This is a genomic window from Bacillus sp. G1(2015b), from assembly GCF_001482475.1.
Classification (GTDB): Bacteria; Bacillota; Bacilli; order Bacillales; family Bacillaceae; genus Bacillus; species Bacillus safensis.
Genome location: NZ_LKIC01000010.1, coordinates 1 through 115,343, shown reverse-complemented (window position 1 = coordinate 115,343; position 115,343 = coordinate 1). Strand labels below are relative to the sequence as shown.

The 115,343-nt window shown below is 41.2% G+C and carries 123 protein-coding genes, 1 other RNA gene, 2 pseudogenes and 3 riboswitches; of the genes and pseudogenes, 114 read left to right on the top strand and 12 right to left on the bottom strand.

The window, feature by feature from the left end; all coding sequences use genetic code 11:
• The first annotated feature begins 41 nt into the window (after positions 1-41).
• Positions 42-183: riboswitch (FMN riboswitch) on the top strand.
• 253 nt (positions 184-436) lie between these two features.
• From ribE to AMR95_RS07365, 4 genes and pseudogenes are all read left to right on the top strand, one after another.
• A complete protein-coding gene (ribE, locus tag AMR95_RS07380; RefSeq protein ID WP_039179642.1) occupies positions 437-1,087 on the top strand; it encodes a riboflavin synthase in 651 nt (216 codons plus the stop codon).
• An 11-nt stretch (positions 1,088-1,098) separates the two neighbouring features.
• Positions 1,099-1,704 (top strand): annotated as a pseudogene (ribB, locus tag AMR95_RS07375) (3,4-dihydroxy-2-butanone-4-phosphate synthase); the annotation flags it as partial.
• Between the two features lie 47 nt (positions 1,705-1,751).
• Positions 1,752-2,216: a 6,7-dimethyl-8-ribityllumazine synthase gene (gene ribH / locus AMR95_RS07370; RefSeq protein WP_029706184.1), complete on the top strand. Its 465-nt coding sequence runs from the start codon at positions 1,752-1,754 to the stop codon at positions 2,214-2,216.
• A 113-nt stretch (positions 2,217-2,329) separates the two neighbouring features.
• Positions 2,330-2,683 (top strand): GNAT family N-acetyltransferase, encoded by a 354-nt coding sequence (locus AMR95_RS07365; RefSeq protein WP_039179637.1) that lies wholly within the window; start codon positions 2,330-2,332, stop codon positions 2,681-2,683.
• A 24-nt stretch (positions 2,684-2,707) separates the two neighbouring features.
• On the opposite strand, the gene AMR95_RS07360 is transcribed toward AMR95_RS07365, so the two are convergent.
• Entirely contained in the window at positions 2,708-3,232 is a 525-nt protein-coding gene (locus tag AMR95_RS07360) for a DUF309 domain-containing protein (RefSeq protein WP_058837976.1), read from the bottom strand.
• A 90-nt stretch (positions 3,233-3,322) separates the two neighbouring features.
• On the bottom strand, positions 3,323-3,415 hold the full coding sequence (locus tag AMR95_RS18810; RefSeq protein ID WP_012010430.1) for a YjcZ family sporulation protein: 93 nt from the start codon (positions 3,413-3,415) through the stop codon (positions 3,323-3,325).
• A 209-nt stretch (positions 3,416-3,624) separates the two neighbouring features.
• Between AMR95_RS18810 and AMR95_RS07355 the strand changes: the two genes are divergently transcribed.
• The 15 genes from AMR95_RS07355 (at position 3,625) to AMR95_RS07285 (ending at position 17,445) form a co-directional block, all read left to right on the top strand.
• The gene (locus AMR95_RS07355) at positions 3,625-4,383 is read left to right on the top strand and encodes a segregation/condensation protein A (RefSeq protein WP_024422848.1); all 759 of its coding nucleotides are present in this window, start codon (positions 3,625-3,627) and stop codon (positions 4,381-4,383) included.
• Positions 4,373-4,966 (top strand): SMC-Scp complex subunit ScpB, encoded by a 594-nt coding sequence (gene scpB, locus AMR95_RS07350; protein ID WP_024422847.1) that lies wholly within the window; start codon positions 4,373-4,375, stop codon positions 4,964-4,966. The genes AMR95_RS07355 and scpB overlap by 11 nt, the downstream gene beginning before the upstream one ends.
• A 113-nt stretch (positions 4,967-5,079) precedes the next feature.
• Positions 5,080-5,559, top strand: a complete 480-nt coding sequence (locus tag AMR95_RS07345) for a YpuI family protein (RefSeq protein ID WP_039179631.1) — start codon at positions 5,080-5,082, stop codon at positions 5,557-5,559.
• A gap of 113 nt (positions 5,560-5,672) precedes the next feature.
• Positions 5,673-6,824, top strand: coding sequence for a D-alanyl-D-alanine carboxypeptidase family protein (locus AMR95_RS07340; protein ID WP_041085973.1), 1,152 nt, complete (start codon positions 5,673-5,675; stop codon positions 6,822-6,824).
• Complete coding sequence (locus AMR95_RS07335) at positions 6,812-7,399, top strand: nucleoside recognition domain-containing protein (protein ID WP_058837975.1); 588 nt, start codon at positions 6,812-6,814, stop codon at positions 7,397-7,399. Before AMR95_RS07340 ends, AMR95_RS07335 begins: the two co-directional genes overlap by 13 nt.
• A gap of 4 nt (positions 7,400-7,403) precedes the next feature.
• Complete coding sequence (locus tag AMR95_RS07330; protein WP_024422843.1) at positions 7,404-7,940, top strand: spore maturation protein; 537 nt, start codon at positions 7,404-7,406, stop codon at positions 7,938-7,940.
• Positions 7,941-8,075: 135 nt separating this feature from the next.
• Positions 8,076-8,810 (top strand): 23S rRNA pseudouridine(2605) synthase RluB, encoded by a 735-nt coding sequence (gene rluB / locus AMR95_RS07325; RefSeq protein ID WP_058837974.1) that lies wholly within the window; start codon positions 8,076-8,078, stop codon positions 8,808-8,810.
• 90 nt (positions 8,811-8,900) lie between these two features.
• Positions 8,901-9,431: a thiol-disulfide oxidoreductase ResA gene (gene resA / locus AMR95_RS07320; protein WP_039179621.1), complete on the top strand. Its 531-nt coding sequence runs from the start codon at positions 8,901-8,903 to the stop codon at positions 9,429-9,431.
• Position 9,432: 1 nt separating this feature from the next.
• Positions 9,433-11,112 carry a cytochrome c biogenesis protein ResB gene (gene resB, locus AMR95_RS07315; RefSeq protein WP_058837973.1) on the top strand — a complete coding sequence of 560 codons (1,680 nt, stop codon included), beginning with the start codon at positions 9,433-9,435 and terminating at the stop codon, positions 11,110-11,112.
• A complete protein-coding gene (gene ccsB, locus AMR95_RS07310) occupies positions 11,096-12,274 on the top strand; it encodes a c-type cytochrome biogenesis protein CcsB (protein ID WP_039179613.1) in 1,179 nt (392 codons plus the stop codon). Before resB ends, ccsB begins: the two co-directional genes overlap by 17 nt.
• 86 nt (positions 12,275-12,360) lie before the next feature.
• Positions 12,361-13,083, top strand: coding sequence for a response regulator transcription factor (locus AMR95_RS07305; RefSeq protein WP_003215596.1), 723 nt, complete (start codon positions 12,361-12,363; stop codon positions 13,081-13,083).
• Positions 13,080-14,861, top strand: a complete 1,782-nt coding sequence (locus AMR95_RS07300) for an ATP-binding protein (protein WP_058837972.1) — start codon at positions 13,080-13,082, stop codon at positions 14,859-14,861. Before AMR95_RS07305 ends, AMR95_RS07300 begins: the two co-directional genes overlap by 4 nt.
• Before the next feature lie 202 nt (positions 14,862-15,063).
• Positions 15,064-15,672, top strand: coding sequence for an RNA polymerase sigma factor SigX (gene sigX / locus AMR95_RS07295; protein WP_039179611.1), 609 nt, complete (start codon positions 15,064-15,066; stop codon positions 15,670-15,672).
• Positions 15,584-16,693, top strand: a complete 1,110-nt coding sequence (locus tag AMR95_RS07290) for a hypothetical protein (RefSeq protein ID WP_058837971.1) — start codon at positions 15,584-15,586, stop codon at positions 16,691-16,693. The genes sigX and AMR95_RS07290 overlap by 89 nt, the downstream gene beginning before the upstream one ends.
• Before the next feature lie 104 nt (positions 16,694-16,797).
• Positions 16,798-17,445: a M23 family metallopeptidase gene (locus tag AMR95_RS07285; RefSeq protein WP_058837970.1), complete on the top strand. Its 648-nt coding sequence runs from the start codon at positions 16,798-16,800 to the stop codon at positions 17,443-17,445.
• A 34-nt stretch (positions 17,446-17,479) separates the two neighbouring features.
• Here the strand turns inward: AMR95_RS07285 and serA are convergent, their stop codons facing one another.
• A complete protein-coding gene (serA, locus tag AMR95_RS07280) occupies positions 17,480-19,054 on the bottom strand; it encodes a phosphoglycerate dehydrogenase (protein WP_024422834.1) in 1,575 nt (524 codons plus the stop codon).
• Positions 19,055-19,341: 287 nt separating this feature from the next.
• Positions 19,342-19,472: riboswitch (FMN riboswitch) on the top strand.
• Between the two features lie 144 nt (positions 19,473-19,616).
• On the opposite strand from serA, the gene AMR95_RS07275 reads away from it, so the two are divergent.
• On the top strand, positions 19,617-20,198 hold the full coding sequence (locus AMR95_RS07275) for an ECF transporter S component (protein WP_081258390.1): 582 nt from the start codon (positions 19,617-19,619) through the stop codon (positions 20,196-20,198).
• A 34-nt stretch (positions 20,199-20,232) separates the two neighbouring features.
• On the opposite strand, the gene AMR95_RS07270 is transcribed toward AMR95_RS07275, so the two are convergent.
• The gene (locus tag AMR95_RS07270; protein ID WP_003215700.1) at positions 20,233-20,481 is read right to left on the bottom strand and encodes a ferredoxin; all 249 of its coding nucleotides are present in this window, start codon (positions 20,479-20,481) and stop codon (positions 20,233-20,235) included.
• 267 nt (positions 20,482-20,748) lie between these two features.
• Here AMR95_RS07270 and AMR95_RS07265 point away from each other — a divergent pair, with 267 nt between their 5' ends.
• The 17 genes from AMR95_RS07265 (at position 20,749) to fni (ending at position 36,789) form a co-directional block, all read left to right on the top strand.
• On the top strand, positions 20,749-21,801 hold the full coding sequence (locus tag AMR95_RS07265) for a helix-turn-helix domain-containing protein (protein ID WP_058837969.1): 1,053 nt from the start codon (positions 20,749-20,751) through the stop codon (positions 21,799-21,801).
• Positions 21,794-23,302 (top strand): RecQ family ATP-dependent DNA helicase, encoded by a 1,509-nt coding sequence (locus AMR95_RS07260; protein ID WP_058837968.1) that lies wholly within the window; start codon positions 21,794-21,796, stop codon positions 23,300-23,302. The genes AMR95_RS07265 and AMR95_RS07260 overlap by 8 nt, the downstream gene beginning before the upstream one ends.
• Positions 23,299-23,940, top strand: a complete 642-nt coding sequence (locus tag AMR95_RS07255) for a CPBP family intramembrane glutamic endopeptidase (RefSeq protein ID WP_039179606.1) — start codon at positions 23,299-23,301, stop codon at positions 23,938-23,940. Before AMR95_RS07260 ends, AMR95_RS07255 begins: the two co-directional genes overlap by 4 nt.
• Positions 23,885-24,670, top strand: coding sequence for a LysM peptidoglycan-binding domain-containing protein (locus tag AMR95_RS07250; protein WP_039179605.1), 786 nt, complete (start codon positions 23,885-23,887; stop codon positions 24,668-24,670). The genes AMR95_RS07255 and AMR95_RS07250 overlap by 56 nt, the downstream gene beginning before the upstream one ends.
• 64 nt (positions 24,671-24,734) lie before the next feature.
• Positions 24,735-25,190 (top strand): DUF2663 family protein, encoded by a 456-nt coding sequence (locus AMR95_RS07245; protein ID WP_039179604.1) that lies wholly within the window; start codon positions 24,735-24,737, stop codon positions 25,188-25,190.
• Positions 25,191-25,277: 87 nt separating this feature from the next.
• Positions 25,278-26,066, top strand: coding sequence for a metallophosphoesterase (locus AMR95_RS07240; RefSeq protein ID WP_058837967.1), 789 nt, complete (start codon positions 25,278-25,280; stop codon positions 26,064-26,066).
• A gap of 165 nt (positions 26,067-26,231) precedes the next feature.
• The gene (locus AMR95_RS07235) at positions 26,232-26,810 is read left to right on the top strand and encodes a genetic competence negative regulator (RefSeq protein WP_058837966.1); all 579 of its coding nucleotides are present in this window, start codon (positions 26,232-26,234) and stop codon (positions 26,808-26,810) included.
• 196 nt (positions 26,811-27,006) lie between these two features.
• On the top strand, positions 27,007-28,281 hold the full coding sequence (locus AMR95_RS07230) for a Glu/Leu/Phe/Val family dehydrogenase (protein WP_007500982.1): 1,275 nt from the start codon (positions 27,007-27,009) through the stop codon (positions 28,279-28,281).
• Between the two features lie 124 nt (positions 28,282-28,405).
• Positions 28,406-29,377, top strand: a complete 972-nt coding sequence (locus AMR95_RS07225) for a YpdA family putative bacillithiol disulfide reductase (RefSeq protein ID WP_039179598.1) — start codon at positions 28,406-28,408, stop codon at positions 29,375-29,377.
• Positions 29,378-29,533: 156 nt separating this feature from the next.
• Positions 29,534-30,190 carry a glutamic-type intramembrane protease PrsW gene (gene prsW, locus AMR95_RS07220; RefSeq protein ID WP_024422824.1) on the top strand — a complete coding sequence of 219 codons (657 nt, stop codon included), beginning with the start codon at positions 29,534-29,536 and terminating at the stop codon, positions 30,188-30,190.
• Positions 30,191-30,324: 134 nt separating this feature from the next.
• Positions 30,325-31,233 carry a spore cortex-lytic enzyme gene (gene sleB / locus AMR95_RS07215; protein ID WP_058837965.1) on the top strand — a complete coding sequence of 303 codons (909 nt, stop codon included), beginning with the start codon at positions 30,325-30,327 and terminating at the stop codon, positions 31,231-31,233.
• Positions 31,234-31,249: 16 nt separating this feature from the next.
• Complete coding sequence (gene ypeB, locus AMR95_RS07210; protein ID WP_058837964.1) at positions 31,250-32,599, top strand: germination protein YpeB; 1,350 nt, start codon at positions 31,250-31,252, stop codon at positions 32,597-32,599.
• A 102-nt stretch (positions 32,600-32,701) separates the two neighbouring features.
• Complete coding sequence (locus tag AMR95_RS07205; RefSeq protein ID WP_058837963.1) at positions 32,702-33,349, top strand: flagellar brake protein; 648 nt, start codon at positions 32,702-32,704, stop codon at positions 33,347-33,349.
• Positions 33,350-33,412: 63 nt separating this feature from the next.
• Complete coding sequence (locus AMR95_RS07200) at positions 33,413-33,595, top strand: YpfB family protein (RefSeq protein ID WP_041109645.1); 183 nt, start codon at positions 33,413-33,415, stop codon at positions 33,593-33,595.
• Between the two features lie 71 nt (positions 33,596-33,666).
• Entirely contained in the window at positions 33,667-34,344 is a 678-nt protein-coding gene (gene cmk, locus AMR95_RS07195) for a (d)CMP kinase (protein ID WP_039179588.1), read from the top strand.
• A gap of 223 nt (positions 34,345-34,567) precedes the next feature.
• Positions 34,568-35,719, top strand: coding sequence for a 30S ribosomal protein S1 (rpsA, locus tag AMR95_RS07190; protein WP_041085926.1), 1,152 nt, complete (start codon positions 34,568-34,570; stop codon positions 35,717-35,719).
• Between the two features lie 14 nt (positions 35,720-35,733).
• Positions 35,734-36,789 (top strand): type 2 isopentenyl-diphosphate Delta-isomerase, encoded by a 1,056-nt coding sequence (gene fni / locus AMR95_RS07185; protein WP_058837962.1) that lies wholly within the window; start codon positions 35,734-35,736, stop codon positions 36,787-36,789.
• 16 nt (positions 36,790-36,805) lie between these two features.
• Here the strand turns inward: fni and AMR95_RS18805 are convergent, their stop codons facing one another.
• Positions 36,806-36,937, bottom strand: a complete 132-nt coding sequence (locus AMR95_RS18805) for a YpzI family protein (protein ID WP_064497540.1) — start codon at positions 36,935-36,937, stop codon at positions 36,806-36,808.
• A 119-nt stretch (positions 36,938-37,056) separates the two neighbouring features.
• On the opposite strand from AMR95_RS18805, the gene AMR95_RS07180 reads away from it, so the two are divergent.
• The 36 genes from AMR95_RS07180 to ypjB all read left to right on the top strand — a co-directional run bounded on the left by AMR95_RS07180 (position 37,057) and on the right by ypjB (position 68,796).
• Positions 37,057-37,659: a YphA family membrane protein gene (locus AMR95_RS07180; RefSeq protein WP_421727355.1), complete on the top strand. Its 603-nt coding sequence runs from the start codon at positions 37,057-37,059 to the stop codon at positions 37,657-37,659.
• Positions 37,656-38,540 (top strand): YIEGIA family protein, encoded by an 885-nt coding sequence (locus AMR95_RS07175; RefSeq protein WP_039179575.1) that lies wholly within the window; start codon positions 37,656-37,658, stop codon positions 38,538-38,540. The genes AMR95_RS07180 and AMR95_RS07175 overlap by 4 nt, the downstream gene beginning before the upstream one ends.
• Before the next feature lie 6 nt (positions 38,541-38,546).
• The gene (locus AMR95_RS07170) at positions 38,547-38,741 is read left to right on the top strand and encodes a capping complex subunit for YIEGIA (protein WP_008344527.1); all 195 of its coding nucleotides are present in this window, start codon (positions 38,547-38,549) and stop codon (positions 38,739-38,741) included.
• Positions 38,742-38,900: 159 nt separating this feature from the next.
• Positions 38,901-40,211 carry a ribosome biogenesis GTPase Der gene (gene der / locus AMR95_RS07165; RefSeq protein ID WP_041085918.1) on the top strand — a complete coding sequence of 437 codons (1,311 nt, stop codon included), beginning with the start codon at positions 38,901-38,903 and terminating at the stop codon, positions 40,209-40,211.
• A 14-nt stretch (positions 40,212-40,225) separates the two neighbouring features.
• Positions 40,226-41,263 (top strand): NAD(P)H-dependent glycerol-3-phosphate dehydrogenase, encoded by a 1,038-nt coding sequence (locus AMR95_RS07160; protein WP_058837961.1) that lies wholly within the window; start codon positions 40,226-40,228, stop codon positions 41,261-41,263.
• Between the two features lie 265 nt (positions 41,264-41,528).
• Positions 41,529-41,732: a DUF2768 domain-containing protein gene (locus AMR95_RS07155; RefSeq protein ID WP_034280421.1), complete on the top strand. Its 204-nt coding sequence runs from the start codon at positions 41,529-41,531 to the stop codon at positions 41,730-41,732.
• Between the two features lie 17 nt (positions 41,733-41,749).
• Complete coding sequence (locus tag AMR95_RS07150) at positions 41,750-42,475, top strand: hypothetical protein (RefSeq protein WP_058837960.1); 726 nt, start codon at positions 41,750-41,752, stop codon at positions 42,473-42,475.
• 204 nt (positions 42,476-42,679) lie between these two features.
• The gene (spoIVA, locus tag AMR95_RS07145; protein WP_008344534.1) at positions 42,680-44,158 is read left to right on the top strand and encodes a stage IV sporulation protein A; all 1,479 of its coding nucleotides are present in this window, start codon (positions 42,680-42,682) and stop codon (positions 44,156-44,158) included.
• Positions 44,159-44,532: 374 nt separating this feature from the next.
• Complete coding sequence (gene hbs / locus AMR95_RS07140; protein ID WP_003215863.1) at positions 44,533-44,811, top strand: non-specific DNA-binding protein Hbs; 279 nt, start codon at positions 44,533-44,535, stop codon at positions 44,809-44,811.
• 190 nt (positions 44,812-45,001) lie between these two features.
• Positions 45,002-45,571 (top strand): GTP cyclohydrolase I FolE, encoded by a 570-nt coding sequence (gene folE, locus AMR95_RS07135; protein WP_003215789.1) that lies wholly within the window; start codon positions 45,002-45,004, stop codon positions 45,569-45,571.
• A gap of 24 nt (positions 45,572-45,595) precedes the next feature.
• Positions 45,596-45,826, top strand: a complete 231-nt coding sequence (gene mtrB / locus AMR95_RS07130; protein WP_008344541.1) for a trp RNA-binding attenuation protein MtrB — start codon at positions 45,596-45,598, stop codon at positions 45,824-45,826.
• A 115-nt stretch (positions 45,827-45,941) separates the two neighbouring features.
• Positions 45,942-46,709 (top strand): heptaprenyl diphosphate synthase component 1, encoded by a 768-nt coding sequence (locus AMR95_RS07125; RefSeq protein WP_041085908.1) that lies wholly within the window; start codon positions 45,942-45,944, stop codon positions 46,707-46,709.
• Between the two features lie 3 nt (positions 46,710-46,712).
• Positions 46,713-47,417, top strand: coding sequence for a demethylmenaquinone methyltransferase (locus AMR95_RS07120; protein WP_024422810.1), 705 nt, complete (start codon positions 46,713-46,715; stop codon positions 47,415-47,417).
• A gap of 24 nt (positions 47,418-47,441) precedes the next feature.
• Positions 47,442-48,404, top strand: a complete 963-nt coding sequence (hepT, locus tag AMR95_RS07115) for a heptaprenyl diphosphate synthase component II (protein WP_041085904.1) — start codon at positions 47,442-47,444, stop codon at positions 48,402-48,404.
• 129 nt (positions 48,405-48,533) lie between these two features.
• Positions 48,534-48,980 (top strand): nucleoside-diphosphate kinase, encoded by a 447-nt coding sequence (gene ndk / locus AMR95_RS07110; protein ID WP_024422808.1) that lies wholly within the window; start codon positions 48,534-48,536, stop codon positions 48,978-48,980.
• 145 nt (positions 48,981-49,125) lie between these two features.
• Positions 49,126-49,905 (top strand): CheR family methyltransferase, encoded by a 780-nt coding sequence (locus tag AMR95_RS07105; protein WP_039179563.1) that lies wholly within the window; start codon positions 49,126-49,128, stop codon positions 49,903-49,905.
• Between the two features lie 74 nt (positions 49,906-49,979).
• A complete protein-coding gene (gene aroC, locus AMR95_RS07100) occupies positions 49,980-51,152 on the top strand; it encodes a chorismate synthase (protein WP_024422806.1) in 1,173 nt (390 codons plus the stop codon).
• Positions 51,152-52,243: a 3-dehydroquinate synthase gene (gene aroB / locus AMR95_RS07095; protein WP_058837959.1), complete on the top strand. Its 1,092-nt coding sequence runs from the start codon at positions 51,152-51,154 to the stop codon at positions 52,241-52,243. Before aroC ends, aroB begins: the two co-directional genes overlap by 1 nt.
• Positions 52,240-52,623: a chorismate mutase gene (aroH, locus tag AMR95_RS07090; RefSeq protein WP_024422804.1), complete on the top strand. Its 384-nt coding sequence runs from the start codon at positions 52,240-52,242 to the stop codon at positions 52,621-52,623. The genes aroB and aroH overlap by 4 nt, the downstream gene beginning before the upstream one ends.
• A 231-nt stretch (positions 52,624-52,854) precedes the next feature.
• Entirely contained in the window at positions 52,855-54,402 is a 1,548-nt protein-coding gene (gene trpE, locus AMR95_RS07085) for an anthranilate synthase component I (protein ID WP_058837958.1), read from the top strand.
• Positions 54,374-55,396, top strand: coding sequence for an anthranilate phosphoribosyltransferase (trpD, locus tag AMR95_RS07080; RefSeq protein WP_058837957.1), 1,023 nt, complete (start codon positions 54,374-54,376; stop codon positions 55,394-55,396). Before trpE ends, trpD begins: the two co-directional genes overlap by 29 nt.
• Positions 55,389-56,141 carry an indole-3-glycerol phosphate synthase TrpC gene (gene trpC, locus AMR95_RS07075; RefSeq protein WP_058837956.1) on the top strand — a complete coding sequence of 251 codons (753 nt, stop codon included), beginning with the start codon at positions 55,389-55,391 and terminating at the stop codon, positions 56,139-56,141. The genes trpD and trpC overlap by 8 nt, the downstream gene beginning before the upstream one ends.
• Positions 56,138-56,806 (top strand): phosphoribosylanthranilate isomerase, encoded by a 669-nt coding sequence (locus AMR95_RS07070; protein WP_058837955.1) that lies wholly within the window; start codon positions 56,138-56,140, stop codon positions 56,804-56,806. The genes trpC and AMR95_RS07070 overlap by 4 nt, the downstream gene beginning before the upstream one ends.
• Positions 56,787-57,989: a tryptophan synthase subunit beta gene (gene trpB / locus AMR95_RS07065; protein WP_041085889.1), complete on the top strand. Its 1,203-nt coding sequence runs from the start codon at positions 56,787-56,789 to the stop codon at positions 57,987-57,989. Before AMR95_RS07070 ends, trpB begins: the two co-directional genes overlap by 20 nt.
• A complete protein-coding gene (gene trpA, locus AMR95_RS07060; protein ID WP_058837954.1) occupies positions 57,982-58,785 on the top strand; it encodes a tryptophan synthase subunit alpha in 804 nt (267 codons plus the stop codon). The genes trpB and trpA overlap by 8 nt, the downstream gene beginning before the upstream one ends.
• 11 nt (positions 58,786-58,796) lie before the next feature.
• Positions 58,797-59,894, top strand: a complete 1,098-nt coding sequence (gene hisC, locus AMR95_RS07055; RefSeq protein ID WP_058837953.1) for a histidinol-phosphate transaminase — start codon at positions 58,797-58,799, stop codon at positions 59,892-59,894.
• A gap of 115 nt (positions 59,895-60,009) precedes the next feature.
• Positions 60,010-61,125, top strand: a complete 1,116-nt coding sequence (locus tag AMR95_RS07050) for a prephenate dehydrogenase (protein ID WP_058837952.1) — start codon at positions 60,010-60,012, stop codon at positions 61,123-61,125.
• 10 nt (positions 61,126-61,135) lie between these two features.
• Entirely contained in the window at positions 61,136-62,422 is a 1,287-nt protein-coding gene (aroA, locus tag AMR95_RS07045; protein WP_058837951.1) for a 3-phosphoshikimate 1-carboxyvinyltransferase, read from the top strand.
• Positions 62,423-62,701: 279 nt separating this feature from the next.
• On the top strand, positions 62,702-63,973 hold the full coding sequence (locus tag AMR95_RS07040; protein ID WP_058837950.1) for a tetratricopeptide repeat protein: 1,272 nt from the start codon (positions 62,702-62,704) through the stop codon (positions 63,971-63,973).
• Positions 63,974-64,048: 75 nt separating this feature from the next.
• Positions 64,049-64,588: a ReoY family proteolytic degradation factor gene (locus tag AMR95_RS07035; RefSeq protein WP_008344562.1), complete on the top strand. Its 540-nt coding sequence runs from the start codon at positions 64,049-64,051 to the stop codon at positions 64,586-64,588.
• Between the two features lie 61 nt (positions 64,589-64,649).
• Positions 64,650-65,096 carry a YpiF family protein gene (locus tag AMR95_RS07030; protein WP_058837949.1) on the top strand — a complete coding sequence of 149 codons (447 nt, stop codon included), beginning with the start codon at positions 64,650-64,652 and terminating at the stop codon, positions 65,094-65,096.
• Positions 65,097-65,240: 144 nt separating this feature from the next.
• Positions 65,241-65,747 carry a ubiquinol-cytochrome c reductase iron-sulfur subunit gene (locus tag AMR95_RS07025; RefSeq protein WP_007500911.1) on the top strand — a complete coding sequence of 169 codons (507 nt, stop codon included), beginning with the start codon at positions 65,241-65,243 and terminating at the stop codon, positions 65,745-65,747.
• Between the two features lie 2 nt (positions 65,748-65,749).
• The gene (gene qcrB, locus AMR95_RS07020) at positions 65,750-66,424 is read left to right on the top strand and encodes a menaquinol-cytochrome c reductase cytochrome b subunit (RefSeq protein ID WP_003215804.1); all 675 of its coding nucleotides are present in this window, start codon (positions 65,750-65,752) and stop codon (positions 66,422-66,424) included.
• 41 nt (positions 66,425-66,465) lie between these two features.
• Positions 66,466-67,233, top strand: coding sequence for a menaquinol-cytochrome c reductase cytochrome b/c subunit (locus tag AMR95_RS07015; RefSeq protein ID WP_039179522.1), 768 nt, complete (start codon positions 66,466-66,468; stop codon positions 67,231-67,233).
• A gap of 100 nt (positions 67,234-67,333) precedes the next feature.
• On the top strand, positions 67,334-67,927 hold the full coding sequence (locus AMR95_RS07010) for a DUF1405 domain-containing protein (RefSeq protein ID WP_039179519.1): 594 nt from the start codon (positions 67,334-67,336) through the stop codon (positions 67,925-67,927).
• Positions 67,928-67,992: 65 nt separating this feature from the next.
• Entirely contained in the window at positions 67,993-68,796 is an 804-nt protein-coding gene (gene ypjB / locus AMR95_RS07005) for a sporulation protein YpjB (RefSeq protein WP_034280441.1), read from the top strand.
• A 30-nt stretch (positions 68,797-68,826) separates the two neighbouring features.
• Here ypjB and AMR95_RS07000 read toward each other — a convergent pair whose 3' ends face one another.
• The gene (locus AMR95_RS07000; protein ID WP_024422789.1) at positions 68,827-69,699 is read right to left on the bottom strand and encodes a YitT family protein; all 873 of its coding nucleotides are present in this window, start codon (positions 69,697-69,699) and stop codon (positions 68,827-68,829) included.
• 137 nt (positions 69,700-69,836) lie between these two features.
• On the opposite strand from AMR95_RS07000, the gene AMR95_RS06995 reads away from it, so the two are divergent.
• The 17 genes from AMR95_RS06995 (at position 69,837) to AMR95_RS06920 (ending at position 84,790) form a co-directional block, all read left to right on the top strand.
• Positions 69,837-70,172, top strand: coding sequence for a nucleotide pyrophosphohydrolase (locus AMR95_RS06995; RefSeq protein ID WP_058837948.1), 336 nt, complete (start codon positions 69,837-69,839; stop codon positions 70,170-70,172).
• A gap of 5 nt (positions 70,173-70,177) precedes the next feature.
• A complete protein-coding gene (dapB, locus tag AMR95_RS06990) occupies positions 70,178-70,981 on the top strand; it encodes a 4-hydroxy-tetrahydrodipicolinate reductase (protein ID WP_039179514.1) in 804 nt (267 codons plus the stop codon).
• 17 nt (positions 70,982-70,998) lie between these two features.
• A complete protein-coding gene (mgsA, locus tag AMR95_RS06985) occupies positions 70,999-71,418 on the top strand; it encodes a methylglyoxal synthase (protein WP_034280445.1) in 420 nt (139 codons plus the stop codon).
• Positions 71,405-72,109 (top strand): bacillithiol biosynthesis deacetylase BshB1, encoded by a 705-nt coding sequence (gene bshB1, locus AMR95_RS06980; protein WP_058837947.1) that lies wholly within the window; start codon positions 71,405-71,407, stop codon positions 72,107-72,109. Before mgsA ends, bshB1 begins: the two co-directional genes overlap by 14 nt.
• Positions 72,110-72,111: 2 nt before the next feature.
• Complete coding sequence (bshA, locus tag AMR95_RS06975; protein WP_058837946.1) at positions 72,112-73,257, top strand: N-acetyl-alpha-D-glucosaminyl L-malate synthase BshA; 1,146 nt, start codon at positions 72,112-72,114, stop codon at positions 73,255-73,257.
• Positions 73,250-74,452 (top strand): CCA tRNA nucleotidyltransferase, encoded by a 1,203-nt coding sequence (locus tag AMR95_RS06970; protein WP_058837945.1) that lies wholly within the window; start codon positions 73,250-73,252, stop codon positions 74,450-74,452. Before bshA ends, AMR95_RS06970 begins: the two co-directional genes overlap by 8 nt.
• A complete protein-coding gene (locus AMR95_RS06965; RefSeq protein WP_058837944.1) occupies positions 74,425-75,408 on the top strand; it encodes a biotin--[acetyl-CoA-carboxylase] ligase in 984 nt (327 codons plus the stop codon). Before AMR95_RS06970 ends, AMR95_RS06965 begins: the two co-directional genes overlap by 28 nt.
• A gap of 197 nt (positions 75,409-75,605) precedes the next feature.
• A complete protein-coding gene (gene panB / locus AMR95_RS06960; protein ID WP_024422781.1) occupies positions 75,606-76,445 on the top strand; it encodes a 3-methyl-2-oxobutanoate hydroxymethyltransferase in 840 nt (279 codons plus the stop codon).
• Positions 76,442-77,308: a pantoate--beta-alanine ligase gene (panC, locus tag AMR95_RS06955; protein ID WP_058837943.1), complete on the top strand. Its 867-nt coding sequence runs from the start codon at positions 76,442-76,444 to the stop codon at positions 77,306-77,308. The genes panB and panC overlap by 4 nt, the downstream gene beginning before the upstream one ends.
• Positions 77,301-77,684, top strand: a complete 384-nt coding sequence (panD, locus tag AMR95_RS06950; protein ID WP_024422780.1) for an aspartate 1-decarboxylase — start codon at positions 77,301-77,303, stop codon at positions 77,682-77,684. Before panC ends, panD begins: the two co-directional genes overlap by 8 nt.
• 114 nt (positions 77,685-77,798) lie before the next feature.
• Positions 77,799-80,591, top strand: a complete 2,793-nt coding sequence (gene dinG, locus AMR95_RS06945) for an ATP-dependent DNA helicase DinG (RefSeq protein ID WP_058837942.1) — start codon at positions 77,799-77,801, stop codon at positions 80,589-80,591.
• Positions 80,592-80,723: 132 nt separating this feature from the next.
• Complete coding sequence (locus AMR95_RS18795) at positions 80,724-80,894, top strand: YpmA family protein (RefSeq protein ID WP_064497519.1); 171 nt, start codon at positions 80,724-80,726, stop codon at positions 80,892-80,894.
• 12 nt (positions 80,895-80,906) lie between these two features.
• A complete protein-coding gene (tseB, locus tag AMR95_RS06940; protein WP_058837941.1) occupies positions 80,907-81,392 on the top strand; it encodes a cell wall elongation/penicillin-binding protein regulator TseB in 486 nt (161 codons plus the stop codon).
• 115 nt (positions 81,393-81,507) lie between these two features.
• A complete protein-coding gene (gene asnS / locus AMR95_RS06935; RefSeq protein WP_156414536.1) occupies positions 81,508-82,800 on the top strand; it encodes an asparagine--tRNA ligase in 1,293 nt (430 codons plus the stop codon).
• A 99-nt stretch (positions 82,801-82,899) separates the two neighbouring features.
• Positions 82,900-83,604, top strand: coding sequence for a DnaD domain-containing protein (locus tag AMR95_RS06930; RefSeq protein ID WP_058837939.1), 705 nt, complete (start codon positions 82,900-82,902; stop codon positions 83,602-83,604).
• Between the two features lie 17 nt (positions 83,605-83,621).
• A complete protein-coding gene (gene nth / locus AMR95_RS06925) occupies positions 83,622-84,284 on the top strand; it encodes an endonuclease III (RefSeq protein WP_024422776.1) in 663 nt (220 codons plus the stop codon).
• Entirely contained in the window at positions 84,281-84,790 is a 510-nt protein-coding gene (locus AMR95_RS06920) for a YpoC family protein (RefSeq protein ID WP_058837938.1), read from the top strand. The genes nth and AMR95_RS06920 overlap by 4 nt, the downstream gene beginning before the upstream one ends.
• 35 nt (positions 84,791-84,825) lie before the next feature.
• On the opposite strand, the gene AMR95_RS06915 is transcribed toward AMR95_RS06920, so the two are convergent.
• Both AMR95_RS06915 and recU read right to left on the bottom strand, forming a co-directional pair.
• Positions 84,826-87,543 carry a PBP1A family penicillin-binding protein gene (locus AMR95_RS06915; protein WP_058837937.1) on the bottom strand — a complete coding sequence of 906 codons (2,718 nt, stop codon included), beginning with the start codon at positions 87,541-87,543 and terminating at the stop codon, positions 84,826-84,828.
• A 19-nt stretch (positions 87,544-87,562) separates the two neighbouring features.
• Positions 87,563-88,198, bottom strand: coding sequence for a Holliday junction resolvase RecU (gene recU, locus AMR95_RS06910; RefSeq protein ID WP_058837936.1), 636 nt, complete (start codon positions 88,196-88,198; stop codon positions 87,563-87,565).
• A 46-nt stretch (positions 88,199-88,244) separates the two neighbouring features.
• Here recU and AMR95_RS06905 point away from each other — a divergent pair, with 46 nt between their 5' ends.
• Positions 88,245-89,201, top strand: a complete 957-nt coding sequence (locus AMR95_RS06905) for a DUF2515 domain-containing protein (RefSeq protein WP_058837935.1) — start codon at positions 88,245-88,247, stop codon at positions 89,199-89,201.
• A gap of 23 nt (positions 89,202-89,224) precedes the next feature.
• Here AMR95_RS06905 and sspM read toward each other — a convergent pair whose 3' ends face one another.
• Entirely contained in the window at positions 89,225-89,329 is a 105-nt protein-coding gene (sspM, locus tag AMR95_RS06900; RefSeq protein ID WP_039179471.1) for an acid-soluble spore protein SspM, read from the bottom strand.
• Positions 89,330-89,526: 197 nt separating this feature from the next.
• Here sspM and AMR95_RS06895 point away from each other — a divergent pair, with 197 nt between their 5' ends.
• The 3 genes from AMR95_RS06895 to AMR95_RS06885 all read left to right on the top strand — a co-directional run bounded on the left by AMR95_RS06895 (position 89,527) and on the right by AMR95_RS06885 (position 90,757).
• On the top strand, positions 89,527-89,760 hold the full coding sequence (locus tag AMR95_RS06895; RefSeq protein ID WP_224928722.1) for a DUF5446 family protein: 234 nt from the start codon (positions 89,527-89,529) through the stop codon (positions 89,758-89,760).
• 49 nt (positions 89,761-89,809) lie between these two features.
• Positions 89,810-90,190, top strand: a complete 381-nt coding sequence (locus AMR95_RS06890) for a YppE family protein (protein ID WP_228280239.1) — start codon at positions 89,810-89,812, stop codon at positions 90,188-90,190.
• A gap of 108 nt (positions 90,191-90,298) precedes the next feature.
• Positions 90,299-90,757 (top strand): YppG family protein, encoded by a 459-nt coding sequence (locus AMR95_RS06885; RefSeq protein WP_058837934.1) that lies wholly within the window; start codon positions 90,299-90,301, stop codon positions 90,755-90,757.
• 20 nt (positions 90,758-90,777) lie between these two features.
• On the opposite strand, the gene AMR95_RS06880 is transcribed toward AMR95_RS06885, so the two are convergent.
• Complete coding sequence (locus AMR95_RS06880) at positions 90,778-91,197, bottom strand: Hsp20/alpha crystallin family protein (protein ID WP_058837933.1); 420 nt, start codon at positions 91,195-91,197, stop codon at positions 90,778-90,780.
• Positions 91,198-91,365: 168 nt separating this feature from the next.
• Between AMR95_RS06880 and AMR95_RS06875 the strand changes: the two genes are divergently transcribed.
• Positions 91,366-91,872, top strand: a complete 507-nt coding sequence (locus tag AMR95_RS06875; RefSeq protein WP_039183169.1) for a PTS sugar transporter subunit IIA — start codon at positions 91,366-91,368, stop codon at positions 91,870-91,872.
• 57 nt (positions 91,873-91,929) lie between these two features.
• On the opposite strand, the gene AMR95_RS06870 is transcribed toward AMR95_RS06875, so the two are convergent.
• The gene (locus AMR95_RS06870) at positions 91,930-93,048 is read right to left on the bottom strand and encodes an NADH-dependent flavin oxidoreductase (RefSeq protein WP_231746873.1); all 1,119 of its coding nucleotides are present in this window, start codon (positions 93,046-93,048) and stop codon (positions 91,930-91,932) included.
• Positions 93,049-93,208: 160 nt separating this feature from the next.
• Here AMR95_RS06870 and AMR95_RS06865 point away from each other — a divergent pair, with 160 nt between their 5' ends.
• From AMR95_RS06865 to pbuX, 12 genes are all read left to right on the top strand, one after another.
• A complete protein-coding gene (locus tag AMR95_RS06865; RefSeq protein WP_058837931.1) occupies positions 93,209-95,455 on the top strand; it encodes a DEAD/DEAH box helicase in 2,247 nt (748 codons plus the stop codon).
• Between the two features lie 24 nt (positions 95,456-95,479).
• Positions 95,480-96,727, top strand: coding sequence for a ribonuclease H-like domain-containing protein (locus tag AMR95_RS06860; protein ID WP_058837930.1), 1,248 nt, complete (start codon positions 95,480-95,482; stop codon positions 96,725-96,727).
• 316 nt (positions 96,728-97,043) lie between these two features.
• Positions 97,044-97,277 (top strand): CotD family spore coat protein, encoded by a 234-nt coding sequence (locus tag AMR95_RS18790; RefSeq protein WP_082672215.1) that lies wholly within the window; start codon positions 97,044-97,046, stop codon positions 97,275-97,277.
• Between the two features lie 48 nt (positions 97,278-97,325).
• On the top strand, positions 97,326-97,868 hold the full coding sequence (locus AMR95_RS06855) for a DUF1273 domain-containing protein (protein WP_058837929.1): 543 nt from the start codon (positions 97,326-97,328) through the stop codon (positions 97,866-97,868).
• A 75-nt stretch (positions 97,869-97,943) separates the two neighbouring features.
• Positions 97,944-98,249, top strand: a complete 306-nt coding sequence (gene gpsB, locus AMR95_RS06850) for a cell division regulator GpsB (protein ID WP_012010336.1) — start codon at positions 97,944-97,946, stop codon at positions 98,247-98,249.
• A gap of 60 nt (positions 98,250-98,309) precedes the next feature.
• Positions 98,310-98,696, top strand: an RNA gene (gene rnpB, locus AMR95_RS18785) — RNase P RNA component class B.
• 109 nt (positions 98,697-98,805) lie between these two features.
• Positions 98,806-99,960, top strand: a complete 1,155-nt coding sequence (locus AMR95_RS06845) for a THUMP domain-containing class I SAM-dependent RNA methyltransferase (RefSeq protein ID WP_058837928.1) — start codon at positions 98,806-98,808, stop codon at positions 99,958-99,960.
• A 105-nt stretch (positions 99,961-100,065) separates the two neighbouring features.
• Complete coding sequence (locus tag AMR95_RS06840) at positions 100,066-100,263, top strand: hypothetical protein (protein ID WP_058837927.1); 198 nt, start codon at positions 100,066-100,068, stop codon at positions 100,261-100,263.
• Positions 100,264-100,338: 75 nt separating this feature from the next.
• On the top strand, positions 100,339-102,276 hold the full coding sequence (locus tag AMR95_RS06835) for an ATP-dependent DNA helicase (protein ID WP_058837926.1): 1,938 nt from the start codon (positions 100,339-100,341) through the stop codon (positions 102,274-102,276).
• A gap of 123 nt (positions 102,277-102,399) precedes the next feature.
• Entirely contained in the window at positions 102,400-103,905 is a 1,506-nt protein-coding gene (locus AMR95_RS06830) for a carboxypeptidase M32 (RefSeq protein WP_058837925.1), read from the top strand.
• 136 nt (positions 103,906-104,041) lie between these two features.
• Positions 104,042-104,141: riboswitch (purine riboswitch) on the top strand.
• Positions 104,142-104,258: 117 nt separating this feature from the next.
• Complete coding sequence (xpt, locus tag AMR95_RS06825) at positions 104,259-104,843, top strand: xanthine phosphoribosyltransferase (protein ID WP_024422759.1); 585 nt, start codon at positions 104,259-104,261, stop codon at positions 104,841-104,843.
• A complete protein-coding gene (gene pbuX, locus AMR95_RS06820; protein ID WP_058837924.1) occupies positions 104,840-106,159 on the top strand; it encodes a xanthine permease PbuX in 1,320 nt (439 codons plus the stop codon). Before xpt ends, pbuX begins: the two co-directional genes overlap by 4 nt.
• 179 nt (positions 106,160-106,338) lie before the next feature.
• On the opposite strand, the gene AMR95_RS06815 is transcribed toward pbuX, so the two are convergent.
• Positions 106,339-107,193 carry a polysaccharide deacetylase family protein gene (locus AMR95_RS06815; RefSeq protein WP_058837923.1) on the bottom strand — a complete coding sequence of 285 codons (855 nt, stop codon included), beginning with the start codon at positions 107,191-107,193 and terminating at the stop codon, positions 106,339-106,341.
• A 424-nt stretch (positions 107,194-107,617) separates the two neighbouring features.
• On the opposite strand from AMR95_RS06815, the pseudogene AMR95_RS19120 reads away from it, so the two are divergent.
• The 7 genes and pseudogenes from AMR95_RS19120 to AMR95_RS06790 form a co-directional block, all read left to right on the top strand.
• A pseudogene (locus AMR95_RS19120) lies at positions 107,618-107,961 on the top strand (transposase); the annotation flags it as partial.
• 287 nt (positions 107,962-108,248) lie between these two features.
• The gene (locus tag AMR95_RS06810; RefSeq protein WP_058837922.1) at positions 108,249-109,349 is read left to right on the top strand and encodes a type III polyketide synthase; all 1,101 of its coding nucleotides are present in this window, start codon (positions 108,249-108,251) and stop codon (positions 109,347-109,349) included.
• Positions 109,346-109,855: an isoprenylcysteine carboxyl methyltransferase family protein gene (locus AMR95_RS06805; protein WP_034623498.1), complete on the top strand. Its 510-nt coding sequence runs from the start codon at positions 109,346-109,348 to the stop codon at positions 109,853-109,855. Before AMR95_RS06810 ends, AMR95_RS06805 begins: the two co-directional genes overlap by 4 nt.
• A 64-nt stretch (positions 109,856-109,919) precedes the next feature.
• Positions 109,920-110,027: a Fur-regulated basic protein FbpC gene (gene fbpC, locus AMR95_RS19485; protein ID WP_306299200.1), complete on the top strand. Its 108-nt coding sequence runs from the start codon at positions 109,920-109,922 to the stop codon at positions 110,025-110,027.
• A 133-nt stretch (positions 110,028-110,160) separates the two neighbouring features.
• Positions 110,161-113,757 carry a dynamin family protein gene (locus tag AMR95_RS06800; RefSeq protein ID WP_058837921.1) on the top strand — a complete coding sequence of 1,199 codons (3,597 nt, stop codon included), beginning with the start codon at positions 110,161-110,163 and terminating at the stop codon, positions 113,755-113,757.
• A 41-nt stretch (positions 113,758-113,798) separates the two neighbouring features.
• The gene (locus AMR95_RS06795) at positions 113,799-114,062 is read left to right on the top strand and encodes a YpbS family protein (protein WP_039179417.1); all 264 of its coding nucleotides are present in this window, start codon (positions 113,799-113,801) and stop codon (positions 114,060-114,062) included.
• Between the two features lie 277 nt (positions 114,063-114,339).
• Positions 114,340-115,227 carry a 5'-3' exonuclease gene (locus AMR95_RS06790; protein ID WP_058837920.1) on the top strand — a complete coding sequence of 296 codons (888 nt, stop codon included), beginning with the start codon at positions 114,340-114,342 and terminating at the stop codon, positions 115,225-115,227.
• Positions 115,228-115,343: the final 116 nt, after the last annotated feature.

Sequence of the window (115,343 nt, the reverse complement as noted above, 5' to 3'; positions counted from 1 at the left end):
AGGATCGCTATAATAGCCCCTAAGGACAGCTAAATATCGATTGTATCCTTCGGGGCAGGGTGAAAATCCCGACCGACGGTAATAAAGCAAATGCTTTACAGCCCGTGACCCGTTAATTTATTAACGGTTGATTCAGTGAAAAGCTGAAGCCGACAGTGAAAGTCTGGATGGGAGAAGGATAAAGAAAGCTATGAACGAAAAATATTTGTTGATCATAGTCTTATTTCTGATGCAAAAAAACCACAGCCCCGGAATTTTTTCCGGGGCTTTCTGTATGTTTTTGTTGTTAATAGATGCATGCAGTGTTTATTAGGTGATCCCTCATCTACCTTGTATGGACCATAAAAAGCGACGAAGGTGCTCAATCGATCACATGTCCCTAACATCGCTTTTTTTAAAAAGTGAGAAATACAAATGAAAAGAAAGGGAGGATCACATGTTTACGGGGATTATTGAAGAAGTTGGCACCGTTCAGTCATTAAGTAAAAAGTCAGCAGATGCCATGGAAATTGTCATTACATGCAGCCGTGTGCTGGAAGATGTTCACCTCGGAGACAGTATCGCCATTAATGGAGTATGTCTGACAGTCACAAGCTTTACAAAAGGACAGTTCGCCGCAGATGTGATGCCAGAGACGGTCAAATCGACATCACTGGATCAGCTGACAAAAGGCAGTCCAGTGAATTTAGAGCGAGCCATGTCCTCAAATGGACGATTTGGCGGCCATTTTGTCTCAGGCCATGTTGATGGAACGGCGGTCATTACCCGAATAGAAAAGAAGAGTAATGCCATTTACTATGATTTAAAGATGGACAAGACCCTCACAGATATGCTCACCCAAAAGGGTTCGATTGCAATAGATGGTGTCAGCTTGACCATTTTCGATTTGCGAGATTCACAAGTCACAGTCTCTATTATTCCTCATACGCTTGAAGGAACTATTTTCCCGACTAAATCTATGGGGGATATCGTGAATATAGAGTGTGACATGATCGGTAAATACATTTATCGTTTTTTAACAAAAGAGCAAGGCGATAAACAGCCATCTCGATTGACCCCATCATTTCTAAAAGAGCACGGATTCTAGGAGGCGATTGTATGTATCATTCTGTTGATGAGGCAGTAAATGCCCTTAAACAAGGAGAAATCATTATCGTAGTGGATGATGAAGACAGAGAAAATGAAGGAGACTTTGTGGCACTTGCTGAGCATGCCACACCTGAGGTGATTAACTTCATGGCTTTACATGGAAGAGGCCTCATTTGTACGCCAGTCGATGCGTCGATCGCCAAACACCTGAATCTGCATCCAATGGTTGAACATAATACAGATGCACACCATACAGCATTTACAGTAAGCATCGACCATGTGACAACGACGACTGGTATCAGTGCTTTTGAGCGCTCCACGACCATGCTGGCCATGTTAAATAAAGACGCAAAACCAGACGAATTTGCCCGTCCAGGCCATGTTTTTCCGCTTATTGCAAAAGAAGGCGGCGTACTAGAAAGACCAGGTCATACAGAGGCGGCGGTTGATCTTGCTAAACTGGCAGGCTCAGAGCCAGCGGGTGTCATATGTGAAATTATGAATGCAGATGGATCAATGGCTCGCGTCTCTGAACTAAAGGAGATCCAAAAACAGTATGATTTAAAGATGCTGACAATAGAAGCATTACAGATATATTTAAACAATAATCAAACAGCGACTATCAAAACAAAATAAAAATCACAAAAAAGGATGATTAACATATGAATACAATACAAGGTCATGTAGTAGCAGAAGGACTAAAATTTGCAATCGTTGTAGCGAGATTCAATGATTTTATTACAAGTAAACTGTTAGATGGAGCAGAAGACACATTGCTCAGACACGGAGCAAATGGTGATGATATCGATGTTGTGTGGGTACCAGGCGCTTTTGAAATCCCGTACATGGCAAAAAAATTAGCTGAAACCAAAAAATATGATGCAGTCATCACACTTGGAACCGTGATCAGAGGCGCAACGACTCACTATGATTACGTTTGTAATGAAGCTGCTAAAGGAATTGCTCAAAGTGCAATGTCAACAGGGGTACCGATTATCTTTGGTGTACTGACAACAGAATCGATTGAACAAGCCATTGAAAGAGCTGGTACAAAAGCTGGAAATAAAGGCAGCGAATCGGCTGCAGCTGCTATTGAAATGGCGAATCTCAATCGAACGTTCTCTTAATTTAGTGAAAAAGAGTTTAAAAACGGTATAAAAATGTTTATAATGTGTGATGAGCAAATGAATCATAAGACATTTGCTGGAAATTAGGATAATTTGAATATTGAGGGGTATATATGTTAATTCGTTACAAGAGGTCTTTTGAAAAAATTGCCATGGGACTCCTGTCCTTTATGCCGGGTGAGAAAGACGTCAAACAGCTTCAGCAGACGATGAAGTCATATGAAATGGATGAAGATCGGCAGCTGTTCCTATGGAAAGATGGCGAGGATATTGTAGGTGCTATTGGTGTGTTGAAAACAGACGACCAAGTACAAATCGAACATATTAGTGTGAATCCATCCCATCGTGATCAAGGAATCGGCAAGGAAATGGTTTTAGCCGTGGAAGACATATTTAAAACCAAAACACTCATTCCAAATGAATTAACGCAAGGCTTCTTTCATAAGTGTCACAGCGAATCAAATTAAATATCACACATGTAAAAGCAGAGGCTACAGTCCTCTGCTTTTTTTACGTTCAATCTGCTTTTTTCGCTCCAGCAATACATCTGTCCGGTCACGGAGTCTATGTTTTTCGATTAAAAATGTATGGGATAAGTTGCTTTCCTGTCCAAAAAGCAGTCCTTCTTTTTGGGCCATTTCTTGGCATAAAGAAAGAAGTGCTTCATCTTTGATCGGCAGCATCACACTCTCATAGGGCATGTCTTCATCCATCTTCTTTTTCAGCGTTCGCAAAAGCAACAGAAATGCCTCATCATCCAGACCGAGATTCGATAATACTGAACGGTTTGCTTCTAACAAATGAAGACTGTTAGAAATGAGCCTTTTTGCTCCTTTTCCATTTCCCCGTCTTTGATGATACAAGGCAACAGCGAGCTGAATGAGCCCGACCCAATATTCTTTGCGCTGCTCAGGGGGATCTTCCTTCCAATATTCCTCTAGAATTTCATGACACTCAAAATAATCTCTTGTTGTATGAAATTCGTGTAAAAAAGCCACGTACGCTTCAGGATACACAGCGGTCATCTCCTTTTCCACTTTCAGTCTAACATATTGAAAAGAAAAGAAGAAAGAGCGTCCCTTTTGTGAAAAGGACGCTCTGTTTCTTTAATAAACCCAAGCCGCGCCAACGATGATCAGCAAGATGAAAAGCACGACAATAAGCGCGAATCCTCCGCCGAAGTTATAGCCATCTCCCATAATGATACGGCCTCCTTTTTCATCAGTTCTGATTACAATGGTATTCTATGTATAAATGCCCTTATTGGTTTGGGCGGATCCACTGTTTTTCTTGATTTGCCCAAGGCATCATGGCCGAAATTATATTGGACGAGAGCTTTATCCTGTCTTATACTAAAGGTTAGCCGGTGAAACGGTACTTAGAAGACAGTAGAAATGGTGAGAAAAAGATGCTGGAATATCAGGTGAAAATAGATTCGTTCGAGGGTCCTTTGGACTTGCTTTTACATTTAATTAACCGGTTGGAAATTGATATTTATGATATTCCCGTCGCTAAAATTACGGAGCAGTATTTATTATATGTCCACACGATGAGGGAGCTTGAGCTCGATGTTGCGAGTGAATATTTGGTCATGGCTGCAACCCTCCTGAGTATTAAAAGCAGAATGCTTCTTCCGAAACAAGAGGAAGAGCTGTTTGATGAAGACCTGCTCGAAGAGGAAGAGGATCCTCGAGAAGAGCTGATTGGCAAATTGATTGAATACCGCAAGTATAAAAATGCAGCGCAAGAACTAAAGGAACGCGAAGAAGAAAGGCAAAATGCCTTTACAAAACCACCGAGTGATTTAAGCGAATTTGCAAAAGAATCAGAAGCGAAGGACACAAATTTACACGTAACGGTGTATGATATGTTAGGTGCGTTCCAAAAGGTATTAAACAGAAAGAAAATAACGAAACCAGCACCATCAAAGATTACAAGACAAGAAATCCCGATTGAAGACAAAATGAATGAGATTATGAACCATTTAAGAAAAACAAAAAAGCGGACCAATTTCATGACTCTATTTCAACATGATCAAAAGGAACACCTTGTCGTGACGTTTCTTGCTGTTCTCGAATTGATGAAAAGCCATCAAATCATGCTAGAGCAGGAAGGGAACTTTGAAGACATTTATATCATAGGGAGTGAAACGATTCATGACGCTTGATATCGTGAATTGGAAAGCCATCTTAGAAGCGCTGCTGTATGCAGCAGGTGACGAAGGCTTAACAAGAAAACAGCTCATGTCTGTTCTTGAAGTAGATGAGTCGGTATTACTCGACATTATGTCTTCCGTAAAGGAAGAATATCAAAAACAAGAACGAGGGATTGAGCTCATTGAATATGCAGATTCATATATGCTGCTGACGAAAAAAGAATACAGCATGTATTTAAAAAAATTAGTTGAGACACCATCCAAAGGTTTATCGCAGGCAGCGCTGGAGGTGCTTGCCATTGTTTCTTATAAACAGCCGATTACACGCAGTGAGGTAGAGGAGATTAGAGGCGTCAAATCAGAGCGTGTGCTTCATAGCTTAGTAGCCAAAGCATTGCTCTGTGAAGTAGGACGTGCCGATGGCCCGGGACGAGCAATTCTTTATGGGACAACCCCGACCTTTTTAGAGCAATTTGGCTTAAAAGCGTTAGATGAATTACCACCGCTTCCAGAGAATGTGGAAGCAGATGGTGTGCAAGAAGAAGCTGATCTATTTTTTGAAAACTTCAATCAAACATTTGAAGATATAAAATAGTTCAAACGAAGGAAAAATGTATGATAAAATATAAAAAAGATTTTAGGTCTAAAATCTTTTGATGACAGATAAAATGGTGACAAAGCCATGAGGGGAAGGTAAACAAGAAACAAATGGCACATATGAATGTAAAGGCTCAAGTTGATCAAGCAGGCGTCTTTTTATCAAAGGTTGCAATTGAAATGAATGGTTTTCTGAACGAAGCCACCTTATCAAGCTTGAAACAATTAAACCCCGAAGCGGAAGCCTATTATTGTGACATATTGAGTACATTACGGAAGCTTGCAGTGTACAGCGAGGATGCAGCAGCAGTTTGCAGGAAAATGGGGCAGCAGCAGACATTTCCGCAGCAAGCCGCACAGCAGATGCTTCACCGTATTTATCATCAATGTATTGAAGAATTTTTCACGCCGAAAAAGGATACATGGTATGAAGACAGCCGTTCGGCCTATACAGGAAAAAGCAGCATTGTTTTTCACCATGAAGTATCCGCTGATATGAAACAATTATTTTCTTCATTAGAAAAAGACTTTTTAGCGATGAGAGAAGAGCTGGAATATACGACTTCTCATCAGCAAGTGAAAATGGTATAAGTAAGTCGAAGAAGCGTCTCTACATGTAGAGGCGCTTTTTTTTATGGACGAGGCATCATAACTTTTTCAGCTGAGCATACACTTGTACAAAACGGACAAGGACGTGAATGAACATGCCCTATTTAAAAATTGGAACAGCAGTCCTTCTTCTATTTACACTCTTACTGCCTTTTTCCTCACATGCCAAAGCAGACATTTCGTTATCAGTGAGTGCAAGAAGTGCCATTTTAATAGATGGACAGTCAGGCAGAGTCCTATTTGGAAAGGACGAGCACGAAAAAAGAAGAATCGCCAGTATTACAAAAATCATGACGGCTGTATTAGCTATTGAATCAGGAAAAATGAAAGATACCGTCAAAGTATCAAAACGTGCGATTCAAGCGGAGGGCTCATCCATTTATTTAAAGGAAGGACAGAAGGTGAGCTTAGAAGATTTGACATACGGGCTCATGCTGCGTTCTGGAAATGATGCAGCTGTTGCCATTGCAGAGCATGTTGGCGGCAGCTTAGAAGGCTTTATTTTTATGATGAATCAAAAGGCGGCTGAACTAGGAATGGAGAATACGAATTTTCAAAATCCGCACGGACTCGATGATCATAAAAATCATTATTCATCAGCCTATGACATGGCGATCCTAACAAAATACGCGATGAAACATAAACAATATCAAAAAATTGCTGGTACGACTTTCTATAAAGCGAAAACAATGGAAGGCTATTGGAAAAATAAAAACAAGCTGCTCACCGGTTTATACGAATATTCAACTGGAGGGAAAACAGGATATACAAAACTTGCAAAACGTACACTCGTCTCCACCGCTGCAAAAGGGGATGCTGAGCTGATCGCTGTGACCATTAATGCGCCGGATGACTGGAAGGATCATATCTCTATGTTTGAATATGCATTTGATCACTACAAAACGTATGTGCTTGCTGAAAAAGGAAGACTTGCTTCGTTAAAAGGGACCTTTTACGAAAAAAAAGCGTTTATCAAGCGTGATGTGGACTATTTTTTAAATGAAGATGAGAAAAAACTTGTCAAAATTGAAACAGAAATGCTCACTCCTAAAAAGAAATGGAAAAAAAACGCCGAAGCCATCCCAGATGTTGTAGGGAAAATGACCATTTTATTAGATGGACAGGTGATTGAGCAATTACCGATTTTTTACGAAAATAAACGAAACCGCATGCCTCAGAAAAGCTTTCAAGAAATGTTTAAGTCTGTCTTTCAGACATCTATAGGCGGATCTTCATGGTCAATCTAATTTGGGTATTTCTCACTGTCATCGGTCTTGTCTATGCGATGTTTAATGGAACGATGCATGAAGTGAATGAGGCTGTATTTAAGGGCTCAAAAGAAGCGGTTACTATTTCAATTGGTCTGATTAGTGTCCTCGTTTTTTGGCTCGGGCTCATGAAGATTGCCGAAGAGGCAGGGCTGCTAAATTTCTTTAGTAAATTGTGTCGGCCCTTTATTTCAAAGCTATTCCCGGATATTCCGCCTAATCATCCTGCAATGGGGTATATTTTGTCCAATCTCATGGCGAATTTCTTTGGTCTTGGGAATGCCGCTACACCGCTTGGAATTAAGGCGATGGAGCAGATGAAAGCATTAAACGGCGGAAAAAATGAGGCAAGCCGCTCTATGATTACATTTCTAGCGGTCAACACATCCTCTATCACACTTGTGCCAACAACCGTCATTGCTATAAGAATGACCTATGGGGCAGATCAGCCAACAGACATTGTAGGACCAACCATTTTAGCAACACTCATTTCAGGAATCGGTGCAATTATCATCGATCGTTATTTCCACTATCGCAGAAGCAGGCGGGGGTGATCTTGTGGCATTTATTAACTGGCTGTCACTTGCTTTGATTCCACTGATCATCGCAGGGATTTTGATTGCTGGAACCATTAAAAAGGTACCAACATATGAAACATTTGTGGAGGGAGGAAAAGAGGGCATTCAAATTGCCTTTTCCATCATTCCCTATTTAGTCGGCATGCTTGTAGCTATTACGATATTCCGTGCGTCAGGTGCGCTTGATTTTGTTATGGGACTTTTAAAACCAGTCTTTACAGCGATTGGTTTCCCTCCCGAAGTCGTTCCACTTGCGTTTATTCGCCCGATATCAGGAACGGCTGCACTTGGGATGACATCAGACTTGATAGCGACGTATGGTCCAGATTCTTTTATTGGCCAGCTCGCGGCAGTCATGCAAGGGTCAACAGACACCACCCTTTACATTTTGACGGTTTATTTTGGAGCAGTCGGTATTAAAAAGATGGGAGATGCGCTGAAAGTAGGTTTGTTAGCAGATCTCATTGGTGTCATTGCATCTGTGATTATCGTCAGTTTGTTATTTAGCGGCGCCTAATCAGGCGCTTTTTTGTATTTCATGGATGGAAAATCGCTTTTTAGCTGAAATTAGACAGACGAAACGCTTATTTTTCCGCGAATGCTTGTTTGTTTTAGGTCAAGCAAGTAAGATAGTACATGAGGTGAAAGACAAATGGAACGTTTACAGAAAGTAATTGCACATGCCGGCGTCGCTTCAAGACGAAAGGCTGAAGAATTAATTAAAGAAGGACGAGTTACCGTTAATGGTCAAACAGTGACAGAGCTCGGAGTGAAGGTGGGCTCTTCAGATAAAATTGAAGTCAATGGCTTAAAGCTTGAAAGAGAAGAACCGGTTTACTTTATGCTTTATAAACCGCGCGGCGTCATTTCTGCTGCCGAGGATGATAAAGGACGTAAGGTCGTCACAGATTTTTTTGATGATATCCCGCAGCGCCTTTATCCAATCGGCCGGTTAGATTATGATACGAGCGGTTTGATTTTGATTACAAATGATGGGGAATTTGCCCATAAGCTCATGCACCCGAAATACGAAATTGATAAAACGTATGCAGCGAAGCTAAAAGGCATACCATCAAAGGAACTGCTTAGAAAGCTAGAAAAAGGAATCATGTTAGATCATAAAAAAACAGCACCTGCCCGTGCGAAAATGCTTTCTATTGATAAACGAAAGCAAACTTGTATTGTCCAATTAACCATTCATGAAGGCAGAAACAGACAAGTACGCCGCATGTTTGAAGCGATCGGCCATGATGTGTTAAAGCTAAAAAGGGAGCAATATTCGTTCCTTCATATTGAAGGTATGAGACCAGGAGACCGCAGAGAATTGTCTCCACATGAAGTAAAGCGCCTGAGAGCAATTGCCGATCATGGGAAAAGCGCTTTTTAATTTTCACATAAACTTCAAAAAATGAAGAAGCATCAAAAGAAGGAGAATGCTATAATTTACCTGAATGTCTATGGGGAAGGGGTACTTCAGATGAAAAAAAGACGGTTTTTCATACGGACGGGCATTCTCCTCGTGATGCTTGCTGCACTTTGTTATACAATGTATAACTCAGTATTTGCCAAACAGGATCGAGTCAAAGAAGGATCTATTGCGCCAAACTTTGTCCTTCAATCTGTGGATGGGGATCGGATTGAGTTAAAGGACTTAAAAGGCAAAGGTGTCTTTCTTAATTTTTGGGGTACATGGTGCGGTCCGTGTAAACAAGAATTTCCTTATATGGCGAATCAATATGAAGTGTTCAAGGATCGCGGTGTGGAAATTGTTGCAGTCAATGTTGCGGAATCCAAGATTGCCGTGAAAAATTTTATGGAATCCTATGGCGTGAATTTTCCTGTTGCCTTGGACAAAGATCGTCAAGTGACAGAGGCATATGATATTACGCCGCTGCCAACCACATTTTTAATTAATCCTGAAGGCAAGGTAATCAAAGTCATAAAGGGAACGATGACAGAACGTAATGTCTATGAATATATGAATTTGATTAAACCAAAGGGGTCATAGAATGAAAGAGGTAAAGTGCGAGTGTGGACATATTAATCCAATCGGTACTGTTCTATGTGAATCATGCGGGAATCCCATTGCGGCTAAAGAGAAAAACTCTTCGAAGCTGCTTGATATGAGATATGACGGCAGTGCAAGACGCTCGCAAACATACAACAAAACGATTGTTGATAAAGTATGGAACTTTTTTTCTTCCGTTAAGGTGGGTGTGTGGCTGATTGTCATTACACTGCTCGCTTCTTCGCTTGGAACGATTTTTCCGCAGGAGCGATTTATTCCGCCAGGTGCATCTGCTTCCACGTATTATGAAGAGCAATATGGATCGTTTGGCAAGCTGTATTATACACTTGGATTCCATGATCTTTATAATTCTTGGTGGTTTTTAGCTCTTGTCGCATCAATCGGAATCTCTCTTGTCATTTGCAGTCTCGACCGCGTTATTCCTCTTTATCGAGCACTCAAAAACCAAGGGGTTATCAAAAAAGAAGGCTTTATGAGAAGACAGCGTCTGTTCAGCGAGACAGGCAAAACATTAGATCAGCATACATATGAAGGCATCATTAGAGCAATGAAACAAAAGCGTTACCGCGTGCGAGAAGAAAATGGGTATATTTTAGCCGAAAAAGGACGTTTTTCACGCTGGGGACCTTACGTCAATCACATTGGATTAATCATCTTTCTCATTGGATCAATGCTCCGGTTCGTCCCGGGCATGTACGTAGACGAAACGCTGTGGGTCAGAGAAGGTGAAACTGCACCGATTCCAGGTACGGATGGTCAATATTTCTTGAAAAATAATGCGTTTTCAATTGATCGTTATGAAACTGGAAATGAAAAAGAAGTGTTTGAGAATGCCATTGAAAAAGCTGGCGACGGTCAAGTGGTGAAAAGCTATAAAACGGATGCCATCTTATACAAACGTGAAGGAGAAGTTGTATTTGGTGAAAAGCCCAAGCTGAAGCAGGTCACAGAACACGATATCAAAGTGAATGAACCGCTCAAGTTTGACAATTTCTCATTGTATCAAGTGGATTTTAAACAAAATGAACTCGATCAAATGGTCTTTCAGCTGATTCGTAAAGATACAGAAAAATCTTTCGGTACAGTGAAGATTAATCTGCTGGAGCCTAAGTCGGAATATGATCTTGGTAGCGGTTACAAAGTCAAAGTGATGAGCTATCTGCCTGATTTTTATTTTGACGATGATGGAACACCAAGTACGAAAACAAGGAATCCCAATAATCCTGCTTTTGTGTTTGAAATGATTTCTCCTGAAAAACCTAAAGGTGAAAAAAGCTTTGTCGCCATTCAAGAGACAGTAGAGGGTTCTGATAACAATCTATATAAAATGAAGTTTGATCGGGTTGAAACGAAAAACGTCACAGGGTTAACTGTTAGAAAAGATTTAACACTAGGGGTGCTTATTGTAGGCGGAATCATTTTCATGATTGGTGTCGTGCAGGGGATGTATTGGCAGCATAGAAGAATCTGGCTGTCGGCAAAGGATGGAAAAGTATTGGTGGCAGGACATACAAACAAAAACTGGTTCGGCTTAAAGTCCGATCTTAACGTGTTACTGAGCGGCAGTGGCATCAAACAGCCAGTTGATCAAAAAGAGCTGCCTGATACAACAAGTATCAGCAAAAGCAAGGGGGAAGGATTAGATGGCGGCAGTCAGTGAAAATCTGTTATTTGCAGCTTTTCTATTTTATTTAGCGGCAGTTCCTTTTTTTGGTGGTGCCATTAAAGGAAAAAAGAAAGAAGATGGACCGCGCAGGAATAAGGCGGCACTCATTGGCATTACGCTTACTATCATCGGTTTTTTGAGCCAGTTGGGCTATTTTATTTCAAGATGGATTGCATCTGGTCATGCACCAGTCAGTAATTTGTTTGAATTCACTACGGCTTTTGGCATGATGCTGGTGCTTGCATTCATCATTTTATATTTTGTGTATCAAGTGTCTGTACTTGGTTTATTCACACTTCCAATCGCTTTATTGATTATTGCCTATGCAAGTATGTTCCCATCAGATATTTCACCGCTGATTCCTTCACTTCAAAGTAATTGGCTTTATATTCACGTGACAACAGCAGCACTTGGTCAAGCCATTTTAGCCATCAGCTTTGTGGCAGGTGTCATCTTTCTATTAAAGCATGTGGATCAAACAAAGCCAGGAAAGAAGACGTTTGGTTTAGAGCTTGTCATGTTTATGATTGTGGTGACACTTGCATTTATCGCTGTCACGTCTATCTTTAGAATGACAGGATATGAAGCGACATTTAATTGGATCGATAAAAATAAAGAAAAAAGTGTGATGGTCTATGAGCTGCCAGCTCTTGTCGGACCTCATAAAGGGGAGCTTGTGACGGAAGATCGTTTGGAGCCGTTTGTTGAGCTGCCGCCTGTTTTTTCAGGCAGAAAGGTCAATACAGTGTTATGGTCATTTAGCGTAGGGCTGATTATATACGGACTCATTCGATTGATCATTCGAAAACGACTGAGCGCACTGCTTCAACCGCTAGTGAAACAGGTGAACCTAGATTTAGTCGATGAAATTGGGTATCGGGCTGTTTCGATTGGTTTCCCTGTATTTGCATTAGGCGGGCTGATCTTTGCCATGATCTGGGCGCAAATTGCATGGACTAGGTTTTGGGGCTGGGACCCGAAGGAAGTATGGGCATTGATTACGTTTCTCTTTTATGCAGCCTATCTTCATCTTCGCTTGTCGCGAGGGTGGCATGGTGAAAAGTCCGCTTGGCTTGCTGTGATCGGCTTCGCCATTATTATGTTTAATCTCATCTTTGTCAATCTTGTCATTGCGGGGCTTCATTCCTACGCATAATTACAAGGAAAAGGCCAACTTTTATGATTCAATTCGGCTTTTTGTTAAAATGAATGTAACAACGGAGAAAGCAGGAGGACTGTCTAATGGAACACACAACTCAAACGAAAATATTAGTCGTAGATGATGAGGCAAGAATTCGCCGCCTTTTAAAAATGTATTTAGAACGTGAAAATTATGAAATCGATGAAGCGGAAAATGGTGATGAGGCGATTCAAAAAGGGCTTCAAACCGATTACGACCTCATTTTGCTCGATTTAATGATGCCTGGTACAGATGGAATCGAAGTGTGTAATCAAATTCGAGACAAAAAAGCGACTCCAATCATTATGCTGACGGCAAAAGGAGAAGAGGCCAACCGCGTTCAAGGATTTGAGGCAGGAACGGATGACTATATCGTCAAACCTTTCAGCCCGCGTGAAGTTGTTTTACGTGTGAAGGCATTGCTCAGAAGATCGTCTCAAACGTCTTATCTTAATACTGGGACAACAACAAAAGATGTTCTTGTGTTTTCTCATCTTTCTATTGACCATGATGCCCATAGGGTGACGGCTGATGGCAAAGAAGTCAGCCTCACGCCGAAGGAATATGAGCTTTTATATTTCCTTGCAAAAACACCGGATAAGGTTTATGACAGAGAAAAACTGTTAAAAGAAGTATGGCAATATGAGTTCTTTGGAGACTTACGAACAGTCGATACCCATGTCAAACGACTTCGTGAAAAACTGAATAAAGTGTCACCAGAAGCAGCGAAAAAAATCGTAACTGTATGGGGTGTCGGATACAAATTTGAGGTCGGCGCTGAATGAAACTGTGGAAAAGTGTTGTAGGAAAGCTATGGTTAACCATTCTTTTCCTCGTCCTGATCGTTTTATCTATTTTAACTGTGCTTCTTTTAGAGTTCATTGAGAATTATCATGTAGAAGAAGCAAAATCTGATTTAACACAAATGGCGAACAAAGTAGCGGTCATTTTAGAAAGCCATGAGGATCAATCGCTTGCAAGATCGATAACATCAGAACTCGCTGACAAATTGACGAGTATTGCGATCATCCAAGAGGACGGGCTAGAGTGGTATTCGTCTGAAAAAGGCGGGAAGCTTCCTGCGATTACAAAGAAACAAATTGAAGCGGACAGCGATTTAAACCAAGCACTGAAAGATCGTAAAAAAATCAGTAAACGTGCAGAACCTGATGCAGGCAATCAAAAAGATGAACGAATTGTAGTCGGTGTTCCATATGAGGCGAACGGAAAAAAAGGCATGGTCTTTCTTTCTCAGTCACTCCTCGCTGTAGAACAAACAACGAAACATACGACGCGATACATCTTCTTAGCCGCTGGAATTGCGATTGTACTGACCACTATATTCGCTTTCTTCTTGTCAACACGTGTCACCTATCCTCTTAGAAAGATGAGAGAGGGTGCACAAGATTTGGCGAAGGGGAAATTTGATACAAAGATTCCTATTTTAACGCAAGATGAGATTGGAGAACTGGCGATCGCCTTTAATCAAATGGGGAAGCAGCTTAAATTCCATATCACCGCCTTAAATCAAGAAAAAGAACATTTGTCTAATATTTTAAGCAGTATGGCTGATGGCGTCATCACGATCAATATTGATGGAACGATCTTGATGACAAATCCTCCTGCAGAACGATTTTTGCAGGCGTGGTATTATGAGCAAAATATGAAGATCAAAGATGGAGATGAACTGCCGCCAGAAGCGCGCGAGCTATTTCATACAGCTGTCAGCACAGAAAAGGAGCAAATGATCGAAGTTACGCTGCAAGGGCGTACGTGGGTTCTTCTTATGTCTCCGCTTTATAATCAGCAGGATGTCAGAGGAGCAGTTGCAGTCCTTCGTGATATGACGGAGGAACGAAGACTTGATAAACTGAGAAAAGACTTCATTGCCAATGTCAGTCATGAACTTCGTACACCAATTGCCATGCTGCAAGGGTACAGTGAGGCGATTGTAGATGATATTGCAGGATCAGAAGAGGAAAAGAAAGAGATTGCGCAAATTATCTACGATGAATCACTTCGAATGGGACGACTTGTAAATGATCTTCTAGATCTAGCGAGAATGGAAGCAGGTCATATTACACTGAATCTTGAATCAACAGATACGGAAGAGCTGACTGAGAAGATCTACCGCAAGTTTCTAGGGATTGCGAAAGAAAAACAAATCGATCTTACGTATAATATTCAAGTGGATGAACCGTACTTTGTATTCGATCCAGATAAGATTGAGCAAGTGTTTACGAATCTCATTGATAATGCCATTCGTCATACACCAGAGGGCGGAGAGGTTCACTTTTCGGTTCAATCGGTGGAAAACGGGCTGAAAATGGATGTGAAAGATTCGGGAAGCGGAATTCCAGAAGAGGATCTGCCCTTTATTTTCGAGCGCTTCTATAAAGCTGATAAAGCAAGAACAAGAGGACGTTCTGGTACTGGGCTTGGCCTTGCGATTGTGAAGAACATCGTCGAAGCGCATCAAGGCTCTATACATGCTCACAGCAAAACGGGTGCAGGTACACACTTCACCTTCTATATTCCGAGAAAAAAGCAGGAACTCGTCTAATCTTGACGAAGAATCTTGTTACATGAGAAACACTTCTTTTCGAAAGAAAATGAAGTGTTTTTTCTATTTTGAAATTTTTAAGGAGAAGTTAAACAAAAAGCCCTTTCCAAACTGTCGAACTTGTAATATATTTGTCATAAAGTTGTAATGTAACGTTTTATAAGAGTCACTCGACAAAAATAAGTGAACGGAGGGGTTTCCTATGCATGAAACCTTTCAAAAAATATATGATTCGTACCATCAAGATTTGTACCAGTTTTTATTTTATATGGTTAAAGATAAAAATCAGGCAGAGGATCTCGTGCAGGAGGTTTACATTCGGGTACTTCACTCATATAAAACTTTTGAAGGAAGAAGCAGCGAGAAAACATGGCTGTTTTCAATTGCAAGGCATGTGGCGATTGACTGGTTTCGCAAACAGCAAACCATTAGACAACGGGTGCTCGGCACGTTTGATTGGGATAAGCAGGATGTAAAAGATCCAGACTTACTCCCAGACGAACTAGCTGTACAGGATGAAAATACAAAAGAAATTTATGCCGCACTTGATCACTGTACGATTGATCAAAGAGCTGTCATCATTTTAAGGTTTATCCAGGGCTACTCAATCATGGAGACGGCAAAGGCGCTAAAGTTCTCGGAAAGCAAAGTCAAAACAACGCAGCACCGAGGCCTGAAAGTGCTCCGAAAACATATGGAGCTTTTGAAGGAGGAGCTAGTGAATGAAAACGAACAGGTCCGATTGGAGCGAAGAACGAATCAAGGTGTTACTAAGTCAGCTTCCAAAAGTGGAGGACAACCGTTCATCTAAGCAGATATACCAGCAGATGCTGATGGCAAGCGGGAAGAAAAAGAAAAGTGTCAGATGGATCGGTCCAGCGGTGGCAACCGTTGTGGTTTTATTTATGGCGTTTTTAATTTCTCCTCATTTATTTCAGCCGGCAGCTCAAGAACAGCATCAACAGATGAAAATGGAATCAAGTGCTGACAAAGGACAGGCGAATGCCACATTAGAGCCGGTCAAACAAGCAAATGGTACCGCGCACGTTGTTTCTCATGAAGACAAGCAAAAGTATATGACGGTTGCATACATAGATGAATCAACATCTCAAGTGGTTCCCATTAGTATTGAAAAAGAAAATGAACATGACCATTTGCAGGAAATGATGAACACATATGAACAGGTGCAGTTGCCTGAAATGACAAAGCCGCTTCAATCTTATCTTGAGATGGTGGACCTTCGTGAAAAAGGGAATACACTTGTCTTTCAGTTAAAAAATGATTTGTCCCTTGATACGATAAAGGAAGCCAATCGGTTTAAAGATATGGTAAAAGAAACGCTTAAATGGAGCAGGTATAAGCAAGTGGAGGTCAAATCTGTCAAAGGCTCTCAGCTTCAATTAGGGGCAAGGGGAAGCATCGGCAGGGTATCGATTGATAAACAAACAAAGCAAGCTTATTACGTATTAGAAAATAAGAGCGGGACTTTTTTGGTGCCCTCAAAAACGCATTATTCTTCTTATGAAGAGGCGGTAGAGGCCATGAAACGGTCGAGTGATTCTGGGCTCGAACCATTAATTAAAGAAGAATCCATTAAAGAAGTGACATCAAAAGGTAAGCATGTGACCATCACGTTTGGAGCATCAGCAAAATTATCGGACTCAATTGATCATATTCTACTCATTGAAGGTCTGCTGCTCACAGCGAAAGATTTTGGTTTTACAGATGTCACCATCCAATATGCAGGAACAGATCAAGTAGGACCTTATGAATTAAACGAACCAATAGAGGTACCGGCTCTGCCGAATCCAGTTGTCATCAAAGATCGTTAAAGGACGCAAGTAAGTCATTGCGTTCTTTTTTAATGTATAGAAAATAGCCTTCTTGCTGTATACTAAGCTGTCATGAAAAGAACCTCAAAGAAGGGGAGTCACTGATGAAAAGGTATTGCTTCATAGGTGCAAGCTGTTTTTTGTTCTTCATCTTAGCACCATTTGCCCATGCGCAGCAGACAAACGAATGGGTGGAGCCAGTGAAAGGAGAAGTCACTGACTTGTTTGGGACAAGGGGCGGCTCGCATAAGGGATTAGATATAGCTGCGCCAGAAGGAGAATCCATTTTTGCTGCAAGTGAAGGTGTGGTTACGCGTTCGTATGTATCGGCTACATATGGAGAGGTTGTGTTTATTCAGCATCCAAACGGATACGAAACCGTCTATGCTCATTTACACGAGCGTTTTGTGAAAAAGGGTGACCAAGTACAAGCAGGAGAGCCAATTGGCATCATTGGCAACACAGGAGCCTCTAGAGGCACTCATTTGCATTTTGAGGTACATCGTGGCAATTGGTCAGTCAGCAAAGAGGATGCGATAGATCCGCTCAAAATGATTGCAGAGGAACGTTTCAAAGAGCCAGCTCTTCATGTAAATGGACATGAAAAAAATACATATGTCATTCAAAAAGGGGACACTCTTTGGTCAATAGCAAAGGCGCATGAAATGACTGTGGAACAATTGAAAAAGATCAATGAGCTGACCACTCACCTCATTCGAACAGGAGACCGGTTAATGGTTTCAAAAAAATAAACCTCATGCTTTTGCATGAGGTTTATCACTGTTTTTAAAGGTCAATCAGGCGGACAGAAAGAATATCCTGTACTTCCGTTAATTTTTTCACAATTTCATCCTCTAGATGCTTATCGAAAGAAAGCATCATAATGGCTTCGCCGCCTTTTTCTTTACGTCCTACCTGCATTGTTGCGATGTTGACATCGTGGTCGCCTAAAATCTGTCCAACCTTTCCAATCACACCAGGTGCATCTGTATGCTGGATGTAGACAAGGTGTCCATCTGGATAAAAATCAATATTAAATCCATTAATAGAAACAACGCGTTCCCCTAGATGCGGGATGTAAGTCGCTTTTAGAGTAAAGGTTGAAAGATCACCTTTGACTTCAATAGAAATACTGTTTTCGTAACCAGATTCGCTGGAAGAAATTTTCTCACTAAAGCTAATGCCGCGTTCTTTTGCGACCATTCCAGCATTTACTTCATTCACAGTCGAATCAACGCGCTCTTTTAAAAAGCCTGAGAGGAGACTTTTTGTGATAAAAGATGTTTCGAGTTTTGAAATAGAGCCTTCATAAGAAATGCCTACTTCTTTTACAGGTTCTCTCATTGATTGAGAGACAAGACGTCCAAGTTTTCCTGCAAACTGATGATAAGGCTGAATCTTTTTGAATTCGTCTTTTGTCATCGCTGGTAGATTAATAGATGACATGACAGGAAGACCTTTTGCAAATTGAAGGACTTCTTCAGATACTTGCGCTGCTACATTTAATTGTGCTTCTTTTGTAGAGGCACCAAGATGCGGAGTTGCAATGACGTGTGGATGATCCACAAGCGGATTATCAGTTGGAGGTTCTACCTCGAATACATCGAGTGCAGCTCCTGCGACATGGCCGCTTTCAAGTGCCTCAAGAAGGTCAGCTTCGTCAATAATGCCGCCGCGTGCACAGTTTACAAGGCGAACTCCTTTTTTCGTTTTTGCAATCGTTTCTTTATTGAGAAGTCCTCTTGTTTCTTTTGTTAATGGCGTATGTACAGTAATGATATCTGATACTTCGAGTACTTCATCGAGTGATTTCGCATTGACGCCAATTTTTTCTGCACGTTCCTTTGTGAGAAATGGGTCAAACACGTTGACTGTCATGCCAAACGCTCTTGCACGCTGGGCGATTTCACTTCCGATTCTGCCTAAGCCGACAATCCCAAGAGATTTTCCGTAAAGCTCAGCACCAACATATGCACCTCTGTTCCATTCTTTTGATTTGACAGAAATATTGGCTTGCGGAATATGACGCATAAGTGATGAAATCATGGCGAACGTATGCTCAGCTGTCGAGATCGTATTACCGTTTGGTGCATTGATCACAATGACGCCATGCTTGGTTGCTTCATCAATGTCAATATTGTCTACTCCTACACCGGCACGGCCGACAATTTTTAATGAAGTCATTTTTTCATAAAGCTCTTTCGTTACTTTCGTGGCACTTCTGACAAGTAAGGCATCAAACGTGTGTAATTCATCTTCTGCTTCTGCTACATTTTTTTGGACAATTTCAACAAAATCTGATTCTAAAAGTGGTAGAAGACCATCATTGCTCATCTTATCTGAGACTAATACTCGAAACATCGTAAGATTTCCTCCTAAAATAAACGTCATAAATATCTGATAATTTACCATATTCCTTTTCACTGTGTCAATCAAATTAAAGCAGTAAAGTAAAAAAGAAAACACGAACATTTCTTTGTGTCTTTATAAAGAATGAACACCTTTAAACAAAAGATAACCAATTTTTGCGCATTTGTCATTAGAATTTTTGTGTTTTTTACGATTTCTTAAAACTGATGAATTTGCTCAGGATTTTTATCTGTACAAATGCTCATATATCATATATAATGATGTCGAATTGAATAATGATCAATCTTCGGGGCAGGGTGTAATTCCCTACCGGCGGTGATGAGCATAGTCTCTAAGCCCGCGAGCCTTTTTGGCAGGATTCGGTGTGATTCCGAAGCCGACAGTATAGTCTGGATGGGAGAAGATGGAGGTTCATAAACGTTGAAAACATTGATGTTTACACGTTTATTTGTCTAGCCCAATTTCCCCGCTCCTGTTTTCAAGGGCGGTTTTTTTGTGGCTAAAATGGAACAATCCTCTTTTCGAAAGATTTGATCGAAAAGGAGAGAGAATATTGAATCAAAGTAAAGTAAAGCGTTTAGTCGTTACCAGTATGCTCAGCAGTATTTCGTTTGTATTAATTTTATTGGATTTCCCTTTCCCGGGTCTTCCAGCGTATTTGAAAATTGATTTCAGTGATATCCCGGCGATTATTGCAATTTTAATTTATGGACCGGGTGCAGGTATTGCTGTTGAGGCATTAAAAAATGTACTGCATTACCTCATTCAAGGCAGTATGTCCGGCGTTCCAGTTGGGCAAGTCGCGAACTTCATTGCAGGCACATTATTTATCTTGCCAGTCGCCTTTATGTTCAAAAAAATAAAATCAGCAAAAGGGATGGCATGGTCTATGATCGCGGGTACATTGCTTATGACTGTGATGATGAGCATTTTAAATTACTTCTTATTCCTGCCAGCTTACACATGGTTCTTAAACGCGCCAGAACTATCCGATCATGCGCTCAAGACGACCATTACAGCAGGGATCTTACCATTTAACTTTATTAAAGGCATCATCCTTACCATCGTGTTTAGCCTCATTTTTGTGAAAATGCGTCCATGGTTTGAAAATAAACGCCGACTTCAAAATAGTTAATATAAAAAAAGCCCCTGCATAAGGGGCTTTTATACTATTCATGCTTAAGTGGGTCACCCTCGAAAGATTCGTCCGCAACTTTGATTGAATCCGTTGGACATCCTTCAAATGCATCAAGCATATCTTCTTCGAGTACTTCTGGAACTTCTACAGTTCCTTGGTTGTCATCAAGCGTAACAAATGCAATGCCTTCATCATCATAATCATAAATGTCTGGAGCAGCTGCACCGCATGCGCCGCAAGCAATACATGTGTCTTTGTCTACAATTGTATATTTTGCCATGTTAAAAAAATACCTCCCAGATTGTTCGATGGAACAAATGGTCTAACCTTTTTAGTTTCACCGATAAAAAACAATTTCCTCAAACCTTATTGTAATGATTTTAATTTCACATTTCAACTGTAAAGTGATTGAGAATGCTTATCACATAAGGGTTTGTTCATAACTTTCCCCCACAAATTGAGTTTAAACATTTCTTCTTCTATGAAATCTGTTAAAATAAAGGGAGAAAATATTCGAATTTTGTCAGGAAGACAGGTGCTTTGACGAATGACTCTTCATTATTTGGATGTCATGTTAATGGACAGCGTATATAAATTGAACGGCGAACGCTCCATAAGTGCTGTCTACCATCTTTTTAAAGGAAAAAAATCATCACAAACCATACAGGATGCCAGTTTATTTCAGCTTTCAAAGTACTTCGGCTGTTACCCGGGGTTTACGAGGGAGCAGCTGAATCGCTCTACTATAAAACTTGACGAAGAGCACTACATCAAAAAAACGGGGGAGACATTCACTGTTACAGATGCAGGACAGCGTATGCTAAACCAGTACTTTTTAGAAAAACCGATGCCCGTTTATTTTCATGGTGCAAAATATCATGATAAAGCAAAGGTGCTATGGATGAGGCTCTCGTTACTTGTGCAAGTGCTTTCTCACCATATGGCTGGATCGTATCAATATGTCCCAATACAAAGAGATGTATCCGTACAAAGCTGGACGAAATCCTTCTTAAAACAGCATCACGAGAAGAATAAACTTTCAGAAGAGCTGCATCATGAACTAGAAACGCTCCTTAGCCGTATAAGTAATCAAGAGGCGCTGATTTTTGTTTATTCATTGACGTCAAATGAAAGAATCGGGCGTACGTATCAGCAAATGGCAGAGTGGCTAAAAGAAGATGTGTGGTATGTGTACCTGCTTTTTTGGAATGTCCTCCATTATTTTATTCATGCTGCCCAAAAAGGTGAGACGCAGCTCATGCAAAAGCTCGTAGGTGACCTTGAATTCAAACGCGTGCTAACAACCTCTACTCACAAAACGCTCGAACTTGTGCAAAAAGGCTTTGATATTGATCAGATTGCGCATATTCGTTCATTAAAAAAGGCAACGATCGAAGACCATATTGTCGAGCTTTCCATACATGAACCGAGCTTCTCAATAGAGTCGTATGTGAGCGAAGAAGAGCAGCAGGCCATTCATGCAGTAGCCAGAGAGCTTCAAACAAATAAAATGAAGCTGATTAAGGAAAAACTCGAACATTCATTTACTTATTTTCAAATACGATTGGCTCTGACAAGGATGGTGAAAGCAAATGGATAAGCTTCATCAGACGCTCATGCGATATTTTGGTTACGATTCATTTAAAACAGGTCAAGAGGACATTATTCAAAGTGTACTGAATCAAAAAGATACGGTTGCCATGCTGCCTACTGGCGGCGGGAAATCCATCTGCTATCAAATTCCCGGCTATATGTCAGATGGGTTAGTTCTCATTATTTCGCCGCTGTTATCGCTTATGGAGGATCAAGTCGAACGAATGAAAATGCGCGGAGAAAAACGAGTGGCGGCGCTGAACAGCACATTGTCTTTTCAGGAGAGACGGCATATCATTCGGCATTTGCCATCATATAAGTTTTTATTTGTCGCGCCTGAGGCATTAATGTCAGAGGTGCTGCTAGAACAGCTCAAATCGATGCATATTGGTCTGTTCGTCGTCGATGAAGCCCATTGTATATCCGAATGGGGGCATGATTTCCGTCCGGAATATTCAAAGCTGGGAGAATGGAGAGAAGCGTTAGGTCATCCTGTCGCCTTAGCACTGACGGCAACTGCAACAAAACAAACACTTAAAGATACCGTGCAAACGTTAAGATTGCAGCATCCGGATTTTCATATTCATTCTGTCAACCGGCCAAACATCGCTTTAGTTAAAGAAGCGCACGAAACGAAAGAAGCAAAAGAAAAACGGGCTATTGAGCTTGTGGAATTCCTGCAAGGCCCCGGTCTGATTTATTGCCCGACCCGGCAAATGACAGAAGATATGGCGCTTTTTATGAAACAAAAAACCCATCAGCGTGTAGAGTATTACCATGGCGGAATGGATGCAGGAGACCGCATGCTGATTCAGCAGCAATTTATCAGCGGACAGCTTGATCTCATTTGTTGTACAAGTGCTTTTGGAATGGGAATTGATAAAGCAGATATACGATTTGTTATTCATATGAGCCCGCCGCAGTCAATTGAAGCATTTATGCAGGAAATTGGAAGAGCAGGACGGGACGGGAAAAACAGTGTGAGCATTCTTTTATATACAGAAGAGGATGCGGACATTCAACAGCATTTAATACAAGCCGAGGGCTTTGATGATCCAGAAATTGATTTTTTCTTAGCTAGACTGACACAAACGCAGACAAATGATGAAAAAAAATTACGTGAACAATTGATGGAATCAGGGCTTCAGGAGACACGGGCAAGAATGCTGATCCACTATTACAGGATGTATCAGTCTGAACAGCCGCGTGTGCTCCTGATGAAACTGAAAGAGAAATTGCAGGACAGACAAACAGAAAAATTGAGAAAAGTGTGGCAATTTAAGGAGCGGATCACAGATCATAGCTGCTTTAGACAATCTCTGTTATCATACTTTTACGAACAGCTTGATCAAACGGAGGCCGCATCCTCTGGCAATTGCTGCTCTTCTTGCGGACTTGACCTGTCTCATTATGAAAAAAAAGAACAACCATTGGAGCTGAATGAAATGAAACACTGGAAGACCGTGCTGGATCGTATGTTTCATCTGACAAAAGAGGCGCAGCATTGATCGAACAACATCGCCGAATCATTGAAAAATTAACCGATCGACAAGTCGTAGAACAGCTGTATTTTACGCAGCTGCTGATGCTGGTTATTTCTTTTTTACTAGGGATATTTATGTTCGATCATTGGACAGATTTCACATCCCTGTGGGAGATCCATGATGTGCGGATACTGACTTATGGAATTGGCGGCGCTGTGCTTGTAATCATTGTTGATGCAATTGTCATGAAGGTGTTTCCTGCTCATATGTATGATGATGGCGGATTAAATGAAAAAATGTTCAAAAACCGCAGCATCCCGCATATTGTTTGGTTAACACTGCTCATCGCCTTTTCAGAGGAAATTCTATTCCGAGGGATCGTCCAGCAGCAATTTGGATTGGAGATTGCTAGTATCGTGTTTGCGCTCCTTCACTTTCGCTACTTATCAAAAATACTCTTGTTTATCCTTGTGGTTTCCATTAGTATTTTTTTAGGACTTTTATACGAGTGGACGGGGAATTTATTTGTTCCTGTCATGACCCATTTTGTCATTGACTTAGTCTTTGCTTGTCAAATTCGTTTGAAATATAGGGGGAGGGATGAACATGGAAGAAATGTCGAGAATGAAGAGAAAGAAGGAGCAGCTGACAAACATCCATGACGATGATGTTGAGAAGATTTTTGAAGAAGAAGTACAGCCTTCAGATGACTCTCACTTTCCTACACGAGAAGATTTTCATGAATATAAAAAGCAGCGCACGAAAAAGGTTCGCAATCCATTGTTTACAACACTGGCTATTATCTTTCCTATTATCGTCGTCACGGTGTTCTTCCTTTTGATCTACTACACGTCAAAGGAAATTAACCATAATAATAATCAAGATGTATATAATATTGATTCTACATCAAGTGCTGACACAGACCCAGTCCCGTCAGCACTTGCCGAAACGAAAAATGACTCAAGCGCTGATAAAGCAGATGCGTCTGATGATGAGAAGCAAAAGAAAGATGAAGAAAAACAGCGATCGAAAGAAAAAGCTGAACAGAAGAAAAAAGAAAAAGCTGCTAAAGAGAAAGAAGAGCGTGAACAAGCAGCGAAAGAAAAAGAGCGGGAGCGAGCTGAAGCTGCCAAAAAGCGTGAACAGCAGCAGCTAGCCCTGCAAAAGCAACAGGAAGAGAAAAAACGAAAAGAAGCTGAAGAGAAAAAGAAGCAGGAAGAAAAGCCAGTTCGTGTCGTGCAGCACACTGTTGGTCCAGAGGAAAACCTGTATCGAATTTCAATGAAGTATTACAAAAACCGTTCGGGTGAAGAGAAGATTAGAGCCTATAATCATTTGAAAGGTAACAGCGTGTACAGTGGTCAAGTGCTGAATATTCCACTAGAAAACTAATCACCTGACATGAATGAAGAAGCACGCACATACATATGTAGAAAAAAGGGACAGGGTGTATGTGATGACATTGCACGCAATCAGCCGATATATGGATCAGCCAACACAGAAGATGATGGAAACATTGATCAAAAGAAAGCATAAATATGAGGGTTTTGCCAAGCAGTGCAAAAGGTGGCAATGGACAGCCCTTCTATCGCTGGCCATTCTTTTGTTTTATTTTGTGATCACGGCAGATGCGGGAGGCGGCTCGCTTCAGCCGGAAGCCATGATTGCCACACTGCTTGGTCATGAAGTATTTCTGTTTTGGATCATGGCTGAGGTCTTTGCTTTTTATGCCTCTTATTACTATAAGAAAAAAGAAGAAAAGGCTGAAGATGAATATCATCGGCTTCGATGTGAAATTATACAAAAGAGCACAGACTTATGGCCGCAATCAAATCAGTGGAAAGAGCGCGAGGCGGTTTTTCACTATATGCAGAAGCAATATGACATTAATCTCTATTATGAAAGTAAATAAATGAGAAAAAAAGACGTTTAACAGTTGAAACGTCTTTTTTCATTCAAGCGTCTTATGAAAGAAAGATATGTAAGGGAGCCATTTGTGATGAAATATGCCATCGGATTTACTGCCGCCATTGCGGCTGTTACAACAGGTGTGTGTGTAACGGCAAAAATGGTGAAAACGGCAAAACAAAACAACATCAAAAAGCATTACTTTACAATAGAAGCACTTCAATCAGACCGGCCTGCTGTCATTTTCTTTATTTCTGATACACACAGACGTCTCATAAGTGACACTTTATTAGCAGAAATCAGACAGGAAGAGCCAGATGTGATTATGATTGGCGGAGATTTAGCAGAAAAAGGTGTGCCCTACGCAAGGATTGAAGAAAATGTGAAACGTTTATCAAGAATTGCGCCGGTTTATTTTGTTTGGGGAAATAATGATCATGAGCTGCACCAGCAAAGGTTGAAAGAGATTCTTCATGCATACGATGTCACGACTTTGCAAAATGAAACGGCTGTATGGAATTTCGAAGGCCAGCGAATTAAAATCGGAGGAATTGATGATATTCGGCTTGAAAAAGCAGATTATGAAGCGATACGGCCAGAGTTTGTGAAAGAAGATGTCAATATTCTCTTATCACACAATCCAGATGTACATCATTTGATGAGTGAAGAAGAGGGAATCGATCTTGTCCTAAGCGGTCATACGCATGGGGGACAGATCCGAATTGGGAAATTTGGACCGTATGAAAAAGGAAGAACAGGCCAGGTCAAAGGTGCGTTCTTTCTCATTAGTAATGGCTACGGTACAACAAAAATTCCCTTGCGTCTCGGAGCAGAACCAGAAACCCATCTGATCTATTTAATGCCTCTAAAAACGCGTTAACTTGCGGAACCCTCAATATTTTCCATAAAAGTCACCGTAAGCATAGCTTCATGCTTGTCTTCCGTCTTGACACAGTGTAAACTGAATACAAAATTAAGAACCTATGACTCATCATCTCATATACTACAGTATGATGTGTGTTTAGAAGAGGCAGGAGGGAACGTTATGCGACTGGAGCGTCTGAATTATAATAAAATCAAAATTTTTCTCACACTAGATGACCTGACAGACCGAGGTCTTACGAAAGAAGACCTTTGGAAAGATTCGTTCAAAGTCCATCAACTGTTTAAAGACATGATGAACGAGGCGAATCAGGAGCTCGGTTTTGAAGCGAATGGACCGATTGCTGTTGAAGTATTTTCTCTTCAGGCGCAGGGGATGGTCGTCATTGTCACAAAGAGTCAGCTGGAAGATGCTGATGATGAGTTTGATGAAGATTACATTGAGATGCAAGTCAAGCTCGACGAGAGCAAGCATGTGCTCTATCAATTTGCCTCGTTTGAAGATGTGATTCAACTGTCCCATAGTTTAAGTCGTATTGGACTTTTAGGGGGTACAGTTTACCATTATGAAGGTCAATATTATCTCAGCCTAGATGATGTTGGAGAACTATCTGCTGATACAGTCATTTCAATTTTAGCAGAGTTTGGTTCACCTACGACACTCACCATTCACCGGCTAAAAGAGTATGGAAAAGTGATCATGCAAGAAGATGCTGTGAAAACGATTCAAATGTATTTTTAATCACTTTTTTCTATTATATTTAATACTGTTGTGATGAAACAACAGTATTTTTTTATATCCTTTTTTATATTTATAAACGCTGATATTTTATTTTGATAAAAAACGCTTTTTACCTTTGCTTTACCAGTACGAAGGTGTATACTATTGCTTGAAAGGGAGCAGTAGATCATGAAAGATTTCTAGGGGGTTTATTTTAATGGCAGCCGATCAAAACGCCGCTCATAACGCAGAAGATAAGCTAGATGTTTTAAAGTCAACTCAAACCGTCATACATAAAGCGCTAGACAAATTAGGGTATCCGCAGGAAGTGTATGAATTGCTGAAGGAGCCAATTCGTCTATTAACGGTCAAAATTCCAGTACGTATGGATGATGGATCTGTGAAAATCTTCACTGGTTACCGCGCACAGCACAATGATGCTGTCGGTCCAACAAAAGGCGGAATTCGTTTCCACCCGAACGTTACGGAAAAAGAAGTAAAAGCGCTTTCAATTTGGATGAGTTTAAAATGTGGAATTGTGGATCTTCCTTATGGCGGAGGAAAAGGCGGTATTATCTGTGATCCAAGAGAAATGTCATTCAGAGAGCTTGAAAAACTTAGCCGCGGCTATGTTCGTGCCATCAGTCAAATTGTTGGACCAACAAAAGATGTTCCAGCACCAGACGTGTTTACGAACTCTCAAATTATGGCATGGATGATGGATGAATATTCTAGAATTGATGAGTTTAACTCGCCAGGATTTATTACAGGAAAACCAATTGTTCTTGGAGGATCACACGGACGTGATACTGCAACAGCAAAAGGTGTGACGATCTGCATCAAAGAAGCGGCGAAGAAAAAAGGAATTGACATTAACGGGGCTCGTGTTGTCGTACAGGGATTCGGAAATGCAGGAAGCTACTTAGCTAAATTCATGTATGATGCTGGAGCGAAAATCGTAGGGATTTCAGATGCGTACGGCGGATTATACGATGAAGATGGTCTAGATATTGACTACTTGCTTGACCGACGTGACAGCTTTGGAACCGTCACTAAATTATTTAACGATACAATTACAAACCAAGAGCTGCTTGAGCTAGATTGTGATATCCTAGTACCTGCAGCCATTGAAAACCAAATCACAGAAGATAATGCGGCAAACATTAAAGCCAAAATTGTCGTTGAAGCAGCAAATGGTCCAACGACACTGGAAGGAACCAAAATTCTTTCAGATCGTGGTGTACTACTTGTTCCAGACGTACTTGCGAGTGCGGGTGGTGTAACTGTTTCTTACTTTGAATGGGTTCAGAATAACCAAGGGTTCTACTGGACTGAAGAAGAAGTTGAAACTCGTTTAGAAGATATGATGGTGAAATCATTTAATAATATTTATGAAATGGCGCAAAACCGCCGGATTGATATGCGTCTTGCTGCATATATGGTCGGTGTACGTAAAATGGCTGAAGCTTCTCGATTCAGAGGCTGGATTTAAGCGGCTGATTTGCATCGCGCCTTAAAATCTCCTATCCTTAAATAGGAGATTTTTTTATGGAATGGAACAAAGAATCAAACAGCCCAGCAGTTGTTATTGCAGTGAAATGACAGGAGTGGAACAAATGAAACAAGAAAAAGCGATCATAATAGGAGGCGGCCCATGCGGGCTATCAGCTGCCATCGCATTCAAGCAAATTGGGATTGATGCACTTGTGATTGAAAAGGGGAATGTCGTGAACAGTATTTATCATTACCCAACACATCAAACCTTTTTTAGTACAAGTGAAAAGCTTGAAATCGGTGATGTCGCTTTTATTACTGAAAATCGTAAGCCCGTTCGTATTCAGGCACTTTCCTATTACCGAGAGGTCGTCAGACGAAAAAACCTGCGTGTGCATGCTTTTGAAAAAGTGAACGCCGTGACGAAACAAGATGGCCGTTTTACAGTGAGTACATCAAAAGACGACTATTCATGTGATTACGTCGTCATTGCGACTGGCTACTATGATCATCCAAACTATATGAACGTCAAAGGAGAAGACCTTCCCCACGTGTATCACTACTTTAAAGAAGGACATCCATATTTTGATAAAGATGTGACGGTGATCGGCGGGAAGAACTCCAGCGTGGATGCTGCACTAGAACTTGTGAAATGCGGAAGCAGAGTCACTGTGCTTTATAGAGGAACAGAATATTCATCCAGCATCAAACCTTGGATTTTACCAGAGTTTGAAGCGCTTGTCCGTAATGGAACGATTCGCATGGAGTTTGGCGCGCAGGTGAAAGAAATCACAGAAGAAGATGTGATCTTTACAAACCAGCAAAATCAAACGGATCGAGTGAAAAGTGACTATGTATTTGCCATGACTGGTTATCATCCAGATCATTCTTTCTTAGAAAAAATGGGTGTCACGATAGATCAAGAATCAGGCCGTCCAGCATTTGATGAACAAACGATGGAAACGAATGTTGAAGGTATTTTCATTGCAGGAGTCATTGCTGCTGGAAATAATGCAAATGAAATTTTCATCGAAAATGGAAGATTTCATGGCGGACTCATTGCAGAAGAAATCAACAAAAGAATCAACGGATAAAAAAAGAACTGGATCCTTCAAAAGGGGTTCGGTTCTTTTTTATATAAATTGGGATTATATAGAAAGTTATTTTTAGAAAAATGGGCCCGAGTCATATAAAAAAAGGGTAAATCATGGTACGATAATGAAGGATAATGTAGGGAAAGAGGTCTGGTTATGATCGCAATCATCTCAGCAGGTTTAGCTCCCGGCATCGCACTTTTAAGTTATTTTTATTTGAAAGATCAGTACGACAATGAGCCGGTTCATATGGTCATCAGATCTTTTATGCTAGGTGTCATACTTGTGTTTCCAACCATGTTTATTCAATATGTCCTTCAAGAGGAAAATATCGCAACAAACCCTATCTTGATTTCATTTGTGACGTCGGGCTTTTTAGAGGAATCATTAAAATGGTTTATTTTAATGGTCAGCGTTTATGCGCATGCTCAGTTTGACGAACATTATGACGGGATTGTGTATGGAACGAGTGTCTCACTTGGTTTTGCAACACTTGAAAATATTCTTTACTTAGTCGGTCATGGGGTCGAATATGCGTTTACCCGTGCTTTATTACCTGTATCAAGTCACGCATTATTTGGTGTTGTGATGGGATTTTATATCGGAAAAGCCCGCTTCTCTGATAAAAAAGAACAGCGCAAATGGCTGATCCTTTCTTTAACGCTCCCTGTGCTGTTTCACGGCCTGTATGATTTCATTCTATTAGGGATGAAAAACTGGGGATATATCATGGTGCCGTTCATGATTTTTTTATGGTGGTTTGGTTTAAGGAAAGCAAAAAAAGCCCGTGCGGTAAAAATGGTGCAAATTTAATTTTTGAAAACGTCCTATTTGTTGATAGGGCGTTTTTTTGTCTTTTCCATCCAATTCTCTCCTGTGTTGAATGTATAAAAATAGGGATCGGAAGAAACATATATTCAAACATCAAAAGTACAGGAGGATCAAATATGGATAAAGCTCGTTTCATAAAACAAATCGTTCTTATCTTCTCAATCGTTCTTCTTGCGTCTTCACTTTTGACAGAGAGTAAAAGTGAAGCCTTCACCAGCCAAGTCATCCAGCGGGGCGCAACAGGAGAAGATGTAGTCGAACTGCAAGCGCGGCTCCAATACAATGGTTTTTACAATGGCAAAATTGATGGCGTCTATGGCTGGGGGACGTACTGGGCCGTTCGTAACTTTCAAAGCCAATTTGGCATCAAGAAGGTCGATGGACTTGTAGGCGAGAAAACAAAAAGCTTATTGGTTCAAAAGACGAAATACTACAAAGAATTTGTTCAAAAGCAGCTGCAGCAAGGGAACCAGTTTACCCATTATGGCGGAAAGCCTCTTGATCAGCAAACAAAGGCTCCGAAAAGAAGCTCGCAAAAGAAGACAGCCCAAGGTACAAAAGAAAATCAAAAAAGTCAAAGTGGATCATCTGGGAAGTCTGGCAATCAGTCAGGCAGCCAGCAGGGGAATCAAACACCGAAACAAACAGCAGCCAACATGCCTGGTGGATTTTCTAGTAATGACATTCAGCTCTTGTCACAAGCTGTTTACAGTGAAGCAAGAGGTGAGCCGTATGAAGGACAGGTGGCCATCGCGGCCGTCATCTTAAACCGTTTGAACAATCCGACCTTTCCAAATACGATCGCAGGGGTCATTTTTGAACCGCTAGCATTTACCGCAGTTGCAGATGGGCAATTTTATATGACGCCAGATGAAACGGCAAAAAAGGCTGTGTTTGATGCAATCAATGGCTGGGACCCATCTGAGAGCGCCATTTATTACTTTAATCCTGATACAGCAACAAGTCCATGGATTTGGGGAAGACCACAAATTAAACGAATCGGGAAACATATATTCTGCGAATAAAAAGAGGTGTAAATAAATGATCAGAGGAATATTGATTGCTATTTTAGGAATTGCTGTCATCTCAACAGGTTACTGGGGCTATAAAGAACATCAAGAAAAAGACGCCGTGCTGCTTCATGCTGAGAACAATTACCAAAGAGCCTTCCACGATTTAACGTATCAGGTGGATCAGCTGCATGACAAACTGGGCGCAACACTTGCGATGAACAGCCAAACATCCATCTCACCAGCACTTGCAGATGTATGGAGAATGTCATCAGAAGCGCATAACAATGTCAGCCAGCTCCCGCTCACATTGATGCCTTTTAATAAAACGGAAGAATTCCTGGCGAATGTCGGAGACTTTAGCTACAAATCATCAGTCAAAACTTTATCAGACGAACCATTAAATAAAGATACACACAAAACCATTACAGCCCTTTATAATCAAGCATCAGATATCCAAAACGAACTTAGACAAGTGCAGCACCTCGTCCTTAATAAAAACTTAAAATGGATGGATGTTGAAATGGCGCTGGCTGACGGCGATCGAAAGAACGACAACACCATCATTGACGGGCTGAAAACAGTCGAGAGAAATGCAGATGCGTTTGCAGATGTCGATCTTGGGCCTACAAATGTGTCGACAGAAAAAGAAACACAAGGCTACAATCATCTAAAAGGCGATAAGATTTCAAAAAAAGAAGCGATCCGCATTGCACAGCAATTCACACCTGACCATAATCAACATTTTAAAGTGAGAAAAAGCGGCAGCAAAACCAATCGTGACGTGTATAGCTTATCGATGTCTGATCCAGACAGCCATGCTAACTTTTATTTAGACTTAACTGAAAAAGGAGGGCACCCAGTCTACCTTCTTCAGAATCGTGACGTGAAAAAACAAAAAATCAGTTTGAATGCTGCATCAGAAAAAGCACTCAGCTTTTTAAAGAAGCACGGATTTGACACAGAATCGTTCCATTTAGATGAAAGTGCACAATTTGATAATATCGGTGTATTTACCTATGTGCCTCTTCAAAAAAATGTATTGCTTTATCCAGATAGTATACGCATGAAAGTCGCATTGGATGATGGCGAGGTTGTTGGGTTTTCAGCGAAGGACTACTTAACGAATCATAAAACTCGAGACATCAAAGCACCGAAAATCTCTCAAAAAGAAGCACAGAAAACATTGAATCAGCATGTAAAGATCGAAGATACTCATTTGGCGATTGTGCAAAATGATATGTCAGAGGAAGTTCTGTGCTATGAGTTCCTCGGAACGATAAAAAACGATACGTACCGCATGTTCATTAATGCAGATACTGGAAAAGAAGAACGGATAGATAAACTGAAAAACGCAGAACCTATATATAAAGACCTATAGAAAAGGAAGCGAGGAAAAGGCTAATAAGTCTTTTCCTTTTGTTTTAGACATGGTTTAATATAGGAGAGGATACGATTTCACAGATGAAAAGAGTGATGAGGAATGTTACAAATAGGGGATGCAATCACAATTGAATATGTCAATGAGAACAAAGAAGTGAAAACAGCAAAATCGAAGGTTTTGGAAAATAATAACGATGATATTTGCATTAATTATCCAGCAGATAAAGAAACGGGCCGCACCATCTACTTAAATCAGCAAACAGAAATCACCGTCTTCTTTTTTGACGAAAATCAAATTCCATACAAATGTACAAGCGAAGTCATCGGAAAAAGAAAAGAAGATATTCCGATGATTGTTATTTCCATTCCGCCAAAAGAAAAAATGATCCGGCTTCAGCGAAGAGAATATTTGAGAGTGGATACGATGATCAAAGCCACCATCATGCAAACGGACGAAGAGCCCTTTGACACGTTTATTGTGAATATAAGTGCTGGCGGCGTGGCGATTGCTGTTCCTGAGGGCGTGTCATTGAAAGATTATGGAGAAGTGGCCACAGAGTTTGAACTTCCCTTAAAAGAGCCTGTGAAAATTAAAGCGGTTGCAGAGATGAATCGAGTATATCAAGATGAACAGTCTGGCAAAACAAGAGCGATCATGGAGTTTTCAGAGATCACAAATGACCACCAGCAGCACATTATGAAATACTGCTTCCAGCAGCAGCTTTTAACACGTGTGAAAAAAGCATAAGAATAAAGGGTGTAAAAAGCTTCCATACTAGAGAGGAAAGAATCTAGCGTGGAGGCTTTTTGTATGAAGACAATGGAAAGATGGTTATTGAAAGTGGTGTTCATTCAGCTTGTTTTATTGCTAACTGTTCAGATCACACTTCATTTGACGAAAGGAGAACTTTTTTTGTCAAAAGTCGTGCAGTATGAGGGTGTGAATAACATGAGCATTGAAGAATGGATTGAGACGTTTAAGCAGAAGGATTGATAGAAAATTCCCCCGTTTGAGCGGTGATCGTGTTACAATTCATAAGGGAGATTCAATCAAGGAGAGGTATTATGAAAAAGAAATTATCTATTGCAATTGATGGTCCTGCAGCAGCAGGCAAAAGCACTGTGGCAAAAATTGTCGCAGCCAAAAAATCATATATTTATATTGATACAGGTGCCATGTACCGCGCGATTACACTTGCGGCACTTAATCAAGGTGTAGACCTTGAAGACGAACAGGCACTTGATTCATTACTGAAAAAAACAGTCATTGAACTTGTAACAACAGGCGAGGGTCAAAAAGTCCATCTAAACAATACGGATGTCACAGAGGATATTCGTACAGACCGCGTAAGCAACCAAGTATCGGTTGTTGCAAAGCACAGAGCTGTTCGGGAAGAAATGGTCCGCAGGCAGCAAGAGCTTGGCAAACGAGGTGGTGTCGTTATGGATGGAAGAGACATAGGCACTCACGTACTTCCAGATGCCGAAGTGAAAATTTTCTTGCTTGCATCAGTAGAAGAGAGAGCAAAACGCCGCTTTGAAGAGAATCAGAAAAAAGGCTACGATGTCAATTACGATCAGCTGATTGAAGAGATTGCAAGACGTGACAAGCTTGATTCTGAGCGTGAAGTTTCACCTTTAAAGAAAGCGGATGACGCCATTGAAATTGACACAACCTCCCTTTCTATTCAAGAGGTGGCAGGGAAAATTTTAGATGCAGCAGACCGCGTAGAGAAACAGTAAGAAATTTTAGAAAACTTTAATAAGTTAGAGGTTTATCTCTTGACAAACAAGGTCTTTTATTAGAAGTTTATACTAATACTATTTTTATTGATCATTCAAGCAATTATATTGATTTGAATGTTTCTATAATACATATTCGGCTGGCATTCATCATGCTTAAGACACATATTCGCCCAGTCGTTTTAACTAAGCTGTGTAGGTTTGGACCAAGGAGGTTATCGAAATGACAGAGGAAATGAATCAAATCGATGTTCAGGTACCAGAGGTTGGAGATGTAGTGAAAGGGATTGTTTCTAAAGTTGAGGACAAGCATGTCAATGTAGATATCGTCAATGTGAAACAACCTGGTATCATCCCAATCAGTGAATTATCAAGTCTTCACGTTGAAAAAGCATCAGATGTCGTGAAAGATGGCGACGAGTTAGAGCTTAAAGTAACAAAGGTCGAAGACGATGCTTTGATTTTATCTAAACGTGCTGTTGATGCAGACCGCGCTTGGGAAGACCTAGAGAAAAAGTTTGAAACAAAAGAAGTATTTGAAGCTGAAGTAAAAGACGTTGTAAAAGGTGGTCTTGTCGTTGACATTGGTGTGCGTGGATTTATTCCTGCATCTCTAGTAGAAGCACACTATGTAGAAGACTTCACAGATTACAAAGGGAAAACACTCTCACTTGTCGTGGTAGAACTTGACCGCGAAAAAAATCGCGTGATTCTCTCGCACCGTGCAGTCGTTGAGCAAGAGCAGTTAGACAAAAAGCAAGACTTCCTGCAAAAGCTTGAAGTAGGCAGTGTGATTGATGGTAAAGTGCAGAGGCTTACTGATTTTGGTGCATTTGTTGACATTGGCGGCATTGATGGATTAGTTCACATTTCTCAACTATCCCATGCGCATGTTGAAAAGCCATCTGACGTAGTAGAAGAAGGACAGGAAGTCCAGGTCAAAGTACTTGCTGTTGATCGTGATAACGAACGTATCTCACTATCTATTAAAGAAACATTACCAGGACCTTGGAGCCAAATTGGTGAAAAGGTAAAACAAGGTGATGTGCTTGAAGGAACTGTTCAACGTCTTGTGAGCTTTGGTGCATTTGTTGAAATTCTGCCAGGTGTAGAAGGGCTTGTGCATATTTCCCAAATCTCTCATAAACATATCGGCACGCCGCAAGAAGTCCTTGAAGAAGGGCAGACTGTTAAAGTGAAAGTGCTTGATGTGAATGAAGACGAAGAGCGCATCTCACTAAGCATTCGTGATTTAGAAGAAAATCCTGAAAAACAAATCGAAGAGGATTATCGTCAATATCAGGCGAAAGAAGAAAACACTAGCGGATTCCAGCTTGGTGACCTGATCGGCGATAAACTCAATAAACTAAAATAATTTGGTGATCAAAATTGACGCGAGCAGAAAGAAAGAAACAGCATATTGAGCATGCGTTGTCCACTGGCCAGCATGCAGCAACAGGTTTAGAAGATGTTTCCTTCGTTCACGCCAGTTTACCAGATCTTGCAACATCACAAATTGATACACATACGACAATTGGCGGACTGACTTTCGGTTCGCCAATTTTTATCAATGCAATGACTGGCGGGGGCGGAGAATCTACCTATGAGATCAACCGCTCTTTATCGATCGCAGCGAAGGAGACCAATATCCCAGTAGCAGTTGGATCACAAATGGCTGCACTGAAAGATAAAGAAGAAAGACGAACATATGAAATCGTTCGTAAAGTCAATCCGGATGGAATTGTATTTGCGAATTTAGGCAGTGAAGCGACGATTAAGCAAGCTCAAGAAGCAGTCAGCATGCTCGAGGCAAATATGCTCCAGATTCACCTGAATGTCATCCAAGAGATTGTCATGCCTGAAGGGGATCGCGATTTCAGGGGGGCGCTTGAGCGGATTGCAGCTATCGCTCAATCTGTTGGTGTGCCTGTTGTCGTGAAGGAAGTCGGATTTGGCATGAGCAAGGAGACGGCAAGAAAGTTATTCCATGCTGGGGTTGCAGCCATTGATGTAGGCGGATTTGGTGGGACGAACTTTTCTAAGATTGAAAATCTCCGCCGCCAAAAAGCCCTTCGTTATTTTGATCAATGGGGGATTCCAACTGCAGCGAGTCTTGCTGAAGTACATACAGCCTTTCAGAATCAAACGATTTTAGCCTCCGGAGGTATCAAAGATGCTCTTGATGTAACCAAATCATTAGCTCTTGGCGCATCTGCTGCTGGTCTTGCTGGATTTTTCTTAAAATCATTGACCAGTGGAGGAGAAAGCGGCCTCATCGCAGATATCATGGATCTTCAAGAAGATATCAAGATGATGATGACAGTGCTTGGTGTGAAGACGATTGAAGAACTGAGACAAGCTCCAGTTGTGATCTCAGGGGAAACAAGTCATTGGCTCAAAGAAAGAGGCGTTGACACAACGTACTATAGTAAGAGGGGCATGTGATATCACATGCCTTTTTTTATTGATTTCTTTTTCGAGCGCTTTCTGGACCTTCTAATGCTGTTGCACCTTTATGATGAATGGATTGATCACGATCAGATTCCACTCTTTTTGACGCCTTTAAACGCTTTTCCTGTCTATCTTTTCCCATCACTCATCCCTCCTCAATCATTAGGGTGTCACCTCTTGTTTATTTCATACAGAGCCGGTAACGATCCGCATGTTTAAAAATTGGAGATTTTCCCATAATGTAATTGAGGTGATGAGGCGTTGGAGGCTTTGTACTATTATTGGTCTATATGGTTCGTTTGGATTATGGTGACATTTATCATGGAAAAAAGTTTGTGGCGCAGCGTGCTAGGTATCTGTGTACTTGTCCATATTATATCCAGTCATTTCATGATATCCGTTTTAGATATGAGCATGAATGCGGGATTCTTGATGACTCTTTTATATGCATGTGCCGCTTTCGTCATATTCAGGCCTGGTTATCGATTCATGAGGATCATGCAATTGGGCTCAATGGTGAGCGCGTATGCCTTTTTTATGATGTTTGCATTATATGACCCTGTTTGGTTCACGATAATAAAGGTGGATTGGGTCGTATTTGCCTTGCTGATCTTAATGTGTATGACATATGGACAGCCGTTAACGGAAAGAATCACCCTATGGATGATGTCAGTATGTCTCGGCGAAGCCCTTTATGCGCTGACGATTCACCGCCTCACATCATCAATTGTCATAGGGGATCTCTCTTTTCTTTCCTTCGTTGTGCAAGGAGCGGTCTTCCTATTAGGTGTCGATCAGCTTGAAAAGCTCTTCAACGCCCGTTCATCAAGAAAATCAGTAAAAGGGGCTGCAAAATCAACATGACAGACTATACGTTTCCTGTGATTATTGGTGTCATCTTTGGGATGGCGGCCAGACTTTACATGTTAAGAACCGATTACCGGCAATACCCTACGTATATTCATGGACAAGTGATTCACATTGCGCTTGGTTTTATTGCGTCAGGATTAGGTGCAATCATTATGCCTGCACTGATTCAGGAGGAATTTACGGCGATTACCTTTCTCACTTTGGCAGCCACGCAATTTCGAGATGTCAGAAATATGGAAAGAAATACGTTAACCCAAATGGATTCGTACGAGCTTGTCTCACGAGGCAGTACATATATAGAAGGCATTGCCATTGCCTTTGAAAGTCGAAATTATATTGCGATTCTCACTGCACTTATTACAACGACAGCCTGTATTTTCTTCTCGCTTGTTGTTGGAACAGTGGTCGGTATTCTTTGTTTTTTCATGGCAAAGCTATTAATGTCAGGCAGCCAATTAAAGGATATCGTCAATATTCAAAAAGGGGAACTCCGCTTTGATGGGGCAGGGCTTTATGTGAATGATATATACATTATGAATATCGGGCTGCCTGAAAAGCAAAAGCTCATTTTAGAGCATGGGATGGGCTTTATTTTGACGCCGAAAAATTTCAACTCTGCTACAACGATTGCCAACCTTGGACAGCGGCAAGCCATTTTATTTGATTTATCGAACGTGCTTGGAGTGTATCGCGATTCTGGGGAACCATCGCTCTGTCCGCTCGCAAAACGTGATCTGAATAACGGCACACTTGGCGTGTTCATTTTACCGCAATGGTATCGTGAAGATTTGGCTGTCCGTGTATTAGAAGAGGTGCCTATTTTAGAAAATGCCATTCGAATGCCGACAGATTTCATTAAAAAGAAAGTGAGGTAATAGGGCATGGCGAACACCATTGAACAATTTATATTGGCTGTGGCGACAACAAATAAAGAGCGGGTCATTGGCGGAACAGCCGTTTTTTTCTGTGAAAATAAAGAAGAACTCGACATGTATGCCATGAATTTAGAGGCCATTTTAGATGGAATTGCACACGGCATTGGAGAAGATCTTTACTTGATTGTCAAACATTTTTAAGTTATTCATTGTGGTCTGATTAAAAATTGATATAATATATAAGTTGAACCCTTCATGTTTGAAGGGTTTATTTCATAAAACTGAATGAAAATTTTAAATCCCGGTTGAAACATGATGATGAACATATTGAATCGCGGCTGGATTGAAAGGAAGGGTACTATGGGTAAACCTGTCGTAGCCATTGTTGGAAGGCCCAACGTTGGAAAATCTACAATTTTTAATCGAATCGCAGGCGAAAGAATATCGATTGTAGAAGACACACCTGGTGTAACAAGAGATCGAATCTATAGCTCTGCTGAATGGTTAAATTATGACTTTAATTTAATAGATACTGGTGGAATTGATATTGGAGATGAGCCATTCTTGGCGCAAATTCGCCATCAGGCAGAAATCGCAATGGACGAAGCGGATGTCATTATCTTTATGGTGAATGGCCGAGATGGCGTGACATCTGCGGATGAAGAAGTCGCAAAAATTTTATATCGCACGAAAAAGCCAGTCGTACTTGCTGTCAATAAACTGGACAACCCTGAAATGAGAAGCGACGTGTATGACTTTTATGCGCTCGGATTTGGCGAGCCGTTTCCGATTTCTGGAACACACGGGTTAGGTCTTGGTGATCTGCTTGATGCAGTTGCAGAACATTTTAAGAATTTACCGGATACGCAATATGATGAAGAAGTTGTTCAGTTCTGCTTAATTGGCCGCCCGAATGTAGGGAAATCTTCATTAGTGAATGCCATGCTGGGAGAAGACCGCGTCATTGTCAGCAACATCGCTGGTACAACAAGAGATGCTGTCGATACGATGTTTACGTACAATCAGCGTGATTTTGTCATTGTTGATACAGCAGGTATGAGGAAAAAAGGGAAAGTATATGAAACAACAGAGAAATACAGTGTGCTTCGTGCATTAAAAGCCATTGATCGTTCTGATGTTGTCGCTGTTGTACTTGACGGCGAGGAAGGCATTATTGAGCAGGATAAACGAATTGCGGGCTATGCACACGAAGCTGGTAAAGCTGTTGTCATCATTGTGAACAAATGGGATGCAGTTGAAAAAGATGAGCGTACGATGAAGGAATTTGAGCAAAACATCCGTGAGCATTTTCAATTCCTTGATTATGCACCTGTCTTGTTTATGTCTGCTCTTACGAAAAAGAGAATTCATACATTAATGCCGTCGATTATCACAGCGAGCGAAAACCATGCAATGCGCGTTCAAACCAATATTTTAAATGATATCATCATGGATGCGGTGGCGATGAATCCAACGCCGACCCATAACGGACAGCGCCTCAAAATTTACTATGCAACACAGGTGGCTATTAAGCCTCCGTCCTTCGTTGTGTTTGTAAACGATCCAGAGCTTATGCACTTTTCTTATGAGCGTTTCCTAGAAAACCGCATTCGAGATGCATTTGGTTTCGAAGGAACACCGATTAAAATATTTGCGAGAGCGAGAAAATAAAAAGGGTGAGCAGGATGAAGAAAATTTCCGTACTTGGAGCAGGCAGCTGGGGAACAGCTCTTGCGCTTGTATTAGCTGATAATCATCATGATGTACACATGTGGGGACATAGACAAGAGCTCATTGATCAAATCAATGAGAAACATGAAAATCATGATTACTTGCCAAATGTCGAACTGCCAGCGTCTATTCAGGCGACAACCAATATGAAGCAGGCTTTAGAGGGGACAGAGGCGATTATTGTCGCTGTGCCAACAAAGGCCATTCGTGAGGTATTGAAGCAGGCAAATGAGCTGATTTCATCGAAGGTGCCGTTTGTCCATGTGAGTAAGGGAATCGAACCAGATACACTTCTTAGAATTTCTCAAATGATTGAACAAGAAGTCCCATCTGAGAAAAGAGAAGCTGTCGTTGTCCTATCAGGGCCAAGTCATGCAGAAGAAGTAGGTCTGCGTCATCCGACAACTGTTACTGTCTCATCAGAAAATATTGAAGCAGCTCAATTTGTTCAAGATTTGTTCATGAACAATCATTTTAGAGTGTACACCAACCCTGATGTGATTGGGGTAGAAATTGGCGGCGCATTGAAAAATATCATTGCTCTTGCGGCTGGTATCACAGACGGACTTGGATATGGTGACAATGCAAAAGCGGCGCTTATCACTAGAGGACTTGCTGAAATCGCACGTCTTGGCACAAAAATGGGAGGGAATCCCCTTACATTTGCCGGATTAACAGGTGTTGGCGATTTGATTGTGACATGTACAAGTGTTCATTCACGTAACTGGCGCTGCGGGAATTTACTCGGTAAAGGATATAAGCTCGAAGAAGTGCTTGAAAAAATGGGGATGGTTGTCGAAGGCGTCCGCACAACAAAAGGCGCTTATCAGCTTTCTAAAGAATACAAGGTCAGCATGCCGATTACAGAGGCTCTTTACGGCGTCCTGTTTGAAGGGAAAAAGGTTGACGATGCTGTAGAATCTTTAATGGCACGTGTGAAAACACATGAGATGGAAGACCTTGTGAACATGTTTGAAAACCAAACAAAATAAATGGAAAGACTGAACTTAGGCATGTAGAGGATGCAAGAAGGGGAAGACTTGCATAACATAGCAATGAAGTTTGAATAGAGCTTTGCCTCTACAGAATGAGGAAAATAGTCGATCCAATGACTGAAGCAGAGTCCCCCTCTTTGCTTCAGTTTTTTTATGCGCTTTTTCTGAATGATTGGAAAAATGATTGGTATTTACCTTATTTTTGGTTTAAAATGAAATATAAACGCTTACAATTCGTTCGTTTTAAAGGGGGACAGGCACGATGAGTTTTGCTTTAATCAAGATGTGGTTTGCGCTTGGTTCAATGGGGCTCATGTTTTTAGCCGTAGTAACCATTTATTTCAGCAGGTTTAAGCTGAAAAGCAAATTTCTTAAAATAACAGCCTCAACCGTCGCATACAGCTTGATGCTGATATCAGGTATCATTGTGTTTTTAGTTGTCTTTAGCGGGCCGGTCAATGAATAAAGAAAAGGAAGAATGTGATGATCAAAGCAAAAGTCAGTGTCACGCTGTTAGCACTTATGTTATTAACAGGATGTCTGTATCCAGAAAATCGCAAAGCTGAGAACCGGGTGCCATACGAAGAGCAGCTGCAAAGTGTCCAGACAGCCATTGAGGAATTTCAAAAAGCAACAAATGGTCTTCTGCCTATAGAAACGAAAGAAGCAGACACGCCGGTTTATCAGAAATATGTCATCGACTTTAAGCGCTTGTCACCAAGATATTTACACGATGTACCGTCTACATCTTATGAAGGCGGGGGCGAATATATTTATGTCCTCACAGACGTCGAAAAGAAACCAACTGTGAAACTGCTTGATGTCAAAATGACGCAAACCATCAATGAATTACGTCTTAGGATCAAGATGTATCAAGATGAACATACATATCCGCCATACGGCAAAGTCGTATCAGCCAATTTATATACGTTAAATGAAAAAAAATTAGGATTAAAATCGCCGCCTGCGGTCATGAGTCCTGTGACAGGGAATTCCCTCCCATTACTAATTTCATCAAACGGTGACATCTATGTGGACTACCGCAGTGATTTTGCTCATATTTTGAAGAATTCGAAGCAAAAGCTGAAACCAGGTGAAAACATTCAAGATGTATATTGGCAGGAAACCCCGTTTGTACCCGCGTTTTCTGTCCCATATACCATCAACAAAAAAGGTGAGCCTGCCTTTTTAGAAAAAAAGACGTCATAAACAAGAATGAACCTTTTTCCTCTGCATATAAATGAGGAGAAAGGTTTTTTTATGGCTAAACATACTCTCAAAACAAAAAGGTGTCATATTCAAATAGGACAACGTCATACACATATATTGTCCAGACACCTTTCAAGCACAGTTTGATTGAAGAATAGAGTATTTAATTTGAAAACGAGGATAGCAAGTCCGGGAGGGGATCACTTGGAAAAAGTCGATATTTTCAAGGATATCGCTGAACGAACAGGAGGCGATATATATTTAGGAGTCGTTGGCGCTGTTCGTACAGGGAAATCTACGTTTATTAAAAAGTTTATGGAGCTCGTGGTGCTCCCGAATATCAATAATGAGGCAGATCGTGCAAGAGCACAGGATGAATTGCCGCAAAGTGCAGCAGGAAAAACCATTATGACCACAGAGCCAAAATTTGTACCGAATCAAGCAGCATCTATTCACGTGAGTGACGGTCTTGATGTCAACATCAGGCTTGTCGATTGTGTGGGATACACTGTCCCTGGTGCGCGCGGGTATGAAGATGAAAATGGCCCAAGAATGATCAATACGCCGTGGTATGAAGAGCCAATCCCGTTTCATGAAGCAGCGGAAATTGGTACACGCAAGGTCATTCAAGAGCATTCAACAATAGGTGTAGTGATTACAACAGATGGGTCCATTGGAGAAATCCCAAGACATGATTATATTGAATCTGAAGAACGTGTGATTGATGAACTCAAAGAGGTTGGAAAGCCATTTATTATGGTCATCAACTCAGTGAGGCCATATCATCCTGAAACAGAAGCGCTCCGGCAGGAACTTAGCCAAAAGTATGATATTCCAGTACTCGCCATGAGCGTAGAAAGTATGAGAGAGCAAGACGTACTCAGTGTACTTCGTGAAGCATTATATGAATTCCCAGTTCTAGAGGTGAATGTGAACCTGCCAAGCTGGGTGATGGTACTGAAAGAAGATCACTGGCTGAGAGAGAGCTACCAGGATTCAGTGAAGGAAACCGTAAAGGATATTAAAAGATTAAGAGATGTCGACCGTGTCGTTGGTCAATTCAGTGAATTTGATTTTATTGAAAGAGCGGGTTTAGCAGGAATTGAAATGGGTCAAGGGATTGCTGAGATTGACCTGTATGCGCCAGATGATCTATATGATCATATTTTAAAAGAAGTCGTTGGTGTAGAAATTAGAGGGAAAGACCATCTGCTAGAGCTCATGCAAGATTTTGCTCATGCTAAGACAGAATATGATCAAGTATCAGACGCATTAAAAATGGTGAAGCAGACTGGTTATGGGATTGCAGCGCCAGCGTTGTCAGATATGAGTTTAGATGAGCCAGAAATCATTAGGCAGGGATCAAGATTCGGCGTAAGGTTAAAAGCGGTAGCGCCATCTATTCACATGATCAAAGTAGATGTAGAGAGCGAATTTGCACCGATTATCGGAACAGAAAAACAAAGTGAAGAGCTCGTCCGCTACTTAATGCAAGACTTTGAAGATGATCCGCTTTCGATCTGGAATTCAGATATATTTGGCCGCTCCCTCAGCTCCCTTGTCAGAGAAGGCATTCAAGCAAAGCTGTCTCTCATGCCGGAAAACGCAAGATATAAGCTGAAGGAAACACTTGAAAGAATCATCAACGAAGGATCAGGCGGTTTGATTGCGATTATTTTATAGCAAGTGAGACCTCTCATTGATAGGGGTCTTTTTTTGCGTATTGAATGAGTCATAAAAAGACAATTGTATAAAGATTAGTCAGATTCAGGTTGAAATTAGGAATATTCGTTCGCAAAAGTGCCCTTAATCCTTGACGAATAAGGATTCTACCCTTTAAAATGCTTGATATGGTATTTCATATGTGTTAATCTACTTACAGAAAATCTTCACTTTGTTGGACAAACATTCCTTCAAAGAGATGTTTTCTAATGAAAAGCCATGTATAACGCTTTCTAGACGCTCTTTTTTTCTGAAAAAGGGTATAGAAAGAAGATGAATTGTGAAGAAATGATAACAATCTATTGAATGCATATTTTTGGGAGGAGGTGAAAGGCATGAACAAGACAGAACTTATTAACGCGGTTGCTGAAGCAAGCGAACTATCTAAAAAAGACGCGACAAAAGCAGTTGATTCTGTTTTTGATACAATTTTAGATGCACTTAAAAATGGTGACAAAATCCAACTTATTGGTTTTGGTAACTTTGAAGTACGTGAGCGTTCAGCTCGTAAAGGACGTAACCCACAAACTGGTGCAGAGATCGAAATCCCTGCAAGCAAAGTACCTGCTTTCAAACCAGGTAAAGCACTTAAAGACGCGGTGGCAGGTAAATAATCGTTATGTGTAATGATCCTGTTGAAGGAGTTATACATATACAGTTTCACACTGGTCTAGAAAAGCCCCTTTCATAAGGGGCTTTTCCTTTTGAATCAAAAGGTTCGTTTAGAACGCTCTCCTTTGCTTTTAGGATCTGAAGTGTGCTAGAATCTGAATGAAATGTAATCGCCTTTGGAGGATATAATACATGAGTGAAATAAATAAAGAATTAATTGAACACGCAGTACGCGATATATTAAAAGCAATCGGAGAAGATCCAGATCGTGAAGGACTTCTCGATACCCCAAAACGAGTCGCAAAAATGTATGAAGAAGTGTTTTCAGGATTAAATGAAGATCCAAAAGAACATTTTAAAACCATTTTTGGCGAAGACCACGAAGAACTCGTCCTTGTAAAAGATATTGCTTTCCATTCAATGTGTGAACACCACCTCGTGCCTTTCTACGGGAAAGCCCACGTTGCTTATATTCCGCGCGGCGGAAAAGTAACGGGACTTAGCAAGCTGGCAAGAGCAGTCGAAGCCGTGGCAAAACGCCCGCAGCTTCAGGAACGCATTACATCAACTATTGCAGATAGTATGGTGGAAACACTTAATCCGCATGGCGTGATGATTGTCGTTGAAGCAGAGCATATGTGTATGACGATGCGCGGAGTGAAAAAGCCAGGCGCTAAAACAGTGACCTCAGCAGTACGCGGCACATTTGCAAATGATGCAGCCGCAAGAGCAGAAGTGCTTTCCTTTATTAAAAACGACTAATTCAATAGATGGACGGTGAACAAAATGAGTGAAAATAAAGCATCTGATTTTGTGGTGATTAAAGCCATTGATAATGGTGTAAACGTCATCGGCCTAACAAGAGGCTCTGATACAAGATTTCACCATTCCGAGAAGCTTGATAAAGGTGAAGTGATCATTGCACAATTTACTGAGCATACGTCAGCGATCAAAGTAAGAGGCGATGCTGTCATTCAAACAAGCTTCGGTGAAATTCAAAGCGAAGCAAAGAAATAAAGAACTTGTATGCACTTGATAGCATAAAAGTGAGAGCTGATATGGTATAATAAATCTCTATACAATGTGCAGGTCTACATATGAAACTGTAATTTTTGGGACAAGGGTGATATCTTTGCAAGACATCTACGGAATTTTATCTAATCTAAATATAAAATTAAATAAAAAGCTTTCTCATCCTTATTTGGCGAAGCATTTACGCGCACCACTCATCGATGAAGATAAGCTCCTTCTTTTTCATGCAATGTTTGATGAAGCTCAAATTGATGCAGAGAAAAAAGAAAATTATATTTTAACGGCGATGCTTGTGCAAATTGCCCTTGATACCCATGACGAAGTCACAACTGCTGCAGCCATCAAGCAAGACGAATTCAAAAATCGTCAGCTGACCATCCTGGCAGGAGACTATTTCAGCGGTCTCTATTATTCTCTTCTCTCTGACATGAAAGACATTTATATGATCCGCACGCTCGCTACGGCGATCAAAGAGATCAATGAACATAAAATTAGACTGTATGACCGGTCCATTCAAGATGCAGCGCACTTTTACAAAAGTGTAGCTACAGTTGAATCTGCGCTTTTCCAAAGGATTTCTGAGCATTTTCAATTAACGCATTGGAATGAGATTGCAAGTCGTTTTCTTGTTTATAAACGTTTCATGAAACAAGCAGAAAATGACAAACATTTAAAACTTTTTTTGAACGATAGTTATACGGACGCCTATTCATGTTTTGACAACTTTGAGAATGAAGGCTATGAAAAGGCCAAACGGCCGATCAAGGAGCATCTTGTTTCATCTCCGGTCGTTCAAAAAGAGCTATTAAATCGCTTGGATCATATGAAAAATGAGCCTGCGTACCATCAGAAAGTGGAAGAAGGGTAAGTCATGCAGCAATCAAAAGAACAGCGAGTACACGGTGTATTTGAAAAAATTTATAAAAACTATGATCAAATGAACTCTGTCATCAGCTTTAAACAGCATAAAAAATGGCGTGATAAAACAATGAAGCTCATGAATGTGCAAAAAGGCTCTAAAGCATTAGATGTATGCTGCGGGACAGCCGATTGGACAATTGCGCTTGCAGATGCTGTTGGAGAAAAAGGCGAGGTCAAAGGCCTTGATTTCAGTAAAAACATGCTGAGTGTTGGAGAAACGAAGGTGAAGACTGGGGGCTACAAACAGATTGAATTGCTTCACGGCAATGCGATGGAGCTTCCTTTTGAGGACAACTCATTTGATTATGTCACCATCGGTTTTGGACTTCGAAACGTCCCTGATTATTTAACGGTGCTAAAGGAAATGACACGAGTAGTGAAGCCCGGCGGAATGGTTGTTTGTCTTGAGACATCACAGCCTGAGATGATCGGCTTTAAGCAGGGCTACTACATCTATTTCAAATACATTATGCCGCTCTTTGGTAAACTGTTTGCCAAAAGTTACCAGGAGTATTCGTGGCTTCAAGAATCAGCCAAAACATTCCCTGGCATGAAAGAGCTGGCGGCTCTGTTTGAAGAGGCCGGGTTGTCTGATGTCTCGTATCATCCATTTACAGGCGGTGTAGCAGCAACACATATCGGAAAGAAGCTTTGAATAAACGATATTTGGGTGAAGATAATGAAACTAAAAGCAATGATCTCTTTTTTAAATCATGATATCGATATAATTGAAAAAGAGCTTGAACAAACAGTTCGCTCTGATTATGCATTATTAAGTGAAGCAGGTCTTCATTTGCTGCAAGCGGGCGGAAAACGAATCCGCCCCGTTTTTGTTCTCCTTTCAGGCATGTTTGGTGACTATGACATTAATAAAATTAAATATGTTGCCGTTGCTCTCGAGCTGATTCATATGGCATCACTCGTTCACGATGATGTGATTGATGATGCAGAGCTGAGAAGAGGTAAACCAACGATAAAGGCAAAATGGGATAACAGAATTGCCATGTACACAGGGGATTATATGTTTGCGAGATCACTTGAATACATGACAAAAATCAATCACCCAATGGCACATGAAATTTTGTCAAAAATGGTCGTTGAGCTCTGTCTTGGTGAAATAGAGCAAGTGAAAGATAAATATAATATGGAACAGAACCTGCGTACATATTTAAGAAGAATCAAACGAAAAACAGCCTTGCTTATTGCGGGCAGCTGTCAATTAGGCGCCATTGCAGCAGGTACAGATGAAAAAACACATAAAGCCCTCTATTGGTTTGGATACTATGTCGGCATGTCTTATCAGATCATTGATGATGTCCTTGATTTCACATCAACAGAAGAAGAGCTGGGCAAGCCTGTTGGAGGAGACCTTTTACAAGGGAATGTCACACTCCCAGTTTTATATGCACTGAAAAATCCGACACTAGAAGGTCAATTGAAGCTGATCAATAGTGAAACGACGGAGAAGCAGCTGAAGCCTGTCATTGAAAGCCTCAAACAAACAGATGCGATCGACCGCTCGATTCGAGTGAGTGAAATGTATTTGAAAAAAGCTTTTGAACAGCTCGACAAACTTCCTCGAGGACGAGCGAGAACGTCACTCGCCTCTATTGCAAAATATATTGGGAAACGAAAATTCTAATCAACGTTATGTTGATTGGTTTTTTTGTGAAATTTTTTGTCAAAAATTGATTATTATAAAAAAAAATGATACGATCACTTTGTAACAATGTAAGCCTATACATACATAACGACGGGGTGGAAAACGTATATGGACAAAACATTTCTTATGGTCAAACCTGATGGTGTAGAAAGACAATTAATCGGTGACATTGTGTCAAGATTCGAAAAAAAGGGGCTTCAGCTTGTTGGTGCAAAACTAATGAGTATACCAAAGGAAGTAGCAGAAACACATTACGGAGAGCATAAAGAAAAACCATTTTTCGGGGAATTGGTTGACTTTATTACATCAGGACCTGTATTTGCCATGGTATGGCAAGGTGAACAGGTAGTAGACGTAACAAGACAAATTATCGGCAAAACAAATCCAAAGGAAGCGCTTCCAGGAACAATAAGAGGAGACTATGGATTGACTGTTGGGAAAAACATTATTCATGGGTCAGACTCACCAGAAAGTGCTGAAAGAGAAATTAACTTATTCTTCAAACAAGAAGAACTCACAAGCTGGGATCAAACCATCTCAAGCTGGATTTATTAAGGTTCAAGCCAAGGTGTTCATTCAATGAGCACTTTGGCTTTTTTTATATTGACCTTTCTACACGAAATTTCGTATGAGAAGATACAAATTTTCGATAAAAACAGCTATACTAGGACAAAGATAGATGAGACAGGAGAGGACATTGATGGATCCATATCAAGTATTTGTTGGAAAATGGAAAAAACTAACCGGGGTTGATCTGAATTTATATAAAGAAGCACAAATGAAACGAAGATTAACATCACTTTATGATAAAAAAGGATTTAAAGATTTCGAAGCATTCGCGGCCGCGCTTGAAAAGGACAGAGCACTATTAGATGAGACGATGGACCGCATGACGATTAATGTGTCAGAATTTTACCGAAACTATCAGCGCTGGGAAGTACTTGATCAAAAAATCCTGCCGCTGCTTTCGAAAAATGGCGGCACCTTAAAGATTTGGAGCGCAGCATGTTCGACAGGAGAAGAGCCATATACACTCTCTATGCTGCTGTCAAGCCATCCTCTTGTGAAAGATTTTCAAATTATTGCAACTGACATTGATGATAAAGTTCTGCAGTCAGCTCAAAAAGGCAGATATCATGAACGCTCTCTGCAAGAGGTACCAGATCATATCAAGCAAAAGTATTTCACAAAAGAAGATTCCTCATTTTACACTGTGAAAAATGAGGTTCGAAAGCATATTCAATTTAAGAAGCACAACCTTTTAGCTGATCCATATGAAAAACAGCTTGACCTTATCGTTTGCCGAAATGTACTGATTTATTTTACTGAAGAGGCGAAAGAAGAAATTTACTTGAAAATGAGCAGTAGTTTAAAACAAAATGGCGTATTATTTGTTGGTTCTACAGAGCAAATTTTTCATCCTGAAAAGTTTGGACTGACATCTGCTGATACTTTCTTTTATCAAAAGAAGGGTATGTAGCTGACTTTTTAGTAGTAAGTGTGTTATTATATTTTTACTTAAAAGCGTTAATGCGATGAAGGGAGATTAAGTCAATGAGGTACTTAACAGCAGGTGAATCACATGGTCCACAATTGACCACAATTATTGAAGGAGTTCCAGCAGGACTTTACATAGAGCAGGATGACATCAATTATGAATTGGCTAGAAGACAAAAAGGTCATGGTCGAGGAAGAAGAATGCAGATCGAAAAAGACCAGGCAAAAGTGTTAAGTGGCGTTCGCCACGGGAGAACATTAGGTTCGCCAATCGCTCTTGTTGTTGAAAATAACGACTGGAAGCACTGGACAAAGGTGATGGGGGCAGAGCCGATCACAGAAGAAGAAGAAAGTGAAATGAAGCGTCAAATCTCTCGTCCAAGACCAGGACATGCGGATTTAAATGGTGCGATTAAATACGGACATCGTGATATGAGAAACGTATTAGAGCGCTCATCAGCCCGCGAGACAACTGTTCGCGTAGCAGCAGGCGCAGTTGCCAAACAAATCTTGGCGCATCTAGGGATTAAAGTAGCTGGCCACGTCCTTGAAATTGGCGGAGTGAAAGCAGCTCATACAGCATATGAGTCTATTGAAGATTTGCAAAAGGTAACAGAAGAATCACCTGTTCGCTGCTATGACAGTGAAGCAGGTCAGAAAATGATGGATGCAATTGATGAAGCGAAGAAAAACGGCGATTCAATTGGCGGAATTGTTGAAGTCATCGTTGAAGGGATGCCGGTTGGGGTTGGCAGCTATGTTCATTACGACCGTAAATTGGACAGCAAGCTTGCTGGCGCTGTACTTAGTATCAACGCTTTTAAAGGGGTTGAATTCGGTATTGGTTTCGAGGCAGCCTCTAAAAATGGCAGTGAGGTCCATGATGAAATCATCTGGGATGAAGAAAAGGGCTATACGAGAAAAACAAACCGCCTAGGTGGTCTTGAAGGCGGAATGTCAACTGGTATGCCAATTGTCGTAAGAGGGGTTATGAAACCAATCCCAACGCTTTATAAGCCGCTTCAAAGCGTTGACATTGAAACAAAAGAACCTTTCTCTGCAAGTATTGAACGTTCTGACAGCTGCGCTGTTCCTGCCGCAAGTGTTGTTGCAGAAGCAGTCGTGGCATGGGAAATTGCCAATGCAGTTGTGGAGCAGTTTGGCCTTGACCAAATCGACCGCATTAAAGAAAATGTTGAAAAAATGCGCCAGCTTCAGAGGGAATTTTAATGAAAACACTGGAAGTTAAGACGTCTTCAGCCACTTATCCTGTATTTATCGGTGATGGGATTAAACGCAATATCGTCGACTTGATAACTTCCACTGGGCATTCCTATACGAAGCTCTTAATCGTCACAGATACAGCTGTTGATGCCATTTATGGTGATGAGGTGGTTCGCTTACTTCAAGAGAAGTGGCCTGTGAACAAAGTGGTTGTGCCAAGCGGAGAGCAGTCAAAATCCTTTGCCGAATTTGAGCATATTCATACGAAAGCCATTCAATTTCAGCTTGATCGTTCCTCCTGCATTATTGCGCTGGGAGGCGGTGTGATTGGAGATTTGGCTGGATTTGCTGCTGCCACTTATATGAGGGGCATTGACTTTATCCAAGTGCCGACGACGCTGCTGGCACATGACAGTGCAGTTGGCGGGAAAACAGGGATCAACCATCCGCTCGGTAAAAATTTAATCGGTGCGTTTCATCAGCCGAAAGCTGTGATCTATGATACTAGTATGCTTGAGACTCTATCTCAAATTGAACGAAGATCAGGCTTTGCAGAAGTCATCAAACATGCATTGATTTCTAGTGAAGACTTTTTATCACAACTGATGTCCATTCGTTCTTTGTCGGATTTATCAAAGAGTGAGCTGGCACATATGCTGTATCAAGGCATTCAAGTCAAAGCGTCAATTGTTCAAGAAGATGAAAAAGAACAAGGTGTGCGTGCATTTTTGAATTTAGGCCATACACTGGGGCATGCCATTGAAGCAGAATACGGATACGGCGTCATCACGCATGGAGATGCCATTGCAATCGGCATGCAGTTTGCGCTGTATGTGAGCGAAAAGCAGCTGGGGCTCAGCCTTAATCGTTTGGAACTAAAAGAGTGGATGCAAGAGCTTGGATTCCCTGTACAAGTCACACCAGATATTTCAACGAAAACATTTGTTGACCGGATGATTGGTGATAAAAAAGCAAGAGGCGGCAGTGTTCAATTTGTTTTATTAAAACAGGTTGGAGACGTCACTTTACAGTCTTTCACAAAAGATGAGCTGCACTACTGGCTCGAAGAATGGAAACGGGAGGAGGGATGTCTATGATGTTTCGCGGGATACGTGGGGCTACAACTGTGATAGAAGATACAGAAACTGAAGTGTTAAACAAAACGAAACAGCTGTTAGAAGCGATTATTTCAAGAAACCAAGTAGATCCAGAACGTGTCGTGCAGATCTTGATTTCAGCTACACAAGATATTCACTCCGTTTTTCCGGCAAAAGCACTTCGTCAGTTTGAAGGCTGGACATATGTACCGGTTACTTGCATGCAGGAACTAGACATTGATGGCGGTTTAAAGCAATGTATTCGTGTCTTAATGACTGTCCAGACAGATACAAAGCAGGAAGACATACAGCATGTGTACTTGGAAGAAGCTGTGACGCTTCGCCCTGATTTACAGTTGACAAAAAACAAGGAATTATAATACGATATGAACAGCCGAAGTTTACACACAGGTGTAAACGGCATTGCAAGCTTAGAGAAGATGAGAATGAGACTAGGGTAGTTGAGATGAGTAGAGTTGAGCAGAGATACGATACTTCTATTTAATCATACTGCCTAAAAGAGAAACCCTCTTTTAGGCTTATTTCGTATACTCATACAAACCCTCTATATGTCCCCTCATTCTCCTTAATCCCATTTAAGGAGTGTGCTTATGAATTCCCAATCAAACCTGACCCAATTTTTAAAGGACAGTGAGTCCTACAAAACAATCCCAATTGTTGAAACCATTACAGTCGATACGCTCTCACCGATTCAAATTGTTGAAAAACTCAAACAAGATATTGTGTATTTGCTAGAAAGCAAAGATGAGTCTTCCAGCTGGTCGAGATATTCTTTCATTGGATTGCACCCGTTTTTAACCTTGCATGATGACCAAAACAAATACATTGCACGTGATGCTTCGGGGCAGGAAGTCATGCAAAAGCAAGAGCTGAAAGAACTGCTGGATTGGATGAAAGAGCAATATCAAATCAAAGCGCCAAATATTGATATCCCATTTACAGGTGGGGCAGTTGGGTACTTAAGCTACGATCTGATTCCAAACATTGAACCTTCTGTCAGGCCTCATCGAAACGCATCGCTGGCAGATAATTGCACATTATTTGTCTGCCAAACGATGATCGCCTTTGATCATGAAACGAATCATGTTCAATTTATCCAGTACACCCAGCTAACCGGACATGAAGCAGAAGACGAAAAAATACGCGCTTACAAAGAAAATCAAAAACAGCTTGAACAGATGATTCACAAGCTCCATTCAAAGACTGATATGAAAGAACTGATTTTAACAGGGAATATGAACGAGCCGCCATCTTTTGAACATGTGACGTCAACCTATGAAAAAGCGCAATTTTTAAAGGACGTAGAAAAGATCAAAGAATACATTCGAGCGGGTGACATTTTCCAAGGTGTCCTCTCGCAGCGATTTGATATCCCTGTATCAGTGAGTTCATTTGAGTTATACCGCGTGCTTCGGATTGTGAATCCATCTCCATATATGTATTTTATGAAATTAAAAGACCGTGATTTAGTCGGCAGCTCGCCAGAACGATTAATCCATGCCAAAAACGGGCATCTAGAAATCCATCCTATTGCAGGCACAAGAAAAAGAGGAAGAACAAGAGAAGAGGATGCCGCATTAGCAAAAGAGCTGCTTGAAGATGAAAAGGAAAAAGCAGAGCATTACATGTTAGTAGATCTTGCCAGAAATGATGTAGGCCGTGTGGCAGAATACGGCAGTGTGTCCGTACCGACCTTTACAAAAGTAGTGAATTTTTCACATGTCATGCACATTATCTCCATTGTGACAGGAAAGCTAAAGCGGGATACACATCCAGTCGATGCGCTCATGTCCGCTTTCCCAGCAGGCACATTAACAGGTGCCCCGAAAATAAGAGCGATGCAATTATTAAATGAAATGGAGCCTGAGCCAAGGGAAACGTATGGCGGCTGTATTGCTTATATTGGATTCGACGGTAATATCGACTCCTGTATTACCATTCGTACGATGAGCGTCAAAAATCAGACCGCTTCTATACAAGCAGGCGCCGGCATTGTGGCTGATTCTGTCCCAGAAAACGAGTGGGAAGAGACTTGTAACAAGGCAGGAGCACTTCTGAAAGCCATTCAGCTTGCGGAACATATTTTCTCAGAAAAGGAGAGTGTGCAGGATGAATCACCGACTATCAGCTCTTGTTAATGGAGGCTTTCTATCAGAAAATGAAGCAAATAAACTCATGCAAGATATGATGAGCGGCTTTTTAACAGATGCTGAAGTCGCTGCAAGTCTTTCCATTTTAGCGCATAGAGGAGAAACCGCTGAAGAAATGACGGGTTTTGTGAAAGCCATGCGGCAAAATGCAGCACCAATGGAACGATCGCTTGATGTTGTTGATACTTGCGGCACAGGAGGCGATGGACTCTCCACCTTTAATATATCAACTGCCGCTGCCATTGTCGCTTCCGCTGCTGGAGCCAAAATCGCAAAACACGGAAACCGATCAGTTTCTTCTAAAAGCGGGAGTGCCGATGTACTAGAGTGTCTTGGGATTCACATTCAATCCACACCGGAAGAAACAAGAAGACAAATACAAGAGAAAAACATGGGCTTTTTATTTGCACCATTGTATCATTCATCTATGAAACAAGTAGCCGCAGTCCGTAAGCAGCTCGGCTTCCGGACGGTATTTAATCTATTAGGCCCGCTTTGCCATCCAATGCAAGCCAAAAAGCAAATCATCGGCGTCTACTCAAAGGAAAAGGCAAAATTAATGGCAAAAGCCCTTGCGCCATTAGAGCCAGAACATGTGCTGTTTGTTTGCGGAGAAGATGGGCTTGATGAATTAACGATTACAGCAAATTCATATGTGATTGAACTCAAAAAAGATGTCATGACAGAATATACACTCAATCCAGAAGACTTTGGGCTGCAAAAAGGATATTTATCAGATATTCAGGTCCAATCACCGGAAGAGAGTGCCAAATTGATTCAGAATATATTGAATCATCAAACAGTAGGGGCGCCGCTTCATATTACAGCCCTGAATGCTGGAGCGGCTTTATATGTCGCAGGGAAGTCAGAAAGCCTCATGGCAGGAACATTAAAAGCGATTGAAACGATTAAAAACGGCGCAGCCAAAGAACAATTGGCTCGTTTAAAACAAAAAACGAGAGAGGAAGAGATCTATGCTTAATCAAATCATTGCCCGCAAAAAAGAACATATTCAAACATTGCAGTTACCAGTAGATGAACACTTTGAAAGACGATCATTTAAAGAAGCACTCATGAATCCTCATCGCTCAATTGGTCTAATTGCTGAGGTGAAAAAGGCGTCTCCTTCCAAAGGAATCATTCAACCAAATTTTGATCCTTTACAAACAGCAAAAGCTTACGAAAAATCCAACGCTGATTGCTTATCTGTTTTAACGGATGAACCATTTTTTCAAGGAAAAAACGAATACTTATCCCTCATTAAAAAACACGTAGATCGTCCAATTTTAAGAAAAGATTTCATCATTGACTCCATACAGGTAGAAGAGTCAAGACGTATAGGAGCAGATGCCATTTTATTAATTGGAGAAGTACTTGAGCCGCAAAAGCTGCACGAGCTCTATGCTGAAGCGAAAGAGAATGGACTTGATGTCCTTGTCGAAGTACATGCAGCAGATACACTGGAAAATATTTTAAAGTTGTTCACTCCTGAAATCATTGGAGTGAACAACCGGAATCTAAATACATTTACAACAACAGTTGAACAAACAAAAGAGATTGCCCCCCTCGTTCCAAAAGAGGTCTTACTAGTGAGTGAGAGCGGGATTCAAACATTTGATGATCTAACCTTTGTGAAGAATCATGGAGCGGGTGCAATCCTTGTAGGAGAATCATTAATGAGAGAACAATCACAAGAAAAAGCCGTTCAGACATTGTTTGGAGAATGAACAGGATGAAGCCTTATGTAAAATATTGCGGGGCAGTATCACAAGAAGATGTGGAATGTATTGCGCAATCTCACGCAGATGCCATCGGATTTATTTTTGCTCCAAGTAAAAGACAAGTCCAACCAGATCAAGTGAAACAATGGCTCATCCAAACAAAGTGTGAGAAAAAGATTGCCGGTGTATTTGTAAATGAAAAGATTCAAAGAGTGCGCGAGATCACAAAACAGATACCTTTAGATATCGTACAGCTTCATGGAGATGAAACGCAGGATGACGTAAAAGAAATCAAACAACAAACAGGGGCTGTCGTTTGGAAAGTGTTCCATCACGAGCCTGATGTAACAAGAACGCTTGAAAAAATGACGGCATTTGCGCCTGTTATCGATGGCTTCCTTATTGATGCGAAAGTAAAAGGGATGAGAGGCGGCTCTGGAACAGCTTTTGCTTGGGAGGCAGTGCCTCTATACGTTAAACATGCAAAACGGCTGGGGAAGACTTGCGTAATTGCAGGCGGCATCACACCAGAAACGATAGCAGATCTGCTCGCCTATGGTCCAGAAGCGATAGATCTTTCAAGCGGAATAGAAGAAAACGGAAAGAAAAGCAGCGCTAAGATCGAAGCGCTCGAAGAAAGGATGTTAAATGATGTACGCATATCCAAATGAGATTGGCAGATACGGAGAATTCGGAGGGAAATTTGTGCCGGAAACGCTCATGCAGCCACTTGCAGAAATTGAACAGGCATTTCGTGAATTAAAAGAAGATCCTGCTTTTCAAGCAGAATATGTATCACTACTTCAAAACTATTCAGGCAGACCAACTGCGCTTACATATGCTGACCAAATATCAGCATACCTCGGCGGCGCAAAGATCTATTTAAAAAGAGAAGATTTAAACCACACTGGTGCTCATAAAATTAACAATGCGCTTGGGCAGGCCCTGCTTGCGAAAAAAATGGGGAAATCAAACATCATCGCGGAAACAGGCGCAGGTCAGCACGGAGTAGCTGCTGCAACGGTAGCCGCAAAGTTCGGGTTATCCTGCACGGTCTTTATGGGAAAAGAAGATGTGGAAAGACAATCACTCAATGTCTTCCGAATGAAACTGCTTGGTGCTGAAGTCATACCTGTCACAAGCGGAAATGGTACTTTAAAAGATGCAACAAACGAAGCCATTCGCTATTGGGTTCAGCACTGCAGTGATCATTTTTATATGATCGGCTCCGTTGTTGGCCCTCATCCGTATCCTCAAATTGTCAGCGAGTTCCAGCGCATGATTGGTGATGAAGCAAAAGAGCAGCTGCTTGAAAAAGAAGGAAGGCTTCCACATAAAGTGATTGCCTGTGTTGGCGGCGGAAGTAATGCCATTGGAATGTACCGGGCATTCTTAGATGAAGAGGTAGATATCATTGGGGTAGAGGCAGCTGGAAAAGGAATCGATACGCCGCTCCATGCTGCAACCATCACGAAAGGAACAAAAGGTGTGATCCATGGGTCTTTGACCTATTTAATCCAAGACGAATTTGGCCAGATTATTGAGCCGTATTCTATTTCCGCTGGTTTAGATTATCCGGGAATTGGACCAGAGCACGCCTATTTACATGCGAGCGGACGGGTTCAATATGTGAGTGCGACAGATCAAGAAGCACTAGATGCCCTAAAACTGCTGACTGAAAAAGAAGGAATACTTCCAGCAATTGAATCTGCACATGCGCTAGCCAAGGCGTTTGAGGTAAGCAAGACGATGAATGAAGATGAAATCGTTCTTGTCTGCCTGTCAGGAAGAGGCGATAAGGATGTGCATACATTAATGAACGTGCTTGAAAGTGAGGGAAAACAAAATGATTAGATTTCAATTAGAGCAAGGCGAAAAATTATTCATCCCATTTATCACAGCAGGAGATCCGTCAGAAGACATCACGATTGATTTAGCTATCTCCCTTCAAGCAGCCGGTGCACATGCGATTGAACTCGGTGTTCCTTATTCCGATCCACTTGCAGACGGTCCTGTCATTCAAAGAGCCTCCAAAAGAGCTCTAAATCATGGCATGAATATCGTAAAAGCGATAGAATTAGCAGGGAAGATGAAAAAAAACGGTGTAAAAATTCCTGTAATTCTATTTACGTATTATAATCCTGTGTTACAATTAGACACAGAATACTTTTTCGCTTTACTGCGCAAAAATCATATTTCGGGACTCTTAACACCCGACTTGCCGTTTGAAGAGAGCAGCGAGCTGCAAAAGAACTGTCAAACCCATGACATTTCATATATTTCACTCGTTGCACCAACAAGCAAGGAACGCTTAGTAAACATTGTAGAGCAGGCAGAAGGTTTTGTGTATTGTGTTTCATCTCTTGGTGTAACAGGTGTCAGACAATCCTTTGACGCGTCAATTACAGATTTTATTCAACAAGTGAAACAGTTGAGTCAAATACCGGTTGCGGTCGGTTTTGGCATCTCAACAAGAGAGCAGGTAGACTCAATGAATAAACTGAGTGACGGCGTCGTTGTCGGCAGTGCACTTGTGAAAAAAATTGAAGAGCTTCAAGAACAATTGCTGGCAAGTGATACACGTCAAGAGGCTTTAAGAGAATTTGAAACATATGCAAAAACATTTAGTCCCCTCTATTCATTCAAATGAGGTGAAACATTTTGCAAATCAAAGATCAATTAAAACAGCTTAAACCGTATCAACCTGGGAAACCAATTGAAGAGGTCAAAAAAGAATATCAATTAGACAAAATTGTGAAATTGGCTTCAAATGAAAACCCTTTTGGATGTTCCGTACATGCAAGAGAGGCGATACAGGCCGAGCTCGAACATTTAGCGATTTATCCAGATGGATACAGCGCAAGTTTAAGAACGGAGCTGGCTGAATTTCTTCAAGTAAGTGAAAAACAATTAATTTTCGGGAATGGCTCAGATGAACTTGTGCAAATTATTGCAAGAGCATTCCTTGATCAACATACAAATACCGTCATCCCATCTCCATCTTTTCCGCAATACCGTCACAATGCAGTGATTGAACATGCTGAAATTCGAGAAGTGCCTCTTTTAGACGGAGGAGCTCACGATCTGAAGGGCATGCTGGATGCGATCGATGAAAACACGAAGGTTGTCTGGGTATGTAATCCAAATAACCCGACGGGAAATCATTTGTCAGAATCTGAGCTTGTGGCGTTTTTAGACGAAGTGCCGGCTCACGTGCTTGTTGTACTAGATGAAGCGTATGTTGAATACGTTCGTGCAGAAGATTTTCCAGACAGTTTATCTTTATTACAATCCTATCAAAATGTCATTGTACTTCGAACGTTTTCTAAAGCGTATGGACTTGCAGCACTTCGAGTAGGTTATGGGATTGCATCAGAAGAGCTAATTACTGCCATTGAACCAGCGAGAGAGCCGTTTAATACTAGCCGTATCGCTCAGGCAGCTGCGCGTGCAGCGATAAAAGATCAAGACTTCATTCAATCATGCAGACAGAAAAATGAAGCAGGTCTCAAGCAATACCAAGATTTCGCTGACCGTTTTGGACTATATATCTATCCATCTCAAACAAACTTTGTGCTGATTGATTTTAAACGAGATGCAGATGAATTGTTCAATGCATTATTGAAAAAAGGTTACATTGTTCGTTCCGGTAAAGCACTTGGTTTTCCGACTTCTTTACGTATTACCGTCGGAACAAAAGACCAAAATGAAGAAATTCTAAGTACACTTGCCGATTTACTGCAAGGCATTCGTGCGTAGCATAACCATAAAGTCATATCCTAATGCAGGATATGGCTTTCATTGTACCAACCTCCTATACATATAAGCTGTTGAAATAGGTTGTTTAATTTTCGCGAAAAATCAGGTGATGAATATGAACGATGCAAACGAAACAATATTAATCGCTGGACTCGGTTTAATCGGTGGGTCCATTGCACTCTCGATTAAAAAAGAGTATCCTCATAAAAAAATTGTAGGATTTGATGTTTCCAAAGAGCAAATGGTTGCTGCAACAAAACTGGGAATTATTGATGCAACAGCTGATTCGTTTCTAGCGGGTTTAGAAGAATCTTCAACCATTATTTTGGCAACACCTGTCCAGCAAACAGTAAAGATGCTTAGTGATATTGCAGACTCTGGAATTGAAAGAGAGCTCACAATCACTGATGTCGGCAGCACAAAGCAAAAGGTCGTCCATTTTGCTGAAAAAGCGCTGCCTGAGCATTACCAATTTATTGGTGGCCATCCAATGGCAGGCTCTCATAAGTCAGGTGTTATTGCAGCAAAAGACTTTTTATTTGAAAATGCGTTCTACATTTTAACGCCTGCAAAGGAAACAAACCGTCAAGCTGTTGATCGGTTGATGAATTTGTTAAAGGGGACAAATGCTCATTTCATCGAGATGACACCAGAAGAACATGATGCTGTGACAAGTGTCATTAGCCATTTTCCTCATATTGTTGCAGCCAGCCTTGTGCATCAAGCGCATCATTTTGAAGAACAATTCCCACTTGTTAAACGGTTTGCTGCTGGAGGCTTTCGTGATATCACACGAATTGCTTCAAGTAATCCTGCAATGTGGCGGGATATCCTGCTGCACAATAAACATAAGATTTTAGACCGTTTTCATGAATGGAAAAAAGAGATTAACCGCATTGAGACCTTCGTACAGCAAGAAGATGCTGAAGGATTGTTCTCTTATTTTCAAGATGCAAAGGAATATCGCGATGGACTTCCTCTAAGGAAAAAAGGAGCTATTCCTTCTTTTTATGATCTGTATGTCGATGTTCCGGATCACCCTGGGGTCATTTCGGAGATTACAGGGCATCTAGCAAGTGAAAACATTAGTATTACAAATATCCGTATTATAGAGACGCGGGAAGACATTAATGGGATTTTACGCATTAGTTTTCAAACAGATGACGACCGGAAGCGTGCAGAAATCTGTATAAAAAATAGAGCGAATTACGATACATTTTATGCTGACTGAGGTGACAAACATGAAAATTCATAAAAATGCTCCTATGAATGGAGAAATTCATATCCCAGGTGATAAATCTATTTCACATAGATCAGTGATGTTTGGTGCAATTGCTGATGGAACCACAGTAGTGAAAAACTTTCTTCCTGGAGCTGATTGTTTAAGTACGATTGATTGCTTGAGAAAGATGGGCGTTGAAATTGAACAAAAAGGGACAGATGTTGTCATTCATGGTAAAGGACTTAAAGAGCTCAAGGAGCCGTCTGACATTCTCGATGTTGGCAACTCTGGTACAACCATTCGATTAATGATGGGAATATTAGCTGGTTGTGAGTTTCACAGTACACTAATTGGTGATGAGAGTATTGCCAAAAGACCAATGAAACGTGTGACGGGTCCGCTTAAACAACTAGGAGCCAAAATAGACGGCAGAGCAAATGGCGAGTATACACCACTGTCTATTCGTGGCGGTCATTTAAAAGGCATAACCTATGAGTCTCCAGTGGCAAGTGCACAAATTAAGTCAGCTGTCCTTTTAGCAGGGCTGCAAGCAGAGGGAACAACGACATTAACTGAACCACACAAATCAAGAGATCATACAGAAAGAATGCTCTCAATGTTTGGTGTGAAACTAGATGAAGATGAACAAAGTGTTTCCATTGAAGGCGGCCAAACATTAACAGCAACAGATATATTTGTTCCTGGGGACATCTCTTCAGCTGCATTTTTCCTTGTAGCTGGATCAATCGTTCCTAATAGCCGAATTGTTTTAAAAAATGTCGGGCTAAACAAAACAAGAACGGGTATTATTGATGTGCTGAAACTTATGGGGGCAAATCTTGAGATCAATGAAGTAGATGCCAAAGGCGGAGAACCGTACGGTGATTTAACCATTTCTACTTCATCATTAAAAGGGATTGAAATTTCTGGTGACATGATTTCAAGACTCATCGATGAAATTCCGATAATTGCGCTTCTTGCGACCCAAGCAGAAGGAACAACAATCATTAAAGATGCTGCTGAGTTAAAAGTAAAAGAAACCAATCGAATTGATACAGTCGTATCAGAACTTAAAAAACTCGGTGCTGATATTGAAGCAACAGATGATGGTATGAAGATTCATGGTAAAACTACGCTTCAAGGCGGCGCAGTCGTCTCAAGCTACGGAGATCACCGTATCGGTATGATGCTGGGAATTGCCGCATGTGTGACAAAGCAAGCAATTGAGATTGAAGATACAGAAGCTGTTCGTGTCTCATACCCGAATTTCTTTGAACACATTGAATATTTAACAAAAACAGTCTGAGGATGTCCTCAGGCTTTTTCTTTCCTTCTGCATATTTGTCAGAAATATAGCATAGCTTGTCTCAAGGTGAAACCTTGAAAAAAACATTTTGTCCGATAAAAATAGTGTCTGCAGTTTACAAATCATCAGTTTCGTATAGGATGAAATGAAAAACAGTCTTTAAAACACAAAAATGGGTTCATTTTAAAAGAGCAACATATTTGCTGGATGTGCACCTGTCGATTATGATATGAAGTAACAATAGTTTAGGTTTTTGGAAACAGAAAGGAACGGTTTGATTTGAATAGTTCATTACAAGAAGCCATAAAATTAGTTGAGGCGGGTGAGACTGAAAAAGGACTCCAAACACTTGCTCAAGCAGAGAAGCATTTGCATGATGAAGAAAAGGCGCAAGCGGCTCAATTATATTATGATTGGGGAGATATCGATAAAGCACGGAATCTCATCAGTGATTTACATGATTTATATCCAGAGGAAACAGGTTTAACGTGTTTTTATGCAGAGCTGCTGATTGATTCTGATGAAGAAGAGAAGGCGATTGCAGTATTAGAAACGATTCCTGAAGATGATGATGCGTACCCAGAGAGTTTATTGTTAATGGCAGATTTGTATCAGATGCAAGGACTATTTGAAGTCAGTGAACAAAAGCTTTTAAAAGCGAAAGAACTACTTCCGAATGAAGCTATCATCGATTTTGCATTAGGTGAGTTGTATTTTTCTCAAGGTCTTTCAAAGAAAGCGGCTGATTTTTTCTACAAAGTGGCAGATCAACAGCATGAGGTTGGCGGTGTCAATGTGTATCAGCGGCTCGCTGAATCGCTCAGTACAGCTGGAGAATTTGAGGATGCACTTGAATGGTACGAAAAGGCAGTAAAAGATCAAGCAGACCCGAACACTCTTTTTGGCTATGGATTTACAGCGATGAGGGCTGGCAGAACAAAAACAGCCATTCAGCAGCTTACAGAACTGAAAGATATTGATCCGTCCTATTCGTCACTTTATATGCCTTTAGCGAAAAGTTATGAGGAAGAAGGACTATATCACGAGGCTTTAGAGGTAGTAAAAGAGGGTATTAAAGTTGATGAGTATAACAAAGAATTATATTTATATGGTGCCAAGATTGATTTGAAAAATGGGGATTCAGTAGATGCGAAAAAACTGCTTCAAGAAGCACTTGCTCTCGATCCGGGTTATATTGAAGCAGTTCAAACATTGCTGGCGATTTATTTAAATGAAGAGCTGTTTGATGAAATTCTAGATGTTATAAAAGAGGTTAAAAGCTTTGGGGAAGATGATCCAAAATGGAATTGGTATGCAGCATCTGCTTCTGTCGGGCGAGAAGAATACAAAGAAGCTGCCGAGTATTTCAAGCTTGCCCTGCCTGATTTTGATGAGGAACGTGACTTTTTATATGAATACGCTTCGTTCCTTTTAGAAGAGGGCAGACAAAAAGAAGCATTGCCGTTATTACGCAAAGTTCTAGAGAAAGATGGCACAAATGAAGAAATTGAAGAAACGATTTTAAGAATTGAAGACGAAATTTCCTTATAGTTTGCAGGAATGAAGAACTGGTTTGTTGAATAATTCATGTATAGCAATTTAATTTACGATAGAGGAGGGAATAACATGCAGACCCCTGTTTCTGTCAATGAAAAGAAGGAATTTATCCGGTGGTTCTTAAACCATTATCAGCTAAAGCGAAGAGAGTGTGTTTGGATATTAAATTATTTAATGAGTCACGACTCTTTGATGGAAAAGGTTCATTTTGTAGAGCAAGCAGAATTTTGCCCAAGGGGAATCATCATGTCAACACACTGTGTGGATGAAGTTCCCTTTAGATTTTATAAAGAAAACATCATGACGACAGATGCTGAAAAATCATTTCATGATATTCGTTTGAATAAACAGCAGGACTTGTTTATTCAATTGAATTTCCGTTCTGCTTATCGTTCGCCGGAATATGCAGCTGTTCTTGAAACAAATCCCCATATTCCAAAGGATCTTTATGAGAATGAAAAAGATAAGGATCTTGCTGAGAAAGTGCTTGAGCACTCAATCGCAACTTTCCAAAAAGAACGGCTCATGAAAGAGATAGATGAAGCACTTGACCGTCATGATCAAGAAACATTTAATAAGCTGGCAAAAGAATTAAGCCTATTGTCATAAACTGAACGAATAAGCCTTGCCCTATACAGGCAGGGCTTATGTCATGAAAGAGGGGAAATTGATGAAGTTTCAAGCAGAGGACGCGGATCGCTTTTTGCAATCTAAATCTTACATTGATACCGCTATCATTCCATTAGTTGGGATTAACGCAGATCAAATGAAACAAACCGTGTCTTTAGGAGAGTTTACTATTCTTGTAGCAGAGGAACTTGAAAGACAATTAAAAGGGCGGGTTTTTCTTTTTCCACCACATACATATTTAGAAGTGAGTGACCGGAAACAAGAAGACATACTCACAATGAAGCAGTCGCTCAAAGATCATTTTCAGCATGTCGCACTGATCACATCTGATCACCAGTGGAAAGAGCATGCTGAGATCAGCGAATCGCTATTTTTGCTCAAGCCGGTTCCGCTGGAGCATTTGAAGGTTGAATTAAAGCAAAAAGTCATTCAAGACAGTGTAGAACAAATTTTGAACTTTTTGTTACAAAAATGGAACCCTTCATAAAAACCCTTACATTTGCATTGTACATAGCTTTTTAGGATGTTGACCTTGTGAATAGATTGATATATTATGAGGGTGTCCTAGTTTTATGAAATTTTTTCTAATTCAGTTATAAAGTAGCTGACGACCTGAGGGGGGGAGAAAAAAATGAGCGAGAAGAGACATGGAGTGTCCAGGCGTCAATTTTTGAATTACACGTTGACCGGCGTGGGGGGATTTATGGCCGCTGGAATGCTCATGCCTATGGTTCGCTTTGCGCTTGACCCTGTGCTAAAAGGAACAGAGGATCAGGATATGGTTCAAGTTGTCAGTGTAGATGAACTGACAAAGGAACCGAAGCGCTTTGACTTTAAAATTGATCAAGTAGATGCATGGTATGAGTCAAAGGAATCTAGGTCAGCATGGGTGTACAAAGAAGGGGATGAAATTGTCGCTTTATCGCCAATCTGTAAACATTTAGGATGTACAGTGAACTGGAACAGTGATCCGAAAAATCCAAACAAATTTTTCTGCCCGTGCCATTATGGGCTGTACGACAAGGATGGTACAAACGTACCCGGAACTCCACCGCTTGCACCGCTTGACCATTATAAGCAGCAAGTGAAGGACGGATACCTCTATCTTGGAAAAGCTGTGCCGAAAGGGGAAGGGTAACGATGCTTAACAAGATTTACGATTGGGTAGATGAGCGGCTAGACATTACACCGATATGGAGAGATATTGCGGATCACGAGGTGCCAGAGCACGTCAATCCAGCACATCATTTCTCCGCTTTTGTGTACTGTTTTGGCGGTTTAACGTTTTTTGTGACAGTCATTCAAGTCCTGTCGGGCATGTTTTTAACGATGTATTACGTGCCGGATATTAAAAATGCCTGGGAATCTGTCTATTATTTGCAAAATGAAGTGGCATTTGGCCAGATTGTCAGAGGGATGCACCACTGGGGTGCGAGTTTAGTCATTGTGATGATGTTTTTACATACGCTAAGGGTCTTTTTCCAAGGGGCGTATAAAAAGCCTAGAGAGCTGAACTGGATTGTTGGTGTGCTCATTTTCTTTGTGATGCTTGGACTTGGTTTTACAGGCTATCTTTTACCATGGGATATGAAGGCGCTGTTTGCGACGAAGGTTGGTCTTCAAATAGCAGAAGCAACACCTTTCATTGGTAAAGAGATCAAAACGCTGCTTGCAGGTCATCCTGACATTGTAGGGGCACAAACGCTGACGAGATTCTTCGCTATCCACGTCTTTTTCTTGCCAGCGGCATTATTTGGGCTGATGGCTGCCCACTTTATTATGATTCGTAAGCAAGGAATTTCTGGACCGCTATAAAATGTTGCGTTTGATGAATGTTCAATGAGGAGGGGATGACTTTGCATAGGGGAAAAGGGATGAAGTTTGTCGGAGATTCCAGAATACCGGCAGAAAGAAAACCTAACATACCTAAAGACTATTCCGAATATCCGGGAAAAACAGAAGCCTTTTGGCCGAACTTTCTTTTAAAGGAATGGCTTGTAGGTGCCGTTTTTTTAATTGGGTTTCTTGTCCTAACTGTTGTTCATGCGCCTCCGCTTGAGCGGATGGCTGATCCGACAGATACTGGCTATATTCCGCTGCCAGACTGGTATTTCCTATTTTTGTACCAGTTATTAAAATATGAATTTGCTGCAGGTAGCTTTACTGTCGTCGGCGCGATGATTATGCCTGGAATCGCGTTTGGTGCACTTTTGCTCGCACCATTTCTTGATTCAGGTCCAGAACGCAGACCGTATAGAAGACCAATTGCTGTAGGGATGATGATCCTTGCAGTCGGCGCAGCAACATATTTAACGTGGGAGTCTGTTGCAACCCATGATTGGGAAGCAGCGGCAAAACAAGGTGAGATTAAGAAAGAAGCAGAGATTGATACTTCAGCTGAAGAGTATAAAATTTATCAAGAGCAGACATGTATCTCCTGTCACGGGGATAACATGCAGGGCGGAGCAGCCGGACCGTCACTCGTTGACAACGGTCTTTCGCCTGAGGAGATCGCTAAAATCGCTGTAGAAGGAAAAGGCAACATGCCTAAGGGTGTCTTTAAAGGCAGTGATGAAGAACTCGAGAAGCTCTCTAAATATTTATCCGAGGTCAAATCAAAATAATTCAGTTGTTTAAATGCAAGTACAAGGATATACTCAAAAGAGAAAAAGCTGGCGCTGTCAGCTTTTTTCTGATTTTAACAGATCGTGAGTGAAGAGACATATGAGATGGATTCAATATTTGCTAGCGACGCGCTACCTGCTTGTGCTGGTGCTTATGATCAATTTCCTTGGCACTGTGTACGGATACTATTGGTATATTCCGCAGCTCGTAGAGACGCCGGCTGTCTTTTTAGCTTTTGTACCAGACAGTCCAACGGCCAGCTTTTTCTTTTTATTTGTATTACTTGCGTTTTTGATGAAACGAAATGCTCCTTATTTTGAAGCACTTGCTCTTGTGACCTTGATTAAATATGGGCTATGGGCGGTAGGAATGAATATCTTTGTGCTTTTATCTGTTGATGATTTTCCGTGGGAAGGCTACATGCTGATTGGGTCTCACTTTGCGATGGCGGTTCAGGCCGTATTGTTTGCGCCGTATTATCGTTTCCAAATGCGTCATCTCGTGGTAGCGGGAATTTGGATTTTACATAACGATGTGATTGATTATGTATTTGGTATGATGCCGCGTTATTCTATGCTGTCTGCCTATTCAAACGAGATCGGTTATGCGACGTTTTGGTTAAGTATCGCGGTTCTTCTTGTTTCGTATTATCTCGTTCTATCGAAAAAATCGGTCAAGCTGGAACTCCCTTAACAATGTTGGTCTAACCTTGTCCTTTTCTTCATACGCTGTAAGGAGAAGGGCTAGGAGGGACTTGCATGAAACGAAAGCCAATCGCGATGATTCTATTATTTTTTCTCGTATTACATCCTGCTGTTGCCAAAGGTGAGGAAACAGCTGCTAACACGCTGCAAGAATTAACGGAACTATCAGATTCCATCTTTCAATTAACGAGACAAGCTAAATATGATGAGGCATTACAAGTCGCATTGTATGTTGAAAAGACATTTAAAGCTGAGAATTGGCGTGGAACTTTGACGAATACGCAGATTCGGCAAATTACACTTGGCTATCAAGATATGATAAAAGGGCTGCCGCAGGAAGAATTGAATGAGCGCGAAAAGCTTCGTTATGCTTCTCAATTTAGAATGCTGCTTGATGCGATCCAGTCGGATTCTGAGCCTCTTTGGGGTTCGCTCGAGAAGCCCATTATGGGGTCTTTTCCTACTTTGAAAAAAGAAGTGAAAGATCCAGAATCGACGACATTTTATGAAACTTGGAATGAGCTGGTTTCTTTATACGATATGATCTATCCGAGCTTAACCATTGATATTTCGCCTGAAAAGCTCCAGACGATTAAGCAGCATATGGAAGTGATTGAGCAAGGTGAATTTTTAAAAGCATCAAGTGGGACAAAGCTTGAACGTCTCACGAAGCTGGAAGAGGATTTATCGAGTGTGTTTGCTCACGTCGATGAAGATGAAGCTGATCCATCCCTTTTATGGGTCATCTTAACAACTGGGAGTATCATTTTACTAACGTTAACGTATGTTGGATTTCGGAAATATCGTGCTGAAAAAGAAAAGAAGCAAAAACGTCAGGCTGATTATCCTAAATCATAAAAAAAGAAGCCCAAAACTGGTGCTTCTTTTTTAATGTGGATTGAGCGGCTTTTTGTGTTCATCTAATGTAAAGCCTTCACCGAGTACATCATGCACGTCACTGACTGATACGAACGCATGAGGATCGACTGAGGTTACGACGCTTTTGAGGTGGACAAGCTCGTTTTTCGGAACGACGCAATAAAGGACGTTGCGCTCCTGCTTCGTATAGGAACCGACCCCTTTTAAGATGGTGACACCGCGCTCCATTTCATCCGTGATTTTCTTTTGAATGATGTCATCTTTTTCAGAGATAATCATGGCGCCTTTGGCAGCGTAAGCGCCTTCTTGCATGAAGTCAATGACCTTCGCAGCAACAAATACTGCGACAAGTGTATACATCGCTTCTTTATAGTTTAAGTAGGTAAGAGAAATGGTAATGACGCATGCGTCGAAGATGAACATTGTTCGTCCCATGGCCACCTGATAATGCTTGTTGATCAGCCTTGCAATGATGTCTACACCGCCTGTTGTACCGCCGAATTTAAAGATGATCCCGAGGCCTGTTCCGATAAACACACCTGCAAAGAGGGCGGCTAAGGCTAAATCGTGCTGGAGAGGCATATGTATTTGAAAGCGCTGGAAGATGGCAAGAAAGACAGAAAGACTAACTGTGCCTACAATTGTATAAGTAAACATCGTTCTGCCGAGCATTTTCCAGCCAATAAAAAAGATCGGAATGTTTAAGACAAGGTTTGAAATAGATGGGTCAATGTGAAATAGAAAATATAAAAGCAGTGTAATACCTGTAAATCCGCCTTCCGCCAAATTGTTCTGCATATTAAAATGAACAAGACCGAAAGAAAAAATCGCAGATCCTATTAAAATAAATACGATATTTTTAAGACGAATTTCTTTTAGCAAGAGATCACTCCTTTTTTTGCTTAGACAGCGATAATATTATATGGTATGGGAGAGAAACAAGCAAACTGAGTCTTAAACATTTGTCAAATATTTATGATTTCGCTAACATGTAAGAGATGGATAGGAGGATGAGCTTCATGACGAAAGAAAAAACGCTGCGTCAAGTGCAGCAAGAAGTAGATGATTACATAGGACAATTTAAAGAAGGCTATTTCAGCCCGCTTGCCATGATGGCCCGTCTGACAGAAGAATTGGGAGAGCTGGCAAGAGAGGTTAACCATTACTATGGAGAAAAGCCGAAAAAAACAACGGAAACAGAAAAAAGCATGGAAGAAGAGATAGGCGATGTATTGTTTGTGTTAACATGCCTCGCTAATTCACTTGATATTTCACTAGAAGAAGCACATGACCGTGTGATGCATAAATTCAACACAAGAGATAAAGACCGCTGGACGAAAAAAGAAGGGAAGTAGAGACGATGACGAACGAAACCATCAAAGTAGTAATCGCTGGAGCAAGAGGAAGAATGGGGATAGAAGCTGTGAAGCTGGCGGAAGAAACAGGCCATTTTCAGCTGGTGGCCGCACTTGATCACGTGCATGAAGGAAAAAAATTATCTGATGTGATTCATACGACCTCTCATGCGCCAATTTATACGGATATTGATGTGTGTCTTTCAGAAACAGCACCAGATGTATTAATTGATCTGACGACACCAGAAATCGGGAAAGTACATACAAAAAAAGCACTTGAACATGGCGTGCGTCCAGTCGTAGGCACAACTGGATTTTCAGAAGATGACCTAAAAGAGCTTCAGCAATTAACAGAAGAAAAGGGCATAGGCTGTATTATTGCGCCAAACTTTGCTGTCGGTGCAGTCTTAATGATGAAATTTGCCAAAATGGCCGCGAATTATTTTCCTGACGTTGAAATCATTGAGCTTCACCATGATAAAAAACTAGATGCCCCAAGCGGTACGGGCTTAAAAACGGCTGAAATGATTGCAGAAGTAAGAGAAAGCAAAAAGCAGGGACATCCAGAAGAGAAAGAATTGATCGAAGGGGCACGAGGAGCAGATTATGATGGTATCCGTCTTCACAGCGTGAGACTTCCTGGTATGATTGCACATCAAGAAGTGCTGTTTGGAATGGACGGACAGACGCTCACCATTCGTCATGATTCTTATAACCGTGCATCCTTTATGTCAGGCGTGAAACTTTCAGTGGAACAGGTCATGCACATTGATCAGCTCGTCTATGGTTTAGAAAATATCATCGACTAATAAGGAGTGGATTCCTGATGAACATTGCTTTAATCGCTCACGATAAGAAAAAAAGTGACATGATACAGTTTGCCACCGCGTACCGTGATATTTTGGCAGATCATACACTTTACGCAACAGGGACAACAGGTTTGAGAGTGAAAGAAGCGACGGGGCTTCCCATTCATCGTTTCCAGTCAGGACCACTTGGGGGAGATCAGCAGATCGGTGCTTTAATTGCTGATAATGCAATGGATCTTGTGCTCTTTTTTAGAGACCCACTAACTGCGCAGCCGCATGAACCGGATGTATCTGCACTCATCCGGCTTTGCGATGTGTATACCATTCCATTAGCCACCAATATGGGAACCGCTGAAATTTTAGTCAGGAATTTAAATAAAGGTACGTTTGATTTTCGAGATGTAGCAAAAAACGGAGGAACAAATGAAACGACTTGATATCCTTGCATTCGGTGCCCATAGCGATGATGTAGAGATCGGAATGGGCGGAACGATTGCAAAATACGTGAAAAAAGGGGCGCGCGTCGGGATTTGCGACTTGACCCAAGCCGAATTATCTTCAAATGGAACGGTAGAGAGCCGCAAAGAAGAAGCAAAAGCCGCCGCCGCTATTTTAGGTGTCAGAGCGAGAATCCAGCTCACACTGCCAGATAGAGGGCTGTATCTAAATGACGAAGCGATGAAGGAAATTGCGGGCGTGATTCGAACATACAAACCGAAACTGATTTTCGCTCCGCACCACCAAGATCGGCATCCAGATCATGGCCATGCGGGCTCACTTGTAGAAGAGGCCGCTTTTTCTGCAGGCATACATAAATTTGAAGATTCATACAAGCAGCCAGCGCATAAAATAAGCCAAATGTATTATTACATGATTAATGGGCACCATCGTCCAGATTTTGTGATCGATATTTCTGAGGAAATGCACCAAAAAATTGATAGCTTGCATGCGTATAAAAGCCAATTTATTAAATCGGCAAATTCAGTAGAGACACCTCTTGTGAACGGTTATATTGATTTTGTCAAAATGAGAGAGTCTATGTATGGAAGAGAAGTCAACAAAGCTTATGCAGAAGGGTTTATCACAAAGAAACCACTTTTGTTGGATGATGACTTACTTGGGGGGTAATTATGAAAAAACTGAAGGTCGGAATTACTTGTTATCCAAGTGTCGGCGGATCGGGCATTATAGCCACGGAGCTTGGAAAACGTTTAGCTGAAAAAGGGCACGATGTTCATTTCATTACCTCTAGCATTCCGTTTAGGCTTAATAAAGTGTATCCGAATATTTATTTTCATGAGGTGGATGTGAATCAATATGCTGTCTTTCAATATCCGCCTTATGACCTTGCGCTGGCAAGTAAATTGGCAGAAGTCGCAAAACGAGAAAAGCTTGATATTATTCACGCGCATTATGCAGTCCCGCACGCTGTCTGTGCGTTTCTAGCCAAACAAATGACTGGACACTCTGTGAAAGTCGTTACGACGCTTCATGGAACGGATATTACGGTTTTAGGCTATGATCCATCATTAAAGGAAGTCATTCGGTTCGCCATCGAATCATCGGATCGTGTGACGGCGGTGTCGCATTCATTAGCTGCGCAGACGTACGATCTCATCAAACCAGATAAAAAGATTGATACGATTCATAATTTTGTTGATGAACGGGTGTATTTGCGTGAAGATCACGATTTGCTAAAGACACATTATGGTCTTTTACCGAACGAAAAGGTCATCATCCATGTATCAAACTTTCGAAAAGTGAAACGGGTGCATGATGTGATTCATGTGTTTCAAAAGATTTCTGAACAGGTGCAGGCAAAGCTGTTGCTCATTGGTGATGGTCCTGAAAAATCGGTCGTATGCGAACTTGTGAAAAAACTGGGACTGACAGACCGCGTGTTGTTTTTAGGAAAGCAAGAGAAGGTTGAGGAGCTTTATTCAATAAGTGATTTGAAGTTGCTTCTTTCAGAGAAGGAGAGCTTTGGGCTTGTGCTTCTTGAAGCAATGGCGTGCGGTGTCCCTTGTATCGGAACGGATGTCGGAGGTATTCCAGAGGTCATTACACATGGAGAAACAGGGTTTCTTGTCCCGCTCGGCGATATAGACGGAGCAGCAAAGCACGCAGTGTCTCTGCTAAAAGACGAAGCGCTTCATGAAAAAGTGTCAGCGGCAGCTCAATCTAGTGTTCAGGCTCAATTCTCCTCTGAAAAGATTGTGAGTGAATATGAAAAGCTTTACCTAGAATTGATCGAAGGTGATGTTGAAGATGAATGAACCATTCACACATGCGATCCCTATATTACATACACTGCACGAACATGGGCATCAGGCTTACTTTGTCGGCGGAGCGGTGAGAGATGTTCTATTAGGACGGGAAATCGGCGATATCGATATTGCGACAGATGCAACACCTGATAAGGTTGAGTCCTTATTTGAAAAAACAGTAGATGTCGGTAAGGAGCATGGAACTGTCATTGTGTTGCATGAGGGTGTCAGCTATGAGGTCACGACATTTCGAACGGAATCAGAATATGAAGATTTTCGCAGACCGAAAGAAGTGGCGTTTATTACGTCGCTTAAGGAAGATCTTTTAAGAAGAGATTTAACGATTAATGCGATGGCCATGGATATAAACGGGGAAATCATTGATCATGTAGGTGGTAAACAGGATATTAAGCGGAAACGAATTCAAACCGTAGGAGATCCTGCGTGCCGCTTTCAAGAAGATGCGCTTCGCATGATGAGAGCTGTCCGTTTTTTAAGCCAGCTTGGCTTTGAGCTGGCAGATGAGACGGCTGAAGCTATGAAAAAAGATAAGCATCTGCTTGCCAACATATCGGTTGAGCGCAAAAAGATTGAAATGGAGAAGCTTTTAAAAGGCCGTCATTGTGAGCAGGCCATTCAAGTGCTCATCTCAACTAAGTTATATGAAGAATTACCAGGTCTCAAAGAGGATCGTCTTCACGAATCCTTTCAATCCTTTCCATATTACTTGCTGGATGGACTAGAAGAGGTATGGGGGGCTTGTATCCATTTGCTTGGCCTAGATGAAGCGGAAGCTGCGGTCTTCTTAAAAGAATGGAAGCTGTCAACGAAGCTTTTGAAAGACGCAATGGCTATTAGTAAATACGTTGATTGTGACTGGGATGCGGAAAACATGTTTGAAGCTGGTGAACACGTGCTCTTATCTAGTTTGAAGATCACGCAGCTAAAACATGAACGCCGCATTTTCTTTGATGAGCTGGAGGCAGCGAAGCGTTCTTATGATGTACTGCCGATTAAAAAGCTCCAAGACCTCGCTGTTTCAGGAAAAGATTTAATGGCCTTTCGGCAAAAGACGTCTGGGAAATGGATTGCAGAAGAGCTTGATCTTGTGAAAAAAGCCGTTTTGCAAAACCGTTTAGAAAACCGAAAAGAAGCCATAGAGGAGTGGCTTAAAGCATGCGATCCGCAATTAGAAAACGATTAATTGAACTATTTACAGCATCCGGCCAGGATTTTGTCTCAAGTCAGCAAATTTGTGATGAGCTTGGCTGCTCCCGAACGGCTGTATGGAAGCATATGGAGGATTTGCGAAAAGAGGGGTATGAGGTAGAAGCGGTCAGAAGAAAAGGATACCGTCTGCTTCGTAAACCGGACAAAATTAGTGAGGACGAAATTCTGTTTGGTCTTGAAACAGAGAGCTTCGGCAGGCATATTTACTTTCAGAAAGAAGTCGCTTCAACTCAGCTGATTGCCCATGATCTTGTAAATGAAGGTGCGTCCCACGGCACGATCGTTGTCAGCGATCATCAGACAGACGGAAAAGGACGCCTTCAAAGAACGTGGCATTCACCCAATGGGACAGGCATTTGGATGAGTCTCATTCTCCGGCCTGAGATCCCGCTCTATAAAGCGCCGCAAATGACGCTTTTGGCATCTGTAGCCATCGCAGAAGCGATTGAGCGGCAAACAGGACTCGCTCCATCTATAAAATGGCCAAACGATATTTTGTTGAATGGGAAAAAGGTCGTTGGCATTCTGACTGAATTAAAAGCAGAAGCTGACCAGGTTCATGCGGTCATTATTGGACCGGGCATTAATGTGAACCAAACAGCTGATGACTTCCCGGATGAACTAAAGGATGTCGCCACAAGTCTGCGAATGGAACTGAATGAAAAAGTGGATCGGGCTGCACTCATACAACAGATCATGTCCACCTTTGAAAAAAGATATGATGATTATATGCAGCAAGGATTTGCGCCGATTAAACAATTATGGGAATCGTTTGCGATGACGATCGGTCAACATATTGTTGCCCGCACCGTCAATGGGCAATATTCGGGGAAGGCGCTTGGAATCAATGAAGAAGGTGTTTTATTGCTTGAAACGGAGGACGGTATCCAAAAAATCTACTCCGCAGACATTGAGATCAAGTCAACTTGAGTGGAACACCCGGCACATTTTTGATATACTTCGTGTGGGCAGTATCTGCAAAGAACTGTACCTGTTAGGAAGAAAAATTTGATAAATTTCTGCCTTGATCCTAAGGGACTTGGACAGAGGGATGATTCGCCGCACATGAGAAATCAAAGCATGTGATGTGAGGCAAGCCATTTCCTCTCCAGAATGAGGAGGAACAAATGAAGACAAAGTTAGATTTTTTCAAAATGAAAGAACAAAATGAACCTATTGTGATGCTGACTGCATACGACTATCCAGCTGCAAAGCAAGCGGAAAAAGCGGAAGTCGACATGATCTTAGTTGGTGATTCACTTGGGATGGTTGTACTTGGACTAGATTCCACAGTTCAAGTCACGATGGATGATATGATCCATCACACCAAAGCAGTGAAAAGAGGCGCAAAAGACACATTTGTTGTGACTGATATGCCATTTATGTCTTACCATTATTCGTTAGAAGAAACAATGAAAAATGCAGCACGCATCATGCAAGAAAGCGGTGCCGATGCCTTAAAGCTAGAAGGCGGAGATGGAGTATTTGAATCCATTCAAGCTCTAACAAGAGGCGGCATTCCTGTCGTCAGTCATTTAGGCCTCACACCTCAATCTGTTGGTGTACTTGGCGGGTATAAGGTGCAAGGAAAAGACCACGAAAGTGCTCAAAAATTGATTGAAGACAGCTTGAAATGTGAGGAAGCTGGTGCAATCGCACTTGTGCTGGAATGCGTACCTGGCGAACTGACAAAACGAATTACCGACATGCTGAAGATTCCTGTGATCGGAATTGGTGCAGGAGCTGAGGCAGACGGACAAGTTCTTGTTTACCATGATGTGGTAGGATACGGGGTGTCTAGAACACCTAAGTTTGTGAAACAATACGCGCAAATTGATACTGTTTTAGAAGAAGCGCTCATTCAATATACAAAAGAAGTAAAAGCACGCACATTTCCAGAGGACATGCACACGTTTCATATCAAAGAAGAAGTCCTTGATGGCTTATATGGGGGAATCAAAAAATGAACGTTGTCACCCATATTCACGAGCTAAAAGAATTAATCAAGCAGCATCAAGATAAGCAGCATTCCATCGGCTTTGTTCCGACGATGGGCTTTCTTCATGAAGGACATCTGACGCTTGCGAAGGAGGCAAGAGGACAAAATGACATTGTCGTGATGAGTATTTTTGTCAATCCTTTGCAATTTGGACCAAATGAAGACTTTGAATCCTATCCAAGGGATATAGAAAGAGACCAGCGTCTTGCAGAAGCAGCAGGAGTGGACATTTTATTTACACCTGATGTGAAGGAAATGTACCAAAATGAACCATCTATTACGATGACGGTTCAAAAGCGGACGGATGTCTTATGCGGAAAAAAACGTCCAGGACATTTTGACGGCGTTGTCACTGTGCTTACAAAGCTGTTTCATCTTGTGTCACCAACAAATGTCTACTTTGGTCTAAAGGATGCACAGCAAGTCGCTGTGATCGATGCGATGATCAAGGATTTCTTCTTTGATCTTCACCTTGTATCTGTACCAACAGTCAGAGAAGAAGACGGTTTAGCGAAAAGCTCAAGGAATGTGTACTTGTCAGAAAAAGAAAGACAAGAAGCACCTGCTTTATACCGCGCATTAACAAAAGGACGGTCAGCTGTTGAAAAAGGTGAACGTGATGTCAGCCGTGTGTATCAGCTGATTGAAGAGGAACTTGTTCAGACGAGCGGGGAAATTGATTATATTGAGATCTACTCATATCCAGAACTTGAGCCGCTTGAACAGTTAGCAGGTCAAGTCATTATGGCGATTGCGGTGAAATTTTCACGGGCAAGACTGATTGATAATGTGATTTTCCATGTTCCTGAAAGCGGTGAAAAACATGTATAGAACCTTTATGACATCTAAGCTTCATAAAGCGACGGTAACAGAAGCAAACTTACATTATGTAGGAAGTATTACAATTGACGAAGATTTACTTGATGCGGCAGGTATGATGGCAAATGAGAAAGTACAAATTGTCAATAATCATAATGGCGCGAGACTTGAAACATATATTATTCCTGGCGAAAGAAAGAGCGGTGTCATTTGTCTAAATGGGGCGGCGGCGAGACTCGTTCAGCCAGGGGATGAAGTCATTATTATCGCTTATGGGATGCTGTCAGAAGAAGAAGCAAAGACACATACACCAAAAGTGGTCGTGTTAAATAAACAAAATCAAATTGAACAAATGATTGGGCAAGAGCCTGCTAGAACGATTTTATAACGCAAGTTCCGTAGAAACAGAACAGTTTCAGGAAGAGAAGCTGTTCTGTTTCATCTATTTTGTCCAGAGCGTGTTTCACTTCAGGGTGAAACGAGGAATTGAGGTGTCCATTTTATGACCGATCAAAGGTTTGTTGTCGTTGATATTGAAACCACCGGGAATTCACCTAAAAAAGGTGATAAAATCATTCAAATAGCTGCGGTGGTCATTGAAAATGGACAAATTGTCGAACGGTATTCAAAATATGTGAACCCGGGAAAAGCAATCCCTGGATTTATTGAACAGCTGACAGGCATTCAGCAGCACATGGTTGACGATGCGGTGTTTTTTGAGGACATTGCCCAAGAGGTGTATGACCTCATACAGGGTGCTTATTTTGTTGCGCACAATGTTCATTTTGATTTGAATTTTTTAAATGATGAACTAAAAGCATGCGGGAAAAATGAGCTGGATGTGCTAGCAATTGATACAGTTGAGATTTCTAGAATTCTTTATCCTGAGCTTGAAGGTTATAAGCTCACTGAATTAAGTGAAGAGCTCATGCTTCCACATGACCACCCGCATAGGGCGGATAGTGATGCGGAAGTTACTGCCATGTTATTTTTAACTTTATTACATCAATTAAAACATACACCGCAAAATGTGCTGAAGCAGCTGCGCAGATTATCTTCTTATCTCCTAAGTGATATAGGGCTCTTAATTAAGCAGCTTGAAACGAGCCAAGCCAGCCTGGAAGATTCTTTGGTGGAAGTCGGCTCTTTTGCTGTAAAAGATGTCACCAATCCTATCAGTAGGGCGACACATTCAGTAGGTGAAAATGATGAAAAGCTGTTTGAGGAGATCAAAAAGAAACTTCCGCAAACGGTAGAAGGCTATGAGGTAAGAGAAGGCCAGCTTACGATGATGAATAAAGTGAGAGACGTGTTTCATGAACGAGCCTATGCATTAATTGAAGCGGCACCAGGTATTGGGAAAACGCTCGCTTACCTCATCCCAGCCGCTCTAGAAGCGAGGAAATCAGGAAAACCTGTCATTATTAGTACATATTCCATTCTTTTGCAGCAGCAAATGCTTCAGCGCGATGTGCCGATCTTGAATCAACTGCTCCCGTTTAAGCCTGTTGCCTGTGTCTTTAAAGGGCGGGCGCATTATATTTGTTTAGATAAGTTTGAGCATGTGCTTCATGAGGAAGATGATAACTATGATGTGGTCTTAACGAAGGCGCAAATTTTAATGTGGCTCCTTGTAACGGAAACAGGTGATTTATCTGAACTGAATTTACCGTCAGGAGCCGCCAATATAAAAGACCGCATTTCCTGTGTACATATGCCGTTTACATCAAAAAAGCGCCGTTTTAAAGAGTATTGCTTTTATGAGCGCGCCAAAAAAAGGGCAAAAACAGCTGATTTAATTTTAACGAATCATCGTCTGCTTTTATCACAAACGGAGGCATCGTCTATCTTTCAGCATGCTGACGTATATGTGATAGACGAAGCCCATCAATTTGAGAAAACAGCCAATGAAACACTAGGGGATAGTGCGTCTTATATCCAGCTTCATGCGAAATTAACGCAGCTTGGCTCCTTGCAAGGCGGACTGTTAAAGAAACTGAAAAAGAGATTTCATCATGCAGGGTTACAGACGGACACATTTATTGAAATGGATGAGTATCTGAATCAGCTTCAAATGGAAAGTGATGCTTTCTTTAGCACCGTTCATTCATTTGTGAAAAGGACAAAACCAAAAGCCGACATCAATCGTCTCATTCATAGAGTACGTCATCATTCAAAGCATGCTCAGTGGAAACGGATTAAAGAAACGGCAAGTAAACTTTGTTCCTTGTTAATTGCTTGTGAGAAGCTGTATGAGCAGCAAAAAAACGAGCTTCTTCAAAAAAGTGAACAGCTGACAGAACACTTTGCCTTTGAAGCAGAGGAATACGACCAAGTCATGTCGTTTATGCATACTTTTTGCAGTACGCTTTACCGGTTTATCTTTGAACCGAAAAACGATGAAACGGTTTGGATTGAAATTGATGCAAAGGGCGCCAAAAACGCTGTCTTTATGCATGCACAGCCGTTAGATACTGGGGAGCTTTTGGCTGATCGTTTCTTTATGAACAAAAAGAGTGTCGTCCTTACATCAGGGACGCTTACGATCAATCACCGCTTTGATTATTGCTTGGAACGGTTTGGCCTGCAAGATTTTTACCCTCATCTTGTGCAAATTGATTCACCTTTCGAACTTGAAAAACAGCTCAAGGTCATTGTTCCGGCAGACATGCCGCCGATTACAAATCGTGATGAACGAGATTATGTAAAGCAAGCTGCGCAATATATTAAGATTATGGAAAAGCAGCAGCATGCAAAAATATTGGTTTTGTTTAATTCACATGAGATGTTAAAAGCAGTCTATGAAGAGCTAAAAACAGAAGGGATGCAGTCCGCCCTTTTTGCTCAAGGTCTGACAGGCGGAAGCCCCGTAAAATTAACGAAAATGTTCAAATTAGCAAAACAAGCTATTTTACTTGGTACGGGTAGCTTTTGGGAAGGTGTTGATTTTCCAGGCTCAGAGCTGACTACAGTCATCATGGCACGTCTTCCGTTCCGGCCGCCTGATTCTCCGCTCATTGAAGCAAAATGTGATGCAGCTAAAAAACAAGGGAAGAATCCATTTAAAGCCGTCGCTTTACCAGAAGCTGTGTTAACCTTTAAGCAAGGAGCTGGACGCTTGCTGCGCTCTGAAAAAGACATTGGCACATTGCTGATTTTAGACCGCCGAGTGAAAACCGCTTCATATGGAAAACTATTTTTAGAATCACTCCCTCATGCGCCAGTTCACGAGATGTCAAAAGAGTCACTTGAGGCGTATATAGAAAACCTTAACAACGAAAAGCCGCTGTCATAAGCGGCCTTTAGCTGGTGTGGGTTTGGAGTTAATTTATCGTAACGGTTTTTTGTGTTCCGTTGTAAAAATAGTATCGGTTCCCGTGCAGAAAAGTATGACTAACAATATTTACGTACCGAGGAGGAAATAGAAGTGGAAAGTAAAATAGAGGTACTTTCAACTGTTCAAATTAAGCATTCAGAAGACCTGTACAAAATCGTTGATGTATTGAACAGAACGCTTAAAAGAGAAGATCTCATGTTTGGATTAGCATTAGATCAAGAAGACCAAAATCAAGCGGTATTTACGATATATCGCACATAGGGGAAGCTTGACATGAAAAAAATAGTCTGGATTATTTCATCTGTAGTGGCTCTCGTTCTGCTCATTGGCATCATCAGCTTTACGTGGATTTATCAAATTGCCATGGGACAAAGAGAACAAGGGCATGAAGCAGCGATCGAACGAGCAAAAGAACAAGCAAACATCGTACAAGTGGAGCAAGTGGAAACCTTTGTCGGGAAAGAAAAGCAATTTATTGTTGAAGGGAAAAACAAACAGAATGAAACGACCTACGTTTGGGTTCCTGCCAGCAAAAAAGAAAAAGTGATCGCAAAAAAAGCAAAAGAAGGCATTACCTCGAATCAAGCAGTACAAGCCGTTCAAAAGGAGAACACGGTCACTAAGCTAAAAGAAGTCAAATTAGCGAGAGAAGGTGACGTACTCCTTTGGGAAGTGACGTACTTAAATGAGAACAATCAATATAGCTTCAGCTATGTCGACTTTTCGACAGGACGCGTGGAAAAAAATTTAACACCGTAGTTTCTCCTGTCTTGCGTTGACCATGCTGATTTAGAACGGTTATAATAAAATGTATGAAAAAAGATTCACACCTGACAAATAGGTGAGTTTCTTTCTGGCTTTGGAGGGAATTATGTTGAAAACAACGATTAATCAAGTGTTCAAACACGTCGATCAAGAAGTAACCATCGGCGCATGGATTGCCAATAAACGTTCAAGCGGAAAAATTGCATTTTTGCAGCTGCGTGACGGGACAGGCTTTATTCAAGGAGTCGTAGTAAAAGCAGAAGTGGAAGAGGAAGTCTTTAAGCTTGCGAAATCAGTCACACAAGAAACATCTGTCTATGTGACAGGTCAAGTGACAAAAGATGAGCGTTCACCACTAGGTTTTGAATTACAAGTGAAATCCATTGAAGTGATTCATGAAGCGACAGATTACCCAATTACACCGAAAGAGCATGGAACAGAATTCTTAATGGATCACCGTCATTTATGGCTTCGTTCTAAAAAACAGCATGCCATTATGAAAATCCGTAACGAAATTATTCGTGCTACATATGAATATTTCCATCGAGAAGGTTTCGTGAAAGTAGATCCGCCAATTTTAACTGGAAGTGCACCTGAGGGCACAACGGAACTGTTTGCTACTAAATATTTTGATGAAGATGCGTACCTTTCTCAAAGTGGTCAGCTTTACATGGAAGCTGCAGCAATGGCACTCGGAAAAGTATTCTCATTTGGCCCAACATTTAGAGCAGAAAAATCTAAAACAAAACGTCATTTAATTGAGTTTTGGATGATCGAGCCTGAGATGGCTTTTGTCGAATTCAATGAAAACCTTGAGTATCAAGAAAATTATGTGTCTCATGTTGTTCAAAGTGTACTTGAAAACTGTAAAGTGGAGCTGCATACACTAGGTCGTGATACAGCGAAATTAGAAAACATCAAAGCACCATTCCCGCGCATCACTTACGATGAAGCGATTAAATTCTTGCAGGAAAAAGGCTTTGATGATATCGAATGGGGAGATGATTTCGGGGCGCCTCACGAAACAGCGATTGCCGAAAGCTATGATAAACCAGTGTTTATCACTCATTACCCAACATCATTAAAACCGTTCTATATGCAGCCAGCACCAGATCGTGAAGATGTTGTCCTTTGTGCAGACTTGATTGCACCAGAAGGCTACGGAGAGATTATTGGCGGTTCTGAGCGTGTTCATGATTTAGAGCTTCTTGAAGCAAGATTGAAAGAACATGGGCTTGATCAGGAAACTTACAAATGGTATACAGAATTAAGACAATACGGTTCTGTACCGCATTCAGGTTTTGGTCTTGGACTTGAACGTACAGTTGCTTGGATTAGTGGAGCGCCGCATGTGCGTGAAACCATTCCTTTCCCAAGATTATTAAACCGTTTATACCCTTAAGACGTGAAAGCCTCCAACAAATGGAGGCTTTTTCAAACGTCTTTTTAGGGAGGCACGTGAAATAAAACGTGATATACTTAAAATGAAGAGGTGTATCCGATGAATAGGCAGCAATTTATTAATATGCAGCAAATGGGGGCGACAAGTTTGCCTAATTTGCTGATTGCTCATTATGAGCAGTTAGGACTGAATGAATCACAGATGATGGTCATGCTCAAGATTAAAATGAATGAAGAACAAGGTGTTTTCTTTCAAACATTTGAAGAACTTTCTCATGGAATGACCATATCAGCAGAAGAGTGCGCGTATATGGTGCAGCATCTGATTCAAAAAGGATTTATCTCAATTCAGCCATTTGAAGACAGGTCTGGTATTCAGCATGACCGTTACTCAGTAGAACCTTTATGGGGCGTGCTGTATGACTTTTTAGAAACAAAACAGGCGAAAGAAGTTCAAAAACAACATGTGCAGGCAGAAAAATCTTTATATGCTTTATTTGAAGATGAATTCGGCAGACCGCTGTCTCCTCTTGAAGGAGAAACACTTTCGATCTGGATGGATCAAGACCATCATGATGCTGAGATGATTCGGCTAGCGCTAAGAGAAGCTGTTTTATCAGGGAAATTAAATTTCCGTTATATTGATCGAATTTTATTTGAGTGGAAAAAGAAAGGGCTGAAAACAGCGGAAGAAGCAAAAGAGCATAGCCAGCATTTCCGTTCTCAGCAGAAAACGCCACCTTCAAAAGAAGAGACGTCCACTTATAAACGACAAGTTCCTTTTTATAATTGGCTGGAACAATAACCAATAAAGGAGAAGGCATGTTATCAAAAAAACAAATCAATGAGTGTTTAGATATTATAGGAGATATGTTTCCAGAGGCGGAGTGTGAGCTTGTTCATGCCAATCCATTTGAGCTTGTGATTGCTGTTGCACTCTCTGCTCAGTGTACAGACGTGCTTGTAAACAAAGTCACCAAAACGTTATTTCAAAAATATAAAACACCAGAAGACTATTTAAGTGTACCGCTTGAAGAACTGCAGCAAGATATTCGCTCGATTGGTCTTTATCGAAATAAGGCTAAAAACATTCAAAAGTTGAGCAAAATGCTGATTGAAGAATATGGCGGTGAAGTACCAAAGGACCGGGATGAGCTTGTCAAGCTTCCTGGGGTTGGCCGGAAAACAGCAAATGTCGTCGTTTCAGTCGCTTTTGGGGTACCGGCAATAGCAGTAGATACACATGTAGAACGAGTCAGCAAGCGTCTAGGCATCTGCCGCTGGAAGGATTCTGTGCTTGAAGTAGAGCAAACCTTGATGAAAAAGGTGCCAAAAGAAGATTGGTCTGTGACGCATCACCGCCTGATCTTTTTTGGGAGATATCATTGTAAGGCGCAGCGGCCGCAGTGCGAATCGTGTCCGCTTCTTGATATGTGCAGGGAAGGGCAGAAGAGGCTGAAAAAAGGACTGGTGAAGCTCGCATGAGCGGGGCAGCTGTTTTCACCTCATATGTCGAAAAGCTAAAAGAGAAAAAGGTAGAGATTAAAGGTGATCGAGTAGATATACTGAGAGCCAACCCGCTCGCATATGATCTATCTTCGGAACCTTTAACAGACGAGCTTCCATGGCAGGAAACAGAAGAATTTGTTCCAGTCATGTTCGAACTGTGGAACGAATTAAAAGAAAAAATGCTTCCTCGTTTCCAAACAAGGAAATCTCGCTGTGATGAAGATGATATGCTGCAAGGAATCGTCAGTATGATTGCGATGTTTTACTGGATCAAGGGGGAGAGTGTCCAAACGTTTGAATGGGAACTTATCAAGCAAGAGACATTTCCTGTTGCTCCGATTAATTGGACGGAACGTTTAGAGTTCATTTTGTTAAAACCTACTCAATATCACTGCTTTATTCAATTGGACGAGCTATACACGGAATTAAAAAAGCAGTATGGAAAATATGAAGCACTTAAGAAAATCAGACAGCAACGTTAAAAAAAGCACTTGCCAAGGAGGCAAGTGCTTTTTCATTATTCATCTTCTTTACGAGAAGTAGAATTTGAAGGCGAATTGGAACTTTGAGAGTTGGCTTTCGCATCATCTTTCTTTTTATCTTTATGATCAGTTTGTGAGTTGCTGTTCCCATTTGTACTGTCTGAGCCATTATCAGTAGAACCATTATTTCCGTTTTCGGTATTTCCGCCTTGGTCCTGATCCTTATCTTTATCTTGATCTTTTTTGTCATCAGGCTTTTGTTCATCAGTGCCAGGGGGCTGCTGATTTTTGTTATCGTCTGTTTGGTCTGTCTGCTCGTCGTCAGGCTGCTGCGGTTCTTCTTCTTTTTTATTCTCATCATCCGCTTTTTCTTCTTCATCAGCGTCATCCTTAATGGTGAGGAAGGTAGAAGCCGCTTTACTTGTGACATCCTCTACAGTGGCTGTCACTTGGAATTTATATGTGGAGCCAGGCTTCACATCAGAGATGACCGCTTCTTTAGCAGAGCTGTTTTGAATCTCTTTATAGCCGCCATTATCAACTGCTTGCTTGACATTAAATGTAGCATCAGCGTCGTCAGAATAGCCCCAAGTCAGTGTGATGGATTTTTTCTCTTCATCATACACCGCTTTTAAGTCAGAAGGCTTATCGGCTTCTTTTTTCTCATATGTGTCAGACACTTTGGTTGGAACTGTTCCTTTAACAAAGTATTCTGTTGTCTTTTTGTCATTTGGTGTATTCGGTCCGGCTAATTTTGCTGGATCTGAACCTTTTTCAACCGTAGCTTCGACGACACTGTCTGGTTTTTCAAATGAGCCGCTTCCATCATCAATTTGAGAAATTAATCTCTGGAAGACGATTTTGGCAACACGCTGCTCGTAATCAGTCAGCCACATTTTACCGTCTGCATCTTTTGAATTACCGATTCCAGTCCAAACGGCTGCTGTATATTGCGGCGTATAACCGACAAACCACGAATCTTTCGCACCGCCGGAAGGGATATTGTATTTATTAATATCATCTTGTGTAAAGTTCGTTGTCCCGGTTTTACCAGCTACTTGAACGTTCGGTACTTGTGCAAGTGTACCAGTTCCAGATTGGACAGCAGTTTTCAGCATGTCTGTGATCATAAATGCTGTGTAATCACTCATCGCTGCTTTCGAGTCCGGCGTAAGGTCAAGCTTTGTCCCGTCATTAAATTCAACAGATGTGACAGCGTGCGGTTCGTTATAGTATCCGTTATTACCGAATGCACTAAATGCTCCAGCCATCTTCAGAGAGGAGACACCATCGTCAAATCCACCGATTGAGTAGGACTCTGGAATGTCAGAAGGTAAGTCCATACCTAAGTTATTAGCGAATTGAACGGCATTGTCCATGCCAGCTTCTTGGAAAGCTTTTAGAGCAGGAATGTTACGTGATTGTGCCAAAGCACTTCTCATCGACATTTTCCCTAAATGTCTTCTGTCAAAGTTATTAATCGGCGTCCCGTTTGAGTACGTATATGGTGCATCATCAATTTGCTGATATGTTGACCATTTTTTGTTTTCAATGACTGGGCCGTAATCTAAGATCGGTTTAATTGTGGACCCTGGCTGGCGTTTTGCATCTGTCGCATAGTTAAAGCCGCCGGCTGGTACATCACGTCCACCGCCAATGGCGCGTATTTCACCATTTTTCGTATCAAGCAGGGTGACACCCGCCTGCATACCTTTCGTAAATCCAACTGAATCTCCATTGATGATATCATCTAGGTGATCCTGTGCTTTTCGATCAAGTGATGTATAGATTTTTAATCCATCAGTTGACGGATCCACTTTGGCTTTTTTCTGTACTTCTTCCATCACTTCTTCAATGTAGGCAGAATACTTACTAGAGTTTTGGCTCTTATATTTATCAGCAGGAACGACTGTCTTGCTGATAGGGGTTGCTTTTGCAACGTCATAGTCTTTTTCTGAAATGTAGCCTTGTTTTTTCATAAGGCTTAAAACGATATTTCGGCGTTTTTCCGCTGCCTCGGGATTTTTAACTGGATTATAGACAGTAGGACTTTGTGGCATACCTGCAAGTGTGGCTGCCTGTGCAACGGTTAGTTTATTTAAATCTGTCACTCCAAAAAATTGTTCAGCTGCTTTCCCCACACCATAAGCATAAGGAGAGAAGAAAATACGGTTTAAATACATTTCTAAAATTTCATCTTTAGAGTATTTTTGCTCAAGTTGAATCGAGAGCCATATTTCCTGTACTTTCCGTTTTAACGTCTTTTGCTTGCTTAAAAGGGTGTTTTTCACAACCTGCTGTGTAATTGTACTTCCGCCTTCAGCTCCAAAGCCGTCCTCAACGTTTGCGACAAGGGCACCGCCAATACGAATTGGGTCAATTCCGTGGTGCTTATAAAAACGTGCATCTTCAGTCGCAATAAATGCGTCTTTTACCACATCGGGTATATCTTTTATCGAGACATACGTTCTTTTTTCTGCACCAACTTCTGCAAACACTTTCTTGTCTTTATCATAAAGTTTTGAAGAGTATGGTGTTTTAAGCTTACTATCATCAATAGAAGGAGCGCTTGATGCAAAAACGGCAAAAGTTGTGATTCCGGCAACTAAACAAAGTAGACCGATCACGAGTAAAGATAAAAATATTTTTTTAAATAGACCTGCTTTCTTTTTGCCTTTTTTGTTCTTTTGCTTCTTATTGTTTTCTTGACTTGCTTTACGTCGCTGCTCACGACTTGTAAATTGATCAGACATCACATCTCAACCTTTCGTGTTAAACCTTTTTCGAACGTAATTGCTGCTTGCTTTCATCCGAAAAATGAAGTGTCTCCACTACTTTAATATAATCAATTCTTGGCGAATATCCAAGTGTCATTATGTGGCCAGCTTCCATTAATTCGTCTTTGCTAATGGATTTACGGCCGTTTTGCTTCTGCCGCTCCCAGAAGAAAAAGAGATCTGAAGCGGGCAAATAATAAACGGAGCCAAAAGCGGATATAATAACGAAACAAATGCCGCCTTGCTTTTCAACCTGTTTCATATGCTCAATTTGATGGTCGTGGAAATTTTTGAGCGGAAACGAGGTAGTGCTTTTGGTTTCCTTTGCTTCAAAATCGATATAGCGGCCTTTGTACACCCCGTTATAGTCTGTTGTGGAGGATTGTTTAAAATAGGCTTCTTTAATGACAGCAGCACTTCTTTTTGGATAATCCACATTCACAATTTGAACTGGGGTAGGCTTTTTATGAATGACTGCGATCCCGTTGACCAAATAGTATTGGTTCGTTTCATTTAAATCAGCCTCAAGCGTCATCCCGCGGTTACTATAAGAGGATTCGCCGCTGATTCTTTTTTTTGTCCCAATTTGTTGAATGGGCTGATACGATTTTCCGTTTGGATACCGAATCATCAAGTTTCAGCCTCCTTTTAATGCATTTTGTATTGGAGAGATCACCATGTTGTCCCAAGAAGAGCACATCATCACTCAGCAAATTTTGCGTGAAACGAAAGCAAAAAATAAAGACAACCTGACGAGGACAAATGCTTACAAGCGGTTTTATGACCGGCATCCAGAGATGAAATGGTCGCTGCTCGCTTCCTTTGTCTCGAGAAATGCAGGGTGGTCCATGACAGATTTAAAGGGCGAACTCTTCCATCCAGGTTTAACGGATCAGCAGGGGCATCTTTTTTTCACAGCATATGAAAGAGCGAATTGGCTGATCTTTTCGGATGCTTATCCTCAGCTTCTTTTGTATGAATGGTCTAAGAGATGCAGTCAACCTTTGTTTCATCTGCTGCCTTATTTCTCCGTGTCTCGTTTTATGAGCGCTGAGTGGGAACATTTTTGGCTAAAGCATGACACAGAGCGTCTGCTTTATGCACTCATCATAAATGAACAATATACTATACAATCTCCTATTATACAAAATCCTCTTCTGAAAAAGAATGTTTTTCACTCGATTCAATATCTTTTCAGCGAGTGGGGACATTTCCAAACCGTTGTTTTTCCAACGGTGGACGGGCATTTGTACGGCTTAACCATACGGAAGTTTTCCAATGTAAAGGAACGCATTACATTAGGTAAAAAACTAGCGAAACTATTATTTCGAGCCGATTTGTTTTCGGATTTTTATCATTTTTTGCATACCGTTCCGCATACTGGGTCTCGGTTTGATTTTGAGCCGTTTTTAGGGATCGCTAGAAGGTCAACACCTTTTCTTCGGACGGTTTATCCGGTGATGACACATTCATTAGACGATCAAAGGGAAGATTGGTTTCAAAAGAAATTGAGTCCATCTTTATTTGAGGCAGAGGCGCTGCCAAAGCAGATTGAGCTAACGGACTGGTATTTTCATAAAAAAAGACAGCTTCGTTTTCTTTTCTCATTAGAGCACTATTTTTTGCATAAATAAAAAGCAGGGGGTGCCTGCTTTTTTTACGTAGATGGACGATTAGGACCGCCGAGCTTTTTATCAAGCTGATCTGTACTGTTTTCTTTCCCTTTTGGATTTTGCTCTTTTGGTGCTGGCTTCTTTTTCATGAAATCTACCTCCTTTTGTCCTTAGAATTTACACAATCGGACGCAATCATACAAAGAAGGACAAGCATCTGTCGAAAAGGAAGAAATAGCGCTTATCTACACTTAGATTGGCGATTTGCTTCTAGTTTTGTCATGTGTGAAGGAGGGTGAGAAAGAAAAGAGAATGTAACGAGAGACGATAAAGGAGGAATCTGATGATGAGCGAATTTGTATCAAAAGAATCCATTATGCAGTTGTTAGAGGAAATCGAGCGAAAAATTGATGCGGTGGAAGCGGAGCTGTCTCTTGCTGTGAATCAGACAAAACGTGCAGCGATAGAAGAGCAAGAACAAATCATTGACCGCCTTGAATCAGAAGTAAAGGACTGTGAAGTGAAGCTTCATGCAGCCGAGTATAAACTGGCGGCAAGACCGGCATATCACGCCGGATAGCTTTTCTATTTGAGCAATAGGTAAACGTTTGATAGGATGGTTCATAGAGGTGAACACTTTGGATAATCAAACATTACTTGAACATACACAAAACTTGAGAATATGGATCGAAAAAGCGTATGAGCAGTACCAAAAGGGAAAGGCTGAAGAGGAGTACCCATCGTATGATTTTTATACGGATATTCAGCCAGCCGTTGATACATTTGATCAGAAAATGGAAGAGTGGCTCACCGCAGCTATCTCCTTTGTTCAACAGGTCAAACCTAGATATTTACACCAAGAACAGCTTGAAGCCGTAAAAGAAAATGGTAAAGAGGTTGTCCTGCAATCTTATTTTGGCAAACAGCATGCACCCCGTGTAAAAAATTTAGTTGAGTCAGTGGTTTACACACTGAACCTTTTAATAGAAGAAATCAAACAGCGCAGCTAAAGACATAATGCTGCGTTTTTCTTATGACTTCTTTAGGCACATCTTCTGCTTTTGATCATAATATATGAGTGACATCAATATGTGTTGAGAGCGAGAGGAGCGAGATAGATGATCCCTTATTCAAACCAGCAGCCTTATGAATTCAATCAATTCAAGCAAAGGCCTTTTCCGTATTCAGAGATGCAGCAGCAGCCTCCGCAGCCTCCAGACTATTTCATGCCGCCATATCAAGGTGGAGGTGGAATGAACCAGGCACCATCTACTGTTTATCAGCCGCCTTATGGATACCAAGAAAATGTGCCGCTTATACAGCCGCCCGAAGCGATGAATCCACCTCAAATGCAGCCGCCTGGCATGATGCCCATGCAGCCGCCTATGAATCCTTATCCTTTGCCAAGGCCGCAAAAACAGCAGCCATCTCAATTTAAAAGTGTGCTGTCACAATTCAAAAAGACTAATGGGCAATACGATTTTAACAAAATGTTTGATACAGCTGGCCAAATGATGAGTACAATGAATCAAGTAGGCTCATTGGCGAAAGGATTTACAAGCATTTTTAAAGCATAGTTAAAACCCAATAGAACGATCTATTGGGTTGTTTGCTTTGGCGCAGACACATGAAGCGATTGATCTTTCCACAAACTCTTCATTTTCGTTTCATTTATTTTTGCCGGCATTAAAATGGTTTTGGTAAAGCTGGAATACGAGGAAGTCGTATCCGTTTTGATTTTTTCCTGCACGGATAAGTGTAAATATTGGGCTTTTACTTCTAGCGCAATGTCTCCTTCGACAAAATGGTCTGGAAATTGAATCTCGATATACACATTTTGTTCATCCTCAGTCACATCGGTCGTAATTGATGCAAGTGAGTGTGATGTGGTCATGAGCGCCTCCGCACTATTTAATATCTCGTGAAACGGGGAGGATGCAAAAAATTGTTCAATCGCTTCATATAGCATATCTTCGTTTGCCAGCATTTCATGTTTCTTTTCGCCTTCATGTTTCATCTAGATCACCTCTCATCTACAGCCTATGCAGAAAGGGCTCAGGCGGTTATCAATTGATGAGAGGAAAAAATTATGATTAAATAGTGTTAATGAAGCAAGGTGTATGGGTGCAAAGGTTCATACACTGAATAGATCTAGGAAGCAAAGCTTGAAGGGAGCAAATAGACATTGCTGAAAAAATTATTCGGTTTCGGAAAAAACCAAGATGATGTAAAGGAAGAAGTCATTTATTCTCCAGTTGATGGAGAGTTAATGGATATGACTGATGTACCAGATCCCGTCTTTTCTCAAAAGATGATGGGAGACGGCGTAGCAGTAAAACCAAAAAGTGGGACGATTGTGTCACCAGTAGAGGGTGAAATCATTCAGCTCTTCCATACAAAACATGCAATTGGCATTCGAACACTCTCGGGGCTTGAGCTTCTGATTCATATCGGACTTGAAACAGTTGGGTTAAATGGTGAAGGATTTGAAGCACACATTAAAGAAGGGGATAAAGTGAAAATCGGTGATCCTCTTATTACGTGTGATTTAGAACTGATTGAAGAGAAAGCATCAAGTACAGTGACACCGATTGTGATTATGAATGGTGACCTAGTCGAACGGCTTGATAAAGAACCAAAAGGCTCTGTAGAAAAGCAAATGTCCAAGCTCTTTACAGTGAAAATGAAATAATCCATGAATAGAAAAAACTACCCATTGATAGGGTAGTTTTTTTATTAAATGAGGATATTAATCCTCCATTGGAACCCAGCCTTGACTCGCTTCCATGACAGACCACAATCCTTCTGGAATGAGGTACTTGTCTTTTTGGCTGCGTTTAATGACGGTTTCAATCTCTTGTTCTCTGCCTTCTTTAATTTTCTTTGCCCAATCTGGGTCGACGATCAGCTCTCGTGCGACAGCGATAAGAGGAATCCCTTGATTGTAAGCATGGAGTGCATCTTCAGCTGTAATGACGCTGCCTACTCCAATAAGCGGAAGAGTATCGCCGCAGCGTTCTTTTAGCAGTTCCATACGTGTCTTATTAGAATCTGCGCCTCGTCTTGCTTTAGAGCCAATCTCCATTAAAGAGATATGCAAATAATCAAGGTTTTTTGTTTTGAGAACATCCACTAATGTAAACGTCTCTGTCATTGTTAAACCAGGTGTTTCTGGTTCTTCAGGAGATAACCGGTATCCAAAGATAAACGGTTTAGCCGCATGCTCTTTGATCGCCTCTTTGACTGCATCTACAACAGCAATAGGGAAAGCTAGACGTTTTTCTTCATTTCCTCCCCATTGATCTGTACGCTGATTGCTATGTGGTGAGTAAAATTGCTGTAATAAATAACCGTTCGCCCCGTGAATTTCCACGCCGTCAAACCCAGCTTGAACCGCTCGTCTTGCCGCTTCTTTAAAGGAGTCAATAATATGAGTAATTTCCTCTTCTTTTAAAGCGCGTGCAATTTGTTTTCCATCTTTAAACACATCACTTGGCGCAACCACATCACCGTTTGGAACTAAATGAGGGAGAGCCTGAGAGCCGCCGTGATGAATTTGGACAATGGCTTTTGTTCCTTTTGCCTGGATAGCTGAAGCCAGTTTTTTCAGGCCTGGAATATCTTCATCTCTTGCAATAGAAGGCTGTCCTTCAAATGCCTTCCCATCTGGAGTCACGTTCGCACATGCTGTAATGACCATGCCCATTTCACTTGATCTAGCTGTAATGAAGTCAATTTCGTCGTTTGAAATGGTGCCATCGTCATGAGAACCAAAGTGTGTCATTGGAGCAACCACTAACCTACCATCAATAGAGGCACCTCCTGGAAACGTAAATGGTTCAAATAAAGGCTTAAATTCGTTTTTCAATCTGATCATCTTCTTCCTTGATAAAATCATTTCACTATAGAAGTGTAATCGATACTGTTACATCAGTTCAAAGTATTTGCTCATAAGCTCAGCATCAAAAAATTGCCGCCTAGTCATGCAAACAAATATTCGGTACACTAGAATGAGAGGTGGACGCAATATGAAAAAGAAAACAATGAACGAACTGATAGAAGAATTAAAGAAAGACGAACAAGTAGAGCATTGGCATGAAATTGAAACAAAGCCTGCACAGACCTCTCCCGTTCCGGAAAGAGTGGACGACAGGCTAAAAAAGGCGCTTGAAAAAAGAGGCGTGAAAGAACTGTATATTCATCAAAAAGAAGCCTTTGAACGAGTAATGGGTGGTGAACATGTAGTAACGGTTACACCAACAGCTTCAGGTAAAACGCTTTGCTACAATCTGCCTGTTCTTCAGTCGATTGCAGAAGACCAGACAAACCGCTCTCTTTATTTATTCCCAACAAAAGCGCTCGCGCAGGATCAAAAGAGTGAACTTAACGAGATCATCCACGAGATGGATGTTCCGATTCATAGTGAAACATATGATGGTGACACCTCACCAGCCATTCGGCAGCGAGTGAGACAAGCAGGACATATTGTCATCACAAACCCAGATATGCTGCATTCAGCCATTTTGCCTCATCATACGAAATGGGTCAGCTTGTTTGAGAATTTGAAGTATATTGTCATTGATGAGCTTCATACATATCGAGGTGTGTTTGGCAGTCATGTGGCCAATGTGATTCGCAGGCTAAAGCGAATTTGTGCATTTTACGGAAGTGATCCGGTGTTTATTTGCACTTCAGCAACGATTGCGAATCCAAAAGAGCTGGCGCAGCAGCTCACAGGGAGCAAAGTGCATCTTATTGAACGAAACGGAGCGCCTAGCGGTAAAAAGAATTTTGTGTTTTATAACCCGCCAGTGGTGAATAAACCATTAAATATTAGACAAAGCGCTGCCACTGTTGTCAACCAATTGGCTAAAACATTTTTAAAAGAAAAAATTCAAACGATCGTTTTTGCTAGAAGCAGAGTACGAGTAGAAGTGATTTTAAGTCACATTCAAGAGCTTGTGAAAAAGGAAATCGGTCCAAAATCGATTCGCGGGTATCGCGGAGGCTATTTGCCAAAAGAGCGGCGCGTGATTGAAAAAGGGTTAAGAGAAGGAGACATTTTAGGTGTCGTCAGTACGAACGCCCTAGAATTAGGGGTAGATATAGGTCAGCTAAAGGTATGCATTATGACGGGGTATCCTGGCAGTGTAGCGAGTACATGGCAGCAGGCAGGACGTGCTGGAAGGCGTCATGAGGAGGCGCTTATTATCATGGTGGCAAGCTCCTCACCCCTTGATCAATATATTGTCAGACACCCTGAATATTTCTTTAATAGACCGCCTGAAGCAGCCAGAATCAATCCTGAAAATCTCATCATTTTAGTGGATCATCTAAAATGTGCTTCCTACGAGCTGCCATTTCGGACGGATGAACAGTTTGGTGACATGGAAGTAGAAGATATTTTGCAATACTTACACGAAGAAGGAGTTCTTCATTTTAGTGGGAACCGGTATTATTGGTCAGATCAATCGTTCCCAGCACATGGCATCAGCCTGAGGTCTGCAAGCCAGGAAAATGTAGTGATTGTGGATCAATCAGATGTAGCGAATGTCCGAATTATTGGAGAGATGGATCGATTCAGTGCGATGACACTGCTGCATGATGAAGCGATTTATTTACATGAAGGGGTTCAGTATCAAGTAGAAAAGCTAGATTACGAGCATCTGAAGGCTTATGTGAAACAAGTGGATGTAGAATACTATACAGATGCTAATTTAGCTGTTCAGCTCAAGGTGCTTGAAATCGATCAGACAACAGAGAAAGAAGCGGTATCTGTTCACTACGGTGATGTCACTGTCAACGCAATGCCAACAATTTTTAAAAAAATTCGGCTCAGCACTGGTGAAAATATCGGCTCTGGTCCGATTCACTTACCGGAAGAAGAAATTCATACGAGTGCGGCCTGGTTTGAATTACATGAAGCAGAGCGGAGATTTGAAGAGAAAACACTTGAACAGCTGCTGCTCGGCATCGCAAATGTTCTTCAGCACATTGTACCAGCCTTTGTGATGTGTGACCGTTCAGATATTCATGTTGTTTCACAAATTAAAGCGGCACATACCGGTAAACCGACAGTCTTTTTATATGACCACTACCCTGGCGGAATTGGCTTAAGCAAAGAGGTCCAAGCTCGTTTCGATGAAATAGCCGGTGCAGCCATTCAGCTGATAGAGCGTTGCCGCTGTGAGAACGGCTGTCCATCCTGCATTGGCATGGAAATGAAAGAAGTGAGCGGAAAAAGCAGCATTGTTGAATTGATGTCTGTATTTTAAGGGGAAGGAGGAAGAGAGCTACTCATGTCACTAAAAGGGAAATTAAATAGAATGAAGAAGCACTTATCGCACAACCAGCCAAACGAAAAACGGCAAAAAGCAGTGGAAGGAAAGCCCCAACCTGTGACGGCTGATAACATCCCATTTTTAAAGGAATGGGAGCAACTGGGTGCAGCTCCATATCACTTTGAGGATTCCTTTTGTCTCATTCGAGAAGTCACCTATTTATTAGATGACAAGCATGGACTCTATTCGTTTGCGGAACTGCCAAAGATCATCGAGGCTTGGAACAAAAGCGGCATCCAGCATTCACTATCGGCTAAAGGTTACAAACCGCATGAACTGTTTTTCTTTGATACAGAAACAACAGGATTATCTGGCGGGACGGGAAATATGATCTTCTTGCTTGGACATGCGCGGGTTTTTGCTGACAAAGTAGTGGTGAAACAGCACCTGCTCACAAATCCGGGAAATGAAGCGGCTCTTTATAAAAGCTTTCTCGATGAAGTGAACGTAGAATCGCTTGTTACATATAATGGAAAATCATTCGATTGGCCGCAAGTGAAAACGAGACATACTTTGTTGCGAGATCAAATCCCTGCGCTTCCAGAGTATGGCCACTTTGATCTTCTGCATGGTTCAAGACGATTGTGGAAGCATAAATATGAACGAATGGCGCTGTCTGTGGTTGAAAAAGAAGAGCTGCACGTTCACCGGGAAGGCGACACACCAGGTTTTTTGGCACCGATGATCTATTTTCACTTTTTAAAGGAACAAAATCCGAAGCTCATCGAAGGGATTTTGACTCATAATGAATTAGACGTCCTTTCGTTAATCAGCCTCTACATCCATCTATCCAAAAAAATTCTATCTATGGATGCGGTAAAGGAGCACGATGAGAAATACGCGCTGGCTAGGTGGCATCTTGCGCATCGTGATGTACAGGAAGCTACGAAGCATTTGCGGGAATTAACAGATGCTGATTTTGAACATGCCAATCAGGCGGCTTATGATCTCTCCTTACAATATAAACGGCTAAACGAGTGGGATGAAGCAGTTCGAATTTGGGAAACATTATTTGAATCAAGTGATGTCCATTTAGCATTAAAAGCGGGTATAGAGCTTGCGAAGTGTAAAGAGCATCGCCAAAAAGATGCAAGGTCAGCTCTTTCCATCACCGAATCTTTATTATCTTTCTCATCGTTAAGCGAGCGAGACACGGAAGAGCTTGAGAAACGAAAAAAACGGTTATTGAGAAAAGCTGGGCAATGAAATATTATTACCCGGGAAAGCGCAAAAAATGACAACGTTCGGCTCTCGGCCGAAAATAAAAAATGTTTAGCACTTTTATTGTAGAAAGGCCGCGAATCCTGTAAAATAACGTTAGATATTGAATGAGGAGCGTATAGCATGTATAAGGGTCTTTTCTACTTGTTTTTTCTTGTGGTCATTTTGGTCGCTTTTGTGTTTTCAAACTATAAAGATATTTTTCTTGCCAACTTTTAAAATAGGTTAATGCATTAGTACATGTACACCTCTTGATTCATACATTGTTAATGTAAGAAAATAAAGGAGAGGGGAATGCTACATGTACCATCATCATTGCCATCCGAATGTTACACAGCCAATTGTTCATCCGACGAATCATTGCTGTACACACAGCGAGTCAACAACAATTGTGCCGCATATCCACCCGCAGCATGTGACAAATGTTCACCACCATAATTTCAAACATGTTCACTACTTCCCGCATACGTTTTCTCAGGTGGACCCGGCAACACATCAACACTTTAACTGCGGAGGACCTTGCTGTAACAGATAAAGTGAATGGGACTTTTATAAGTCCCATTTTTTAAAAGCAGGTGAAAAAATGAAAATTATTGCTGTCACAGGGTACAAGCCGTTTGAGCTTGGGATATTCAAGCAAGACGAGCCTGCACTTCAATACATAAAAGCGGAGCTTCAAAAAAGGCTGACAGCCCTTATCGAAGAAGGTCTGGAATGGGTGCTCATATCAGGCCAGCTTGGGGCAGAAATCTGGACAGCCGAAGTGGTGTTTGAGCTTCAGGAGGAATATCCAGCGTTAAAACTTGCAGTCATTACGCCATTTTATGAACAGGAAGAGCGCTGGAATGAGCAAAACAAAGAATTGTATGAAGGAATTCTTGCACAGGCCGATTTTGTAGAAAGTGTCACGCATAGACCGTATGAAAGTCCGGCACAATTTAAACAAAAGAACCGCTTTTTTATTGAAAAAACAGATGGACTTCTCGTCTTATATGATCCCGAGCATGAGGGATCGCCGAAGTATATGATTAGAGAAGCAGAAGCCTATACCGATTACCCCATTATGTACATCACAATGGATGATCTAAGAGCGCAGGTTGAGACGGAAGATCCGTTTTTTGATTAAAAGCAAGAGAAAATTTGACAACGTCACGTATTTCTGAAAAAATATACTATGAATTCACGATATGAGGTGAAAAAGATGCTTGCTGATAAAGTAAAGCTTTCTGCGAAAGAAATTTTAGAAAAAGAATTTAAAACAGGTGTCAGAGGGTACAAACAAGAAGAAGTCGATAAATTTTTAGATATGGTCATTAAAGACTATGAGACATTCAACCAAGAAATCGAAAAACTTCAACAAGAAAACCTCCACTTGTCAAAACAGCTTGAAGAAGCTGTTGAACAAGGGAAAAGACAGCCTGCACAGTCTAATACAACAAACTTTGATATTTTAAAAAGACTATCGAACCTTGAGAAACACGTTTTTGGCAGCAAACTTTATGATTGAGTCTTGCTGAAAAAGCTTGTGTCAGATGTCATTGTCGTTTATAATAACGCTTATTGATTAACGTTCGGGTAATCGCTGTAATGCTATTTAGGGCATTGCAGAGGAAAGTCCATGCTCGCACGGTGCTGAGATGCCCGTAGTGTTCGTGCCTGGCGAAAAAATAAGCCAGGGCAGCCTGGGAAAGGCTGACGGCAGGAAAAATGCCTACGTCCTTTTTAGGATATGGCAAAGTATCCTTGAAAGTGCCACAGTGACGAAGTCTCACTAGAAATGGTGAGAGTGGAACGCGGTAAACCCCTCGAGCGAGAAACCCAAACTTGGTAGGGGAACTTTCTCAAAGGAACCAAACGGAGAGAAGGACAGAGAATTCTGTAGATAGATGATTACCACCTGAGTACGAGGCATTTGCCGTTTGCAGTACGATGGAACAAAACATGGCTTACAGAACGTTATATCCGTTATAATAAACATGATGAAAACAAAGCTCTCCTATTTCAACATATGGAGAGCTTTTATCTTGAATACATAAAAGGACGAGAAAACAGGTGATAAATCAATGAAAACCTATACACTCATCGCAACAGCTCCAATGGGGATTGAAGCAATTGTTGCAAAAGAAGTAAGAGACCTTGGCTATGAGTGCACAGTCGACAATGGAAAAGTGATTTTCAAGGGGGATGCTCTTGCGATTTGCCGTGCAAACCTTTGGCTGCGTACAGCAGATCGGATCAAGGTACAAGTTGCTGAATTTTCGGCAAAAACATTTGATGAGCTTTTTGAACGGACGAAAGCGATTGATTGGGCCGTTTTTTTACCAAAAAACAGTACGTTTCCTGTCATCGGGAAATCTGTGAAATCTCAGCTTGCCAGTGTTCCGGACTGCCAGCGCATCGTCAAAAAAGCCATCGCCCAAAAGCTGAAATCCTCCTACAACATTCAGTCTGAATGGCTTGAAGAGACGGGACCTGAATATAAAATCGAGATTGCTCTTTTAAAAGATAAAGCTGTGCTTACGCTTGATACATCTGGTGTAGGTCTTCATAAACGTGGATACCGCATGGATCAAGGCGGAGCACCTATTAAAGAAACGCTTGCAGCTGCGCTCGTCCTATTAACGAACTGGACACCTGACCGTCCGTTTGTTGATCCTTTCTGCGGATCAGGAACAATCGCCATTGAAGCAGCGATGATAGGACAAAACATTGCCCCGGGATTCAACCGGGACTTTGCGTCTGAATCATGGGAATGGGTCGGCGAAGACGTATGGAACAAAGCGCGTGTAGAAGTAGAAGAAAAAGCAAACTATGACCAGCCGCTCCGCATTATTGCAAGTGATATCGACCATCGTATGGTAGACATTGCAAAAATGAATGCAGAAGAAGCAGGACTAAGTGAACTGATTGAGTTTAAACAAATGCAAGTAAAAGACTTTCAAACAAAAGAAGAGTATGGTGTGATTGTCGGAAATCCTCCTTACGGTGAACGACTGAGTGATAAACCAGCAGTTGAAAAAATGTATCAAGGAATGGGTGAAGCATTTAAGAACCTAGATACCTGGTCCATATACATCTTAACGTCACACGAAAAATTCGAAGAATGCTTCGGAAGAAAAGCGACGAAAAAGAGAAAGCTGTTTAACGGTTTTATCAAAACAGACTATTATCAATATTGGGGAAAACGCCCGCCTAGAAAACAAACAACCGAATCGTAATAAATGGCCGCATCGAAAGAAGGTGCGGCTTTTTTGTGCTGAAAAGGTATAACTCTAAGCGAGACGGAATAAACTGAACTTGATTTTAAAAAAAGAGGTGTCTTCATGATTCATTATGATCAAATTCAGTTAATCCAAAAAGCACTCGCTTCGACTGCTCAAGAAATAGAAGGGCATGAAGGTGGACAATCTGCTCAGCTTACGGCAGCCATCAAAGATTTGGCACTGGCTCAGGCATACATAGAACGTTCTGAGCATGCATTTTTAATGAAGGAAAGCTATCAACATCGCCTGCGTTCATAAAAAAAGATTGTTTTTCCCCAGCGTAAATGGTACTATTGAATGTCTGAATGATTCAAAAGTTGGGGGTTGAAGCAGGTGACAGCATCTCGTTTGCCTTTTTCATTATCAAAAGAACACAATTTTTACGAAGAACTGGGCAACTGGATTGGTGATGTGTTTTATGACATTTTGCCAGAAAAGGGCTTTGATCTTCGAGATGAACAAATATTCATGGCTTTTCAGCTAGAAAGAGCCTTTAAAGAAAAAAGTGTGATGTTTGCCGAAGCTGGGGTAGGCACAGGCAAAACCATCGTCTATCTATTATTTGCCGTCACATATGCAAGGTATACAGGGAAGCCTGCGATTATTGCATGTGCAGACGAAACGTTAATTGAACAGCTCGTTAAACAAGAAGGTGATATCTATAAAATTGCCAATCACCTTGATATTCAAATAGATGCGAGATTAAGTAAATCGCATGATCAATATTTATGCTTAAAGAAGCTAGAGAAAACGATGCAGCGTGAAGATGATGAGAAGTGGCTCGATATTTATGAATCACTACCTTCATTTGTTCATGAACCACATGGTATGCAAACCTTTTATCCGTATGGCGATCGAAAAGAGTATCCAGAGTTATCAAATGATGAATGGTCACGAATTGGCTATGACTCGTTTCAGGACTGCCTGACGTGCGATATGCGTCATCGCTGCGGTCTGAATTTATCAAGAGATCATTACCGAAAAGCGACAGACCTCATCATCTGTTCACATGATTTTTACATGGAGCATGTGTGGACGAAGGAATCCCGAAAACGTGAGGGACAGCTTCCGCTGCTTCCTGAGCATAGCTCCGTCGTATTTGATGAAGGACATCTTCTCGAGTTTGCCGCACAAAAAGCGTTAACGTACCGAGTGAAGCAATCAACGCTCGAAACATTTTTGGAGCGTCTTTTGCAAAACGACATACGCGAAGAATTTGCAGAGCTTGTTGAAGATGCACTTGCAACAAACGATGAGTTCTTTTATCTCTTAAAAACACATGCCAAAGAAGTCAAAGGCTCGCACCGGCTTGAAATTGGCCGTGTCGATGAGGTGAAGCGTTCTGCAAGCGAATTGTGTGACTTGCTTGAAAAAATCGGAGAAGCGCTCGTGTTTGAATCTGAAATGTATACGATCGATCAATACGAATTATCTGTTGTGGAAGAATACATTGAACAAATGGCGTATTCTCTATCGCTTTATCAAAAAAATGCCATTAGCTGGCTGGAAAAACAAGAATTAGATACAACATTTGTTGTGATGCCGAAGACGGTTGCAGAGGTACTTGGCGAAAAAGTTTTCTCGCAAAAAAGACCATATATTTTCTCTTCCGCTACATTGTCTGAGAATCAATCCTTTGATTATTTAGCTGAAAGTCTTGGGATCAAAGATTACTTATCAATGAGTGTCGCTTCGCCGTATGATTACGATGAACAAATGAAGATTTATTTCCATGGAATTCAGCAGATCGCTGAGCAAGAGGCAAAAGCACAGCAAGTGATCACTCAGCTGAAAGAAAATGGAGGACGATCTCTGATTCTATTCCCTTCATTTGATGAACTCCATTTCTTTAGAAAACAGCTTGAAGCAGCAAATGAATCACTGCCGTTTGACGTATATTTTGAGGGAGACGAGGAAATCAGCACGATTGTTCAAAAGTTCCAAGCTGATGAGACATCCGTGTTATGCTCAGTTCATCTGTGGGAAGGGCTTGATATTCCAGGTGAATCATTAACGAATGTGATCATCTGGGGACTTCCTTATCCGCCGCATGATCCGGTATTTGAAGCGAAACGAAATGAAGCAAAGGATGCACATGCTGAAGTTGACCTTCCGTATATGCTGCTTCGCTTACGTCAAGGGATCGGAAGACTGATCCGGACAAGCCAAGACGCAGGAAGCATTCATATTTACTTTGATCGTAAGGAAGATACTGAGCTTCAAAGTAAAATTGAATCCGTTCTGCCAGTGAAGCCCATCATTACATCTTAAATAGCTGAAAACTTGCAAATGAGGAGGATACCACGGTGTATCCTCCTTTTTCATTGACAAAAGAACATTCATTGAAGTAGCCTTGAAACGTACATACATATTATTGATTGGGGGAACAAACGCATGAGTCTTGAAGCAACTGAGAAAGCGTTTTATCAATTACTAGGGAAAATCGCCCATTATACAGAGGCGCTCCATTTACTTTATTGGGACTCTAGAACACAAGCGCCTAAAAAAAGTGCGGATTTTAGAGCGGAAACGATCGGTCAATTATCAAGTGATATTTTTAATATGAAGACTTCTGACGAAATGAGAGATCTTCTTCACGAATTAAACAAACATCGAGATGAGCTCACAAAAGATACACAGAAGGCGCTCGAATTATCACAAAAAGAGTATGATGAAAACAGTAAAATTCCGAAAGAAGAATTTAAAGAATACTCGATTTTGCAATCAAAAGCAGAGCATGTTTGGGTAGAAGCAAGGGAGAAATCAGACTTTTCACTCTTTGCACCATACTTAAAACAGCTTATTGACTTTAACAAGCGTTTCATCCAATATTGGGGCGTGAAAAAAACGCCTTATGATGTGCTGCTCAATAACTATGAGCCAGATATGACGGTTGAACAGCTTGATCAAAAATTTGGTGCACTTCGTGACGCCATTGTTCCTCTTGTGAAAAAAATCGAAGCTTCACCAAATAAGCCAGATACTTCATTTTTATCGAAAAGCTTTCCAATCGATAAACAAAAGGAATTGAGCCTCTTTTTCTTAAAAGAATTAGGATATGACTTTGACGCAGGCCGCCTTGATACAACCGTCCATCCATTTGCAGTGACATTAAGCAGAGGTGACGTGCGTGTGACGACCCGTTATGATGAGCATGATTTTCGAATGGCGATCTTTGGCACGATTCATGAATGTGGTCATGCGATTTATGAGCAAAACATTGATGAAGCACTGAGCGGAACGCTTTTATGTGATGGCACTTCAATGGGTATCCATGAATCACAGTCTCTTTTCTTTGAGAACTTTATCGGCAGACACGAAGATTTCTGGAAAACGTATTATCAAAAGCTGCAAGAAGCATCTCCTGAGCAATTTAAAGATGTTTCTTTAGAAGACTTTGTGCATGCAGTGAATGAATCGAAGCCGACTTACATTCGAATTGAAGCCGATGAACTGACGTATCCGCTTCACATTATCATCCGCTATGAAATTGAGAAAGCGATTTTCAATGAAGAAGTAGCAGTTGAAGATCTACCTGCACTTTGGAATGAAAAATATCAAGCGTATCTTGGCATTACGCCTCCTAATGATGCACTCGGTATCTTGCAGGATGTTCACTGGTCTGATGGAAGTTTTGGCTATTTCCCTTCATATGCCCTTGGTTATATGTATGCGGCGCAATTAAAACAACAAATGATTAAAGACTTACCAAATTTTGATGAGCTAATTCAAAATGGGTCTTTTGCACCGATAAAAGAATGGCTGACGGAACATGTTCATCAGCATGGAAAACGGAAAAAGCCATCTGAAATCATTCAAGATGCAACAGGCGAAGAATTAAATGTTCAATATTTAATCGACTACTTAACGGATAAATATACGAAACTGTATTTATCATAAAAGAAGGGCACCCTTTCATGAGAAGGGTGCTTTTTTGATGCTTGAATATTCTAAAAACGAACATTTTGTTCTGATCTATTATTTAAGTTCGGTATTTTTCTGGAAAAGTGCTTTCCAAGCGTCTGAAATCTTGTTATAATTTGAACACTATAACACTCATATAATCGCGTGATGATGGCACGCAAGTTTCTACCGGACACCGATACGGTCCGACTATGAGTGAGCAAAATGAAACAGCTCTTGTCTGAGCTGAAGATCCGTGGATCGTTTTCGCATTGCTTGCTCCTCATGGGCAGCAATGCTTTTTTTATGCAAAAAATCGAATGTTTGCCAATATGCTAGGGGGAAAAATGATGGAATTGTTACGTCAAAAAATTGAGAACGAAGGAATCGTTCTGTCAAATCAAGTGTTAAAGGTAGATGCTTTTTTAAATCATCAAATTGATCCTGTGTTAATGCATGAGATTGGGCAAGAGTTTGCTAGATTATTTAAGCATGATGGCATTACAAAAATCATCACAATCGAATCTTCAGGCATCGCACCTGCTGTGATGGCTGGGCTTGCTCTTCAAGTCCCTGTTGTGTTTGCAAGAAAACGTCAATCACTCACATTAACGGATAACCTGTTAACAGCCAGTGTGTACTCTTTTACGAAAAAAGTAGAAAGCACGATTGCTGTCTCAAATACGCATCTGAGTGAAAACGATTGTGTGTTAATCATTGATGATTTTTTAGCAAATGGTGAAGCTGCGAAAGGACTTGCAGCGATTGCAAAGCAGGCAAAGGCGAAAGTAGCCGGATTTGGCATTGTCATTGAAAAATCATTCCAGCCTGGAAGAAATGCGCTTGTGCAAATGGGCTACCGCGTCGAGTCCCTCGCACGTATTGAATCACTTGAGGAAGGGAAAGTCACGTTTGTACGGGAGGTACAATCATGAATGCCGCTAAAAAAGTCAAAACGCTCTCGCTGGGCATTCAGCATGTACTGGCAATGTATGCAGGTGCTGTTCTTGTACCGCTCATTGTTGGAGATGCGCTTGGGCTCACGCCTGCACAGCTGACTTACCTCATCTCTGCGGATATTTTCATGTGCGGGGCTGCTACATTGCTTCAAGTATGGAAAAACCGCTTCTTTGGGATCGGTTTACCTGTTGTATTAGGCTGTACATTTACGGCGGTTTCTCCAATGATTGCGATTGGCTCTAAGTATGGAATTTCGTCTATCTATGGCAGTATTATCGCTGCTGGGTGTATTGTCATTCTTCTTTCTTTTTTCTTTGGGAAGCTTGTGAAATTTTTCCCGCCTGTTGTCACAGGCTCTGTCGTCACGATTATTGGGATCACCCTCATTCCTGTAGCGATGAACAATATGGCAGGAGGAGAAGGAAGTGCGGACTATGGTTCTTTTGAAAATCTAGGGCTCGCTTTCCTTGTACTATTTATCATTGTACTGCTCTATCGATTCACGAAAGGGTTTATGAAGGCGATCGCCATTTTAATCGGTATCCTCCTTGGGACAGCAGTTGCTGCGTTTATGGGGAAAGTGGAAACAGCTGAGGTGGCAAACGCCCAGGTTTTCCGCATGATTGAGCCATTTTATTTTGGCATGCCGACCTTTGAATTTGCACCGATCATGACCATGACGTTAGTTGCGATTGTGTCATTAGTTGAATCAACAGGCGTTTATTTCGCACTAGGTGATTTAACAAACCGTTCATTAAAAGAAAAAGATTTGGCTAAAGGCTATCGAGCAGAGGGGATTGCAGTGTTATTAGGTGGAATCTTCAATGCTTTTCCGTACACAGCCTACTCACAAAACGTTGGATTGATCCAGCTAACAGGCGTCAAGAAAAACCAAGTCATTGTCGTAACAGGGGCATTGCTCATGTTATTTGGTCTTTTTCCTAAAATCGCTGCCTTTACGACGATTATTCCAAAATCGGTTCTTGGCGGTGCAATGGTTGCCATGTTTGGTATGGTCATTGCATACGGTATTAAAATGCTCTCACGCGTGGATTTTGCAAAGCAGGAGAACTTGCTGATCGTTGCTTGCTCCGTGGGAATCGGCTTAGGTGTTACCGTCGTACCGCAAATGTTTGAGCATCTGCCAGATTCGATGAAATTATTAACAAGTAACGGCATTGTGGCCGGAAGCTTTACCGCAATTTTGCTTCATATTATTTATCACATGATTCCTTTTAAAAAAGAAGCCGAGCATGACCTGGTAGAAGAACCTAAGCAATCTGTTATGTAAACACCTCTCTTGGAGAGGGATTCAGATTATGGACAAAGAGCTAAAATGACCTTTTTTAGCTCTTTGTCTTCTTTTTAGCTTGATAAAAAACCTTTGATCCTAGGAAGGAGCGTGTAAGGGTTTGTCTACAAGCTGAAAGCCCGCATCTTTTGGATACGGGCTTTTTGTGATTATCACTATTAATGCTGTACCGGCGGCATTGTTTCGTTAATGACTGCAAATGTATAGCCCCTTGCTTTTAGCTGTATAATCAGGCTGTCTAAATAGTTTGTGGTAGAGGGTTGATCATGCATTAATATAACTTTTGGTTCCCATGGTTTATTTTTCTCAAACATTTGCAATTGATTCAATACCTCTGGAACATATTGTGAGTTTTTATATCTCCAGTCAAGGCTATCAATCGTCCAGTCCCAGTAAATAAAGCCATTTTGGTTTAAACGTACTTTTTGATGATATGTTAAATTTGGAACACTGCCATAGGGGGTTCTTACAAGACGGCTGTAGACACCTGTAACAGAGGCAAGAATACGCTGAGCTTCTCTCATTTCATTTACGGGAGACTCGCTGTTCTGATAAAAGAGGTTTATATCATGCGTCATGCCATGAAGACCTAATTGATGTCCTTCTTGATAAAGTCTTTTCACAGCTGATTGGTGTGCTTGGATTTGCGGTCCAAGCATGAAGAACGTCGCCTTCACGTGATGTGCTTTTAATACATTTAACAGCTGATTTGATGTAGCAGAAGGACCATCATCAAATGTTAAAAAGACCGTTTTATTTGTTGCCTGTTGGTTTGGATTGGTCTTAAAATGTGTATCCAATGTTCTTGTAGACTGATCTTTTGCTTTCAGACTGATGCTTGTGTCACGGAAGTCACTGCTGGCAACATTTTTTGCTTGCCCATTTGTCGCCTGCAAATGGGGTTTAGACATATCCCAGATAAAAAAGAGAAACAGTGTAAGAAGCACTAAACCAATTACCTTTGAGAGAAGTATCATGTTGTAGGGTGTCTTTTTTTTGGAAACCTTTTTCATTACAATCACTCCAGTCAATTAAATTTTGAGCCGAACCATGTTGTAGATTCTTTCTTTTTTCACTGTTTTTCTTGGTACACATATTGATTATGTATATAGTGGAAAAAATCCTTTTTATATAGAAAATTCAAATGAATTAGAAATTTACGGTTGTTACTTTGTGTTGATCAGCAAAAAAAGGTAATCCATTCAAGTTTAAATAAAATCATTTTGAATAATGATCGAAACGTTAATATTTATACGCTAAGATAGCAGCAGATGTGACCATTAATTCGAAGCGAAAGGGAGATTCCTTATGAAAGTGTTGTATAATGACGATTTCATTGAAAAAAGGGTGCTTATGTGGAAAGTGGAGACAGAGGCGATTAATCTCAAAAAACAATAGAGAAAAGCTCGTACCACTACAAAATAAAGAAGATATCGGCAAATTCTCTCTTACCGTACAACGACTAGAGAAGGATTTAAACAATATGTGTCCGGCTCAGAGGTTTGTAAAACTAGTTCTTTTCTAGATAACTGTACACAAAGTCAAAATCATACCAAGCAAATTCATCGCATATTTGGCAAGACTAGATGAAGTAAACTACCTAAGACTCACTGAAATTAATAAAAGCAACTATGCAAAGCGGAGAGAAATAAAGAACGCGTCTTTGCGGATGCAAAAGAAAAGCATAGTATGCGTTGGGCGAAACTTCGTGTACTAAAAAAATTTCAATGCAAGCGATGCTTACTCTCGCTGCCATAAATCTTAAAAAATTAGCTAACTAGACATGGAAAACACTATGTCCAGCGTAAACCCTTTATAATTACTACGGTCTGAACACTTCTCTTTTAGAAGTGTTTTTTTGCATAAAAAAAGCAGGTTCGCTTGGCTTAGAACGAACCTGTGAAGGAGGAAAACTACATCATGTTTTCACCTATATTATCCAATATTTATCAATTGTCGTCAAGACAAAAAGTTAGACGAAGGAAAATATTTTGACTGAATTGTGACGTTTTGGCATGTATATCCTTTTTTCGATAGGGGATATTAATCGAAAAAAGAGGTGAAGCCGATGGCGTACATTCTTTCTGTTGGAACGAGTCTGCCACAACATCATGTGGATCAGAAAAAGGCGGCTGATTTTGCTAGATCCCAATTTAAACGATCGTTTAAAGATATCGACCGGCTGCTCAGAGCTTTTCAAAATGGAGAAATCGAGAGCAGACAGTTTGTGCAGCCAATTGAATGGTATCAGACGCACCACTCTTTTGAGGAGAAAAACAACCTCTATTTGGAAAAAGCATTGGCTCATGCAAAAGAAGCGGTCATACACTGTCTTCATGAGAAGGCATTCCTGAAAAAACCGATTCCGTTTGAAGAAATCGATGCATTGTTTTTTATTTCAAGCACCGGACTTTCGACACCAAGCCTTGATGCAAAACTGATGAACGTTCTCCCTTTTTCGCCTTATACGAAACGAGTGCCGATCTGGGGCTTAGGATGCGGGGGCGGAGCGGCGGGGTTGACCCGGGCTTACGAATACATAAGGGCATTTCCAGAAGCGAAGGTACTGGTTGTCGCCTGCGAACTGTGCAGTTTAACCTTTCAGCCGCAAGATCAATCAAAAAGCAATTTAATCGGTACATCTTTGTTCGGAGACGGGACAGCAGCGGTACTCTTAACTGGAGAAAAAGGTGTATCAGAATACACCCATCTAAAAACAGTCCCTAAAGTGATTGGTACACAATCTGTCACAATGAAAGAGACTGAGGATGTGATGGGCTGGGAATTTACAAGTGACGGCTTTCAGGTTATTTTCTCCCGTGACATTCCTTCCATTATTTCCGGCTGGTTAAAAGAGCAAGTCGATCAATTTTTAGAGAAGCAAGAGTATTCTGTAGAAGAACTATCGGTTTTTCTTGCCCATCCTGGAGGGAAAAAAGTGATCGATGCCTATATTAAAAGTCTATCCTTACAAGAAGATCAGCTTTTTTCATCAAAAGAAGTACTCAGACAACACGGAAATATGTCCTCTGCCACAGTTTTGTATGTGATCAAGCATTATCTTGAACATCAATCCGCTGAAGCGGGAGATATCGGTCTTTGCGGAGCGCTTGGTCCGGGATTTTCATCAGAGCTGCTGCTCATGAAATGGGAGGAGGTCATATCATGATCATTTGGCTCGTCATTGGTTTCTTCGTGTGTCAGCGGCTTATTGAAATGCTTGTGGCTAAAAGAAATGAAAAGAAAGTGAAAGCGATCGGTGCCATTGAATTTGGTGCAAGTCATTATCCTTATATGGTCGCTATGCATGCGGGCTTTTTTCTCTCACTCATGGTTGAGGTATGGGGGTTAAACAGGCCGCCGTCGCGCTATTTTCTTGTGTTGCTCGTTTTCCTGCTGGCTACACAGGTTATTCGATATTGGGCATTATGCTCTCTTGGAACGTATTGGAATACAAAGATTTTAGTTGTACCAAATGCGATGATGGTGAAAAAAGGACCTTATCGCTGGTTAAAGCATCCTAACTATGTCGTGGTGGCGATTGAGCTTATGCTGATCCCGCTTTTATTTAATGCCTATTTTACCGCCATTTTGTTCACATGTTTAAATGCATGGATGATGGCTGTGAGAATTCAAACAGAAGAGAAAGCGCTCAATCAGTATTTGTTAAATTAATATTGAAAATCATTATCAATTGTGATACACTTTCATTAATGATAAGCATTCTCAATCACGAAGGATGGACGGTGATCACATGACAATGGTTTTCTTACTCGGTACGGTCTGTGTATACAGCCTATTAATTGGCTTCGTATTAAAAGGTGTTTCTAAAAAATCTGCTTCCTGATCGCAGTCAATTGCGACTGATCGGGCAGCAGATTTTTTTTATTTCCTCAGATCAGAAGAAAAATCTCTTGATTTTGTGTAAAATGGTATCACATACATAACTGACTTTTCTAAAAACAAAGGGGTTTATCGTCATGGAAGACTTGTCTATTCGAGATTCGCTCGTTCAAACTACAGGTGCTTTATATCAAAGCCTTCTCAAAAGGGATGATCATGAACGCGCAGCCAAACTTGCATCGATTATCAAAAAGGAAGCAGAAGAAGAAGTATATATCGCATTTACCGGTCACTATTCAGCTGGAAAGTCATCACTTGTGAATCATCTGCTTCATGATCACATCCTGCCAACGAGTCCGATTCCAACAAGTGCAAACTTGGTCGTCGTGAGGAAAGGGGAGAGTGAAGTAAAGCTTCACACCTCAGATGGCCGTTTTGCAAAAATGAGCGGTTCTTATGATAAAGAAGCAGTTCAGCGTTTTTGTAAGGACGGGGAACAGATTGAAATGGTGGAAATTAGCGGGGACTATAGAGGATTGGAAGAAAAGGTGGCACTGATTGATACGCCTGGAATTGATTCAACGGATCATACCCATTTTTTATCTGCCGCGTCTATTCTTCATCAAGCAGATGCTCTTTTTTATGTCGTGCACTACAACCATGTTCATTCAGAAGAAAACATTCGTTTCATTCGCTCCATTAAAGAGAAAGTGCCAAATCTTTATTTCATCGTAAATCAAGTCGATCGACATGATGAGCATGAGACAGCGTTTGAAGACTACAAAAATCAAGTAGTTGATATGCTTCTTAAAGAGGGCATTGAAGAAGAACATCTATACTTTACATCTGTAACCGATGAGTCGCATCCAAGAAACGAAATGATTCGTTTAATCGAGAAACTGCAAGAATTACAAACATTGCCGAAAGCATCACTTCGCGCCTATACCGAGCAGAAAATAGAGAATGTTTTAAAAGAACATATTGACTCATTAAAAGAAGAGCTGCAAGAAGAGGATCTTGATTCACTGCTTCAAGAAAAAAGAAGAGAAGTCAAGGAACTTGAAGCGAAAAGCAGCTTTATTGAAAATGGAGCAAAACAGTTAGAAGACGAAGTGTCTTTTGAAGTCGAGAATATTTTAAAAAATGCAAACCTAACCCCATTTAAAATGAGAGAGCTTGCAAGTGACTATATTGAATCGAAAGCACCTGGCTTTAAGGTAGGACTGCTGTTCGCTAAAAATAAAACTGAGCAGGAAAAAGAAAAGCGGGCGAACGATTTCTTAGCAGATGTCAAAGCAAGAATGAAAGCTGAAGTGGACTGGCATATTGCTGAGCTGCTCAAAAAAGAAGTCAAGAAACATCAGCTTGGTGAAGAGCTATTAAATCAAGTGATGGCATTTGAAACACCTGTGGAAGAATCACTGCTTGAAAATGTCATTCATCTTGGTGCGACATTTTCAAATGAATACGTTTTGCAATATGCAAAAGATGCTGGTGAAGCACTGAAAAGACAGACCAAACAGAAAGCAATACCATTGATTGAACAAATGACCGAGATGCTGAAAACCCAGCTCATGAATGAAAAGGGAAAGCAGCAAGATAAGTGGGCCCTGGCAGCACAGGAGCTCCAAGCGCTCGAGCAATGCATGGCAAAAAATGATCAAATCAGAAGAGATATTGAGCATGTATGGGATATATGGCAAAACGGAACAAATGAGCAGATCTCAGATGATTGGTTTTATGTGAAAAAACATCGGATGCAGCATGATGAGCTAAATCAGAATCATACGTCCACTCATGCGGAAGAAAGCGAGAAAGAAAATCAGCAGCAGACAGAGCTTGATCAAATGCGTCAATCACAGCATATTACGACAGCGCAGTCAATTGACCAGTTTGAGCAGCTTTCTCAAATGTTAATGCCATTAAACGCGCTTCAGTCTCAAAGAAAGTCCTTTGAACAACGAACAAAGCGGCTTCAAGCGAAGGAATTTACACTCGCCTTATTCGGTGCTTTTAGTTCAGGGAAATCTTCGTTTGCCAATGCCCTAGTTGGGAGAAAGGTGCTGCCATCATCTCCTACACCAACGACAGCCACGATCAATAAGCTGACGCGGCCGACAGAAGACCATCCGCATGAAAGTGTGAAAGTGGTGTTCAAAACCGAGCAGGAAATATTAGAAGAGCTCGATCAAATTCTTGGTTTTTCTATAACGGAAGAAAAGGGAGATACGTTTCAAGCGAAACTCGAACGAACGCTGAAAAAAAGAGCGCTTGAACAGGATCACCGCATCATTGTTGAACATTTTTTAAACGCTCATGAAAAGTTCCGTGATTCCATTCAAAAACAAACGCCGCACAATGTCACCCTGCAAGAATTAAAGCCATATGTGGCAGAAGAGGCTGTTTCTTGTGTGGTGAAGGAAGTGACGGTGTATTTAAGTACACCTTTAACAGATAAAGGACTGACGATTGTTGATACACCAGGCGCCAGCAGTATGAATAAACGTCATACAGAGATTGCCTTTCAATATATGAAGGATGCTGATGCCCTTCTTTATTTAACTTACTACCAGCATTCTTTCTCAAAAGCAGACCGGTCATTTTTACGTAAACTCGGGCTTGTAAAAGATTCATTTAGCATGGATAAAATGTTTTTTATTATCAATGCAGCTGACCTCGCAAAGGATCAAACAGAGCTTGAAACTGTCTTTGACTATGTGAAAAATGAGCTCACAAAAGAAGGCATCCGGCAGCCAAACCTTCATCATGTATCCAGTAAGGAAGAGATCGAAGGAAAGGGTCAGTCGCCTTATAACCAGTATGCACAGCTCAGAACACAGCTCGACTATTTTATTGAGGAAGAATTAACGAAAGATGCGATTGAGCTGCTGTATTTTGAAGCGAGTACATTATGTAGAACAGTCGACAAGCTGCATGAGACGCTGCATCAGTCAGAAGATGAAAAGCAAGCAGAAAAGAAAAAGATAGACACATCCTATGAAGTGATCGTTGATCAAATGAGCCATATTAAACGATCTAAGCTAGTGACAGAAAGTGTGAAAAAGGACTTGCACGAACAGCTTTACCACATTGTTCAGCGCTTGTCACTTTATGCAAATGATCTGTTAAAGACAGCCTTTTATCCTGGAATATCTCAAGGGGACTTCAGGCAGGAGCTGAAAAAAGCGCTTGAACAGGCGCTAAAGGACTATGAATTTGAATTTGTACAGGAGATAAAGGCGCTTGATATTCGAATGGAATCGTTTATCACTCAGTATTTCAAAGAGGAGTGGGAGAAAGGATTACAGGCTGCATGTGCAGAAGATCCTTACTTTTCTCTCCGGCTGTCACCTCCAGATGAGAAAAATGCAGAGCTGAAACAAATTGAAGTGGAAGCGGACCTGACGCCGTTTGAGCCGCTCTTAAAGAAACAAAAATCAGCGAAAGCTTTCTTTGAACAGAACGGGAAGGCAGCGTTTATTGAAGCGATTCGAGATGTTCTTTTCCAGTTAACGACGAAATGGGCAGATAAAGAAAAAGAAGAATTACAGAGCAGATACGATATGATGGTGAAGACCTTTACTGAAAAATATGAATCAGAAGCACTTAAACAGCTGAATGAACAAAAACAAACATTTATCATGAGCTTGACGACAGATGCGAAAGAGCAGGCGATGATAGAACAAGTATACAAGCAGACAAATGAATGGAAGAATCAGTTGAAAACCATTTGATTCATGATAGACTATAGAAAAAAGAAAGCAGTTGATAAAAAATGACGAGCGTACACGAAGAGATTTCCGCACATTCACAAAAACAGAATGCTCATATCAAGTCGTTTCTTGCGCTTGAGCAAAAAAGAGAGCAGGCAATAGAGACTGCTGTTTTCAAGTGTGAACAAAACGAACCATTTACAACCGACGATATCAATGCGATTACTTCGAAGATGAATGAGCTTGCACGAGGCGGAATTGTTCCGCTGCGTAAGCATGTCACGATTGATATGGTTAAGGAGTATGTCGAACGAAAACAGAAGTAAAGAGTAACTTTCTCTTTTTTGGTCATCTTAACAAGTGAACCGAGAAAGGGGAATGATGATGGAAAAAAAGCAGCATGCAAAAAAGCAGGATGAGCGTAACCCGAAACAAAAAGAGATGCCGTCCTACGCAGAAGCAGAATCGAAAAAAATGCAATACGGTCAAAAATAATCCAAAGGTGCCACTTCTTTTCCAAAAGAAGAGGGCGCCTTTTTTATGTCGAATTCTATGTTCTGTGATAGAATAGGAGTATTGTTTTGAAAAAGGGAGTTTATAAGAATGAATAAACACGTACTGCTTGTTGATGGCATGGCGCTTCTGTTCAGATCGTTCTATGCAACGGCTGTCCATCGCAATTTTATGATAAATGATCACGGCGTCCCGACGAATGGCGTGAATGGTTATTTGAAGCATTTATTAACTGCTGTTCAGACATTTGAGCCAACTCATATTGTGTGCTGCTGGGATATGGGAAGCCAAACATACCGAAATGAATTGTTTCAAGATTATAAAGCAAATCGAGGAGAGGCGCCTGTTGAGCTCATTCCGCAATTCGATTTAGCAAAGGAAGCGACAGAAGAACTAGGAATTGTAAACGTTGGTTTAAAAGGCTTTGAGGCAGATGATTGTATCGGCACGCTGGCGGCAGTCTATCAGAATGAAGCACGTGTGACGGTTCTAACCGGCGACAGAGATTTGCTGCAGATATTGAATGAACAAGTGACTGTTGCTTTGATGCAAAAAGGGATCGGGAACTATAAACATTATACAAAAGCCTTATTTGAAGAGGAAATGGGCATCTCTCCAAAGGCGCTGATCGATATGAAAGCACTTATGGGGGATTCAAGTGACAATTACCCAGGCGTGAAAGGAATCGGAGAAAAAACAGCATTAAAATTTATTCAAACATATCAAACCATTGATGGATTATTAGAAAATGTTCATGAACTAACGGCCGCACAGCAAAAGAAAATGCAAGCAGGGTTAGAAGATTTGAAGCTCTCCCGTCTATTGGCAGAGATCAAATGTGATGTCCCGCTGAGCTGTCCAATTGATGAGACGAAGATGAACATCAATCAAGAACGGGCTGCTGCCATGCTGCGATACCATCAAATCAAAGGAATTGAACCGATGGTGAATCGATTAAGTAAAATAGAGATCAGCTAAGCCGATCTCTCAGCGTTTAGACAAACCCTCGCATTCGTTGTCAGGTCTGCGCTCCGGTGCTCACGAATGTCAAATTCGCTCCGCTCCGGTACTCGCCCTTCCTAGGGCTGCAAAGG

Excerpts from the sequence above, each read along its gene's own strand:
- ribE (WP_039179642.1), top strand. The coding sequence starts at position 437 with ATGTTTACGGGGATTATTGAAGAAGTTGGCACCGTTCAGTCATTAAGT.
- ribH (WP_029706184.1), top strand. The coding sequence starts at position 1,752 with ATGAATACAATACAAGGTCATGTAGTAGCAGAAGGACTAAAATTTGCA.
- AMR95_RS07365 (WP_039179637.1), top strand. The coding sequence starts at position 2,330 with ATGTTAATTCGTTACAAGAGGTCTTTTGAAAAAATTGCCATGGGACTC.
- AMR95_RS18810 (WP_012010430.1), bottom strand. The coding sequence starts at position 3,415 with ATGGGAGATGGCTATAACTTCGGCGGAGGATTCGCGCTTATTGTCGTG.
- AMR95_RS07355 (WP_024422848.1), top strand. The coding sequence starts at position 3,625 with ATGCTGGAATATCAGGTGAAAATAGATTCGTTCGAGGGTCCTTTGGAC.
- scpB (WP_024422847.1), top strand. The coding sequence starts at position 4,373 with ATGACGCTTGATATCGTGAATTGGAAAGCCATCTTAGAAGCGCTGCTG.
- AMR95_RS07345 (WP_039179631.1), top strand. The coding sequence starts at position 5,080 with ATGGCACATATGAATGTAAAGGCTCAAGTTGATCAAGCAGGCGTCTTT.
- AMR95_RS07340 (WP_041085973.1), top strand. The coding sequence starts at position 5,673 with ATGCCCTATTTAAAAATTGGAACAGCAGTCCTTCTTCTATTTACACTC.
- AMR95_RS07335 (WP_058837975.1), top strand. The coding sequence starts at position 6,812 with ATGGTCAATCTAATTTGGGTATTTCTCACTGTCATCGGTCTTGTCTAT.
- rluB (WP_058837974.1), top strand. The coding sequence starts at position 8,076 with ATGGAACGTTTACAGAAAGTAATTGCACATGCCGGCGTCGCTTCAAGA.
- resA (WP_039179621.1), top strand. The coding sequence starts at position 8,901 with ATGAAAAAAAGACGGTTTTTCATACGGACGGGCATTCTCCTCGTGATG.
- resB (WP_058837973.1), top strand. The coding sequence starts at position 9,433 with ATGAAAGAGGTAAAGTGCGAGTGTGGACATATTAATCCAATCGGTACT.
- ccsB (WP_039179613.1), top strand. The coding sequence starts at position 11,096 with ATGGCGGCAGTCAGTGAAAATCTGTTATTTGCAGCTTTTCTATTTTAT.
- AMR95_RS07305 (WP_003215596.1), top strand. The coding sequence starts at position 12,361 with ATGGAACACACAACTCAAACGAAAATATTAGTCGTAGATGATGAGGCA.
- AMR95_RS07300 (WP_058837972.1), top strand. The coding sequence starts at position 13,080 with ATGAAACTGTGGAAAAGTGTTGTAGGAAAGCTATGGTTAACCATTCTT.
- sigX (WP_039179611.1), top strand. The coding sequence starts at position 15,064 with ATGCATGAAACCTTTCAAAAAATATATGATTCGTACCATCAAGATTTG.
- AMR95_RS07290 (WP_058837971.1), top strand. The coding sequence starts at position 15,584 with ATGAAAACGAACAGGTCCGATTGGAGCGAAGAACGAATCAAGGTGTTA.
- AMR95_RS07285 (WP_058837970.1), top strand. The coding sequence starts at position 16,798 with ATGAAAAGGTATTGCTTCATAGGTGCAAGCTGTTTTTTGTTCTTCATC.
- serA (WP_024422834.1), bottom strand. The coding sequence starts at position 19,054 with ATGTTTCGAGTATTAGTCTCAGATAAGATGAGCAATGATGGTCTTCTA.
- AMR95_RS07270 (WP_003215700.1), bottom strand. The coding sequence starts at position 20,481 with ATGGCAAAATATACAATTGTAGACAAAGACACATGTATTGCTTGCGGC.
- AMR95_RS07265 (WP_058837969.1), top strand. The coding sequence starts at position 20,749 with ATGACTCTTCATTATTTGGATGTCATGTTAATGGACAGCGTATATAAA.
- AMR95_RS07260 (WP_058837968.1), top strand. The coding sequence starts at position 21,794 with ATGGATAAGCTTCATCAGACGCTCATGCGATATTTTGGTTACGATTCA.
- AMR95_RS07250 (WP_039179605.1), top strand. The coding sequence starts at position 23,885 with ATGGAAGAAATGTCGAGAATGAAGAGAAAGAAGGAGCAGCTGACAAAC.
- AMR95_RS07245 (WP_039179604.1), top strand. The coding sequence starts at position 24,735 with ATGACATTGCACGCAATCAGCCGATATATGGATCAGCCAACACAGAAG.
- AMR95_RS07240 (WP_058837967.1), top strand. The coding sequence starts at position 25,278 with ATGAAATATGCCATCGGATTTACTGCCGCCATTGCGGCTGTTACAACA.
- AMR95_RS07235 (WP_058837966.1), top strand. The coding sequence starts at position 26,232 with ATGCGACTGGAGCGTCTGAATTATAATAAAATCAAAATTTTTCTCACA.
- AMR95_RS07230 (WP_007500982.1), top strand. The coding sequence starts at position 27,007 with ATGGCAGCCGATCAAAACGCCGCTCATAACGCAGAAGATAAGCTAGAT.
- AMR95_RS07225 (WP_039179598.1), top strand. The coding sequence starts at position 28,406 with ATGAAACAAGAAAAAGCGATCATAATAGGAGGCGGCCCATGCGGGCTA.
- prsW (WP_024422824.1), top strand. The coding sequence starts at position 29,534 with ATGATCGCAATCATCTCAGCAGGTTTAGCTCCCGGCATCGCACTTTTA.
- sleB (WP_058837965.1), top strand. The coding sequence starts at position 30,325 with ATGGATAAAGCTCGTTTCATAAAACAAATCGTTCTTATCTTCTCAATC.
- ypeB (WP_058837964.1), top strand. The coding sequence starts at position 31,250 with ATGATCAGAGGAATATTGATTGCTATTTTAGGAATTGCTGTCATCTCA.
- AMR95_RS07205 (WP_058837963.1), top strand. The coding sequence starts at position 32,702 with ATGTTACAAATAGGGGATGCAATCACAATTGAATATGTCAATGAGAAC.
- AMR95_RS07200 (WP_041109645.1), top strand. The coding sequence starts at position 33,413 with ATGAAGACAATGGAAAGATGGTTATTGAAAGTGGTGTTCATTCAGCTT.
- cmk (WP_039179588.1), top strand. The coding sequence starts at position 33,667 with ATGAAAAAGAAATTATCTATTGCAATTGATGGTCCTGCAGCAGCAGGC.
- rpsA (WP_041085926.1), top strand. The coding sequence starts at position 34,568 with ATGACAGAGGAAATGAATCAAATCGATGTTCAGGTACCAGAGGTTGGA.
- AMR95_RS18805 (WP_064497540.1), bottom strand. The coding sequence starts at position 36,937 with ATGGGAAAAGATAGACAGGAAAAGCGTTTAAAGGCGTCAAAAAGAGTG.
- AMR95_RS07175 (WP_039179575.1), top strand. The coding sequence starts at position 37,656 with ATGACAGACTATACGTTTCCTGTGATTATTGGTGTCATCTTTGGGATG.
- AMR95_RS07170 (WP_008344527.1), top strand. The coding sequence starts at position 38,547 with ATGGCGAACACCATTGAACAATTTATATTGGCTGTGGCGACAACAAAT.
- der (WP_041085918.1), top strand. The coding sequence starts at position 38,901 with ATGGGTAAACCTGTCGTAGCCATTGTTGGAAGGCCCAACGTTGGAAAA.
- AMR95_RS07160 (WP_058837961.1), top strand. The coding sequence starts at position 40,226 with ATGAAGAAAATTTCCGTACTTGGAGCAGGCAGCTGGGGAACAGCTCTT.
- AMR95_RS07155 (WP_034280421.1), top strand. The coding sequence starts at position 41,529 with ATGAGTTTTGCTTTAATCAAGATGTGGTTTGCGCTTGGTTCAATGGGG.
- AMR95_RS07150 (WP_058837960.1), top strand. The coding sequence starts at position 41,750 with ATGATCAAAGCAAAAGTCAGTGTCACGCTGTTAGCACTTATGTTATTA.
- hbs (WP_003215863.1), top strand. The coding sequence starts at position 44,533 with ATGAACAAGACAGAACTTATTAACGCGGTTGCTGAAGCAAGCGAACTA.
- folE (WP_003215789.1), top strand. The coding sequence starts at position 45,002 with ATGAGTGAAATAAATAAAGAATTAATTGAACACGCAGTACGCGATATA.
- mtrB (WP_008344541.1), top strand. The coding sequence starts at position 45,596 with ATGAGTGAAAATAAAGCATCTGATTTTGTGGTGATTAAAGCCATTGAT.
- AMR95_RS07120 (WP_024422810.1), top strand. The coding sequence starts at position 46,713 with ATGCAGCAATCAAAAGAACAGCGAGTACACGGTGTATTTGAAAAAATT.
- hepT (WP_041085904.1), top strand. The coding sequence starts at position 47,442 with ATGAAACTAAAAGCAATGATCTCTTTTTTAAATCATGATATCGATATA.
- ndk (WP_024422808.1), top strand. The coding sequence starts at position 48,534 with ATGGACAAAACATTTCTTATGGTCAAACCTGATGGTGTAGAAAGACAA.
- AMR95_RS07105 (WP_039179563.1), top strand. The coding sequence starts at position 49,126 with ATGGATCCATATCAAGTATTTGTTGGAAAATGGAAAAAACTAACCGGG.
- aroC (WP_024422806.1), top strand. The coding sequence starts at position 49,980 with ATGAGGTACTTAACAGCAGGTGAATCACATGGTCCACAATTGACCACA.
- aroB (WP_058837959.1), top strand. The coding sequence starts at position 51,152 with ATGAAAACACTGGAAGTTAAGACGTCTTCAGCCACTTATCCTGTATTT.
- aroH (WP_024422804.1), top strand. The coding sequence starts at position 52,240 with ATGATGTTTCGCGGGATACGTGGGGCTACAACTGTGATAGAAGATACA.
- trpE (WP_058837958.1), top strand. The coding sequence starts at position 52,855 with ATGAATTCCCAATCAAACCTGACCCAATTTTTAAAGGACAGTGAGTCC.
- trpD (WP_058837957.1), top strand. The coding sequence starts at position 54,374 with ATGAATCACCGACTATCAGCTCTTGTTAATGGAGGCTTTCTATCAGAA.
- trpC (WP_058837956.1), top strand. The coding sequence starts at position 55,389 with ATGCTTAATCAAATCATTGCCCGCAAAAAAGAACATATTCAAACATTG.
- AMR95_RS07070 (WP_058837955.1), top strand. The coding sequence starts at position 56,138 with ATGAACAGGATGAAGCCTTATGTAAAATATTGCGGGGCAGTATCACAA.
- trpB (WP_041085889.1), top strand. The coding sequence starts at position 56,787 with ATGTACGCATATCCAAATGAGATTGGCAGATACGGAGAATTCGGAGGG.
- trpA (WP_058837954.1), top strand. The coding sequence starts at position 57,982 with ATGATTAGATTTCAATTAGAGCAAGGCGAAAAATTATTCATCCCATTT.
- AMR95_RS07050 (WP_058837952.1), top strand. The coding sequence starts at position 60,010 with ATGAACGATGCAAACGAAACAATATTAATCGCTGGACTCGGTTTAATC.
- aroA (WP_058837951.1), top strand. The coding sequence starts at position 61,136 with ATGAAAATTCATAAAAATGCTCCTATGAATGGAGAAATTCATATCCCA.
- AMR95_RS07035 (WP_008344562.1), top strand. The coding sequence starts at position 64,049 with ATGCAGACCCCTGTTTCTGTCAATGAAAAGAAGGAATTTATCCGGTGG.
- AMR95_RS07030 (WP_058837949.1), top strand. The coding sequence starts at position 64,650 with ATGAAGTTTCAAGCAGAGGACGCGGATCGCTTTTTGCAATCTAAATCT.
- AMR95_RS07025 (WP_007500911.1), top strand. The coding sequence starts at position 65,241 with ATGAGCGAGAAGAGACATGGAGTGTCCAGGCGTCAATTTTTGAATTAC.
- qcrB (WP_003215804.1), top strand. The coding sequence starts at position 65,750 with ATGCTTAACAAGATTTACGATTGGGTAGATGAGCGGCTAGACATTACA.
- AMR95_RS07010 (WP_039179519.1), top strand. The coding sequence starts at position 67,334 with ATGAGATGGATTCAATATTTGCTAGCGACGCGCTACCTGCTTGTGCTG.
- ypjB (WP_034280441.1), top strand. The coding sequence starts at position 67,993 with ATGAAACGAAAGCCAATCGCGATGATTCTATTATTTTTTCTCGTATTA.
- AMR95_RS06995 (WP_058837948.1), top strand. The coding sequence starts at position 69,837 with ATGACGAAAGAAAAAACGCTGCGTCAAGTGCAGCAAGAAGTAGATGAT.
- dapB (WP_039179514.1), top strand. The coding sequence starts at position 70,178 with ATGACGAACGAAACCATCAAAGTAGTAATCGCTGGAGCAAGAGGAAGA.
- mgsA (WP_034280445.1), top strand. The coding sequence starts at position 70,999 with ATGAACATTGCTTTAATCGCTCACGATAAGAAAAAAAGTGACATGATA.
- bshB1 (WP_058837947.1), top strand. The coding sequence starts at position 71,405 with ATGAAACGACTTGATATCCTTGCATTCGGTGCCCATAGCGATGATGTA.
- bshA (WP_058837946.1), top strand. The coding sequence starts at position 72,112 with ATGAAAAAACTGAAGGTCGGAATTACTTGTTATCCAAGTGTCGGCGGA.
- AMR95_RS06970 (WP_058837945.1), top strand. The coding sequence starts at position 73,250 with ATGAATGAACCATTCACACATGCGATCCCTATATTACATACACTGCAC.
- AMR95_RS06965 (WP_058837944.1), top strand. The coding sequence starts at position 74,425 with ATGCGATCCGCAATTAGAAAACGATTAATTGAACTATTTACAGCATCC.
- panB (WP_024422781.1), top strand. The coding sequence starts at position 75,606 with ATGAAGACAAAGTTAGATTTTTTCAAAATGAAAGAACAAAATGAACCT.
- panC (WP_058837943.1), top strand. The coding sequence starts at position 76,442 with ATGAACGTTGTCACCCATATTCACGAGCTAAAAGAATTAATCAAGCAG.
- panD (WP_024422780.1), top strand. The coding sequence starts at position 77,301 with ATGTATAGAACCTTTATGACATCTAAGCTTCATAAAGCGACGGTAACA.
- dinG (WP_058837942.1), top strand. The coding sequence starts at position 77,799 with ATGACCGATCAAAGGTTTGTTGTCGTTGATATTGAAACCACCGGGAAT.
- tseB (WP_058837941.1), top strand. The coding sequence starts at position 80,907 with ATGAAAAAAATAGTCTGGATTATTTCATCTGTAGTGGCTCTCGTTCTG.
- AMR95_RS06930 (WP_058837939.1), top strand. The coding sequence starts at position 82,900 with ATGAATAGGCAGCAATTTATTAATATGCAGCAAATGGGGGCGACAAGT.
- nth (WP_024422776.1), top strand. The coding sequence starts at position 83,622 with ATGTTATCAAAAAAACAAATCAATGAGTGTTTAGATATTATAGGAGAT.
- AMR95_RS06920 (WP_058837938.1), top strand. The coding sequence starts at position 84,281 with ATGAGCGGGGCAGCTGTTTTCACCTCATATGTCGAAAAGCTAAAAGAG.
- AMR95_RS06915 (WP_058837937.1), bottom strand. The coding sequence starts at position 87,543 with ATGTCTGATCAATTTACAAGTCGTGAGCAGCGACGTAAAGCAAGTCAA.
- recU (WP_058837936.1), bottom strand. The coding sequence starts at position 88,198 with ATGATTCGGTATCCAAACGGAAAATCGTATCAGCCCATTCAACAAATT.
- AMR95_RS06905 (WP_058837935.1), top strand. The coding sequence starts at position 88,245 with ATGTTGTCCCAAGAAGAGCACATCATCACTCAGCAAATTTTGCGTGAA.
- sspM (WP_039179471.1), bottom strand. The coding sequence starts at position 89,329 with ATGAAAAAGAAGCCAGCACCAAAAGAGCAAAATCCAAAAGGGAAAGAA.
- AMR95_RS06895 (WP_224928722.1), top strand. The coding sequence starts at position 89,527 with ATGAGCGAATTTGTATCAAAAGAATCCATTATGCAGTTGTTAGAGGAA.
- AMR95_RS06885 (WP_058837934.1), top strand. The coding sequence starts at position 90,299 with ATGATCCCTTATTCAAACCAGCAGCCTTATGAATTCAATCAATTCAAG.
- AMR95_RS06880 (WP_058837933.1), bottom strand. The coding sequence starts at position 91,197 with ATGAAACATGAAGGCGAAAAGAAACATGAAATGCTGGCAAACGAAGAT.
- AMR95_RS06865 (WP_058837931.1), top strand. The coding sequence starts at position 93,209 with ATGAAAAAGAAAACAATGAACGAACTGATAGAAGAATTAAAGAAAGAC.
- AMR95_RS06860 (WP_058837930.1), top strand. The coding sequence starts at position 95,480 with ATGTCACTAAAAGGGAAATTAAATAGAATGAAGAAGCACTTATCGCAC.
- AMR95_RS18790 (WP_082672215.1), top strand. The coding sequence starts at position 97,044 with ATGTACCATCATCATTGCCATCCGAATGTTACACAGCCAATTGTTCAT.
- AMR95_RS06855 (WP_058837929.1), top strand. The coding sequence starts at position 97,326 with ATGAAAATTATTGCTGTCACAGGGTACAAGCCGTTTGAGCTTGGGATA.
- gpsB (WP_012010336.1), top strand. The coding sequence starts at position 97,944 with ATGCTTGCTGATAAAGTAAAGCTTTCTGCGAAAGAAATTTTAGAAAAA.
- AMR95_RS06845 (WP_058837928.1), top strand. The coding sequence starts at position 98,806 with ATGAAAACCTATACACTCATCGCAACAGCTCCAATGGGGATTGAAGCA.
- AMR95_RS06840 (WP_058837927.1), top strand. The coding sequence starts at position 100,066 with ATGATTCATTATGATCAAATTCAGTTAATCCAAAAAGCACTCGCTTCG.
- AMR95_RS06830 (WP_058837925.1), top strand. The coding sequence starts at position 102,400 with ATGAGTCTTGAAGCAACTGAGAAAGCGTTTTATCAATTACTAGGGAAA.
- xpt (WP_024422759.1), top strand. The coding sequence starts at position 104,259 with ATGGAATTGTTACGTCAAAAAATTGAGAACGAAGGAATCGTTCTGTCA.
- pbuX (WP_058837924.1), top strand. The coding sequence starts at position 104,840 with ATGAATGCCGCTAAAAAAGTCAAAACGCTCTCGCTGGGCATTCAGCAT.
- AMR95_RS06815 (WP_058837923.1), bottom strand. The coding sequence starts at position 107,193 with ATGAAAAAGGTTTCCAAAAAAAAGACACCCTACAACATGATACTTCTC.
- AMR95_RS06810 (WP_058837922.1), top strand. The coding sequence starts at position 108,249 with ATGGCGTACATTCTTTCTGTTGGAACGAGTCTGCCACAACATCATGTG.
- AMR95_RS06805 (WP_034623498.1), top strand. The coding sequence starts at position 109,346 with ATGATCATTTGGCTCGTCATTGGTTTCTTCGTGTGTCAGCGGCTTATT.
- fbpC (WP_306299200.1), top strand. The coding sequence starts at position 109,920 with ATGGACGGTGATCACATGACAATGGTTTTCTTACTCGGTACGGTCTGT.
- AMR95_RS06800 (WP_058837921.1), top strand. The coding sequence starts at position 110,161 with ATGGAAGACTTGTCTATTCGAGATTCGCTCGTTCAAACTACAGGTGCT.
- AMR95_RS06795 (WP_039179417.1), top strand. The coding sequence starts at position 113,799 with ATGACGAGCGTACACGAAGAGATTTCCGCACATTCACAAAAACAGAAT.
- AMR95_RS06790 (WP_058837920.1), top strand. The coding sequence starts at position 114,340 with ATGAATAAACACGTACTGCTTGTTGATGGCATGGCGCTTCTGTTCAGA.